General features: G+C 43.3%; 102 protein-coding genes, 3 tRNA genes, 1 pseudogene and 1 riboswitch (1 of these 107 running past the window's edge). Of the genes and pseudogenes, 53 read left to right on the top strand and 53 right to left on the bottom strand.

Annotation, left to right across the window (positions count from 1 at the left end):
• The 3 genes from GTQ38_RS13330 to GTQ38_RS13320 form a co-directional block, all read left to right on the top strand.
• On the top strand, nt 1-851 hold the 3' portion of the coding sequence (locus tag GTQ38_RS13330) for a GH92 family glycosyl hydrolase (protein ID WP_161436039.1). The gene continues 1,474 nt to the left of window position 1, outside the view; 851 of the gene's 2,325 nt are visible here — the last part of the coding sequence; its start codon lies off the left edge, out of view; its stop codon occupies nt 849-851.
• 85 nt (nt 852-936) lie between these two features.
• Nucleotides 937-4,992, top strand: coding sequence for a hybrid sensor histidine kinase/response regulator transcription factor (locus tag GTQ38_RS13325; RefSeq protein WP_161436038.1), 4,056 nt, complete (start codon nt 937-939; stop codon nt 4,990-4,992).
• Between the two features lie 143 nt (nt 4,993-5,135).
• Nucleotides 5,136-5,978, top strand: coding sequence for an inositol oxygenase family protein (locus tag GTQ38_RS13320; protein ID WP_161436382.1), 843 nt, complete (start codon nt 5,136-5,138; stop codon nt 5,976-5,978).
• 7 nt (nt 5,979-5,985) lie between these two features.
• Here the strand turns inward: GTQ38_RS13320 and GTQ38_RS13315 are convergent, their stop codons facing one another.
• Both GTQ38_RS13315 and GTQ38_RS13310 read right to left on the bottom strand, forming a co-directional pair.
• A complete protein-coding gene (locus GTQ38_RS13315) occupies nt 5,986-7,356 on the bottom strand; it encodes a YncE family protein (RefSeq protein WP_161436037.1) in 1,371 nt (456 codons plus the stop codon).
• 518 nt (nt 7,357-7,874) lie between these two features.
• A tRNA-Ser gene (locus GTQ38_RS13310) sits at nt 7,875-7,959 on the bottom strand.
• Nucleotides 7,960-8,148: 189 nt separating this feature from the next.
• Between GTQ38_RS13310 and GTQ38_RS13305 the strand changes: the two genes are divergently transcribed.
• Together GTQ38_RS13305 and GTQ38_RS13300 are read left to right on the top strand one after the other, a co-directional pair.
• A complete protein-coding gene (locus GTQ38_RS13305; RefSeq protein WP_161436036.1) occupies nt 8,149-9,132 on the top strand; it encodes a carbohydrate kinase family protein in 984 nt (327 codons plus the stop codon).
• 131 nt (nt 9,133-9,263) lie between these two features.
• Nucleotides 9,264-9,971, top strand: a complete 708-nt coding sequence (locus GTQ38_RS13300) for a Bax inhibitor-1/YccA family protein (RefSeq protein WP_161436035.1) — start codon at nt 9,264-9,266, stop codon at nt 9,969-9,971.
• A 77-nt stretch (nt 9,972-10,048) separates the two neighbouring features.
• Here GTQ38_RS13300 and GTQ38_RS13295 read toward each other — a convergent pair whose 3' ends face one another.
• Genes GTQ38_RS13295 through GTQ38_RS13285 form a run of 3 tightly spaced genes read right to left on the bottom strand, consistent with a single transcriptional unit; the run spans nt 10,049 to nt 13,597 of the window.
• A complete protein-coding gene (locus GTQ38_RS13295) occupies nt 10,049-11,059 on the bottom strand; it encodes a 4-hydroxyproline epimerase (protein WP_161436034.1) in 1,011 nt (336 codons plus the stop codon).
• Nucleotides 11,060-11,070: 11 nt separating this feature from the next.
• Nucleotides 11,071-12,654 (bottom strand): aldehyde dehydrogenase (NADP(+)), encoded by a 1,584-nt coding sequence (locus GTQ38_RS13290; protein ID WP_161436033.1) that lies wholly within the window; start codon nt 12,652-12,654, stop codon nt 11,071-11,073.
• Between the two features lie 22 nt (nt 12,655-12,676).
• Nucleotides 12,677-13,597 (bottom strand): dihydrodipicolinate synthase family protein, encoded by a 921-nt coding sequence (locus GTQ38_RS13285; protein ID WP_161436032.1) that lies wholly within the window; start codon nt 13,595-13,597, stop codon nt 12,677-12,679.
• 131 nt (nt 13,598-13,728) lie between these two features.
• Here GTQ38_RS13285 and GTQ38_RS13280 point away from each other — a divergent pair, with 131 nt between their 5' ends.
• Both GTQ38_RS13280 and GTQ38_RS13275 read left to right on the top strand, forming a co-directional pair.
• The gene (locus tag GTQ38_RS13280) at nt 13,729-14,586 is read left to right on the top strand and encodes an AraC family transcriptional regulator (RefSeq protein WP_161436031.1); all 858 of its coding nucleotides are present in this window, start codon (nt 13,729-13,731) and stop codon (nt 14,584-14,586) included.
• Between the two features lie 136 nt (nt 14,587-14,722).
• Nucleotides 14,723-16,282, top strand: a complete 1,560-nt coding sequence (locus GTQ38_RS13275) for a M28 family peptidase (RefSeq protein ID WP_161436030.1) — start codon at nt 14,723-14,725, stop codon at nt 16,280-16,282.
• A 246-nt stretch (nt 16,283-16,528) separates the two neighbouring features.
• Here the strand turns inward: GTQ38_RS13275 and GTQ38_RS13270 are convergent.
• Nucleotides 16,529-16,604: transfer RNA gene (locus tag GTQ38_RS13270), tRNA-His, on the bottom strand.
• A 326-nt stretch (nt 16,605-16,930) separates the two neighbouring features.
• Between GTQ38_RS13270 and GTQ38_RS13265 the strand changes: the two genes are divergently transcribed.
• On the top strand, nt 16,931-19,027 hold the full coding sequence (locus GTQ38_RS13265) for a tetratricopeptide repeat-containing sensor histidine kinase (protein ID WP_238857934.1): 2,097 nt from the start codon (nt 16,931-16,933) through the stop codon (nt 19,025-19,027).
• Here the strand turns inward: GTQ38_RS13265 and bshB1 are convergent.
• Genes bshB1 through GTQ38_RS13250 form a run of 3 tightly spaced genes read right to left on the bottom strand, consistent with a single transcriptional unit; the run spans nt 19,024 to nt 22,384 of the window.
• Entirely contained in the window at nt 19,024-19,746 is a 723-nt protein-coding gene (bshB1, locus tag GTQ38_RS13260) for a bacillithiol biosynthesis deacetylase BshB1 (RefSeq protein ID WP_161436029.1), read from the bottom strand. The genes GTQ38_RS13265 and bshB1 overlap by 4 nt on opposite strands.
• 12 nt (nt 19,747-19,758) lie before the next feature.
• Nucleotides 19,759-20,937, bottom strand: a complete 1,179-nt coding sequence (locus GTQ38_RS13255; protein WP_161436028.1) for a trans-sulfuration enzyme family protein — start codon at nt 20,935-20,937, stop codon at nt 19,759-19,761.
• Between the two features lie 37 nt (nt 20,938-20,974).
• Complete coding sequence (locus GTQ38_RS13250) at nt 20,975-22,384, bottom strand: MATE family efflux transporter (protein WP_161436027.1); 1,410 nt, start codon at nt 22,382-22,384, stop codon at nt 20,975-20,977.
• Between the two features lie 239 nt (nt 22,385-22,623).
• Here GTQ38_RS13250 and GTQ38_RS13245 point away from each other — a divergent pair, with 239 nt between their 5' ends.
• Nucleotides 22,624-23,001, top strand: coding sequence for a hypothetical protein (locus GTQ38_RS13245; RefSeq protein WP_161436026.1), 378 nt, complete (start codon nt 22,624-22,626; stop codon nt 22,999-23,001).
• 93 nt (nt 23,002-23,094) lie between these two features.
• Nucleotides 23,095-23,265 carry a hypothetical protein gene (locus tag GTQ38_RS13240; protein ID WP_161436025.1) on the top strand — a complete coding sequence of 57 codons (171 nt, stop codon included), beginning with the start codon at nt 23,095-23,097 and terminating at the stop codon, nt 23,263-23,265.
• Between the two features lie 9 nt (nt 23,266-23,274).
• Here the strand turns inward: GTQ38_RS13240 and ccsA are convergent, their stop codons facing one another.
• Nucleotides 23,275-26,445, bottom strand: a complete 3,171-nt coding sequence (gene ccsA / locus GTQ38_RS13235) for a cytochrome c biogenesis protein CcsA (protein ID WP_161436024.1) — start codon at nt 26,443-26,445, stop codon at nt 23,275-23,277.
• A 207-nt stretch (nt 26,446-26,652) separates the two neighbouring features.
• On the opposite strand from ccsA, the gene GTQ38_RS13230 reads away from it, so the two are divergent.
• The 8 genes from GTQ38_RS13230 (at nt 26,653) to GTQ38_RS13195 (ending at nt 34,898) form a co-directional block, all read left to right on the top strand.
• Nucleotides 26,653-27,033: a hypothetical protein gene (locus tag GTQ38_RS13230; RefSeq protein ID WP_161436023.1), complete on the top strand. Its 381-nt coding sequence runs from the start codon at nt 26,653-26,655 to the stop codon at nt 27,031-27,033.
• Between the two features lie 40 nt (nt 27,034-27,073).
• Entirely contained in the window at nt 27,074-27,838 is a 765-nt protein-coding gene (locus GTQ38_RS13225) for a Rossmann-like and DUF2520 domain-containing protein (RefSeq protein WP_161436022.1), read from the top strand.
• Nucleotides 27,822-28,349, top strand: coding sequence for a KdsC family phosphatase (locus tag GTQ38_RS13220; RefSeq protein WP_161436021.1), 528 nt, complete (start codon nt 27,822-27,824; stop codon nt 28,347-28,349). The genes GTQ38_RS13225 and GTQ38_RS13220 overlap by 17 nt, the downstream gene beginning before the upstream one ends.
• A gap of 3 nt (nt 28,350-28,352) precedes the next feature.
• Nucleotides 28,353-28,940, top strand: coding sequence for a Maf family nucleotide pyrophosphatase (locus tag GTQ38_RS13215; protein ID WP_161436020.1), 588 nt, complete (start codon nt 28,353-28,355; stop codon nt 28,938-28,940).
• Nucleotides 28,941-28,978: 38 nt separating this feature from the next.
• Nucleotides 28,979-29,926 (top strand): septum formation inhibitor Maf, encoded by a 948-nt coding sequence (locus tag GTQ38_RS13210; RefSeq protein ID WP_161436019.1) that lies wholly within the window; start codon nt 28,979-28,981, stop codon nt 29,924-29,926.
• Nucleotides 29,927-29,932: 6 nt separating this feature from the next.
• Complete coding sequence (locus GTQ38_RS13205; protein WP_161436018.1) at nt 29,933-30,478, top strand: mechanosensitive ion channel domain-containing protein; 546 nt, start codon at nt 29,933-29,935, stop codon at nt 30,476-30,478.
• 77 nt (nt 30,479-30,555) lie between these two features.
• Nucleotides 30,556-33,087, top strand: a complete 2,532-nt coding sequence (locus GTQ38_RS13200; RefSeq protein WP_161436017.1) for a PIG-L family deacetylase — start codon at nt 30,556-30,558, stop codon at nt 33,085-33,087.
• 104 nt (nt 33,088-33,191) lie between these two features.
• Entirely contained in the window at nt 33,192-34,898 is a 1,707-nt protein-coding gene (locus tag GTQ38_RS13195) for a sodium:solute symporter (protein WP_161436016.1), read from the top strand.
• Nucleotides 34,899-34,948: 50 nt separating this feature from the next.
• Here GTQ38_RS13195 and GTQ38_RS21005 read toward each other — a convergent pair.
• The 5 genes and pseudogenes from GTQ38_RS21005 to GTQ38_RS13175 form a co-directional block, all read right to left on the bottom strand.
• Nucleotides 34,949-35,050 (bottom strand): annotated as a pseudogene (locus GTQ38_RS21005) (DUF2911 domain-containing protein); the annotation flags it as partial.
• A 102-nt stretch (nt 35,051-35,152) separates the two neighbouring features.
• Nucleotides 35,153-36,766, bottom strand: a complete 1,614-nt coding sequence (locus GTQ38_RS13190) for a RagB/SusD family nutrient uptake outer membrane protein (RefSeq protein ID WP_161436015.1) — start codon at nt 36,764-36,766, stop codon at nt 35,153-35,155.
• Nucleotides 36,767-36,781: 15 nt separating this feature from the next.
• Entirely contained in the window at nt 36,782-39,934 is a 3,153-nt protein-coding gene (locus tag GTQ38_RS13185) for a SusC/RagA family TonB-linked outer membrane protein (protein WP_317169077.1), read from the bottom strand.
• A gap of 711 nt (nt 39,935-40,645) precedes the next feature.
• Nucleotides 40,646-41,488, bottom strand: a complete 843-nt coding sequence (locus tag GTQ38_RS13180; protein WP_161436014.1) for a DUF2911 domain-containing protein — start codon at nt 41,486-41,488, stop codon at nt 40,646-40,648.
• 94 nt (nt 41,489-41,582) lie between these two features.
• Nucleotides 41,583-42,764: a hypothetical protein gene (locus GTQ38_RS13175; RefSeq protein ID WP_161436013.1), complete on the bottom strand. Its 1,182-nt coding sequence runs from the start codon at nt 42,762-42,764 to the stop codon at nt 41,583-41,585.
• Between the two features lie 176 nt (nt 42,765-42,940).
• On the opposite strand from GTQ38_RS13175, the gene GTQ38_RS13170 reads away from it, so the two are divergent.
• The 10 genes from GTQ38_RS13170 to GTQ38_RS13125 all read left to right on the top strand — a co-directional run bounded on the left by GTQ38_RS13170 (nt 42,941) and on the right by GTQ38_RS13125 (nt 50,780).
• Complete coding sequence (locus tag GTQ38_RS13170) at nt 42,941-43,438, top strand: SRPBCC family protein (RefSeq protein WP_161436012.1); 498 nt, start codon at nt 42,941-42,943, stop codon at nt 43,436-43,438.
• Between the two features lie 2 nt (nt 43,439-43,440).
• Complete coding sequence (locus GTQ38_RS13165; protein ID WP_161436011.1) at nt 43,441-44,133, top strand: SDR family NAD(P)-dependent oxidoreductase; 693 nt, start codon at nt 43,441-43,443, stop codon at nt 44,131-44,133.
• The gene (locus tag GTQ38_RS13160) at nt 44,133-45,443 is read left to right on the top strand and encodes a cryptochrome/photolyase family protein (RefSeq protein WP_161436010.1); all 1,311 of its coding nucleotides are present in this window, start codon (nt 44,133-44,135) and stop codon (nt 45,441-45,443) included. Before GTQ38_RS13165 ends, GTQ38_RS13160 begins: the two co-directional genes overlap by 1 nt.
• A gap of 112 nt (nt 45,444-45,555) precedes the next feature.
• On the top strand, nt 45,556-45,975 hold the full coding sequence (locus GTQ38_RS13155; RefSeq protein ID WP_161436009.1) for a DUF1801 domain-containing protein: 420 nt from the start codon (nt 45,556-45,558) through the stop codon (nt 45,973-45,975).
• Between the two features lie 15 nt (nt 45,976-45,990).
• Nucleotides 45,991-47,421 (top strand): amidohydrolase, encoded by a 1,431-nt coding sequence (locus GTQ38_RS13150; protein ID WP_161436008.1) that lies wholly within the window; start codon nt 45,991-45,993, stop codon nt 47,419-47,421.
• A 9-nt stretch (nt 47,422-47,430) separates the two neighbouring features.
• Nucleotides 47,431-47,727 carry a GNAT family N-acetyltransferase gene (locus GTQ38_RS13145; protein ID WP_161436007.1) on the top strand — a complete coding sequence of 99 codons (297 nt, stop codon included), beginning with the start codon at nt 47,431-47,433 and terminating at the stop codon, nt 47,725-47,727.
• A 2-nt stretch (nt 47,728-47,729) separates the two neighbouring features.
• Nucleotides 47,730-48,164: a (4Fe-4S)-binding protein gene (locus GTQ38_RS13140; RefSeq protein ID WP_161436006.1), complete on the top strand. Its 435-nt coding sequence runs from the start codon at nt 47,730-47,732 to the stop codon at nt 48,162-48,164.
• A gap of 93 nt (nt 48,165-48,257) precedes the next feature.
• Nucleotides 48,258-48,845, top strand: coding sequence for a sugar O-acetyltransferase (locus tag GTQ38_RS13135; protein ID WP_161436005.1), 588 nt, complete (start codon nt 48,258-48,260; stop codon nt 48,843-48,845).
• 44 nt (nt 48,846-48,889) lie between these two features.
• Nucleotides 48,890-49,762, top strand: a complete 873-nt coding sequence (locus tag GTQ38_RS13130; RefSeq protein ID WP_238857933.1) for a TolB family protein — start codon at nt 48,890-48,892, stop codon at nt 49,760-49,762.
• A gap of 22 nt (nt 49,763-49,784) precedes the next feature.
• The gene (locus tag GTQ38_RS13125; protein ID WP_161436003.1) at nt 49,785-50,780 is read left to right on the top strand and encodes a pirin family protein; all 996 of its coding nucleotides are present in this window, start codon (nt 49,785-49,787) and stop codon (nt 50,778-50,780) included.
• Between the two features lie 30 nt (nt 50,781-50,810).
• Here GTQ38_RS13125 and murA read toward each other — a convergent pair whose 3' ends face one another.
• The 3 genes from murA to GTQ38_RS13110 all read right to left on the bottom strand — a co-directional run bounded on the left by murA (nt 50,811) and on the right by GTQ38_RS13110 (nt 53,160).
• On the bottom strand, nt 50,811-52,118 hold the full coding sequence (murA, locus tag GTQ38_RS13120; protein ID WP_161436002.1) for a UDP-N-acetylglucosamine 1-carboxyvinyltransferase: 1,308 nt from the start codon (nt 52,116-52,118) through the stop codon (nt 50,811-50,813).
• A gap of 15 nt (nt 52,119-52,133) precedes the next feature.
• The gene (locus GTQ38_RS13115) at nt 52,134-52,787 is read right to left on the bottom strand and encodes a DUF4290 domain-containing protein (RefSeq protein ID WP_161436001.1); all 654 of its coding nucleotides are present in this window, start codon (nt 52,785-52,787) and stop codon (nt 52,134-52,136) included.
• Between the two features lie 85 nt (nt 52,788-52,872).
• Nucleotides 52,873-53,160, bottom strand: a complete 288-nt coding sequence (locus GTQ38_RS13110; RefSeq protein ID WP_161436000.1) for a DUF493 family protein — start codon at nt 53,158-53,160, stop codon at nt 52,873-52,875.
• 86 nt (nt 53,161-53,246) lie between these two features.
• Between GTQ38_RS13110 and GTQ38_RS13105 the strand changes: the two genes are divergently transcribed.
• From GTQ38_RS13105 to GTQ38_RS13090, 5 genes are all read left to right on the top strand, one after another.
• Nucleotides 53,247-53,810: an AAA family ATPase gene (locus GTQ38_RS13105; protein ID WP_161435999.1), complete on the top strand. Its 564-nt coding sequence runs from the start codon at nt 53,247-53,249 to the stop codon at nt 53,808-53,810.
• 1 nt (nt 53,811) lies between these two features.
• Nucleotides 53,812-55,710: a RecQ family ATP-dependent DNA helicase gene (locus GTQ38_RS13100; protein WP_238857932.1), complete on the top strand. Its 1,899-nt coding sequence runs from the start codon at nt 53,812-53,814 to the stop codon at nt 55,708-55,710.
• Nucleotides 55,711-56,658 (top strand): methionyl-tRNA formyltransferase, encoded by a 948-nt coding sequence (fmt, locus tag GTQ38_RS21000; protein ID WP_238857931.1) that lies wholly within the window; start codon nt 55,711-55,713, stop codon nt 56,656-56,658.
• A 176-nt stretch (nt 56,659-56,834) separates the two neighbouring features.
• Nucleotides 56,835-57,107, top strand: coding sequence for an HU family DNA-binding protein (locus tag GTQ38_RS13095; RefSeq protein ID WP_161435998.1), 273 nt, complete (start codon nt 56,835-56,837; stop codon nt 57,105-57,107).
• 112 nt (nt 57,108-57,219) lie between these two features.
• Nucleotides 57,220-57,780, top strand: coding sequence for a YqgE/AlgH family protein (locus tag GTQ38_RS13090; protein WP_161435997.1), 561 nt, complete (start codon nt 57,220-57,222; stop codon nt 57,778-57,780).
• On the opposite strand, the gene GTQ38_RS13085 is transcribed toward GTQ38_RS13090, so the two are convergent.
• Both GTQ38_RS13085 and GTQ38_RS13080 read right to left on the bottom strand, forming a co-directional pair.
• Nucleotides 57,767-58,621, bottom strand: coding sequence for an aminotransferase class IV (locus GTQ38_RS13085; RefSeq protein WP_161435996.1), 855 nt, complete (start codon nt 58,619-58,621; stop codon nt 57,767-57,769). The two genes, GTQ38_RS13090 and GTQ38_RS13085, sit on opposite strands and share 14 nt — an antisense overlap.
• Before the next feature lie 52 nt (nt 58,622-58,673).
• Nucleotides 58,674-59,057, bottom strand: coding sequence for an START-like domain-containing protein (locus GTQ38_RS13080; protein ID WP_161435995.1), 384 nt, complete (start codon nt 59,055-59,057; stop codon nt 58,674-58,676).
• A 233-nt stretch (nt 59,058-59,290) separates the two neighbouring features.
• Between GTQ38_RS13080 and GTQ38_RS13075 the strand changes: the two genes are divergently transcribed.
• A tRNA-Met gene (locus tag GTQ38_RS13075) sits at nt 59,291-59,364 on the top strand.
• Nucleotides 59,365-59,525: 161 nt separating this feature from the next.
• Here the strand turns inward: GTQ38_RS13075 and GTQ38_RS13070 are convergent.
• Nucleotides 59,526-60,335, bottom strand: coding sequence for a carbonic anhydrase (locus GTQ38_RS13070; protein ID WP_161435994.1), 810 nt, complete (start codon nt 60,333-60,335; stop codon nt 59,526-59,528).
• A gap of 461 nt (nt 60,336-60,796) precedes the next feature.
• Here GTQ38_RS13070 and GTQ38_RS13065 point away from each other — a divergent pair, with 461 nt between their 5' ends.
• From GTQ38_RS13065 to GTQ38_RS13050, 4 genes are all read left to right on the top strand, one after another.
• Nucleotides 60,797-61,399 carry an MBL fold metallo-hydrolase gene (locus tag GTQ38_RS13065; protein WP_161435993.1) on the top strand — a complete coding sequence of 201 codons (603 nt, stop codon included), beginning with the start codon at nt 60,797-60,799 and terminating at the stop codon, nt 61,397-61,399.
• A gap of 531 nt (nt 61,400-61,930) precedes the next feature.
• Nucleotides 61,931-62,986, top strand: coding sequence for a hypothetical protein (locus tag GTQ38_RS13060; RefSeq protein ID WP_161435992.1), 1,056 nt, complete (start codon nt 61,931-61,933; stop codon nt 62,984-62,986).
• Between the two features lie 578 nt (nt 62,987-63,564).
• Nucleotides 63,565-65,490 (top strand): DUF294 nucleotidyltransferase-like domain-containing protein, encoded by a 1,926-nt coding sequence (locus GTQ38_RS13055; protein ID WP_161435991.1) that lies wholly within the window; start codon nt 63,565-63,567, stop codon nt 65,488-65,490.
• Nucleotides 65,487-66,158 carry a 3'-5' exonuclease gene (locus GTQ38_RS13050; protein WP_161435990.1) on the top strand — a complete coding sequence of 224 codons (672 nt, stop codon included), beginning with the start codon at nt 65,487-65,489 and terminating at the stop codon, nt 66,156-66,158. Before GTQ38_RS13055 ends, GTQ38_RS13050 begins: the two co-directional genes overlap by 4 nt.
• Nucleotides 66,159-66,177: 19 nt before the next feature.
• Here the strand turns inward: GTQ38_RS13050 and GTQ38_RS13045 are convergent, their stop codons facing one another.
• On the bottom strand, nt 66,178-67,131 hold the full coding sequence (locus tag GTQ38_RS13045) for a phosphoribosylaminoimidazolesuccinocarboxamide synthase (protein WP_161435989.1): 954 nt from the start codon (nt 67,129-67,131) through the stop codon (nt 66,178-66,180).
• A gap of 8 nt (nt 67,132-67,139) precedes the next feature.
• The gene (locus GTQ38_RS13040) at nt 67,140-68,093 is read right to left on the bottom strand and encodes a PhoH family protein (protein ID WP_161435988.1); all 954 of its coding nucleotides are present in this window, start codon (nt 68,091-68,093) and stop codon (nt 67,140-67,142) included.
• 127 nt (nt 68,094-68,220) lie between these two features.
• Here GTQ38_RS13040 and GTQ38_RS13035 point away from each other — a divergent pair, with 127 nt between their 5' ends.
• The 5 genes from GTQ38_RS13035 (at nt 68,221) to dnaN (ending at nt 73,109) form a co-directional block, all read left to right on the top strand.
• Entirely contained in the window at nt 68,221-69,051 is an 831-nt protein-coding gene (locus GTQ38_RS13035; RefSeq protein ID WP_161435987.1) for an SAM hydrolase/SAM-dependent halogenase family protein, read from the top strand.
• Nucleotides 69,052-69,348 (top strand): putative quinol monooxygenase, encoded by a 297-nt coding sequence (locus GTQ38_RS13030; RefSeq protein ID WP_161435986.1) that lies wholly within the window; start codon nt 69,052-69,054, stop codon nt 69,346-69,348. It begins immediately after the preceding gene.
• A gap of 131 nt (nt 69,349-69,479) precedes the next feature.
• A complete protein-coding gene (gldF, locus tag GTQ38_RS13025) occupies nt 69,480-70,211 on the top strand; it encodes a gliding motility-associated ABC transporter permease subunit GldF (protein WP_161435985.1) in 732 nt (243 codons plus the stop codon).
• On the top strand, nt 70,211-71,875 hold the full coding sequence (gldG, locus tag GTQ38_RS13020) for a gliding motility-associated ABC transporter substrate-binding protein GldG (RefSeq protein ID WP_161435984.1): 1,665 nt from the start codon (nt 70,211-70,213) through the stop codon (nt 71,873-71,875). The genes gldF and gldG overlap by 1 nt, the downstream gene beginning before the upstream one ends.
• Before the next feature lie 115 nt (nt 71,876-71,990).
• Complete coding sequence (gene dnaN, locus GTQ38_RS13015; protein WP_161435983.1) at nt 71,991-73,109, top strand: DNA polymerase III subunit beta; 1,119 nt, start codon at nt 71,991-71,993, stop codon at nt 73,107-73,109.
• 78 nt (nt 73,110-73,187) lie between these two features.
• Here dnaN and GTQ38_RS13010 read toward each other — a convergent pair whose 3' ends face one another.
• The gene (locus GTQ38_RS13010) at nt 73,188-73,550 is read right to left on the bottom strand and encodes a DUF4870 domain-containing protein (protein WP_161435982.1); all 363 of its coding nucleotides are present in this window, start codon (nt 73,548-73,550) and stop codon (nt 73,188-73,190) included.
• A 92-nt stretch (nt 73,551-73,642) separates the two neighbouring features.
• On the bottom strand, nt 73,643-74,062 hold the full coding sequence (locus GTQ38_RS13005; protein ID WP_161435981.1) for a hypothetical protein: 420 nt from the start codon (nt 74,060-74,062) through the stop codon (nt 73,643-73,645).
• Between the two features lie 124 nt (nt 74,063-74,186).
• Here GTQ38_RS13005 and mnmE point away from each other — a divergent pair, with 124 nt between their 5' ends.
• On the top strand, nt 74,187-75,593 hold the full coding sequence (gene mnmE / locus GTQ38_RS13000) for a tRNA uridine-5-carboxymethylaminomethyl(34) synthesis GTPase MnmE (protein ID WP_161435980.1): 1,407 nt from the start codon (nt 74,187-74,189) through the stop codon (nt 75,591-75,593).
• A gap of 253 nt (nt 75,594-75,846) precedes the next feature.
• Here the strand turns inward: mnmE and GTQ38_RS12995 are convergent, their stop codons facing one another.
• The gene (locus GTQ38_RS12995) at nt 75,847-76,764 is read right to left on the bottom strand and encodes a nucleotidyl transferase AbiEii/AbiGii toxin family protein (RefSeq protein WP_238857930.1); all 918 of its coding nucleotides are present in this window, start codon (nt 76,762-76,764) and stop codon (nt 75,847-75,849) included.
• Nucleotides 76,765-76,820: 56 nt separating this feature from the next.
• A complete protein-coding gene (locus tag GTQ38_RS12990; protein ID WP_161435978.1) occupies nt 76,821-77,552 on the bottom strand; it encodes a DUF6088 family protein in 732 nt (243 codons plus the stop codon).
• Nucleotides 77,553-77,751: 199 nt separating this feature from the next.
• Here GTQ38_RS12990 and GTQ38_RS12985 point away from each other — a divergent pair, with 199 nt between their 5' ends.
• From GTQ38_RS12985 to GTQ38_RS12965, 5 genes are all read left to right on the top strand, one after another.
• Nucleotides 77,752-77,895 (top strand): hypothetical protein, encoded by a 144-nt coding sequence (locus GTQ38_RS12985; protein ID WP_161435977.1) that lies wholly within the window; start codon nt 77,752-77,754, stop codon nt 77,893-77,895.
• A 45-nt stretch (nt 77,896-77,940) separates the two neighbouring features.
• Nucleotides 77,941-78,390 carry a hypothetical protein gene (locus GTQ38_RS12980; protein ID WP_161435976.1) on the top strand — a complete coding sequence of 150 codons (450 nt, stop codon included), beginning with the start codon at nt 77,941-77,943 and terminating at the stop codon, nt 78,388-78,390.
• Between the two features lie 71 nt (nt 78,391-78,461).
• Entirely contained in the window at nt 78,462-82,799 is a 4,338-nt protein-coding gene (locus GTQ38_RS12975; RefSeq protein WP_161435975.1) for a CusA/CzcA family heavy metal efflux RND transporter, read from the top strand.
• Nucleotides 82,800-82,810: 11 nt separating this feature from the next.
• Complete coding sequence (locus GTQ38_RS12970) at nt 82,811-83,938, top strand: efflux RND transporter periplasmic adaptor subunit (RefSeq protein ID WP_238857929.1); 1,128 nt, start codon at nt 82,811-82,813, stop codon at nt 83,936-83,938.
• 54 nt (nt 83,939-83,992) lie between these two features.
• On the top strand, nt 83,993-84,733 hold the full coding sequence (locus GTQ38_RS12965) for a VIT1/CCC1 transporter family protein (protein ID WP_161435974.1): 741 nt from the start codon (nt 83,993-83,995) through the stop codon (nt 84,731-84,733).
• 52 nt (nt 84,734-84,785) lie between these two features.
• Here the strand turns inward: GTQ38_RS12965 and GTQ38_RS12960 are convergent, their stop codons facing one another.
• The 6 genes from GTQ38_RS12960 to GTQ38_RS12935 all read right to left on the bottom strand — a co-directional run bounded on the left by GTQ38_RS12960 (nt 84,786) and on the right by GTQ38_RS12935 (nt 91,161).
• On the bottom strand, nt 84,786-86,210 hold the full coding sequence (locus tag GTQ38_RS12960) for a serine hydrolase domain-containing protein (protein ID WP_161435973.1): 1,425 nt from the start codon (nt 86,208-86,210) through the stop codon (nt 84,786-84,788).
• 14 nt (nt 86,211-86,224) lie between these two features.
• Nucleotides 86,225-87,688, bottom strand: coding sequence for an alpha/beta fold hydrolase (locus GTQ38_RS12955; RefSeq protein WP_161435972.1), 1,464 nt, complete (start codon nt 87,686-87,688; stop codon nt 86,225-86,227).
• A 156-nt stretch (nt 87,689-87,844) separates the two neighbouring features.
• Nucleotides 87,845-88,336, bottom strand: a complete 492-nt coding sequence (locus GTQ38_RS12950) for a PAS domain-containing protein (protein ID WP_161435971.1) — start codon at nt 88,334-88,336, stop codon at nt 87,845-87,847.
• A gap of 163 nt (nt 88,337-88,499) precedes the next feature.
• A riboswitch (cobalamin riboswitch) is annotated at nt 88,500-88,699 on the bottom strand.
• A 123-nt stretch (nt 88,700-88,822) separates the two neighbouring features.
• Nucleotides 88,823-89,431 (bottom strand): ParB N-terminal domain-containing protein, encoded by a 609-nt coding sequence (locus GTQ38_RS12945; protein WP_161435970.1) that lies wholly within the window; start codon nt 89,429-89,431, stop codon nt 88,823-88,825.
• A complete protein-coding gene (locus GTQ38_RS12940) occupies nt 89,428-90,606 on the bottom strand; it encodes a DUF3440 domain-containing protein (protein ID WP_161435969.1) in 1,179 nt (392 codons plus the stop codon). Before GTQ38_RS12940 ends, GTQ38_RS12945 begins: the two co-directional genes overlap by 4 nt.
• A gap of 234 nt (nt 90,607-90,840) precedes the next feature.
• Entirely contained in the window at nt 90,841-91,161 is a 321-nt protein-coding gene (locus tag GTQ38_RS12935; protein ID WP_161435968.1) for a hypothetical protein, read from the bottom strand.
• A gap of 819 nt (nt 91,162-91,980) precedes the next feature.
• Between GTQ38_RS12935 and GTQ38_RS12930 the strand changes: the two genes are divergently transcribed.
• Both GTQ38_RS12930 and GTQ38_RS12925 read left to right on the top strand, forming a co-directional pair.
• Nucleotides 91,981-93,303 carry a PQQ-dependent sugar dehydrogenase gene (locus GTQ38_RS12930; RefSeq protein WP_238857928.1) on the top strand — a complete coding sequence of 441 codons (1,323 nt, stop codon included), beginning with the start codon at nt 91,981-91,983 and terminating at the stop codon, nt 93,301-93,303.
• On the top strand, nt 93,257-93,802 hold the full coding sequence (locus tag GTQ38_RS12925; protein WP_161435967.1) for a c-type cytochrome: 546 nt from the start codon (nt 93,257-93,259) through the stop codon (nt 93,800-93,802). Before GTQ38_RS12930 ends, GTQ38_RS12925 begins: the two co-directional genes overlap by 47 nt.
• A 616-nt stretch (nt 93,803-94,418) precedes the next feature.
• Here GTQ38_RS12925 and GTQ38_RS12920 read toward each other — a convergent pair.
• The 17 genes from GTQ38_RS12920 to GTQ38_RS12840 form a co-directional block, all read right to left on the bottom strand.
• Complete coding sequence (locus GTQ38_RS12920; RefSeq protein ID WP_161435966.1) at nt 94,419-95,552, bottom strand: type II secretion system F family protein; 1,134 nt, start codon at nt 95,550-95,552, stop codon at nt 94,419-94,421.
• A 2-nt stretch (nt 95,553-95,554) separates the two neighbouring features.
• Complete coding sequence (locus GTQ38_RS12915; protein WP_161435965.1) at nt 95,555-96,025, bottom strand: PulJ/GspJ family protein; 471 nt, start codon at nt 96,023-96,025, stop codon at nt 95,555-95,557.
• Nucleotides 96,015-96,350: a hypothetical protein gene (locus GTQ38_RS12910; RefSeq protein WP_161435964.1), complete on the bottom strand. Its 336-nt coding sequence runs from the start codon at nt 96,348-96,350 to the stop codon at nt 96,015-96,017. Before GTQ38_RS12910 ends, GTQ38_RS12915 begins: the two co-directional genes overlap by 11 nt.
• Entirely contained in the window at nt 96,338-97,609 is a 1,272-nt protein-coding gene (locus tag GTQ38_RS12905) for a hypothetical protein (protein WP_161435963.1), read from the bottom strand. Before GTQ38_RS12905 ends, GTQ38_RS12910 begins: the two co-directional genes overlap by 13 nt.
• On the bottom strand, nt 97,606-98,073 hold the full coding sequence (locus GTQ38_RS12900; RefSeq protein ID WP_161435962.1) for a hypothetical protein: 468 nt from the start codon (nt 98,071-98,073) through the stop codon (nt 97,606-97,608). Before GTQ38_RS12900 ends, GTQ38_RS12905 begins: the two co-directional genes overlap by 4 nt.
• Nucleotides 98,074-98,087: 14 nt before the next feature.
• Nucleotides 98,088-98,480, bottom strand: coding sequence for a hypothetical protein (locus tag GTQ38_RS12895; RefSeq protein ID WP_161435961.1), 393 nt, complete (start codon nt 98,478-98,480; stop codon nt 98,088-98,090).
• Nucleotides 98,477-99,190: a hypothetical protein gene (locus GTQ38_RS12890; RefSeq protein WP_161435960.1), complete on the bottom strand. Its 714-nt coding sequence runs from the start codon at nt 99,188-99,190 to the stop codon at nt 98,477-98,479. The genes GTQ38_RS12895 and GTQ38_RS12890 overlap by 4 nt, the downstream gene beginning before the upstream one ends.
• A gap of 526 nt (nt 99,191-99,716) precedes the next feature.
• On the bottom strand, nt 99,717-99,977 hold the full coding sequence (locus tag GTQ38_RS12885; protein WP_161435959.1) for a hypothetical protein: 261 nt from the start codon (nt 99,975-99,977) through the stop codon (nt 99,717-99,719).
• 438 nt (nt 99,978-100,415) lie between these two features.
• Nucleotides 100,416-100,865, bottom strand: a complete 450-nt coding sequence (locus GTQ38_RS12880) for a hypothetical protein (protein WP_161435958.1) — start codon at nt 100,863-100,865, stop codon at nt 100,416-100,418.
• 13 nt (nt 100,866-100,878) lie between these two features.
• Entirely contained in the window at nt 100,879-102,744 is a 1,866-nt protein-coding gene (locus GTQ38_RS12875; RefSeq protein WP_161435957.1) for an RHS repeat domain-containing protein, read from the bottom strand.
• Between the two features lie 109 nt (nt 102,745-102,853).
• The gene (locus GTQ38_RS12870; RefSeq protein WP_161435956.1) at nt 102,854-103,306 is read right to left on the bottom strand and encodes a hypothetical protein; all 453 of its coding nucleotides are present in this window, start codon (nt 103,304-103,306) and stop codon (nt 102,854-102,856) included.
• A gap of 2 nt (nt 103,307-103,308) precedes the next feature.
• Nucleotides 103,309-105,006 carry an RHS repeat domain-containing protein gene (locus GTQ38_RS12865; RefSeq protein WP_161435955.1) on the bottom strand — a complete coding sequence of 566 codons (1,698 nt, stop codon included), beginning with the start codon at nt 105,004-105,006 and terminating at the stop codon, nt 103,309-103,311.
• A 148-nt stretch (nt 105,007-105,154) separates the two neighbouring features.
• Nucleotides 105,155-105,700: a hypothetical protein gene (locus GTQ38_RS12860; RefSeq protein ID WP_161435954.1), complete on the bottom strand. Its 546-nt coding sequence runs from the start codon at nt 105,698-105,700 to the stop codon at nt 105,155-105,157.
• Complete coding sequence (locus tag GTQ38_RS12855) at nt 105,690-106,790, bottom strand: RHS repeat-associated core domain-containing protein (RefSeq protein WP_238857927.1); 1,101 nt, start codon at nt 106,788-106,790, stop codon at nt 105,690-105,692. The genes GTQ38_RS12860 and GTQ38_RS12855 overlap by 11 nt, the downstream gene beginning before the upstream one ends.
• Nucleotides 106,791-107,372: 582 nt before the next feature.
• Nucleotides 107,373-108,257, bottom strand: coding sequence for a toxin-antitoxin system YwqK family antitoxin (locus GTQ38_RS12850; RefSeq protein WP_161435953.1), 885 nt, complete (start codon nt 108,255-108,257; stop codon nt 107,373-107,375).
• The gene (locus GTQ38_RS12845; RefSeq protein ID WP_161435952.1) at nt 108,244-109,347 is read right to left on the bottom strand and encodes an RHS repeat-associated core domain-containing protein; all 1,104 of its coding nucleotides are present in this window, start codon (nt 109,345-109,347) and stop codon (nt 108,244-108,246) included. Before GTQ38_RS12845 ends, GTQ38_RS12850 begins: the two co-directional genes overlap by 14 nt.
• 505 nt (nt 109,348-109,852) lie before the next feature.
• Nucleotides 109,853-110,500 carry a hypothetical protein gene (locus GTQ38_RS12840; protein WP_161435951.1) on the bottom strand — a complete coding sequence of 216 codons (648 nt, stop codon included), beginning with the start codon at nt 110,498-110,500 and terminating at the stop codon, nt 109,853-109,855.
• 829 nt (nt 110,501-111,329) lie between these two features.
• Between GTQ38_RS12840 and GTQ38_RS12835 the strand changes: the two genes are divergently transcribed.
• Both GTQ38_RS12835 and GTQ38_RS12830 read left to right on the top strand, forming a co-directional pair.
• Nucleotides 111,330-111,659, top strand: a complete 330-nt coding sequence (locus tag GTQ38_RS12835) for a helix-turn-helix domain-containing protein (RefSeq protein ID WP_161435950.1) — start codon at nt 111,330-111,332, stop codon at nt 111,657-111,659.
• A 1-nt stretch (nt 111,660) separates the two neighbouring features.
• A complete protein-coding gene (locus tag GTQ38_RS12830) occupies nt 111,661-112,116 on the top strand; it encodes a type II secretion system protein GspG (protein ID WP_161435949.1) in 456 nt (151 codons plus the stop codon).
• Here the strand turns inward: GTQ38_RS12830 and GTQ38_RS21185 are convergent, their stop codons facing one another.
• The 3 genes from GTQ38_RS21185 to GTQ38_RS12815 form a co-directional block, all read right to left on the bottom strand.
• Complete coding sequence (locus GTQ38_RS21185; protein WP_161435948.1) at nt 112,117-112,395, bottom strand: TPM domain-containing protein; 279 nt, start codon at nt 112,393-112,395, stop codon at nt 112,117-112,119. It lies immediately after the preceding gene.
• A 21-nt stretch (nt 112,396-112,416) separates the two neighbouring features.
• Nucleotides 112,417-112,878 (bottom strand): tetratricopeptide repeat protein, encoded by a 462-nt coding sequence (locus tag GTQ38_RS12820; protein WP_161435947.1) that lies wholly within the window; start codon nt 112,876-112,878, stop codon nt 112,417-112,419.
• Nucleotides 112,860-115,343 (bottom strand): RHS repeat domain-containing protein (locus GTQ38_RS12815; protein WP_161435946.1); only part of this gene is annotated, 2,484 nt, incomplete at its 5' end. The genes GTQ38_RS12820 and GTQ38_RS12815, both read right to left, overlap by 19 nt.

Raw genomic sequence — 115,343 nt, 5'->3', positions numbered from 1 at the left:
CTCTGGAATATGCCTACCAGGATTATGCCTTGGCTCAACTAGCAAAAAAATTAGGGCATAAGGAAGATTATCAAATCTTTCTAAAAAGATCTGAAAACTATAAACAGGTATTTGATGCTGAAACAGGCTGGATGAGGCCAAAAAACGTTTATGGGGAATGGAAAGCCGATTTTGACCCCTATGTTTATGAGAACGGTTTTAACGAATCTAATAGTGCACAGTCTACCTGGTTTGTACCCCATGACCTTGAGGGCTTGGCTAAGTTAATGGGGGGTAATGATGAAGCTGTAAAAAAGCTTAACCAACAGTTTAGGGAAGCCGAAAGCCTTGGTTTTACTTCTGGGAGTTCGCATGAGCGTGAAAAACATCCTGAATTCAGCCGAATACCTGTCAATTTTGGAAATCAGCCATCACTCCACAGCGCTTACATTTTTGGGAAATTAGGGCGACCTGACCTTACCCAATATTGGTCTAGAAAAGTGGTGAACAAAGTTTTCAGTGGCCTTTCTCCAAAAACCGGATATAACGGGGATGAAGACCAGGGCCTTATGAGCAGTCTTGCCGTGTTGAAAAAGATAGGATTGTTTCAAATGGACGGTGGTGTTACCGCTGACCCTGAGTATCAGATTGGCAATCCACTTTTTGAGAGAATTACTATTGAGCTGAATAATGATTTTTATTCGGGAGATGAGATTGTGATCATTGCAAATGGAAACAGCAATACGAATTTTTATATTGAAACCGCGAAGTGGAACTCAAACCCTCTCGATAACCTCTCCATCAATCATCAGAACCTGACCAGGGGTGGGGTATTGAATTTGGAAATGACAAACGACAAAAACAACCCTTAGAACAAAAAAATCGAATCATCCGAGCATATCTTAATTAATACATAAATCAATACGTATTGATTTTAAAAGCGTAAATTGTTAGTTGATGTATTATCATGACCTTATATTCAAAACCTTGTTTGTTTGGCTATGCTGTAGTCCATTCATTCATGGTCAGGATATTAAGTTTGAGCATTACAATGATAATGATGGTCTTTCACACAATTCTGTACGTCATATAGTACAAGACAACAATGGATTTCTTTGGTTGGGAACTTTCTCAGGCCTTAACCGTTTTGATGGATATCGTTTCACGCCCTACCTCTACTCCTTTTCGAAAGAAAGTGGACTTAATAATAACGACATAACGGCCCTGGAGTTTGATTCAGACAACGATCATTTATGGATAGCCACACGAAACGGACTCACCTTATTAGATTTGCAAAACCATTCTTTTCGCACATTCCTGCCAGAACAGGGCAATGAAAATAGCCTTCAAGATAGCGAGATACGTTCCGTACTTGTCGATAGCCAAAAACGTATCTGGGTAGGGACGAAAACCAAAGGGCTTTTTCGTTACCATGTTGAAAAAGATATATTTTCCAGGGTAGAAATAGAGGATTTTGAGTATGTAAAAGAGTTGTTTGAAGATAAGAACGGGCATATTTGGGTGAGCACCTATGGAAAAAGATCCATCGCCAAATTGATCGTCGACGATGCCGGAAATATTAACCAAATACAACATTATACGCTTTCTGTGCCTAATTCCCAGGAACAGAATCCATATGTAAATTTCATATATCAAGATCACAAGTCCGACTTGTTTATCGGCACCCGTAATGGCCTGTATAAATTTGATATTGAGACCAATCAATTTGTCAATCTCTATATTGAAGACCGTACCATGCGAGATCAGCTCGGACCTTATTTTCTGTCCGTGGCCCGATCTCCGGAGGGGAGATATTGGGTGGGCACCCTTGGCGGATTACTGACCTGTGATCGTCTTGAAGACATTCCAGAGGGGAATTTTGATTGGTACTATACCGTTCTTTCTGATGACACTTCTATTGTTGACAATCTGGTTTCCGCGCTTTATTTTGATGCCTCAGGTATATTGTGGATTGGCACTGAAGATGGTTTGGATAAATATGACCCCTACAAAAACCAGTTTCGGCTCAACAAGGATATTTCATCACACATCAACAACCAATTGCCCCGAATCAGAGGGTTTTCAAAGACATTTGACGGCAAATTGATTGTTGCCACCAGGCACAACGGTCTGTTTTTAATGCATAAAGACAGTATTATGACGCTGTTCAGAAAAGACTACGATATCGCCAGCATTTATTCTAAAGACGGTAAAATTTTTTATTGCGGTTTATGGGATGGTAAGATCCTGGTATACAATTATTCAAATGGTGACTATGAAATCATTGATGTTGGCTTTAAAATGTCACCTGTCCTCGCCTTCGAAAAATTTTCAGAGAATCAGTTGATGATCGGTTCTTTTGGCGAGGGTGCAATCGTTCTGGATGTCAAAAAGAGGACTCCTATTCATGAGGTGGGCAGGCTTTTGCCAGATCGATCCATCAACAAGATTGTATCGGACAGGTTGCAAAAACTACTCTGGTTCGCTACGGAGAAGGGTGTCGCAAGCTACAATATATTGACTGGTGACATTAAAAATTATGTCGCTGATAAAAAAAAGAAAAATCCACTGCCGCATGAAAATGTCAGTGATATAATTCTTGATGCCCAAAACACCTTATGGGCCGCAACGCGTTTGGGACTAAGCAAATATGATCCCGGTTCAGATGATTTTTTGGCATTGCAAGAACCTGGTGAATTGGCAGGTAAATGGGTAACCGATATGGTGTTGGACGCCAATGGTCTGTTGTGGCTCAATATGAACAATAGTATTGCCAAATTTGATGCAGGCAGTGATATCGTAAACATTTACAATACCAACAGCGGTAACAGGCTGGATGTTTTCAGCTCAAGCGGCTTTTATCATATTGAAGGATCAAATATTTATTTGGGAGGGAAGAACGGGGTCATCTATTTTTCTCCCTACACCCTGCAGGAAAACAAAAAGTCACCCAAACCTTTCATCTCTGAGTTCAAGGTCCAAAATAGAACGGTGTATCCAGGGGTAGAAATAAACAACCAGGAATTTGGGATGACAGATTTTAACTATGGTAAAGAGGTGTCTTTAAACCATAACAACCGCAATTTTTCGTTGCAGTTTTCATCTCCGGCATTTTCAAACGAGCGATTGAACAAATATAAATATAAGCTTGAAGGCTTTGATGAAGATTGGATTACAGTCAATAGTAATTCACGAACGGTTCAGTATACCAACCTCTATCCAGGATCCTATAACTTTAAATTGGTGGCCAGTAATAGCAACGGTTACTGGAGCGAAGAGGCTTCCTACAAAATAGATATTAGATCTCCTTTCTGGTTGACTACCAAAGCATTGCTCATTTTCTTGTTTGTGCTGGCCATAGCCATCTTCTTTATACGTCGTGAGATCAAAAATCGCCTCCGCTTACGGCAAGCCCTGCTCATGGAAAAAATTAAACAAGATCGCATTGAAAAACTCAACAATGAGAAATTTCGTTTTTTCACCAATATCTCACATGAATTGCGAACGCCTTTGACACTGATTTTGGGCCCTGCAAAAGATTTGTTGAAGCAATCGAAAGAGCTGAACAATGAATACCTGGGGTCGCGTTCGGAGCTGATTTACCAGAATGCTTCCCGCTTGTTAAAATTGGTCAATCAAATATTGGACTTTAGAAAAGCGCAGGCTGGTGAATTAAACTTAAAAGTCAGTCAAATAGACATACTGCAACAATGCAAGAGTGTTTTTGACTCCTTTAAAGACTGGGCGACCAGCAAGAATATCTCTCTCAATTTCAATTGTGAATACGACACGATTTCGGGTTGGATGGACAAAGACAAGCTTGATAAAATTTTATATAATTTATTGTCAAATGCAATAAAGTTTACCAATACCAATGGTAGTGTAGACCTATTTGTAGGTTTGAATGATGATGATGCAGACCATTTGGTGCTTGAAGTCAGCGATAATGGCATCGGTATACCTGATGCGGCTCAAAAGAGTATTTTTTCAAGATTCTTTCAGGCCAGAAACAGCAAAGAGAACAATACCGGGTCAGGTATTGGGCTATCCTTGGTTAAATCACTTGTAGATGTTCACAATGGAAAAATTGAATTACAGAGCAATCCTGAAAACGGAACTGTATTTACCGTACGGTTGCCGATCAAGAAACGTTTCTTTAAGGTTTCAGAAATCAGTAGTCTTTCCGTTAAAAGGAAAGCCTTGCCCAAAGAGCTGCACAAGAAAAAAATCGTACCAAAAACAACTCATGTCAAAGAGAATATATTGCTCATCGAGGACAATGCAGAGCTTCGGGATTATGTAGATGAATACTTATCGGAGTTTTATCGGGTATACAGTGCAGAAAACGGAAAAGAAGGTCTTCTGCTGTGCCGTCAGGTCAAACCGATACTTTGCGTAGCGGATATCATGATGCCCGTTATGGATGGTCTCCAATTCTGTCAGGAACTCAAAAAGGATGCAACGATAAGCCATATTCCTGTGATACTCCTTACGGCCCGTTCCGAGAATGAAGACAAAGTTCGCGGGTTTAACGTTGGTGCCGATGGTTATTTGGTCAAACCTTTTGACCCCTCATTGCTGTATACGCGAATAGTTAATATTATCAATTCGCGAAAAGAACTGAAAGCCAAATTTTCCGGTGAGGCAGAAAGCGAATTCAGTCTCCTGACTCATTCGCCCATTGACGAGGAATTCATGGAGAAAGTCACTCATTTGATTGATGATAATATAGCCGAGAACAATCTGACCACGTCGTATTTATGTCGTGAATTGGGTATGAGCTCTTCAAAACTATACCGAAAAATCAAGGAATTGACCGATTTGGCGCCCAATGAGTTCATCCGTACCGTACGGCTCAAAAAAGGAGCAACACTTTTAAAAAGCCGTAGGTATAATGTTTCCGAAGTAGCTGTTTTAGTTGGGTTTAACGACCCTCTGTATTTCAGTCGCTGTTTTCGGAAGCAGTTTGGCTATCCTCCTAGTCAATTGATAAAGAATGAAATAAAGGTTTGATCCCGGTTACGGATTTGTCCATAGTTTCTACGTTATTTTCCATATCATGACCTAGCAATGAAAGTATTTTTGTTGTTACAAAGGACCGAAGTTTAAAAACATTGCTCGTGAGACCATCTAAAAATGAGAAGCTGCACCATCCAATGCGGGATGTTGATGATTGGGAAGATGATTTGCTACAACGCTATCCCAATCCCGGTGAAACTAAAAAGGAAAAGGACGATTACAGAAATTATGTCGATTCAGACAGGATCGACGGCGTTCGTGAGTTTTACAGGCTGAACCACAAATATCAGACTTATGATTTTGTCTGCCGTAAGGAAGAAGAGTTTTTGAAGTTTGACAAGCGTACGATGTCTATTTGGGAAGCTGTTGATTTTCTTAATACCCTGGTTGATGACAGCGATCCCGATATCGATCTTGATCAACTGCAGCATCTGCTTCAAACTTCTGAAGCTATACGTGCGGATGAGCATCCGGATTGGTTTGTGCTAACTGGCTTTCTGCATGATATGGGCAAGGTGCTCTGCCTTTTTGGTGAGCCACAGTGGGCTGTGGTTGGCGATACGTTTCCTGTTGGATGTCAATTTTCCGATAAAATCGTCTATCCCGAATTCTTTGATGAGAATCCTTATGCAAAAGATGAACGTTACAACACCAAACTTGGGGTGTACACAGAGAACTGCGGATTGGATAATGTGAAAATGAGCTGGGGCCACGATGAATACCTTTACCAGATCATGAAGGATTATTTGCCAGAGCCCGCCTTGCATATGATCCGATATCATTCTTTCTACGCCCAACACCGTGAACAGGCCTATGACCATTTGATGGATAAAAAAGACCATGAAATGTTTAAATGGGTGAAAAAGTTCAATCCATATGATCTGTATTCCAAGGCACCCACACCACCTGATGCTAAGGCCTTAAGGCCATATTATGAAGATTTAGTCGCGAAATATTTACCTGAGAGCTTGAGTTTCTAGCAACCCTTTAGTCGACATTCGTTTCAAATAGGGACCACTGCTCCAAAATATCGGAATTTGACGAAATTTTCAGGAGGAAAAAACATTTGTCTCCATTGGCATTGATAAAGACGTAATGTCCTTCTGATTCATATAGTGAACCTCCTCCCTGCCCATCCGGAATAAGAAAGTCGGGTAACAGGATCTTAGAATGATACCACAGGGATTCAGAGTCAAAAACCTGGACTCTGTTAGTAGGGACATCGAAATTAAGGGTATTCGAAAAAACAGCATAAATTCTATTGGCAGCGGAACTGTGATCCAATGCCAATACATGTGCCCCATTTAATCCTCCATTATATAAATTCCCCATATGTTGCATATCCGTATCTCTATTGGATGTAGAACTGAAAACATTCGCACCTTTAGTGAAGAGCATTGCTCCGTCGTCTGAAATCCAAAGATCTCCGGCAATAGGCCAATCTCCATGATAAGGAGATTCGTATAAATATTCAGCATTACCTTCGGATATACTATACTTTTCAATATCAGGAGGAAAAACATCCGTCTGTACCCCGTAGATATTAATTCCATTAGGATGTAATTTTCCCTTGGTACCGTCATTAATAAGAAAACCTGTATGAAATTCTTCTGATTCGCTATCAAGATCTATTCCATGAATATGCACCCATCCACCATACCCAGGGCTCGGGAACACGTATGCCCAGTTATTCGGCGCAAATACTATATCAAAGGCACTTGTTGATATGGGTATGATTTTGACCTCTGAAAGGTTTGAGAGATTGTAAAGCGATATAAACGATTTATGACCAACAACGACTTGATTACCATCAGGGGATATCGACAGACAATTTCCCGGAAGATCCAGAGCGGTAGACTGGAACACCCTGGTGGCAGCATCATACTTGACCAATTCATTAGATTCTGTAATCATCACCATTGCATCCGTTTGTCGGTTGAATTCAGCATCTATGATATTCCAGTCCAGATTCACTGTTTCCTCTACATAATTAACCCCCTCTACTGTGAGTTGTTTGCGATCAGATCCGTTCGTGAAATCAACAGTCAATTCAAAGCTTCCGTTTGCGAGACCTTCTCTATCTAAGCTAATCGTAAGATCTATTGCATCTCCACGGCCTAAATTACCCTCATCGGGGTTTATTGAAATGTTAGGGGATTCTGTGATATAGTTCCAACGAAATTCTCTGTTTCCGTTGTTTCTTAAACGGATTATTGTTTCATTTTGAAAATAATCGAAAAATATAGTTTCTACGTCCGTCCCGATTGTAGTATCAGGGACCGCTTCATCGTCTTTACAAGATGTAAGTATCAGTAAAAACAGCATAAATAGTGGAAACAAAAGAAGGTTCTTTTTCATTTCGTTATCTGATTTGGCAGCAATAATTCAATATGGCACCTAGCGCACTTTAAATAACCTATAGCCAAGATAACAAATCGTCAAATTTCTGAAGGAATTTTTTGTTAAGCGGATATAGACTTTAGTTGTTTAACCGGGGTTGTACGCACAAAAACGCATCTTTTGCAAATCTATTATGAATATCCGGCCGATGAGTTGCTGTACGATATCCTAAGGGCGGTTTTTTATTCCCTTCCGCAAGCTGAAACAAGGAAAGGATTACTCGCCTAGCCTGCCTTGATCGGCAGCGAAAGGCTCGTGATCCCGAAGAGAGGGAGCCTTGCAAAAAAAGCATTGTTTTGGAGCGCGTATACTCACTTTCAAAGCATATCTTTAAGTAGGATTTCTCAGAAGACCAGTCTTGAGCGCAGCCGAAAGGCTCCTAAACGGAGCGGATTTTTATTCCCTTCCACAAGCTGAAACAAGTTTCGCTTGCTTCAGGGAATAAAAAAAGCTTCACGAAGGTGAAGCTTTTTTTGCGGAGGAAGAGGGATTCGAACCCCCGGAGGTGTGACCCTCGCCGGTTTTCAAGACCGGTGCATTCGACCACTCTGCCATTCCTCCTAAACTCTTAAATTGTCCTTTACAGTATATCGCCTGTAACAGGGGTGCAAATATAAAACCCTTTTTGCTTTCCCTGAAGCATTTTGCGACTTTTATGTCATTATGGTTTGTAAAAAGTCGTTTTATTCGATGCTGTAAAAAGATGTGCAATTCCCCATTTTTTTTTACCTTCCATTAAATTCCAATGTTATGGCAAATTACAAGGTCGCGGTACTGGGGCCCATCCCCAGAGATCATATAACCACCCATCACGGGGAGGTGATCGAAAAATACGGCTGTGCCACCCATACGGCCATAGGTCTGGCCCGGCTTTTAGGGGACGAGGGAACGGTTTATCCGGTTTCTCACGTGCGTAAAATAGACGAGGGACCCATTAAAGCCATACTGGATGCCTACCCCAATATAGACACCACACACATCACCTCGGATTCCGACCAGGGAGATGTTATCCAACTCAAATTTGTAGATCAGAATAACCGGCTCGAAAAACAGACCGGCTTTATGAATCCCATCGTCCCGGAAGACCTGAAGGAACTTTTGCACTGCGATGTGTTTGTCTGCGTACCTATCACGGATTATGAGGTTTCCCTGGACACCCTGAAATACATCAAGCAAAACAGTAAAGGCATCATCATCTTCGACGCCCACGGCCCTACCAATACGGCAACCATTTCCGGAGACCGGCTGATCAAGTTCTGGATAGACCGGGATCAGTGGTTACCCTATATTGATGTGCTGAAAATGAACCTGGAAGAATCTCGTTGCTGCTGGTTCGAAAAAGAGTACCAACTGGAAGACCTAAAGCACTTCGAGGACGAGAGTACCGAACACCTTCCTGCCCTGGCGGATCATGTACTTAACCACGGTATCAAATGCCTGATCGTCACTTTAGACGAAAAAGGAGGGGCCGTATTCTACAAAAAAGACGGACATGTGCATCAGGAGATCGTACAATCTATCTGGGTAGATCATGTGGTGGATACTACAGGCTGCGGAGATTCCTTCGCCGGAGGACTTGGATTTGGCTTACTTGCAGACCCAACGGATTATATCCGGGCAGCCAAATACGCTAATGCACTCGGAGCCCAGCGGACCCAGGGGCGTACTTTTGAAGTATTCAAGTCCAGGGAAGAAACCGATCAGATGATACAGGATACCTATGGCGCTGTCTGAGCCAATACCTCCATTTTGTAAGTAAATACGTTATTTGTCGAAAATTTGAACGCTTTGACAAGCTTATGCAATTCAGGGCCTGCTTGTACCGTTATGGACCTTCTTTAACAAACCTAAATCATATACAAACTATGGAAAACCACGAAACCCCACAAATTCAAATGGTAAGTGATCTTAGCGGACAAGAGCGCGTAGCTTTTTACAAAAGGACCTATGCCCATCTGGCCGGAGCCGTCTTATTGTTTGTACTTGTAGAAACACTTTTCTTTCAAATTGAACCCCTGGTGCTTTTTGCACTTTCACTCACCGAAGGCGTTAAATGGCTGTTGCTGCTCGGCGGCTTTATGCTGGTTACAAACTATGCGGAACGCCTGTCCGTAAAAAATGAAAATACAGGAACCCAGTACGCGGCCCTGATCTTATACGTCATTGCGGAGGCCTTTATTTTTATTCCGCTGATCTTTATCGCCATTGCCGTGGCACAGGATGGCGGTTTTAGTATTCTAAACCAGGCGGCTATCCTTACACTCTCCCTGTTTACGGGACTTTCGGCGGTGGTATTCCTGACGAAAAAGGACTTTTCCTTCCTTAAGTCGGCCCTGACCATTGGCTTTTTCATCGCTATTGGCCTTATTGTCGCAGGAGTGTTGTTCGGATTTAACCTTGGGCTTTGGTTTAGTGTGGGTATGATCGTACTCGCCTCCGGATCCATTCTTTACCAGACCTCAAATATGATCCACAAATACCAGTCGCATCAGCATGTGGCAGCTTCCCTTGGCTTGTTTGCCTCGCTGATGTTGTTATTCTGGTATATACTGAGTATACTTTCCAGTGATTAACAACATATAGATCAGGTTGGGCTAATCTACATGCTGAAGAACCCGGCCCGACCTGATAACTTTTTATTCACCACAGATCAGACCACCTGAAAGCCATGAGCGAAGGGATCGTCTTTATCAATGGTGATCACATTCCTTCCATACACTTTGGCCCAGCCTTTGATACTGGGCTGAATCCCTTCAAAATTTCCCACTTTAGCTTTGGCCTCTACCCTACCGACAAACTGAGACCCGATTATACTTTCGTGTATAAACTCCTCTCCCAGGCCCAACTTGCCTTTGGCATACCACTGGGCCATTCGAGCCGAAGTACCTGTGCCACAGGGTGAACGATCTATGGCTTTATCTCCATAAAAAACGGCATTTCTGGCAGTGGCTTTAGGATCGATAGTACTTCCTGTCCACAGAATATGACTTACATCCCTGATGGTGGCATCTTCAGGATGTACAAAAGCCCCGGGATATTTCTGATTGATCCTCTTTCTTAATTCCCCACTCATTTGAATCAATTCTGCCGCTGAAAAATCCTGCAGTCCGGAAAAATTCTTTTGTGGATCGAAGATGGCATAGAAATTCCCGCCATAGGCCACATCAAAGACCAACTCCCCGAGCTCCGGACTTACAATCTGCAATTCACTGGCAGCCAGATAGGCGTTGACATTGGTGAATTTTACCCAGGCAACCCGCTCCCCTTCTTTTTCATAGCTAACCGTGATCAGTCCGGCCGGGGTCTCCAGCCGCAGTATTCCTGGATTTTTTGGTACGATAAGTCCCTCCTGTAGTGCAATGGTCACCGTACCAATGGTGCCATGACCACACATGGGGAGGCAGCCGCTGGTCTCTATAAACAAGATCCCGCTATCATTTGCCGGATCTGAGGGAGGATATAATATACTGCCACTCATCATATCGTGCCCGCGAGGCTCAAACATTAAACCTTTACGGATCCAATCGTAATGTTTTAGGAAATACTGCCGCTTTTCACTCATGGAATTCCCCTGGAGTTCGGGTCCACCCCTGACCACCAGTCTAACCGGATTACCGCAGGTATGGCCATCTATACAATGGAAAACAGAAGTACTATCCATTCAGATACTGCTTATATGCTTCTGTCTGTACTTTCATTGTTGACAAGCCTGGAAATCTGTAGGGGATTTTCATTTTTTAGTTCATCCGGAAGGGCTTCATTGGGCCAATTCTGATAGCTCACTGGCCTGACCCATCTTTTGATGGAATGTATCCCAACCGCCGTAAATCTACTGTCCGAAGAAGCCGGATAAGGGCCTCCGTGTTGCATGGCCGGGCTTACTTCAACTCCGGTTGGCACCCCGTTGAAGATCAACCGCCCTACTCTGTTTTGTAGTGTATCTACCAGAGAAGCGTGTTCGGAAAGATCGTCGTTCTCTGCAAGCACCGTTCCGGTAAGCTGCCCTTCAAGCTGGCTAATCGCCTTTTCGAGCTGGGCGGCATCTTCACATTCCACGATCATGGAAAAAGGCCCGAAAACCTCCAGGTGTAAAGTGCTATTTTCCAAAAAGTCCTTCCCTGAAACTTTAACCACCATCTGCCTTGCAAAATTTTCCTGTACCTCTTGCTCGTAATCGGCTACTACTGCCGTACCGGACTGAGCAACGGCCTGTGCCTTGTTTTTGTCATAAGAGGAGGCAATATTAGGATGCAACATGCTCGTAGGGCTTTTGGTAAGGATCTCATCCGAGAGTTTTGAAATGTATGCGTCCAGCGCATCACCCCTGATACCCAATTGCAAACCCGGATTGGTACAGAACTGTCCTGTTCCCAGAGTAATGGAGCCCGCATAGGTAGTGGCCCATTCTGCTCCCTTTTCGCTAAGGGCTTTGGGTAAAAGTATCACCGGATTTATGCTGCCCATTTCCGCAAAGACCGGGATGGGTTCCGGCCTTTGGGAACCTAAATTAAAAAGTGCGCGCCCGCCACGGATGCTTCCCGTAAATCCTACCGCTTTTATGCCGGGATGCTTTACCAGCTGTGTCCCTACTTCTATACCGGAGCTGTTTAGGTTAGAGAATACGCCATCGGGCATTCCGGTATCGAGAGCGGCTTTTGCAACAGCCGATGCTACCAACTCCCCGGTTCCGGCATGCATAGGATGACTCTTGACGATCACCGGGCATCCGGCAGCCAAGGCGGAAGCGGTATCGCCTCCAGCAGTGGAATACGCCAGGGGAAAGTTACTGGCTCCAAAAACCACAACGGGTCCGAGCGGTACCATCATTTTCCTTAAATCCGGTCTGGGGATGGGTTGTCTGTCAGGCAGGGCAGTGTCTATGGTCGCTTCTACCCAGGATCCTTCTTTCACCAGATCCGCGAAACTTCGCAATTGCCCTACAGTCCTACCGCGTTCTCCCTTCGCTCGCCCTTCCGGCAGCCCAGTCTCAGAGCAATAGGTGCTTATAAGTTCCTGGTCCAAAGCCATGATCTCGTCGGCTATAGCGTTTAGGAAGGCCGACTTCTCCTCCCCCGTTTTTTTTCTAAAAGCGCGAAAGGCCTCCGTTGCCAGCCTTACCGCTTCGTCGATCTCCTCCTCGGTAGCTTCAGTGAAAACACCCTCATTTTCCAGGTTTAAAAGTGGATTAAACGTTTTGAAAGTGACGGTGCCATTTGCTGAAAGCCTATCCCCAATAAAATTCTTTCCATGTAACATGCCAGTGCTCGTTTTTGTAAAGTTACGGATATGCCGGCTTATATTCGGGTAGTACGGGACGAGAAGCCATGGCTTCATCAATAATCTTTAAAACCCGCTGCCTTTCCGCACCGCTCAACGGCAGTCTGGGAGGTCTCACATTTTCTGTTCCGATTCCGGTGGCTACCTCCGCGAGTTTTATGTTTTGTACCAACTGCGGGCTGATATCCAACTCCAGTAAGGGCATAAACCAGCGATAGATCTGACGCGCTTCGGACAGCCTTCCGGAGCGGATAAGCTCATAAATTGCAACGGTTTCCCGGGGGAAAGCACAAACCAATCCGGCAACCCAACCGTCTGCACCCATCAGCATACTCTCCATGGCCAGGGTATCCACCCCACAGAGAATCTTAAGCCGGTCCCCAAATTTGTTTCGGATACGGGTAACGTTGGAAACGTCTCTCGTAGACTCTTTTACAGCCTCTATATTACCGCATTCCAGCAATTCCTCAAACATCTCTAGGGTAACCTCTATTCCGTAGTCTACAGGGTTGTTGTATATCATAATAGGTAGATGGGTACTATCCGCGATGGTTTTGAAATAGGTCATGGTTTCACGGTCCGTCGCCTTATACCGCATCGGAGGAAGTATCATCAGTCCGTGAGCCCCATATTCCGCGGCTTTGGCTGAGGCTTGCACCGCATCGTCCGTGCGCTGTTCCGCAATATTGATGATCACAGGCACCTTATCTGCCGCAAGCTTAACGGTTTCTTTTATCAATGTTCCCTTTTCTTCTTCCTTTAAGGTACTGGCCTCTCCCAAGGTTCCCCCGAGTATAATACCGTGAACTCCCGCCTCCAGCTGGGCCTGAATATTCAGCCGGAACATTTCCAGGTCCAGGCTGTCGTTATCTGTGAATTTAGTGGTGACCGCGGGCATCACACCCTTCCATTTTACTTCCATATTGAACGTATTATACTTACAAAAGTAAGGGCTTCTGTTATGAAAAATCCCGCTGATCTTGATCAAATATGAGACTATATTAACCTATTTCCTTTTCATTATGTAAAATTTTATATAATATTAGCGCACTGATGAAAAAAGCACATTCCTTTAATATCCCAAAAACACCGGCCAACGCGTTAATCGTCCAGGAAGACCATGGGTCCAGGTTTTACGATCGCCTCCATTTGCACGAAGAGATACAGCTGAGTTGCATCCTGGAAGGCCGTGGTAAACTGCTGGTTGCAGACAGCGTTCATTCCTATAGTTCAGGAGACATATTTGTAATAGGCAGCCAGTGTCCCCATGTTTTTCGTTCGGATGAAGAGCAGGGTACTTCACATATGATCTCCATATTTTTCACCAGGTACTCATTTGGGCCGGAGTTTTTTATGATCCCTGAAATGCAGTCCCTATCCGCATTCTTTGCGGCTTCAGAACAAGGGATTCAGCTAAAAAGTAATAAAGAAACCATCAGGAAGCATTGTGAACAGATCCTGTCTGCCAATCGTTTCGATCGCTTTTTGCTTTTTCTAAAGCTTTTAAAGCGAATATCACAATCAGATCAACTTCCGCTATGCGGATTGTCCTACCCCAAAAAGATCTCTACAACAGCAGGAGACCGTATGGGTTTGATCTTTGATTATGTCATGCACAATTTTCAACAAGAAATTACGCTGGCCGATATCTCTGAGAAAGCCTTTATGACGCCAGAAGCCTTCTGCCGTTTTTTTAAAAAGCGTACGAATAAAACCTTCTTTCAGTTTCTGATCGAGCTCCGGATTGAACACGCCTGTCAGCTACTGGCAAGTGAAGGATCGCTTTCCATTTCCGAGATTGCGGACAATTCCGGTTTTCGATCTATTTCCAATTTCAACAGGATGTTTAAGAAGCTAAAAGGCCTTACTCCAACGGCTTATTCTCATAATTTGCGGTCAAGATCCCTTTAGATTCTACCGCTTATACGGTGATCGTTATCACTCAAAATATCAGAGTATTAGGCCTTAAGAATTATATTTTTATTTGAAGTTATATAGGTTCTTTTCACTATTTTTGGGGAATTTGACAATTGTTATTGCTGATAATATGAAAAAACTAATTTTGCTTGCCCTCGGATTGGCTACAGCCTGTAATTCTTCTCAAAAGACAGTAGCCGAACCCGCGGCTACGGAACCTGCCGTCCCAATGGCGGTTACCTATGCCGGGACCATTACGGAGTCTGAGTTGAAGGAACATTTGTATACCTATGCATCTGATGAATTTGAGGGACGGGAGACCGGAAAAGAAGGCCAGAAAAAAGCAGTGGAGTACCTGAAGAAAGCCTATGAGGCCCTGGGTATTCCTGCCGCCCAAAAAGATGGCAACTACTTCCAGAATGTACCCCTGGAGATGGCGAAACTTCCATCGGGTAGCATACTTGTAGGCGACAAAACCTTTGTTATCGGAGAAGACTTTTTAACCTTTTCCAAAAGCGAAGGTACTTATGACGAAATCCAATATGTGGGCTACGGGATAGAAGATGGTAGTTATTCCGATTACAAGGACCTGGACGTTTCCGGTAAGCTCGTATTGATGAAATTCGGTGAACCAATGAACGAGGATGGCACCTACCTGCTTTCCGGAACCGAAGAAAAATCTGTATGGAGCAATGTTTCTGAGTCTATTGGAAAACGCAGCCGGCTTGCCAAAGAAAAGGGCGCCAAGGGTATTTTGTACTACGATACTGCCAATTATAAAAGATTCAAAGGCTATTACGATTATATGAAGCAGAACAAAAAGGGAAGTATGGGGCTTAAGAATAACAAGAAGAATCCGGCCGTAGTTGTATTGGGAGAAGGAATGGCCAAGGCTCTACTTCCTGGCATAGACGAGCAACAAGCTGCAAGCAGTATAGGCTCCAAGATCACTTTTGAGTTAAGCAGTGACAATGAGGAGATCAAATCCGAGAATGTTGTCGCGGTACTGAAAGGCAGCGAAAAGCCGGATGAATACGTAATCATTTCTTCCCATTTGGATCATATAGGCGTGAATGCCAATGGCGATATCAATAATGGCGCGGATGACGACGGCTCAGGTACCGTAGCCATGCTGGAAATCGCTGAAGCCTTTAAACAGGCGGCTGACGCGGGACAGGGACCAAAACGATCCATTGTTTTTCTGCACGTCACCGGGGAAGAAAAAGGCCTGCTTGGCTCGCAGTATTATGCCGATGAAGATCCAATTTTTCCGCTGGAGCAGACGGTAGCCAACCTGAATATCGATATGATTGGCAGGATAGATCCAAAGCGCGAGGGTGAAAGGAATTATATCTATCTCATCGGGTCTGATAAACTGAGTACTGATCTGCATGAGCTTTCAGAAGAGGTGAACAAAAAATACAGCAACCTGGAGTTAGACTACACTTACAACGACGAGAATGATCCGAACCGCTTTTACTACCGAAGCGATCACTATAATTTCGCAAAGAACAATATTCCGATCATCTTTTACTTTAATGGGACACATGATGACTATCACCGACCCGGTGATACTCCGGATAAGATCAATTACGATCTGTTGCAAAACCGTTCCCGACTTATTTTTCATACGGCCTGGGAGGTAGCGAACCGGGACCAGCGTGTTGTAGTGGATAAAGCCGCGAAATAAAGCTTTAGAGAATTAAGATAAAAATCCGGCAGTGCCGGATTTTTTTTTAAAGAGTAATGGTTCCCTTTCTGCAAACCTGCTGACTACCCATCGGGCACGTCAGTAGGTTCATTAGTAAGAAACAGATGGGAGTACCATCCACTTGATCGTCTTGTTAAATGTAAGTGTGGAAGCTGAATTAATCTTGCAGGGAATTCAAAACAAAAAGTCCCACCTTCTTCAGGTAGGACTTTATTTCACTTTTAGGGGTGGAAGACCGGGTTCGAACCGGCGACCTCTGGAACCACAATCCAGCGCTCTAACCAGCTGAGCTACAACCACCATTTTACGCTTTCGGTAGCGAAGCTGCCTGTATGCCTAAGCAAAGTGCAGACGCAAGCTACAACCACCATTCAGAAGCGGAGGCAAAGGTACTTTTTTTTGCTCATTGATTCAAAATAAAACTCCTGATATTTTCTTCTTCCTCGCTCCGCTTTAAGGCCTGGTTCTAATGGACTAAAACTGTCCTAAATCGACTTATATAGGTCAAAACATCGATCAAATGCACTTCTTACCAGATAAAACACACAAAAAAAGGCGTTTCACAACATAAATTGGTGCATCGTAAAGAGCTAATGTACTTTTAACTCAAGTAATAGATCACAAGCGATGTCCCATGTAACTTCCTGCTTTATGGCAATTGCCAGGAACCTTCGGTATCTTATTGTGCCGTTGGCCTTCTGGGTATGCTATTCCGGTATGCTTCACGCCCAGGAAACCGAGAGGGACAGTTTGATCAACGAATTACGACGGCTTGAGTCTCAAAAGGGATTCACCGAAAATGACTCTACCTACGTAAGCCTGCTTAATGAGCTCGCCTGGAACTATCGCTTCTTCAAGACAGACAGTTTATTATTACTTTCCGAAAAAGCCCTAAAGATCAGCAGAAATATTTCTTATAAAAAGGGAGAAGGTTGCGCACTACTAAGATTGGGAGACTATTACTCAGACAAGGGTAATAACAACAAGGCCATTGAGTATTATCAGGCAGGACTTAAGATTGCCAATGAGGTCGGTGAAGGGCATCTGATATTGCGGATCATGAATAACCTAGCCGGTGAATACGCCTACAAAAGCGATTACGCCAAGGCGCTTACGGGCTACCTGGACGCGATTGACAAAGCCGAAGAACTGAATAACCTGGAAATGCTCTCCATCCTGAATGAAAACGTTGCTAACCTTTATGCTTCACAGAAAGACTACACCCAGGCCCTGGAATTTTATAAGAAAGTCAGGAAGATCAATACCGAGATCGGAGACCCGGTTATTATGGCAGAAACCAATAGCAACCTGGCTTCCTTATATGCGGACATGGGCGATTTGGAATACGCCATGTTCTACGTCAACAAAAGTATTACGACTTTCGAAAAGGAGAGGATCATGGACTGGCTGGCCTTCGCCTATGAGACCAAGGGTAAAGTTTACCTGAAGCAAGACAAATTCCAATGGGCTTTGTTCTGGTACAATCAAAGTGATCTGTTACATAAAAACCTGGACGATGATCGATCCAGGATAGGCCTGCTTAACGGCATGGCCGAAGCATATCTGGGCCAGGGAAAAGACAGCATTTCGCAAAAGCACGCCCTGGAGGCATTTGAGATCTCCAGTCGGATAAAATTTTTAGAAGGCACTCAGAAGTGTGCCAAAACCCTGTACAAGATCAACAAGAACAAAAAGGATTTTGCTACTGCCTTAACTTATCATGAATTGTATCAGAAGCTTTCCGATACCTTGTCCAGGAACGAGAACAAAAAGAGCCTTACGATGCTCAAGACCAAAAATGAATATGAGCTACAAAAGCAGGCACTGATCACAGAAAATGAAAAAGCATTGGCCCAGCAGCGCCAATATGTAAACGCTGCCCTGGCAATTTTACTTGTTTTTATCGTTGTCACTTTCCTGGTACATCGCGGACAAAAGATCCAGAGAAAACTGAACGTGGAGCTGAAAACCAAACAGCAAAAACTTAAAGTCAGAGAGGCTGAACTACAGGATAGCAATGAGACCAAGACCAAGTTGTTCTCGATTATCGGACACGATCTCCGCGGTCCTATCGGAGCGCTTCAGGGATTGCTAAAGATGTTTAACGATGGGGAGATCCAGAAATCGGAATTCCTGGAGTTTATCCCTAAACTCAATGACGATGTAGACCATATTTATTTTACTCTAAATAACCTGCTCTCATGGGGATACACCCAGATGAATGGGGCGGTAACCAAACCTTCCGTAGTTGCTATGGATTCATTGGTAACTGAAAACATCAACCTGCTTTCGGAAATCGCCAAGAAAAAATCGATCAAAGTTATCAGTAAAATTCCTGAAAACGCGCATACCTGGTCCGATACCAATCAAATAGACATCGTAATAAGAAACCTTATCAGCAACGCCTTGAAATTCACCCCTGAGAACGGAATGGTTACCATAGCCGCATCTGAAAAGAACGATCACTGGGAGATTTCCGTCAGAGATACCGGGGTGGGCATGGACAGGATCACTGTAGAAAAGCTGTTCTCTAAGAATTCCAACATCACTACCTACGGCACAAATAATGAAAAGGGAACCGGACTAGGCCTGTCTCTCTGTAAGGAGATGGTGGAAAAAAACAACGGAAAGATCTGGGTAGACAGCGTTTTGCGAAAAGGGAGTTCGTTCTTTTTCACCCTTCCAAAACCAAAAGCCGAGAAAAACTACAGTCAGGCCAGCTAAAAGATCGCATCCAGGTTATCAACCGCAATATGTCGCTCTACGGTAAACCCTTCGGCATATTCCACCCCAACCAGCCTTCCAAGGTCGCGTGATCTGTAGGTAATGCTTTCCAGGAAATTCTTGCTGCTTATCGGAGTATTTGGTTCCTCGCTTTTAGGATCGTAAAACTGAGAGCTATAAGCGGAAATTGCCGCTACTTTGGTCTCTATATATCCGGAAACATCCACCACAAAATCGGGGTCCAGGTTTTTCCATTGAATATAGTGGTATACCTGTTTGGGCCTCCAGGGTTCCTGCCACTCATCCTGTCCCGGTAATTTCGTATCAATTTTTACCAGACCACTCAGAAAACAGGCATCACTGACTAAATTGCTGCCCCTGGCATGATCTATATGCCTGTCGTGAATGGCATTACAGAGTACCTTTTCCGGACGGTATTTGCGGATCATTTGGATAACTGCAAGTTGATGTTCCCTGTCGTTCACAAAAAAGCCATCGGCGAACTCCAGGTTCTCACGTACCGAAATTCCAAGGATCTTAGCGGCAGCGGCCGCTTCGCTATCTCTGATCTCCGGGGTACCGCGGGTTCCCAGTTCTCCACGGGTCAGATCTACTATCCCCACTTTTTTGCCATTTGCCGCCTCTTTAGCAATTGTAGCTCCTGCGCTCAGTTCAGCATCGTCCGGATGAGCGCCAAACACCAGAATATCAAGTTTCATATGGTTTGTTATTTAGGAATGGGCGGTGGAAACCGCTTCTTTTTTAGTTTTTGTCAGGGCCTGATCCATATCCGCGATCAGGTCTTCTATTTCCTCTATTCCCAGGGAGAAACGGATCAATCCGTCTTTAATTCCAAATGCCGCCCGCTCCTCTGCACTTAGAAGGGAATGTGAGGTGAGTGCCGGACTGAGTATGGTGCTTTCCACACCGGCCAGACTCATACTGGGTTTGATTATTTTCAGGGACTTCTGAAAAGATGAGGCGTCCAGCCCCTCCTTCAACTCAAAGGACAGCATCCCACCAAAACCCTTCATTTGTTTTTTGGCCAGTGCATGGCCGGGATGAGAAGGGAGTCCGGGGTAATAAACCGCTTCAACCTCCGGATGCTGCATAAGAGCTTCCGCCATGCGCTGGGCATTCGCGTTCTGTGCTTTAACCCGTATCCCCATGGTCTTCATACTGCGTTCCAATAACCACACGGTGTAGTCGCTAAGGCTTCCTCCCAGGCCCCGGGCCAGTTGAAAGATCCTTTCCATATTTTCTTTGGTGGAAGCTACAGCTCCTGCACATATATCCGAATGACCTCCCATATACTTGGTAGCGCTGTGGATAACCACATCAATGCCGTGGTCAATCGGGTTTTGATTCACCGGGCTCGCGAAAGTGTTGTCAATCATTGAGACAATACCATGCCTTCTGCAAATATCTGAAATAGCCGAAAGGTCGGTAATGGTCAGCAAGGGATTGGAAGGTGTTTCTATATAGATAACCCTGGTATTTGGCTTGATCTTCGCTTCAAAGTCAGACGGTTCCAAACCTGTGGTAAAGGAATAGGAGATCCCGTATTTCTCAAACTGTTCAGAGACGAGATTATGTGTTCCTCCGTAGAGCATATTCTGGAGCACCACATGATCTCCGGCGCGGAGGAAAGCCAACAGCGAAGTGCTGATAGCTGCCATTCCACTCCCGAAGATCAATGCGGACTCCGCATGTTCCAATGCCGCAATTTTACGACTAAGCCCTTCCTGGTTAGGGGTATTGAAATATCTAGGATATCTTTTGAGGTCCACATCTTCAAAAGCATATGAGGTTCCCATATAAAGCGGGGAAACCGAGCCTTTGAATTCCTTATCCTCCAATGCACCCTCATGGGTACAAATTGTATTTAGTCCTTTTTCTTTCTGCTTCATAAGATCGTAGTAATCCGGCTAAAGTTACAAAATAACCTTATACCTGAACCTTTTTCCAGTGCCCTCTTCGGAACCAAAAAATTGCGATCAGGGAGAGCATAACCTCTGCCAGAGTAATGGCCAAAAATACCCCAAGAGCCCCTAGCTCAAAAGTCATTGCTGCCAGGTAGGCAAAGGGTAGCTGAAAGATCCAGAACGCTATAAAATTGATCTTTGTAGGTGTCTTGGTGTCCCCTGCCCCGTTGAAGGCCTGTGAAACCACCATTCCGTAAGCATAGAAAATATATCCTGCGGCGACAACCTGCAAACACAGCCCTCCGTTCTCTACCACGCTTGTCGTGCTATTGAACAAGCCGATGATCTCTTTGGCAAACACCAGGTAAACTATGGAAACCAGCAACATGAAATAGGCATTGTAACGACCGGTTATCCAGACCGATTTCTCTGCCCTGTCCGGTTGCTGAGCTCCGAGGTTCTGACCTACAAGGGTCGCAGCGGCATTGCTCATCCCCCAGGCAGGCATAAAAGTGAACATCATCACTCGGATCGCGATGGTATATCCCGCCAGGACTTCGCTACCGAACTCAGACATCAAGCGCATTAAAAATACCCAACTGGAAGTACCTATCAGGAACTGTGCGATGCCTCCCAGGGAAACCCGGATCAGATTCATCATTACCTTAAATCTGAGAACGATATCATTCAGACCTAATTTAATCCTGCTCCATCCAAAGAACAATATGGCGAGCTGGAATAAAACTGCTGTTCCCCTACCGATATTAGTGGCTATAGCCGCACCGGTTACTCCGAATTCCGGGAAAGGTCCCCAACCGAAGATGAAGAAGGGATCCAGAATGATATTAAGTCCGTTAGACAATACCAGGGTCCACATGGCCATGGAAGCGTCTCCAGCCCCTCTGAATATAGCGTTGATCAGAAATAGCAATAAAATAGTGATATTTCCGCCTATGAGCCATTGTGTATAGCCATAACCTTCTGCTATCAGGTCTGGTTCTCCTCCCATAAGGGCAAGGATCTCCTTGGCGTATAAAAAGCCGATGACTCCAATAATTAAGGCGACTGCAATACCAAGTAAAATGGCCTGCATCGCGGCCTCACGGGCACCTTTGATGTCCTTTTCCCCTATCCTTCGGGCTACCACAGCAGTTGCAGCCATACTGACCCCAATTGCAATGGCATAAACCAGGGTGATCACCGATTCTGTAAGACCAATTGTGGCGACGGCATTGACGCTAACCTGAGATACGTAGGCAATATCTACGATGGCGAATATGGATTCCATCATCATTTCCAGGATCATTGGAATGGAAAGCATAAAAATTGCCTTTCGAATGCTCCCGGTAGTAAACTCGGTTTGTTTCCCGGTTACAGCGGCGATGAAATATTTGAAAATCTTCTTAAAAGAAAGTTTGTTTTGAGATGTCATTGTTATGAAATTATGTTTTTTGGAAGAAGTGAAATGTCATGAAAGTGAATCCAGGCGAAGTGGATTACTTTTTCGGGATTGCTCCTATGACATCTATGGCTGACATAATTTCTATAACTTCATGATGGCGCAAAGATGCAATTTTTTTTAAAGTGGCAAAAGGAATTTAGAAGAATTTAATATTCCGCGGTTCTTTTAGTCCAAAGATTCATTTGGGATAAAAGCCTTAATTTTAGGCTGTGCTGCGTCTTAGACACATATTGAGTATTGTTTTTGGTTTTACACTGCTTTTGGCCTTTTCCACAAGCCCGGCTGGAAGTGATATCCGGTCTAATACCCTGGTTGAGCTCAATACGGAGTGGGTTGCCAGACGTAAACGTTATTCAAGGAATTACAGCGCTTATTCCTATGGGAAGTTTATACGGACCAACTTCTCGTTGTTGCAATATTCATTGTATCAATTCGCAAGTCTGTTAAATCATCACAATATTCTGCAAGCCTGCTGGCTCCCTCCTGCCCAGCAGCGTGAATTTCAGGCAAAAACCAGGAGAGCCCCCTCCTCTTTTCTAAACAGCCATTTACCGGCGTACGGCACGGATCCGGACGACAATCTGTAGGCACAAACCACAGACCGCAGGATATACTTCATATCCTGTCAATCCCTATTCATCAGGTTTTATTCCGGTTTTCCGGAACCAACAGATTTCATCATGCGTATCAAAAAAATCATTCGTCTTTTGGCGGTCATCGCCATGGTCGGCATTGCCAGTGTGGTACCCTTTCCTATTAACTATCGCAGAAAGGATGAATTTCCTAAAGTAAAGATTGAACAACTGGACGAGGAAGAGGAATCCAACGAAGAGGATACCGTCAAATACTAAAAATACAGCCTATTTGGCATAATTAACCCGGTATCTCCACAGACTTATCGCCCCAAGTACCAATACTCCGAAAACAGTATACCAAACAAAGGACGGGGTGATTACCTGCGCCCCGCTGGCATAGCTGTGCAGACCAACCAGATAGAAATTTACCCCAAAATAGGTCATCATAATACTGCCGAAAGCCACAATACTCAGAAAATTGAAGGTCCATCTACCCCGAAGTCCGGGTACTAATCTGGCATGGATCACAAAGGCGTAGATCATTATGGAGATCAGGGCCCAGGTCTCCTTGGGATCCCATCCCCAATAACGTCCCCAGCTTTCATTGGCCCACTGCCCGCCAAGGAAATTCCCTATGGTCAGCATAACCAGACCTACGGTAAGACTTAGTTCATTGATGATGGTAATCTCCTTGAGGTTGATCTCCATCCTCTTCTTGTTTTTCTTGTTGGTGAGAATGATGAGGATCAGTGAAACTACTCCCAGTATCATCCCTACGGTTAAGGGTCCGTAACTCCCAACGATCACAGCTACATGGATCATAAGCCAATAGCTATCCAGAACAGGCACCAGGTTGGCAATGGCGGGATCTACCCAGTTGCCGTGTGCCACAAATAGCAACATGGAAGTTACAAAAGCAGAGGCAGCTATAGTCATTTCACTTTTTCTGCTAAATAGCAATCCCATGCCCATGGTTGCCCAGGATACATAAAGTATGCTCTCATAGGCATCACTCCAGGGTGCATGACCGGAGATGTACCACCGCATAATAAGTCCTGCGGTATGCCAAATGAAGAACAGATAGATCACTCCTTTGAAGAAATAGGTAGCGACCTTCCATATTTCCCTTTCTTTGAAAATGCGGAATATGAGAATAGCGAACATCAACAGTCCGATAAGGGCGTAATACTTATAAAGCCGGTTAAAAATATCCAGTTTGTTGTAGATAACTTCTGCCTTTACCTTAGTTGATTCCGGCAGCACTTCACTACCGTGATTTTTCTGATTCTGATGGAAGGCAGCCAGAAGTTTATCCGCTTCCGTATAATCCCCTCCGGCAATGGCACTCTGAAGCGACATCATATAGTAGGGAACGGCGTTTTTGATGAAATTGGCGTAGAGCGTATCAGCCACCTGGAACTGGCCGGAACGGTATTCCAGGGCGGAGATCCATTTGTTATTTTCGTCATTCAACAATGGGAAAATCTTCATGATCTCACCGCTCAGGGCCCGATCCAAAAGACTTAGTCTGAAATAGGTATCTTTGAAATCTTTCTGAAATTGGTTAGGAGTATTGGTAGCGAAGGCATCCTGCAAATACGGACCTAACTTATTGCGTCCGTTCTCATCGAAAAAATCAGTGGCCTTCACATACTCCTGCCCGTCAGGAACACCTATGATCCTTCTTATGCTGTCATTCTGACCCCGCTTGTCCAGGGCGATGATAGGGGTATTATACCACAAAGCGGGATTGAGCATCATGGACAAGAATACCTGATCCGAATTCAGCTTGCCGTAGGTATTCTTAAAGCTGAGTTTTCGTAGGAGTTCAGAGGAAAAAGTGTTTACAGGTTTCATCCTCCCCCCTTCGTCCTGTACAACGAGTTCCCCGAATTTAGCGGCGTGGTCTTCCGTAACCAGGGTGGTGTTTAGCAGGGAATCCAACTGTTCCGCGGTAGGCGCGTTATTATGCTCGTGATCTTTCGTATTAAGCTGAGCATTGAGGCCCGAAAAAGTTAGCAAGAGCAGTATGGTCGATAAAGCAGCCTTTTTCTTTTTTAGTTTATCCAGGGCTTTGGTAAGATCCCTGAAGCGGGTTTTACCGAAAAACATTATGCCCATCAACCCAAAATAAAGCAGGAAATACCCAATATAGGTGATCCATGTGCCCCAGAAGTCGTGATTTACGGACAAGACCGTACCTCGCTCATCCGGATCAAAACTGGCCTGGAAAAAGCGGTACCCCTGATGGTCAAGGATATGGTTCATATAGATGTCATAGTCGAAGGGCCTGTCGTCTTCCACGGTTATCTTACTCATGAACGAAGCATAACCTTTCTCCGTCCCGGGGTATTTCTCCGCAATGAAATCATTGAGTTTTATACTAAAAGGTAGTTCGTAGACCTTAGATCCATAGGATAGGGCAAATTGAAGTCCGCCAACTTCGAATTTATCCGAAAAATCGGCGCTGCCTTTTCCACCCAATACCTTCTTTTGCACGGTTTCTCCATTTGAGGAAATGTCCAGTACCAAGGCGTCCTGTGTGGCCTCGGTAATCTCTTCTTCAGCAACCTTTACCACCCCGTAATTTCCCTTTACCACAGGTTCCGGAATAACAAATTGCATTCCGCCAATACTGTAAAGGGATCGCAATTGCAGGGTCTGAATGCTGTCTTTTACCAGATCCCCACGAAACTGGTCCGCCATTCGCATGAAATTCCCTTCAAAAGGAGAACGGATCTGATAAGTACTGTCTGTAGAGAATATATTGATGGCTCCGGGAGTATCCTGGTTCAATGCGAAAAGTACATTGTGAATGTTGGCTACCTGACCATTTTCAAGGTAGTGCTCGTGCCGGTTACCATCTCCAGCCTCGACGATTTTCAGAAACTCATTGCCCTGCTCATCAGGAATAAGCCCCCTTTTTGCTCCCCGGATAAAATCCACATAGGAAATGCTAAACTCCTGCCCGTTAAAGTCGGATTTCCAGGGCAGGTTTGTTTTATTCGCTTCCGCAGTCACAATAAGGTCGTCCTCCAAAGTCTTACGTCTCGGATTCCCGTCGATCTCACCCTCCACATAGGCCGTCAGGTAGGTCTTATCAGAATAAAACACCTGTTGTGAACTGCCCTCTCGGATAGGCATCATGCCTTCGTAGCTCAGGTATCTCGTAACAAACGCCCCTATGATTATGAATATCCAGGAAAGGTGTAACACCAATACAGGCCATTTTTCCTTTCGGAGCAGTCTGTAGCGAAAAATATTCCCGATAAAGTTGATGACAAAGAAGGCCATGATAACCTCAAACCACCAGGTATTGTAAATCCAGATCCTTGCCGTTTCTGTACTATACCAGCTTTCGATAAACGTTCCGAATGCCATGGCCGTTGCAAAGACAATGAATAGAACAGCCATTAAACGATTAGAAAATAAGGTCTTCTTGAGGATTTCAGTCATCGTCTCTGCTTACAAAGTAAATTCAGTTTGCAAAAATACTTCATTTACAACTAAAATCTCACTAAATGGGCTTTCTTATTTCCAAAGTTCGCACAGATTTAACGAATGTTTGTGAAAGCTGTAGCCTCTGAATTTACCTGTATTGAAAACCTATTGTTTTCAAAATTTTGCTACCTTAAAGATCGTATTGCTGTGATTAAATCATTTATGAAAAGGAGAGACTTTATTTGGAGGACTTTTGGGATGATTCTCGGACTTGCTGGCTTGCGTGCCTTAGTAGGATGTTCTGATTCGGATGATGGATTGGTAGGACAGGCTATTGGAGGGCCCGGGGCGTCTGTCAATTGCCTTGCTAACGGAACAAGAACCACTATTGAGAGTAACCACGGGCATAGCCTGCTGGTCTCTGTGGATGACATTAAAGCCGGAACGGAAAAATCCTATTCCATTCAAGGTAGCTCCGGCCATAACCATCTGGTTACGCTCAGCGAAGATAACTTTACCTCCTTAAGGGAAAACGGCACCATAGAAGTTAACTCCACAACCAGTGCCGGCCATGACCATTCGATCATTGTCTCCTGTGCCTGATCCCGATTTTTCACCAAATAAATATATGTACTTTTGAGGCATGACAGATATCGTGCTTATTGGTACCGGCAATGTTGCAAGGCATCTATTCCAGGCATTCGAACCTCAACCGGACCTTGACGTTATCCAGGTTTATGGCCGAAGCGCAAAAGGGCTTGACTTTTTTAAGGATAAGACCGAAACAACCTCCGAACTCGAGGCGCTACTTCCGGCTACTGTCTATATCATATGTATCAGCGATGATGCCATTGATAAGATCTCACAGGCACTACCTTTCAGGGACAGGCTTGTGGTACATACTTCGGGCAGTATTCCTATTTCGGCCCTGGCCCCTCATCAGCGCCGCGGTATTTTCTACCCCTTGCAGACCTTTAGCAAAGGAGTAAAAACAGATTTTAAACAAGTTCCGCTTTTTCTTGAAGCTACAGAACAACAGGATCTGAATTTACTGAAATCCATTGGAAGAGCAATATCGGATACAGTGTTCGAAGCGGATTCAGATCAGCGAAAGCAATTACATCTGGCCGCTGTCTTTGTTAACAATTTTCCGAATTATATGTTCCAGATTGCCAAAGAACTACTTGAAGAAAAAAACCTGCCCTTTGAGGTGCTAAAACCCCTTATCAAAGAAACGGCCAACAAGCTGGAAAGCATGTCACCCAATGACGCCCAGACCGGCCCGGCAAGAAGAGGTGATAAAAAAACCCTCGAAACCCATGAGAAAATGCTTAAAGACCCAAAATATTCCGAAATTTACCGGCTGTTAAGTCAATCTATCCAAAAGCATTATGGAATTGAGCTATAAGCAGATCTTAAAGGACATCAACACCTTCGTTTTTGATGTAGATGGGGTATTTACGGATGGTTCCCTCCTGATCACTACCAAGGGCGAATTACTCCGAAAAATGAGCGTAAAAGACGGTTATGCCTTAAAAACTGCCCTTAAAAAAGGATATCGTATTTGCATAATTACCGGGGGGACCAATCAAGGGGTTCGAGACAGGTTAAAAGGCCTTGGAGTTACTGATATTTTCCTCGGGGCCCATCACAAAGAAGAACCTCTGGATGAATACCTTGACATTTACGAAATAGACCCCAAAAATGTTCTTTATATGGGTGATGATCTCCCGGACATTCCGCCTATGAAAAGGGTTGCACTCCCATGTTGCCCGCAGAATGCAGTTCCGGAAGTAAAGGAAATAAGCAAGTACGTTTCACACAAAGTTGGCGGTGACGGATGCGTACGGGATGTGATTGAGCAGGTACTCAAAGTAAGGGGAGACTGGTATGACAATTTTAGTTCCAAGAACGACTGAACAATGATACAGGAACGACTTAAAGGCTCCAGGCTTATACTGGCCTCGGGCTCACCCAGGAGGCACGAATTTTTCAGGCAATTGGGACTGGATTTTGAGGTCCGCGTAAAACCAGTGGAAGAAGTGTTTCCCGAATCATTAAAAGGCCCGGAGATCCCTGTTTACCTGGCAAAGTTAAAGGCCGAAGCCTTAAGGCAGCAATTGACCTCAGACGAGATCCTTATTACATCGGATACTATCGTATGGCATGAAAATACCTGTCTTGGAAAGCCCGTGGACGCCAAGGATGCTGCGGATATGTTGACAAGACTTTCAGGTTCCTGGCATGAGGTGATTTCGGCTATTTGCATTACTACCCGGACGATGCAGGAAACAGTTTACCACAGTACGGAAGTACATTTCATGGACCTGTCCGTTTCGGAAATTGATCACTACATCAAAACCTATAAACCTTATGACAAGGCTGGGGCTTATGGCATCCAGGAATGGATCGGTCTGATAGGCATTGACGAGATACGCGGTTCTTATTTCAATGTCATGGGCATGCCAACTCATTTACTTTATAAAACGTTAATGAAGGTGGCGGTTTAAGCTGATTTTGAGTAACTTTAAATCAAAATTCAGGTATTATGAAAAAAGGAATACGGATTGGTCTTTTGCTGCTTTTGTTTGCCGGTCTTATCATCAGTTTGGAGTCTTGTAAGGACGCATCTAAGGATGTGCCCAAAGAGATCGCATTAAATGAAGAGCCTGCTACCATGGCTCCGGCTAAACCCCTGTCTGAGGAGTTCAAAAAGTACTGGTATGCCGGGGAGGCGGAGATAACTTCTTATAAACTGGAGCAGGCGCGATATGGAGAGATCAGAGATGGACATGCTGTCCTCATTTATGTGACAGAGCCTTTTTTAGCCGATAAGCAGGTAAAAGCAGACCGCAGTTCCCCGGACAATGTACAGGTCTTAAAGCTGAATGCCACAAAAAAATACCTTACAGGCATATATCCCTACTCCATAATGAGCAGTACATTTTATCCGGTAAGCGACAATCAGCATGCGATAAAGCTCTCAACTTCCGTTCAGGAATGGTGCGGGCATGTCTATGCTCAATTGAATAACCGCGATCAGTTTGAGGTGATGTCTCATTCCTATTTTGAAAGTGAGGCGGATCAATTGGTGGAAATGGAGAAGGCCATTCTCGAGAATGAGTTATGGACCAAAATACGTATAGACCCTAAAGGTTTACCTTCTGGAGATATTGAAGTATTACCTTCTCTGGAATATATCCGAGTTGGGCACAAAGGGATACAGGCCTATAAGGCCAATGCCAAACTCACTGAAAATGGGGAGCTGAGTACCTATGAAATCAGCTATCCGGAATTGGAACGCACGTTAAGTATACAATTTAGCACTGAATTTCCGCATACTATAGAAGGCTGGACAGAAACTTTCAAAAGTGGGTTTGGTCCCAAGGCCAAATTACTTACTTCCAGGGCTAGCCGTATGAAAAAGCTAAAAACTCCATACTGGCGACAGAATGGGAACAAAGATCTTATTTTAAGGGATAGCCTCGGTTTATAACAGAGCATGAAAGAGTTTTTACTGAATAACCAAACCGAACTGATCAGCAGCAGTATTGTACTGTTCGTGCTGGTATTGCTCAGATTCATTTTAGGTATAACCATTAGAAGGATCGGTAGGTTTAGCGATCTGAAAGACATCCGTACCAGACTGGTTCTCAAGTATATTTCCATCGGCTTAATGGCGCTCGGCGCAGCAGGGCTTATTTTTATCTGGGGTGTTAACATCCGCGAGATAGGCCTTATTTTTTCGTCGATCTTTGCGGTGATTGGGGTTGCTCTTTTCGCCCAATGGTCTATTTTGAGTAATGTTACTGCCGGGATCATTCTGTTCTTTTCCTTTCCCTTTAAGATAGGGGATCGAATAACGATCATGGATAAGGAGATGGAGGAGCAGGGTCCTTTTCTGATTGAAGACATACGGGCATACCACATCCACTTGCGAAAGGGCAATGGAGAACTAATGACCTACCCTAACAATATGTTGCTGCAAAAAGCGGTTTCCATTGCAAGAGAAACAGCTGATTTGAAAACGGTCCCGGACGAAACTTAAGGTGTTAAAGAAACGGTAAAAAAAGAGGTCAAGCACCTAAACTTCCTATCTTTGATTACCAACAAAACATCCTTATTATGCGGAAAATCTGGGTTTGCTGCATCTGCATCTTACTATCTATACCTATTCTTCAAGCACAAGCTCCAAAAAAAAGATCTTCGGCTGAACTCTACCAGGCACTGCAAAAGCTAAATTTTCTGGGTACAGCGCTATACGTTGCCGCTCATCCCGACGATGAAAATACCAGACTTATCTCCTACCTCTCCAATCACGTAAAAGCGAGAACCGGATACCTTTCTCTTACCCGTGGAGACGGAGGCCAGAACTTAATAGGACCTGAACTTAGAGAATTACTCGGTGTCCTGAGAACGCAGGAACTACTGGCAGCCAGACGTGTTGACGGAGGGGAACAGTTCTTTACCAGGGCCAATGATTTTGGTTACTCCAAACGCCCTGAGGAAACCCTGACCATCTGGGAGAAAGATCTAGTGCTCGGAGACGTAATTCGAATAATGCGCCAATTTAGGCCGGACGTCATCATCAATCGATTTGATCACCGGACTCCTGGAACTACCCACGGGCACCATACGGCATCGGCCATGTTAAGTTTTGAGGCCTTTGACCTTGCCGGTGACGCGGACGCTTACCCGGAACAGCTTTCGGAATCGGAAGTTTGGCAACCCAAAAGACTCTTTTTCAACACTTCCTGGTGGTTTTACGGTAGTCGGGAGAATTTTGAAAAGGCAGATAAGTCCAAAATGTTGTCCATGGACATCGGGGTTTATTATCCCTTACGCGGACTTTCGAACAACGAAATAGCCTCTATGGCCAGTAGCCAACACCTCTGTCAGGGCTTTGGCAGACTAACTACAAGGGGAAGTCAGGAGGAATACATCGAGCTCTTAAAAGGAGACTTACCCAAAGACCCCAACAATCTTTTTGAAGGAATTAATACCAGCTGGTCCCGTGTAAAAGGAGGCAAGGCGGTCGGAGATATACTATACGCGGTTGAAAAGGATTTTGATTTCAGGGATCCCTCACAACATCTACCTCAGTTATTACAGGCTTACGAAAAATTGCAGATGGTGGAAGATTCCCATTGGAGAGAACTAAAATCCAGGGAACTTGAAGATCTGATCGCGGCCGTTAGCGGACTCTATCTCGAAGCTTCGGCGGATTATGCCTATGCCAATCCGGGTCAGGAGATCAAGATTCAAATTGAAGCTTTGAACCGCAGTGAATGGAATATGACCCTGAATTCGGTAAAGATCACTGACAACGCCGAAGGTGGTCAGGGAACTACCCTGGTTTCAAATCAGAAGGCGAATCTTGAGCTAAATCTGGAAATCCCTAAGAATACCTCTTATACCAGTCCCTATTGGCTGGTTGAAAAAGGTAGTCTTGGTATGTATGTCGTGGATGACCCGAAACTAATAGGGAAACCGGAAACCCCTAGGGCATTTTACGCAAGTTTCGATCTAGACATAAACGGGATGCGACTCATATTCAAGCGACCCGTGGTTAGACGGTATTCCAGGCCGGACAAAGGCGAATTGTACAGGCCCTTCGAAATACTTCCCGAAGTAACGGCAAGTTTTACGGATAAGGTCCAGATCTTTGACGAGGGAAAGCCAAGACAGATCGAAGTGACTGTAAAGGCACATAGGGACAACCTAAAAGGTAGCGTTTCCCTTTCACATCCGGATGGTTGGACAGTGGCCGAAAGTGCCATCCCTTTTGAAATTGCCAACAGGGACGAAGAAAAGTCCCTGCTTTTTACCCTTTCCCCTCCGGAGACAGAAAATGAGGGCGAGATCAGACCGGTAATCACTGTTGGGGGCAAACAGTATTCAAAGGCTTTGGTGTCTATTGCTTACGACCATATTCCTACCCAGTCCGTATTGCTTCCATCCACCGCTAAGGTGGTCCGGCTTAACATTCAAAAGGTCGGAGAGCACATAGGGTATATCATGGGAGCCGGAGACAAGGTCCCGGAAAGCCTTGAGCAAATTGGTTTTACCGTACATATGATCGATCCCAACGACATACAACCCGGTAGCCTGGAAAAATACGACGCGGTTGTGGTTGGTATACGGGCTTACAACGTTCTCCCGGAATTAAAATTTAAGCAACAATACTTATTTGACTATGTTTCCAATGGTGGAAACCTGATACTGCAGTATAATACAGCCGGCAGATGGGCTGCCGCCTACGAAGATATTGCGCCTTACCCCTTAAAACTTTCCAAGGACAGGGTCACCGATGAGAATTCCGAGGTGAAGATCATCGCAAAGGATCACGCCCTGGTGAATTTCCCCAATGCCATTAACTCAGAAGACTTTGAAGGCTGGGTTCAGGAAAGGGGACTCTACTTCCCAAATGAATGGGACCCCGCATTCACACCTATACTATCAATGAAAGATGCGAATGAAGCTTCCAAAGAAGGAGCATTACTTGTGGCACCCCATGGAAAAGGTTATTACATCTATACCGGACTCAGTTTTTTCAGAGAGCTTCCAGCCGGAGTTTCAGGAGCTTTCAAAATATTTGCCAATATGATTTCGCTTGGCAAAGAAAAACTGGAGAATGAGAGTGCCATTAAAGGATAATATGGAGCAAAAGATCATTTGGAGAAAAGAGTATACCCTCGTATTGGTGCTCAACACAATTTACATTTTGGCGTTTTACTTTATTATGACATCAAACGCATAATATGGGAGTATTAGATTGGATCGTACTCTCCGGAACCCTGCTTTTCATCGTTGGTTATGGGGTCTGGAAAACTAGAGGCAGCAACGATGTAAATGACTATGTACTGGGTGGGAATAAGGCCCAATGGTGGACCATTGGTCTTTCCGTAATGGCTACTCAGGCCAGTGCCATAACATTTCTTTCAACTCCAGGGCAGGCATTCCATGACGGCATGGGATTCGTTCAATTTTATTTTGGACTGCCCCTCGCGATGATCATCATATGCCTGGTTTTTGTTCCCATATATCACAAGCTAAAAGTATTCACGGCTTACGAGTTCCTTGAAAAGCGTTTCGACCTTAAAACCAGATCTCTTGCGGCCATACTCTTTCTCATTCAGCGCGGGCTTGCCGCAGGGATCACGATCTTTGCTCCTTCCATTATCTTATCCGCGGTCTTGGGATGGGATCTACGGACACTCAACATCATCATTGGAATACTGGTCATTATTTACACTGTATCGGGGGGAACTACTGCGGTGAATGTTACCCAAAAGCAGCAGATGTTCATTATCATGACCGGGATGTTCATCGCTTTCTTTTTCATTTTAGGATACCTACCCGCTGATATCAACTTTAGCAAAGCTCTGAAAGTAGCAGGAGCCAGTGAAAAATTAGGTATCCTGGATTTTGATTTAAGCTGGGACAAGCGATATACCTTCTGGAGCGGTATTTCCGGTGGACTTTTCCTGGCCCTGGCGTATTTTGGAACAGACCAGAGTCAGGTTCAACGTTATCTTTCGGGCAAATCCGTACGGGAGAGTCAGCTGGGGCTGATCTTCAACGGGATCTTTAAGATCCCTATGCAGTTCTTTATTTTGCTGGTTGGAGTGATGGTCTTTGTATTCTATCAGTATAACCCCTCTCCGCTGAACTTCAATCCGGCTGCCACACAGGCTGTGCTGGAATCTGAATACGCCGGGGATTACAGGATACTGGAGGAAGGTCACCGGGAATTGGAGACGGAGAAAAAAATGGCCCAGGACCAGTTCTCAGCTGCCCTGGAACTCCGGGAGTATGCGGCAACTATGGATGCCAAGCAACAGATCCTCAAAATAAACGAAAGAGAAAAAAGTAACCGGGACGCGGCCAAAAAGCTGATTTCCATGGCAGACAGTACCGTTGAAACCAATGATAAGGACTACGTCTTCATCCATTTCGTCTTAAACCATCTCCCACGTGGCCTGGTTGGCTTACTCTTGGCAGTGATCCTTTCAGCGGCCATGTCGTCTACCGCCTCAGAGCTCAATGCCTTGGGAACCATCAGCGCCTTGGATCTCTATAAGCGAAATAAGAAAGAGGTCGCAGACCAGAAGCATTATGTACGTGCCTCCAAGGCCTTTACACTTATGTGGGGAATAATCGCCATTCTGATCGCTTGTGTAGCTAACCTTTTTGACAATCTGATCCAGTTGGTAAATATTATCGGGTCCATATTCTACGGAAACGTGCTGGGAATATTTCTACTGGCTTTCTTTTTTAAGTTCGTTCGGGGAAACGCTGTTTTCGTAGCTGCTCTAATTACCCAGTTCATTGTTATCGTAGGATGGTATTTTGATTGGATGTCCTATCTCTGGCTAAACGCCTTCGGATGCGCCCTGGTAATCCTGCTGTCATTTATGCTGGAAGGATTTGACCGGATGCTGAGAAATCCCAGCCTGAACGCATAAAAAACCCCGGCGGCGCCAGGGTTTTCTATAACTCGTAGTTTGTCAGTATCTTATAAAGCTCCCCATTCTTTAAGGGAATCTTTATTCATCTTAACATAGTCTGCATTAGCTGCGGCTTCAGCAACTTCCATTGATCTCTTCGCAGCTTCCATGGTACGTCCCTATGGCCATGTCCAAAAAAAAGAGACTGCCTTTTGAGACAGTCTCTACTGGACTAATTCAAATAATTTAGAAAAACTTGAACTTACCTTAATTCAGTTCTGGTCGGATTCGCTGATATTTGGATTTGAATCTATCTCCGCCTGCGGAATCTTAAAAACCCAATTGTCGTTAATAGAGGGTCTTTCCTGCATAAAACCATTCTGATAATAGACTTCAGATGCACCTGAACCTGTCAGGTCAATACCCTCGTCCCAGCGAATATGATCGGTATAACTAAAACCTTCTCCGTAAAGCTCCACATACCGTTGGAATTTAATATGTTCCATAAGGTCCGCTTGGGTGGCAAATAGGCTCGAGTCATAAGCACTGTCCCTGGAAGAACCGAATTCTTGAAGAACTTCCTGTGCGCCGCTGATATCCCCCATCATTGTCTTCGCCTCTGCTTCTATCAAATACATCTCGGCTGATCTCATATAAATTACATCATCAGGATCTATGGTACCTGGGTTTTTTTGAAGGAACTTGACATGCATGTAAGGATGGGTATTGTGGGCCGTGGTCATGCCATAAGTAGAAATGACATCGCTCCAGGCCGTCCAAAAATCGTCAGAATTGTCGTAGTTTGGATCGCTCTCATAGCCTCCACCCTGGCCATTCGCTGCGGCGGAGTTGGTGTTTGGTGCCAGAGGTAGAACAGCTTGTTTGCGAAAATCCGTATCGGGAATCTGGTTGTACCGTTCTATGTTAAACAGTTTTGGGTTACCTCTGTTTTGACTACCGTTGAAGGTGGGAGAGATCAGATAGAAATAACTGCGGTAATACGTAGTCTCTGTGTCAATTACATGACCTCCCCAAATAACTTCCGAAAGGTCATAGGTATTAAAGCCCGAAAGCCAGTCCGATTCTTCTAAAAGTGGATAGCCTACACGAGCCTGTTCCGCTGCCTCCGCGGCGGTAGACCAATCTCCTTTGGATAAAGCTATACGCGCCTTGATACCGTATGCGGCATTGATGGAAATGTGGGACTTGTTATCCGGTGCACTGGCATTTCCAAAATACTTAAGGGCCTGATCGATATCTGCCTCCATTTGAGCATAGACTTCTTCTACCGAAGATCTTGGCCCACTTTCAAAGGGGGCTTCTGTAGCCATAATAATTGGTACTCCTGGCGAAGATGAAGGATCGGTAAGCAGGTAACCTTTTGCATAGGCCGTAATCAGGCGGTAATAAGACCAGGCCCTGTAGGCATATGCTTGTCCTAATATATTGCTAAGTTCTTCATCAACAACAGGTTCATCCTCAGCAACCTTATTGATAATAGAGTTAGCACTTGCGATAAAATGATAGCGTTGGTACCACAACTGCTCACAAGAAAGTGAAGTGGCATCGGTATGTGTGGTCCACTGCAGTTCGCCACGCATCCATCCATTGCCGGGGGCCGAATGGATAAGATCTCCAGTAATCACATCGAACATCGGGATAAAATAATGCTCCCCAGCCCTGGAGTTTGAACCACCGGGCAAAGGAGATTGTGCGAACATCTGCCTATGAAGGCCGTTTAAGATCAATTTCATATTTGCTGTGGTCGATAGAGCGTCTGCTGCCGCTATGGATTCAGTAGGTGTAGTTTCCAAAAAGTCTTCGGAGCAACTTGAAATAATAATTGCCATGAACAGCAAGAACAATGATTTATATATTCTTAACATCTTTGTATTTTTTAATTAGAAGGATACGTTCAACCCTAATGATACTACTCTATTTGGGTTATAGTCATTACCAGAAGGTGTACCTGCCAGGTTGTACTGAGCATTCAGTCCTCGTCTTTTGGTTTTGATATAAAGGTTCTCACCGGAAACAAAGAGTCTTAGACTGTTTAGCCCCAATTTGTCTGTGAGCCTCTTTTCGAAAGAATAGGACAAATTCGCATTTCTCAATGCATAGAATGTGGCGTCGGTCAAAAACCTTGTAGACATTCTCTGGAACTGGTTAACGTTGCCGTTCTCCAGTCGTGGTACATTGGTAATATCTCCAGGGGCTCTCCAGGCATCCAGTTGGTCAACATGTAATGAAACCCCATATTCACCTTCGTGCATCATATCTGCGTAGCCATAGTCCAGTATTTCACCACCAATAGAATAAGTAATAAGGAAATCAAGGTCAAGTCCCCTATAACTAAAAGCGTTACGCACGGATCCGATAATGTCAGGGACGGCGCTTGCATCAACATACGCTCTTCCGGCCTCTTGCCAGTCATTGGTAGTAGCGTGCGATCCATCATCGTTCAGTACAGGGATTCTTTCCTCAGTGTCGGGATCGTCTTCATACATGAAGTACAGGGAATTCCCATTATCGGGATCTACCCCGGCATAATCAAAAATATAGAAATCATATCTTGAGCGTCCCTCATCCCAGCGCTTGGAGCCAAGAACAAAAGGAGTGGGAAGTTCGGTAATCTCATTTTTGAAGGTCGAGGCCTGAAGGGACATATCCCATTTAAAGTTCGCCGTATTTATCATGTGACCCGTCAGCGAAAGTTCGTATCCGTCATTGACTATTGTTCCGATATTCTCAGGTTTTTCGTTCAGACCGTTCGAAAGTGCTATTGGAAGGTTGTACAGAAGGTCTGAGGATGTCTTGTTATAATACTCGAAAGTTCCGTCAAGGAAGTTGTTAAACAAACCAAACTCTACAGCCAGGTCCCAATTTTCCGAAGCTTCCCAGGTCAGCGTAGAGTTTCCTAAATTAGACCAAAATATGGCCGGTGCGCCGGCATTGGAGGTAATCTCATAGCGGGGCTGGGAGATATAGAAATCCTGGCGGGTGGTGGAACCTGATACCAATAGTCTGTCATTCCCTACCTCACCGTAAGAACCGCGGATCTTCAATTGGTTTATGAAACCAATATTCTCCATGAAATTTTCCTGGTCTACCCTCCAGGAACCGCCAATGGAGTAAAAGTTACCCCAGCGGACGTCCTGGTCAAACACGGAGCTACCGTCCCTACGTGCCGAAGCACTCAGATAATACTTGTTGTCAAAATTATAGTTAAGTCTCGCAAAATATCCCTCCAGGGTTTTATCGGATGTATAACCACTTAAGTCTGTAGGTACGGAAAAGTTAACGAACTCATATATCCCCTCCGCTGTCTGGGTATTTGATAAACCGCTGTTTTCAGAGTAATTCCGGTCAAAGCTCTCGTGGCCAAGTGTAAGATCAACGTTATGAACATTGTTGATGGACCTATTGTAAGTGAGGATCTGGTTGAAATTCTCCACTGTTCTTCTGAACCTTGTCTCACCATATCTTCCGGTAGGAGCCCCATCACCTACTATATTGTTCTCGTACTCTTTATCAATACCGTCCTGAATATCCTGCCCATAGTTTACTTTAAAGTTAAGCCCGTCTAACAGTCGAATATCCGCATAGTACCTAAAACCTATGGTATTCGTTCGATCGAGGTTATCATTAAATATCGCCTCGGCGATTGCATGTCGACCGGGATTATTGGGGCGAGATTGTATATTGTAATCCGAATAACCCTCACCCAGATCAAATTGCCGCTGCCCTTCGGCATCGAGAACATAATCCCCATTGGTATCTTCCAGATACACAGGATAAATGGAACCCATGTCCTTTGCAAAGCCAAAGGGATTTACGATACTGGTTGTTCCTGCGCCATCGGGGCCGTTCGTTTCCGCAAAAGTAAGGTTAACACTTCCGCCCACCTTAAGCCAATCTGCCGCGTCAAAATCGGCATTCAATCGTGTGGTAAGTCTCTCGAAATCACTTTCGATTACATATCCATCTTCCTTTAGATAGGAAGCGGAAAAGAAGACCTGGCTCCTTTGGCTACCACCTGTAATACTCAGGGAATGATTCTTCCTGCTTCCTGTTCTCTCCAGTACATCGTACCAGTTTAAACTCTGATAGACGACTTGAGCATTAGGGTTTAAATTTCCATTGGTATCAACAATGGCGTCATTGGCCACATTAAAAGGATTGTAACCCAGTCTGCTATAAATAGTGGCCGAGGCCTCAACGGCGTCACCTCCCAAGGCGTTTTTGTAGGCTTCCCACATGAGTTCGTAGTACTGGCCCGGACTCACAAAGTCGTACTCATCAATTGCCTGTGTTATAAAACCATATTGTGAAGAAAAGTTTACCCTGACCGGCGAATCTTGTCTACCTTTCTTTGTAGTGATGATTACGACCCCGTTGGAAGCACGGCTACCATACAGGGCTGTGGAAGCAGCATCCTTAAGTACTGTCATCGATTGTATATCATCCTGGTTGATGCTTGCCAGGGAGCCTTCAAATTGCATCCCATCAACAATATAAAGTGGAGCTGTCACACCGTTCAAAGTACCTACGCCCCTGATCACAATACCAGGCCCGGAGCCAGGTTGTCCTGAAGAAGAAATAATCTGCACACCAGTGGCCGCACCTTCAAGGGCCGTAATTGGTGAAGTGGCCGCCCTGAGTTCAAAGTCTGTCGCTCGGACCACATTGGCAGAGCCGGTAAAGTCTTCTTTCCTTGAGGTTCCATAAGCGGTAACAACGACTTCCTCCAAAGCCTCGGCGCTCTCTTCCATCATGACATTAATCACATTGGAAGCACCAATGATGCTACTTACATCCCTTTTCCCAATGTAGGTAAATAGCAATGTTTCTCCGTTACTGGCCCTGATGGAATAATTCCCATCGAAATCTGTTTGCACACCACGGGTAGTTCCTTCAATTATCACCGTTACACCGGGTAAAGGGAGATTGTTGGAGTCCGTGACCTTGCCCGAAATTGTTTTTTCCTGTCCAAAGGAAAATAGTATAGACAAGACCCAAAAGGATACCGTAGTCCATTTTCTCTTCATTTCCATTAAATCGTGAATTTTTGAGTTAGTTAAGGGACTAATGTATTTGCTTAAGGCCTGTTCGATAAAAACAAAGTAGTATATGAGGGTATTTGAAAATAAGTGGTAAGACCGGAAGGATTTTGGCTCATATTGGTCTATTTGTCCGACCGTAACTGCGGAGGTAAGTCGGAATTGGGCATACATACCTTATGCTATCCAATTATGACCTTATATACCCCTTTTATACTTTATCCTTTGTTATAAATTGGACACATTAATGTGAAGAACCAATACATTCGACAGTATTGCCAGGAAAAGTTCCTAAAGTAGAACCAAAGAAATAACGGTGATAATCCCAGCCAAAAGGACAAGATCCACTTAAAAGCGAATATTTTAGTGATATTGAAAAGAAGGTAGTTGAGGGGGACTGATTTTTTCTTCTTTAGACTTCCGGTTTACAGGCTGTAGTGACCAGTTTTTGGGATAAAGACCAGCTATCCCCGCAATAAATGAGGTTTAAGAACCCGTCTTCGAAACTTAAGGAAATCCATTGTTCTGCTCTGCTGAACATGATATTTGGCATCGAATCCATATTACCATTGCGAATAAACAGAAATATTTACATTCATTTAAAGGTCCAGAAGGTAATATCTCCGCTAAGCAATATGATCCAAGCCAAAATAAAAGAGACCGCCCTTACAGACAGTCTCTTTATTCTGCCTTATTTTCGGAATCTTATAAAGCTCCCCATTCTTTAAGGGAATCCTTATTCATCTTAACATAGTCTGCATTACCTGCTGCTTCAGCAACTTCCATTGATCTCTTCGCAGCTTCGATAGCACCTTTTTTATCGCCCATTTTAGCGTAGATCAGCGCTTGTCTTCTCATTACCCAGAAGGCCTTATCGTTCATGGAAACGGCCTTATCTATCCATTCTTTGGCTTTTTCCAGGTCTTTTCCTTCTTCAAAATAATAGGAAGCGGCTGCGTAATAATCCCCCGCTGATGGTCCGCTCATAACGGCTTCAATGCTCTTTACAGCTTTATCCGCTGTAGGCACAGTGAATGGTACCCCTACATAAGTCTTCTCCCAGAGAATACCCAGGGTAGCACCGTTGTTGTGCAGGTCGTCCAAAGTCATGGTAAATGTTTGAACATCCATAGGCATGGTATAAACCTCAGCTGTAGTTTTGGCCGCTACCTTGCTGTCATCCCAGTCCTGTGGTACACCCCAGTTTTCGGTTTCTGTATAGAATAGTACTTCCCAGGAAGTTGCTCCTGGCTTGGTGTAGATGGCATAAGAGCCGGCTTTTAGCGTTTGTCCATCAATAACCACGTCATCACTAAATGAGATGGTTGAGTTCTTGTTGGCACCTGTACGCCACAGTTTGTCCGTTGGAACCAAATTCCCAAAAATGGTCCTTCCACGCATTGAAGGGCGCGAATACTTAACTTTTACGTCTGTTAGCCCGACTTTTTGATACACTTTTCCTTCCGGGCTGGGTTGGGGTGTTGTTAGCTGCCCTTGTAGTGAAAATGACACCAAGGCAGCGCAAATTAAAATAGTTAGCTTTCTCATTTTGTAACAGTTTATGTTATGCCACAAATCTAAAAATAAAGGGGTGGGCTGGCTGTTAACAAATACTTAAATAACAAGAGTGAATGACGGCAATTCAGTTAAAAGCAAACGGTTTGGAAACGGTTTCGCCCGAGAGATACAAACTAAGATAGTAAACGCCTCCCCGCAATCCCGTAAGGTCTATGGCATTGGTCCTGATATCTATTCCATGAGTAAAGCGTACCCTCCTTCCGGTAGTGTCAAAAAGAGCTCTTCCGAAAACCGTGTTATCCGGTGGGACAGTGTATTTCAGGACGTTGGACCCAGGCTCCCGATACAGAATGAAAGAAGTGGACTCCTGAACATTGTCAGGGTCTTCCGCCACACTTTCCTCGTCTTCTTCCGGCGTTTCTTCCTCCGGTTCTTCCCCCGGATCAGCGGCAGGTGTGTAATAAAAAAGCTGAGCGCTACTGTTTATGGGAGGCTGTTCACTGGAGAACCTTTCCGAACTCAAATAGTATTGATTCCCTGAACTATGGGTAATAGCTTCAACCTGTCCGAAGTTCAATGTCAGCTGTAGTCTTTCCGTTCCGGTCGTAAAATTGAAATCCCCGTTTAGATCTGGTATGCGGACAAGAAAGGGAACCAATTGAATGCTGTATCCTACAAGATACAACTCAGATTCAGAGGCATTGAATGTGGCGCCGGTTATCAGGCCATTGGCGTTATAGCCGGCTATCCTTCTCGCGGTATGGTTGCCAGGGACCTTGGGTATGCTGTAAACCCCTGTGTTGCCATCCTGCGGCTGTTTGGTAAAGATCAGAAGTTCTTCCTTATAGGCTACAAGGGCTTCGGCATCCCAAGCAGGTTCCTCCCCTTCCATAAAGTCGGGCTCATCCTCATAAGAAAATTTAATGGCCTCTGCAGTTACATTGTCTGAAACGTCATAGTCCTCCTTTGCGATCCTGTACACGGTTAATTCGGTACGATCACCCAGATTGTTCCCAATGTCTCCTACGTAGATATAGCTTTCGTCTGCTGTAATATCTTCCCAATCCGTATGATTCGCATTATCAAGGGTTACCATACGGCTTATGGCCAGGTCTGTCGTATCGATCTCATAGAGCACGGCTTCGTCCCCGGAGTCGTTATGGGTCACTAACTTCCCATTATGAAAGATCAGACCAGAGGTTTCCTGTACAGCAGAAGGTAAATCTCCCCTGGAGGAAACAATTTCCTGAGAGGCACAAAAGCCGATGCCCATAAAGAACATCCAGAGGTGGGGTTTGAGCAGCATGACAGGGGAAATTACAAAAAGAAGACCCCCTCACCAAACCTGTAGGACGCTACTCCCGGTAAGAAGGTATTGAATGCTATAAGATTAAGGACCTGAGCCCGGTTATTTTGAGTTTTGTTTAACGTATTTAATTATATATTAAACAAAATCTTCGTAAATTTGTCAAAACTTTTTTTGTGAAACTTTACCGATTATCAGCGAAGCAAACCCTGCCTATTACAATAGAGAGAGCCTGGGAGTTTTTGTCCAATCCAGCAAATCTAAAAGTTATAACGCCGGATAAAATGAAATTTAATATTTTGTCAGGTGTAGAGCGTTCCATGTTCCCGGGCCAGATCATACAATACGAGGTATCTCCCTTTGCCGGATATAGCACAAGATGGGTCACTGAGATTACCCATGTAAAGCACGGGGAGTATTTTGTGGACGAACAACGTTTCGGTCCCTACGCCCTTTGGCATCATAAGCATTTTTTAAAGCCGGTAGAAGAGGGTGTGGAGATGGAGGATATCATTGATTACAAATTGCCTTTTGGGATCCTCGGGCAGTTGATGCATCCAATATTGGTTAAGAAACAATTAGAAGGCATTTTTAACTATAGAGAACAAAAACTAATTGAGCTCTTTGGATCAGTCCCGGGAGCACCCAAAACCATTACTTTCCAGACCATATAGATATGCGAAAAAATATTTTACTTATCGGAGGATCCTACGGTATCGGATACTCCATTGCAGAGTTGCTCAGTAAGGATCACAATGTCTTTGTATGTTCCCGAACCTCAGAAGGCCTCGAGAACCTGGATGTTCAGCACATACGCTTTGATGTTCTGGCGGATACCCTGGTACAGCAGCAGATCCCTTCTGAGATCCATGGATTTGTATATTGCCCGGGTTCCATCAACCTGAAGCCACTTAAAATGATGGGCTTAGAGGTATTTCAAAAGGATATGGAGGTAAATTTCTTTGGACTGGTCAAGACCGTTCGGGAAATCATGCCGAAAATGGCCAAAGGAGCATCCATGGTTTTCTTCAGTACTGTGGCGACTGGGACCGGAATGCCTTTCCACACCAGTGTCGCGGCGGCCAAAGGCGCGGTCGAGGGATTTGCGAGGTCCCTGGCGGCAGAATACGCTCCTGATCTCAGGGTAAACGTCATCGCTCCTTCACTGGTAGATACTCCGCTGGCCGGGCGTTTGCTGAGTAACGATAAGAAAAGGGAACTCATGGCCTTGCGCCATCCGCTTAAAAGAATTGGTTCACCGCGTGATATTGCAAAATGCGCCCGGTTTCTCCTGGGTGAGGACAGTGACTGGATGAGCGGTGAGGTTGTAGGAGTGGATGGTGGCCTCTCTAATCTGAATGTCAATTGATGCAGCCTGAAATAGCGCTTTTCTGGTTTAGAAGAGATCTAAGGATCCGGGATAATGTTGGTCTTTATCACGCCCTTAATTCCGGGTATCCCGTATTGCCAATATTTATTTTTGATTCGGAAATACTGAGTAGCTTGCCTAGACATGATGCAAGGGTAAATTTTATTCACAATCGGGTTCAACAACTAGACACGGAAATAAAAAAACTGAATGGCAAGGGTGTTGCCGTGTATTTTGGACAACCCCTGGAAGTTCTCCAAAAACTGAGCTCAGAATTTCTTATCAGGGAAGTATTTACCAACAGAGATTACGAGCCTTATGCCAGGACCAGGGATGAATCCGTAGCATCGTACTTCCAGGATCTGGACATTCCTTTCCGTACCTATAAGGACCAGGTCATCTTCGAGGAAGACGAGATTGTTAAGGACGACGGAAACCCCTATGTTGTCTACACTCCATATATGAAAAGATGGAAGCTACAGTTTGCCAAAGAGCAGCCTTTGAGTTCGTTCCCTTTAAGTGCCAAAGCGGCCAATTTTTATGACAGTTCGGAACTTCCGTTCCTTACTTTGGAACAAATAGGCTTTAATGAATCCACCATACAAGTACCGGAATACCACACAGACCAGGAACTAATATCCAATTACGAAGCGACACGGAACTTCCCGGGTTTGGATAAGGGCACATCGCGACTGGGACCGCATTTGCGCTTTGGTACGGTCTCCGTGCGGGAAATGATCAAAAAGGCGGTCTCCTCTGAAAACGAAGTGTTTTGGAATGAACTGATCTGGCGGGAATTCTTTATGCAGATCCTTTGGCATTTTCCGGATACTGTCCATAAGGCATTCAAACCACAATACGATAGGATCCAATGGCGGAACGATACTTCCGAATTCGAGTTGTGGAAAAACGGAGAGACGGGATATGCCCTTGTAGATGCCGGGATGCGCGAGCTAAATGCCACGGGGTATATGCACAACAGGGTACGCATGCTGGTGGCCAGTTTTCTTTGCAAACACCTGCTTATTGACTGGCGATGGGGAGAGGCCTACTTCGCGGAAAAGCTTCTGGATTACGAAATGGCCAGCAATGTTGGAAACTGGCAATGGGCCGCCGGTAGCGGTGTGGATGCTGCACCCTATTTCAGGATCTTCAACCCTATGACCCAAGTGGAAAAATTCGACCCGGACAAAACCTACATCAACAAATGGGTACCTGAACTTCAGGAATTTAGCTATCCGGATAAAATGGTGGACCACAAAATGGCTCGGGAACGCTGTCTCAGAACCTATAAGGAGGCCCTGGCCTGATATTAAAGTCGCTTTTGCTTAACAATGGCTTTTTTTGCTTAAACCGGCCTTAATTAGGCCTTGGGATAAGCGGAAAATTCAGTATTTTAGAAAGCAGCAAAACTTCCGCTATATGGCCCAAAACAAAACGATCCCCAACAACGCTTCTGTAACCGCATTTTTGGAGGCTGTAGAAGATCCACAAAAAAAAGAAGATAGCTATAAACTGCTGGAATTGATGAAAAAAATCACCGGCAAAGAAGCGGTTATGTGGGGGCCAAGTATAGTTGGTTTTGGAAGTTATCACTACAAATACGATTCAGGGCGAGAGGGCGATATGTTACTCACAGGATTCTCTCCAAGAAAACAGAACCTGACCATGTACATTATGTCTGGATTCAACCGATATGATTATCTCATGGAAAAACTGGGTAAGTATAAAACCGGCAAGTCCTGCCTGTATGTAAAAAAACTGGCAGATGTTGATCTTGAGGTTTTGACAGAACTGATAACGACATCCTATGAATACTATGACAAGAAATATAATGGCTAATTCAAATACACAACAATGAGAAAATGGGCATTAATCGGGTTATTGCTGATCTTTGGTACCAGCATACATTCCCAAAAACTAAGTAAGAATAAGAAAGGGGCAATTGCCAGTGTGGAAAAGCACGAGTCCTCACTAATAGCAATAAGCGACTCTATATGGGCTCTTGCTGAAACGGCGTTTGAAGAAGATGAGTCATCCAGAATATTGGCAGACTACGCAGAGGCCAATGGTTTTAATGTGGAAAGAGGTGTCGCAGAAATGCCCACAGCTTTTGTAGCCACTTATGGCAGTGGGAAGCCTGTTATTAGTGTTTTAGGGGAATTCGATGCGCTTCCGGGTATCTCTCAAAAGGCTCAACCCACAAAAGAAGCTCTTGCAGAAGGCGCCGCAGGCCATGGCTGTGGTCATAACCTTTTTGGAGCGGGAAGCCTAGGTGCGGCCATTGCGGTAAAGGAACTAATTGAGCAGGGAAAACTCAAGGGTACTGTAAAGTTCTTCGGCACACCTTCGGAGGAAAAATACTTTGGAAAGATATGGATGGTCCGGGAAGGGCTTTGGGATGGTGTCGATGTCAACTTGAGCTGGCATCCCGGAGCCTCCACCAAGGCTGATGTGCAGAGTTCCCTGGCGTTGGTCGACTTTAAAGTGGAGTTTTTCGGGCAGGCGGCGCATGCATCAGCGGACCCCTGGAACGGCCGCAGCGCCTCAGACGCGCTTGAGCTATATACGGCCGGGATCAATTACTACAGAGAGCATATCAAACCTACCGTAAGGATACACTATCACATACAGGACGGAGGCCAGGTGGTTAATGTTGTCCCGGATTACAGCAAACTCTGGGTCAGGGTCAGGGATACCAAAAGAAGTGGTATGATGCCGGTATATGAAAGAGTACAAAAAATGGCAGAGGGTGCGGCTATCCTTGCCAACGTGGACTATAAGATCTCTTTGATCTCGGGAATCTACGAGGTCCTGGTCAACCGCGCGGGTGGCGAGATCATGCAGAAGAATCTGGAGTTACTTGGTCCTATTACCTATACTGAGAAGGAGATCGCGTTTGGCAAAAAGATTCAGGAAGTCACAGGCAAGCCACAGTTGGGCCTGGATTCGGCAATTTCCAGCCTGGAAACCACCAAGGAACATCCGGGAGGCGGATCCACGGATGTCGGTGATGTAAGTTGGAATGTACCCAATATTAACCTTAGCGTAACAACTGCTCCAAAAGATACGCCATGGCACTCCTGGGCCGTAGTAGCCTGTGGTGGAATGAGTATAGGACACAAGGGCATGTCCTATGCTGCAAAAGCCATGGCCATGACCATGGTAGACCTCTTTGAAGACCCTAAACTGGTACAAAAAGTAAATGCTGAATATCTGGAAAGGAAAGGTTCTGAAACTTATGAGGCCATTGTGCCTGAAGGACCTCCGCCTGTTGGGAACAATTAAATAAATGCTATGAAAAACTATGAACTAATAGACAACGAAGCCGCAAAACAGTACGAATTCCATGTTGATGGAACGGTACCGAGAATTGAATATATCAAAGCCAGGGACAAGATCTACCTCACCCATACGGAAGTCCCAAAGGGGCTTGAGGGAAGGGGAATAGGAACAGCTTTGGTTAAGGCGGCCCTGGAGGATGTTGAAAAACAAGAGCTGACACTGGTACCCCTTTGCCCCTTTGTCGCGCTTTATATAAAGCGACATCCGGAATGGAAAAAACTAGTTTTAAAAGGAATAAACATCGCGTAATTATGTCGGAAAGAGAAATTATAAAGGAGTATTCTAACGGAGAGCTTACTGTTGTATGGAAACCCAAGAAGTGTATACATTCGGGCATTTGTGTTCAAACACTTCCCGAAGTCTACGACCCTAATGCGAAACCCTGGATCAAAGCTGAGAATGCTTCCACGGATGCCTTGAAATCGCAAATAGACCTGTGTCCATCAGGCGCTCTGAGTTATTATATCAAAGGAGAAAATAAGCAGGAACAAAAGACGGCAATGGAGGGTGCCAAGGTAGAAGTAATCCCTAACGGGCCGTTGATCGTACAGGGTGAATTGGAGGTAAAGCTGGCTGATGGCAGCCAGGAAGCCAAGAAAAGAAGCACCGCTTTCTGCCGTTGCGGAGCATCGGAAACCAAACCCTACTGCGACGGAACCCATAACACTATTGGATTCAAAGATTGAAAGAATTGGAGTCGTGAGAACCATCGGCGCTCTAACCTTCTTGTTGTTGACTTCAAAGGTCTTAACATAGTAAGGCGGCCTAATATTTTCCGAATGACCGAAAAGGAAAAAATGCTTAAAGGACTTCCCTATAATTCAAGGGACAGGGAGCTAATTGCCATGTATCACCGGGCGAGAAAACTCTTTAGCGAATACAACCGGCTCAATTCAGAAAACAGACAGAAGCGGAACGAGATTCTGAATAAACTCCTCAAATACAAAGGGGAAGGCGTTTGGATTGAGGCCCCTTTTTATTGTGATTACGGTGAAAATATCTCCATAGGTGCCAATACCTTCGTTAACGCGAATTGTTTCTTTCTCGATGATAATTTCATTACCATTGGGGAAAATGGCCTGATAGCACCTTATGTGCAGATCTACACCTCAGCTCACCCGGTCGATCCGAGGGAGAGAATCCAGACTTCGGAAGGAAGAACTTCTTATGTTACCTATACCAAACCGGTAACTATTGGCAAAAATGCCTGGATCGGCGGGAATTCAGTCATACTTCCTGGTGTCACCATAGGCGACAACGTAACTATCGGTGCCGGAGCTGTTGTCACCAAGGATATTCCGGATAATGTACTGGCATTGGGTAACCCCTGTCGTGTGGTAAAAAATTTTGAATCGGAAGAGCAATGAATAAAATCAGCTTTAAAATATTAATGCTACTAACAATTTTGGTTATGCATAAGGGTAAGGCTCAAGAAAAGCAGCTGACATCTAAATTGGAAATCTATAATATTACCTCAGGCACAAGGGAGGTAATTTATGAGGAAAAAGATCATTTTGAAGCGCCTAACTGGAGTACCGACGGCAGTTACCTGATCTTTAATCAGAATGGGCTTCTCTATAAATTACCCTTACAAAACCCAAAAAAAATACACATCCCTACAGGACAGGCAGACCGATGCAACAATGATCATGGAATATCACCAGACGGCAGAACCCTGGCTATAAGCAATAATGATAAGATAGAGGGTGTTTCCGGGGGAACATCCCGTATTTATACCCTCCCGGTAGAAGGAGGAACACCTAAACTCATCACACCGGATTACCCATCATACTGGCACGGCTGGTCTCCGGACGGAAAGTATCTGGTATACACTGCCAGGCGAAACGGGGATTACGATATCTACCGCATTCCTGCGGTTGGCGGAGAAGAAACTCGCTTAACCACAGCTCCAGGGCTGGACGATGGTCCCGAATACAGTCCGGATGGAAAATACATTTATTACAACTCCATGGAATCCGGAAAGATGGAGATCTGGAGGATGAGTCCGGACGGTAGCCAGAAGGAACAGCTTACAAATGATTCCTATTCCAACTGGTTCGCACACCCTTCACCCACCCGAGAACATTTTGTCTATATAGCTTATCTGGAAGACCAGGGAGACCGCCACCCCCCTATGAAAGAAGTGGCCCTGAGGTTGTTCGATCTAAAGACAAAAAATATCCAAACGCTATGCACATTTACTGGTGGGCAGGGTACCATAAATGTTCCCTCCTGGTCCCCTGATGGAGAGCGGTTCGCCTTCGTTTCTTATGAAGAAAATTAATATGAAAATTTAACTATTTGCTATGAACTCTGCTGTAAAACGAATTTTCCCCCTGGGCTTTCCCTGGGAAACTCAGGATCCCTTTCTTTTTTGTGTTTATCATCTGGACCACTATCCCAAAGGCAATGAGGAGATGGAACCTGCCGTTTCCCTGGAGGGAAGGAATCTCGGAAACGATTTTGTCATCAAAGATGGATGGCGCATGTACCATGGGCTTACAGTTCCGGGATTTCCGGCGCATCCACATCGTGGATTTGAGACTATTACTATTGTAAATAAAGGCTTTTGCGATCATTCAGACTCTCTCGGTGCAGCCGGACGCTTTGGAGAGGGTGATGTTCAATGGATGACGGCCGGGAGGGGCGTGCAACATTCAGAAATGTTCCCTTTGCTCCAGACAGAAAGGGATAACCCATTGGAGCTCTTTCAGATCTGGCTTAATTTACCGGCTCAAAGTAAATTTGCCGACCCTCATTTTAAGATGTTGTGGCACGAAGATATTCCGGTATTAAAGGAGGATGGAGCCTCTTTAAAACTGATAGCCGGAGCATATCAGTCCACTGAAGCCCCTGCACCTGCCCCGGACTCATGGGCTGCAAACCCGGAAAACCAGGTATCCATCTGGAACCTCTTGTTGGATCCCAATGCAACATTTAGTATCCCTGCAGCCGCAGGAGTTAACCGCACATTGTATTATTACGAGGGTGATAAAGCACAGTTACTGGATGAGCAGATCTCAGTAAATACCGGTATAGAACTACATCCGGAACACACGATAACCCTTAAAAACGGCGACCGTAGCTCAGGTTTTCTTCTATTGGAAGGAAAGCCTATCGCCGAGCCAGTCGCAAAGTACGGACCCTTCGTTATGAATACGCAAAAGGAGATCCAACAAGCTATGGAGGAATACAGAATTACACAGTTCGGGGGTTGGCCGTGGCCACATCATGATAACGTCCACGATAAATCTGAAGGCCGTTTTGCCCGATATCCGGATGGAAATGAAGTAAGGCCCTAGGGCAGCAACCTGCAGAAATCCAAGAAAGTTTTACTGTCTGATAATATTGGCGCCAATGGCCCTGAGTCGGGTGTCAATATCTTCGTAACCCCGGTCTATCTGCTCTATGTTATGAATAGTAGAGGTCCCTTTGGCAGACAATGCCGCAATAAGAAGGGAAACTCCCGCCCTGATATCCGGCGATACCATAGTAGTCGCTTTGAGGGTGGATCTGAAGTTGTGACCGATCACCGTAGCTCTGTGCGGATCACAAAGGATGATCTTGGCACCCATATCGATTAATTTATCAACGAAGAACAAACGACTTTCGAACATTTTCTGATGGATCACCACTTCGCCTTTGGCCTGGGTGGCCATTACCAAAATTATACTCAGTAAGTCCGGAGTAAGCCCCGGCCATGGCGCATCGGCAATCGTAAGAATGGATCCGTCTATATAATTCTGTATTTCGTAGCCCTCTGAATGCTTAGGGATGAAGATATCGTCTTCACGACGTTCCAGCTGAATCCCAAGTTTTCTGAAAACCGCGGGAATTTGCCCCAGATCGTCCCAACTGACATCTTTAATAGTGAGTTCGCTACGAGTCATAGCGGCTAAGCCTATCCAACTGCCAATCTCGATCATATCAGGAAGCATTCGGTGTTCAGTACCTCCCAATTCCGTTACTCCTTCAATTACCAGAAGATTAGAACCTATGCCGGAGATCTGTGCCCCCATTCTGTTGAGCATTTTGCACAATTGCTGAAGATAAGGTTCACAGGCCGCGTTGTAGATGGTTGTTGTGCCTTCAGCAAGTACCGCAGCCATAACAATATTTGCAGTCCCGGTAACTGAGGCCTCATCCAGCAGCATATAGGTACCTTTCAGCTTATCCGACTCTACCCCGTAGAAATGTTCTTCACTGTTGTAACGGAATTGTGCTCCCAGTTTCATGAATCCCTCAAAGTGGGTATCCAGCCTTCTACGGCCTATTTTGTCGCCTCCGGGTTTAGGGATATAACCTCTTCCGAAACGTGCCAGCAATGGTCCGACAAGCATGATGGACCCCCTCAACCCTCTACCGTCTATTTTGAATTGTTCGGACTCCAGAAAGTCCAGATTGACAGCATCCGCCTGGAATGTATAAGATCCTTTCCCAAGTTTATTTACATTGACGCCCAGGCTGTCCAACAAATCAATTAGTTTATTTACATCAACGATATCCGGAATATTGTGAATGGTAACTTCTTCGGGTGTCAGGAGAACCGCACAAAGGATCTGTAGTGCCTCATTCTTTGCGCCCTGAGGGGTTATCTCGCCATGGAGCGTATGCCCACCCTCTATAATAAATGTACCCATGAGAGGACGAAAAAATTAGAACCGTTTCTTACCACGGTTATTATTCCTTTGACTTTTCTTTCCGGAGCTGCTGCGACTGGATTTTGGCAATCTGTTTTTAAGGAATTGTCCGCTATCTGTGAGATTTTCTCCATCAGAAGCCAGGTCAATCTGGCCATCGCTTAATTCATATAAATGCTGAAAGATCACCTGGTCATCCACGCTGTCCTTATTCCAATTCAGATAACATTTTTTCATATGATTGGCGATGGCGTACTCCAGGCCGGATCTCTTATCCCCTTTCTCCCATTTGATGGCAACATCGATCATTCGTTTGATGTTATTCCCGTAAAACCTGTACTTTGGATGGTTCTGGGGATACTCCAGCGGGTCTGGCCTTTGCTGCAACATCTCTTTGGTTGTAATAGGAAAGGGAGAGTCCACATCCAATTTAAAATCGGCCATGATGAACAATTGATCCCATAATTTATGTTGAAAATCAGGCACGTCGCGAAGATGCGGCTGAAGATTTCCCATGACGCTAATTATGGCCTTTGCGACCCGGTTGCGTTCTTCTTTGTCTTCTATGGATACTGCATAGTCTACCATTTTTTGAAAATGACGACCATATTCCGGAATAAAGAGCTTAGGACGCTCCGTATTGTATTCTAGGTTTTCTACTAAATTCAAATTAAAAAGTTTATGCTTATGTACTTCGAAAAGCGGTAAGTGTATAACGCCTGCAAAATAACAAAATTATACCACAAATACCATTTTAAAGAGATATTACACCCTCAATCTTGCCAACCTCCTTGTACTTGAGAATGACTTCTTCAGGACCTGCAAGATGCACAGTAACTGATATACTGGTGTATTTTCCCTTTCGCGACTGTTTGGATTCGATTACGGCTCCGGTATTGTCAAAAATCTGATGTATCTGGCTGATCTTTTCCTGATCGGTTGGTATTATGAACTTGTAGAGATAGTCCGATGGCCAATCTGTATTTTGAAGTAATTCTTCCTTTAGCCTATCGTAAAATTCCTCGGTTTTCTCGCTATCCATCGCATCGTTTTTGCAAATATACACCTTCGACCTAAATTTTTTAAGCTTATTGCTATTGATTACTTTTGTCTACATAATCAGCGCGTTTGAAACCGAAAAGAATTGCCATTACAGGCGGTCCGGGATCCGGAAAGACCTCTATAGTGAATGAGTTGGAAACCAATGGTTTTTATTGCTTTCACGAAATTATCAGAACGATGACGATGCAGGCAAAAAAACAGGAAAATGAGAAAGAGTTCAGTACTAATCCACTAGCCTTTGTTTCTGACCCGTACCAATTCAATCAGAAAATACTTCAGGGACGTATTACTCATTTTGAGGAAGGTGCAGCCAACAAAGGAGATGTAGTCTTTTACGACCGGGGAATCCCTGACGTGCTGGCATATATGGATTATTTCAGTCAACCCTATGAGGCTTATTTTGAGAAAGCCTGCGAAGCACACCGTTATGACATGGTTCTCATTGTACCTCCCTGGAAAGAGATCTATATATCGGATAACGAGCGTTTGGAAAGTTATGAGGAAGCCCTTCAAATTCACCGGCATTTGGAAGATACCTATTCCAAATACGGATACCAGGCTGTAGTGATACCAAAAGGTACGGTTGCCGAGCGCACTGCATTTGTTTTAAACCAATTAAAACTGGTATAAGATGATCGCGGATCCGCAATCCCTATTAAAGAAACACTGGGGTTACGAAAACTTCAGGGGGTCCCAGGAATCCATCATACAATCTGTGATGAGCGGGAAGGACGTGCTGGCCCTTTTGCCGACCGGCGGGGGTAAATCCGTATGTTATCAGATCCCGGCACTGAGCATGGAAGGTATTTGTATAGTGGTCTCACCCCTTATCGCCTTAATCCAGGACCAGGTAGCTTCACTCAAAAAAAGGGGGATCAAGGCTATAGCCCTTACAGGGGGTATTCCGTTTCAGGAGTTAGTTAACCTCCTGGACAACTGTTTGTACGGAAATTACAAGTTCTTATATCTCTCACCGGAAAGGCTGCAACAGGAATTGATCCTTGAGAAGATCAGTCAAATGAAAGTCAGCCTTGTAGCCATAGACGAAGCGCATTGTATCTCCCAATGGGGTCACGATTTCAGGCCGGCCTATCTGCAGTGCAAGGTATTGCGGGAGTTGGCCGAAGGAGTACCTTTCATAGCCCTTACAGCAACAGCAACCGAAAGGGTTTCCAGAGATATTATGGATCATTTGGATTTGAGAGATCCCGGTGTATTCAAAGATTCTTTCTCCAGGAGTAACCTAACCTACACCGTATGCGTTGAAGAAGACAAGAACTATCGGCTGACCAGACTCTGTACGGAAAGCGAACGAAGTGGTATTGTATATGTCAATAGCAGGAGGTCTTCTGTGGAGATCTCCCACTTCCTTAACAGTAAGGGAATATCTGCATCCTACTATCACGGAGGAATTCCGTCCCAGGAGAAAAAAAAGAAGTTGGATCTTTGGTTAAACGGCACCCACAGGATCATGGTTGCCACGAACGCCTTTGGAATGGGCATAGACAACCCGAATGTGGATCTGGTGGTTCATTACCACATTCCTGAGAGTATAGAAAACTACTTCCAGGAGGCCGGAAGAGCCGGGAGGGACGGTATGCCTGCCAGGGCTGTGCTGCTGACCAATAAGACAGACGAACATCGGCTAATGGATCAGTTCCTCAGCAGCATCCCGGAACCCGCTTTCCTGAAGAAGTTATACATTAAGCTCAACAACTTCTTTCAGATCCCTTACGGGGCCCTGGAGTCTAAACCCTTTCAGTTTAGATTTGATGAGTTTTGCGATAGATACGGGCTTTCCGGAAAATTGACCTATAATGGACTGAGGCTGTTAGACCAGAATTCTGTAATCGCATTGTCCCCTAATTTTTCACGAAAGACCACGGTTAAATTCACTTGTGGTAAAAAGGAGCTCTGGTCCTATCTGGAAAATAATCCCGGCCTAACGGACACCGTACAAATATTACTGAGGACTTATGGAGGCGTTTTCGATTTCGAAACACCGATAAATGTTTCGCTTCTCGCCAAAAAGTCCGGGCTGGGTGAAGAGGATGTTCTTCGATCCCTTGAACAACTTCAAAAAGACGGAATACTTGATCTGAAATCCAAAAACCGGGATCTGGAAGTTACCTTTCTCGTTCCTCGTGAAGATGACAGGACCATCAATATCTTTGCAAAAAAGGTGCGTAAGCATCAGGAAATAAGAAAGGAGCAATTATTGCGGATGCTGGAATATACCCGCAATAACCGAAAGTGCAGAAACCGACAATTGCTGAGCTACTTCGGGGAAAGAACCAGGGTAGACTGCGGAAAATGCGACGTTTGCCGGCAAGATACCAGAACGGATGAGGCTTTGTTGGAACAGGTAGAAAAGCATATCCTCGCCGCACTGGCTACGGAACAGCAATCCTCCCGGCAGTTGATCGAGTTGCTTCCGTTCGAAGAGCCTATTGTCCTGGAATCCCTTAGAAACTTGTTGGAGAATGATGAAATATCGATAAACAACAACAACCAATATACCCTGACCTAAATGAAGTTATTGCGTATCGTATTTATGGGCACCCCGGATTTTGCCGTGGCCTCGTTGAGAAAACTGATAGATCATTCCTGTGATGTTGTTGGAGTGGTTACCGCACCTGATAGACCTGCAGGAAGAGGAAGAAAGATCAAAGCTTCTCCGGTTAAGGAATACGCTTTAGCCCAAGGCTTGCCGGTATTACAACCCCAAAAGCTAAAAGATCCCGCTTTCCTTGAGGAACTAAGCGAACTAAAAGCTGACCTATTTGTAATAGTAGCTTTCAGAATGTTGCCCAGGGAAGTCTGGCAAATGCCCGAATATGGAACTTTTAACCTGCACGCTTCCCTTTTACCGGACTATCGGGGGGCAGCTCCCATCAATTGGGCCATAATAAACGGGGAGACTGAAACTGGTGTTACCACCTTTTTTATAGATGACAAAATAGATACCGGGGCCATTATTTACCAGGAAAGCACAGCGATATCAGAGCAAGCCAACGCTGGTGACCTGCACGATCTGCTTATGGATCAGGGCGCGGAGCTGGTATTAAAGACGGTTAAGGCTATTGAAAGCGGGCAGGCTGAAAGCAAGGTACAACCCGAAGGAAGGAATTTAAGATCGGCACCTAAAATTCACAAGGAAACCTGTGAAATTAACTGGAATAAGCCGGGAAAAGATATCTATAACCATATCAGGGGCCTTAGTCCCTACCCTGCCGCCTGGACAACACTGATCAACGGGGAGGAAGAGACGGGGCTTAAGATCTACTCCTCCACCTTTGTGCCTGCTAATCACCAACTTAAGATTGGATCTGTTATAACTACCAAAAAAGATCTTAGGGTGGCGGTCCGTGACGGGTATCTTCAACTACTGGAAATGCAATTGGCTGGAAAAAGGAAGATGCAGGTCTCGGACTTGCTCAATGGGCTCAATCTTGAAAAAAATGCCCAAATGGTGTGAGGCCCCGCCGTTATTGGGCTGCGGGAATCGTAAAAAAAGTCCCACTTTATCAACAAACGTTTCAAGTTATCAACAAAAAAGCCGATTTCCCTTGATTTTACTTGCGTTAATCGCAAATCCCTATAAATTTGTTTGAGCGTTTTAAATTATTTAACAACAATTAATGTAATTAAATTATGAACAAAACAGAATTAATCGATGCTATGGCAGCTGATGCTGGCATCACTAAAGCAGCAGCTAAAAAGTCATTGGAATCATTTTTGGGCAACGTAGAGAAGTCCCTTAAAGGTGGAAATAGAGTTTCTTTAGTAGGTTTTGGTTCTTGGTCTGTTTCAAGAAGAAGTGCCAGAGAAGGAAGAAACCCTGCCACAGGTAAAACAATTCAGATTGCTGCTAAGAACGTGGTTAAATTTAAGGCGGGCGCTGATTTGAGTAATTCAGTAAACTAATCTACCCTTAAAATATATAAAAAGCGCCTCATCCACGGGGCGCTTTTTTTGTTTTAACCTGTTTTTTGTTATTTATAAGAATTATCTTATTTTTAATAGCAACCATTAGACTATGACTGAAATAAAACCCAAAAAAGGTAGCCTGCTGATTGCCGAACCGGCTCTAACCGGAGACGTTTCTTTTAACAGGTCTGTGGTCTTACTGGCAGAACACAATGAAGAGGGCTCTGTGGGTTTTATACTCAATAAACCCCTTGACTATGACATCAGTGATCTTGTATCGGAGATCACAGTCCCTTTCCAGGTTTATAACGGTGGCCCTGTAGAACAGGATAATCTTTACTTTATTCACAAAGTTCCGCATCTCATCAATAACAGTGTAGAGATCTCCGACGGTATCTTCTGGGGAGGTGATTTTGATACAACTGTGGAACTTATCAACCAGCGAACCATCACCAGTAATGATATCCGATTCTTCCTTGGGTATTCGGGATGGGCTTCCTTGCAGCTAGACCAGGAACTGCTTTCGAAGTCGTGGATCGTTGTTCCCAATGAATACGAAAGCGGTATCATACAGAAGTCGTCCGCGGCCTTCTGGAAAGAGAAGATGATGCAACTGGGCGGAGATTACCTGCTTTGGTCCAATGCCCCTGAAAATCCTAATCTGAACTGAGTTTTTCCAGATTTTTGTTAAGCCTGTGTATTAGTTCAGTGGCCATAATGCTTTTGTATTGAGCTTTCCTGTATTTTGAGACCGGCTGAACACCAGCTATCACATTGGTTATGAATAGTTCATCTGCCTTTTGCAGATCGAATGGAGAAATGGTCCCCTCTTCCAATTGGTAAGTATCATCCGCCTTTAGCAGTTCTATTAACTGCTTTCGCATTACCCCATTGAGGCATCCTGAAGACAAGGGAGGGGTTTTAATCTTTTGTCCCTGAACCAGAAATAAGTTCCCGTGAAGTGCCTCCACAACCTCTTTGTTGACATTCAGTAGCAGGCAGTTCTGATAACCATTCTCTTTGGCGTAAATACTACCAAGAACATTAATGGCTTTGTTCGCCGTTTTTAATCCTGAAAGCAATCCCGGGGCCAAAAAATAGTCTTTGTAAAGTTCAATCTCGTAGGGCCGCTGATTCAGGGTATATTCCTCAGAATCCAGTGCCTCCGTTTCAATGATAAAGGATACCTCGTTTGTCTGTGGCAGGTAGCGACCACCATTATTTCTAAAAACGGTCAGGCGCACCCTTGCTGCACTGTTTGAAAGAGAGTTGGCCTGCAGGGTCTGTTTGATTTGCTCATTTAGATACTCCAGAGTGAAATCCATAGGAATTTCCATGCGCAGCATTCTCATGGAAGCCATTAGGCGGAAGTAATGGTCTTCCCAAAAAAGTATGCCAGACTGCTTTACCCTCAGCGTCTCGAACAAAGCGTCTCCATAGCGGAGTCCCCTGTTCTCGTGGTTCAAAAAACTGCTGTCGTTTCCGACCAGATTACCGTTGTAGTTGACCATAAAAAAAGCCCTGAAAAATTCAAGGCCAAATATACTTCAAATAATAGATTTGCTACTTGGACCCCAGAACCTGTTTTAGATCAGAGACTTGATTCTCCCAAAGCATTTTTGCCTCATCGATCTCATCTTCTTCAGCAAAATCCGTAATGAACAGGGAGACATCTTTGGTAATCTCGTCCACAATGATTTTCATCTCAAAAAAACTCTCATCCCCATTGTCTTCCCATGCGAATTTTACGAATTCATCGCTTTTTCGTTTTAACAGCTTCGCTTGTTCTTCCGCACCGTCCCAAATAAAATTAAAAGTCTCTCCTCTGGAGTTGACGTTATCTGCAAACCATTCGGAAAGTCCGGATGGTGTTGAAAGGTATTGATACAGCAATTGAGGTGAAGATTGTATGACGAACTCGAGTTCAAACTTAATTTTTCCACTCATCCCATAACACGTTTATACCGGACAATATATATATTTCTAAATGATAAAAAAATAAAAGCATCAGAATAATTTTGAGGGTCTATTTTTGATTGACCAAAAATTAAAGGTTATATTTGCAGCCGCTTTTACGGCATATGGCGAGGTTCCCGACGAGCGGAGAGATCTTATATCGGAAAGCAGACAAGTTATACTGTGTCGGGATCGGGAAGCATATTGGTACGTAATAATTTTATGGCGTGGTAGCTCAGCAGGTTAGAGCGTCGGATTCATAACCCGGAGGCCGGGGGTTCAAGTCCCCCTCACGCTACAAATAACCAAAAAAGAACGGAGGGCATTCCTGGAGTACCCTCCGTTAATTTTTTAATCAATGATCTTCTACCCACTGCGGCTATATTTTCCACATTTTTTATCGATATAACCTGAGCTCTGGGGTATAAAGAAGAAGCAATACTATATTCCAACGGCAGCTTATTCGGTAAACAAGCCTATGGTTCTTTCTCCCAGGGGTTGTACCGGTCTGAAATTGTACCCTAAAATCTCCGCGAAGACATCCAATTGTGCTTGTGAAATTTCAACTGGGTTTTCCATCACAATCCATTCGACAATTTCCGAACATGGAGGTGTAGTTAACGATCCGTCATAATTGTAATAACTCTTGTTTGCCGGTAACAGACCGGAAGCCAGATACTCTAAATCTGCATCAATATACATTTCGCCTTCCTCGGTTGGCAGTTCACTCAAAAATTGATCTAAAAAAGTGTTTTCGGCACCAATTTCGAATAAAACACCAATAACACTAAGACTGCCAAAAGCATTTCTATGCACGAGATGAGCTTCTAACGGACTGTAATTTCCATCAACAGTATGTTCACTATTGGCATGAAAATGAAACTGTAGTAAGTCATAGTCGCTCCCCTGAAAACTTAAGGTTCCCGTTCCCTTATAGTTAAATTGGATGGTGTGGCCATTGTTTATGATTTCGGTAGTTGAACTGGTATAGGCAGTGGACAAAGCCTGTAACACAGGATTATGCAAGGCTCCAAAGATGTTTATAGGAGATTGCCGGGAGGTGCTACCGCACTCATTTGCAATACCATCATCCACACAGTAATAAAGCCAATTCGCAGGCCCTTCATCTGTGCCGTTGTCGTAGTTAAAATCATCTAAGCATGCTACTTGCAAAGGGTCTACTTCATCTTTTTTACAGGAAGACATAAGGAAAAGCAGCGCAAATGTGAAAGCAAATAGCCTAACCCAGATAGACTGAGAAGAATTCATAATAAAGTAGGTTTAAGTTAATCAGGGCAAGATGGTTAAATGTAAGAATTGTTATTAAATAATAAAAACACATGTGTATTTTGCTTTTACCCAATTTGTAACCAGCCATATTATGATGGATTTGCCCGGCTTTCGCTGTTTATGAAATTGAAATACCAAAAGACGCCGCTGTTTATGTTGGAATAGTGAATAGTGCAGATATCTTGAAATTTATACGTGATTCCTGTAGCATGCGGTATTGCTTTTATAAAGATGCTACCTTAGTAGAAGGATAGCCAGAAAATTGTTTGATCCATAAGGTTGAATTGTATGGCCCGGATGTTCAAAAAATGATAGAAAACATGTTTTTATAGTTGGGAACGTCTAAAGACCATAAATAGGCAAGCTTGAAATGATTTTGGGCTTGGTTATCAGATTCCATTCTATAGAAATACTCGATTCAAAAGACTTAAATTAAAATTATGGCCAAAATTAAGGTTTTAGTGGAGGGTTATGCCATACAGCTAGACAAAGGTTGGAGGGCCAGTTCAACAGTCTGTTTGATTATAACAGAAGAGGAAAAAAAGATCATCACTGATCCGGGTTGCAACCGGGAAGCCTTGTTACAGGCATTGAGTGATGAGGGACTGAACACAAGTGATATCGATTATGTTTTCCTGTCCCATCGCCATCCGGATCATGTACTGTTGGCAGGTATTTTCGAAAGTGCCAGATACATTACCTTTGATGCCAACTTAATGTATGACAGGGACCTTATGCTGGAGTTCGACAGACATGTGCTTGGCGATGATATTGAAATTGTCCATACTCCAGGACACGTAGCTGAACATCTTTCTCTAATAGTCAATACTCCACAAGGTAAAGTTGCGGTAGCCGGGGATGTTATTTGGTGGCTTGATACCGAGGAACAAATTTTTGATCTGAATCAACCGGACCATAGCCATGCGTTGGATATGGACATGCAAGCCCTGGTCCAAAGTAGAAAAACACTTATAAGGAATGCCGATTATATCATACCGGGTCATGGTAAGATGCTAAAAGTGGATAAGAAGGTTTTAGGTTAATCGTTAAGGCTGCAATTTAGAAGCAGAACGGAAGGAATTCAAGTGTAAGTTTAAGTCTAAGACGAGGTTTAAGTTTAAGTCTAAGATTAAGTTTAAGGCTCAAGGTTTAAGTTTTAAGTTTTGAATTTTAAATGTTAAACTGTTTACTGCTTACCGCCAACTGTTTACTGTTCACTGATTACTGTTTACTGTATACTGATTACTGACCCAAGGGGTACTTAACCCCACCCCAAACTCAAGTTAACCGTTGGCGCTGCATTTTAAAAGCAGGGAGGCGGTTGGCCATTTTGAAAATTTGAACAATGTAAAATTGTAAAATTGAGGAATTGAGGAATTGTGAAATTCATAACCAAGTCCACGGCCTACTGCCTACTAGTAACTGCCTACTGACTTCATCCGCCGAAGCTTTAGCGAAGTAGGACTACCCGTTGCCAAAGACCTAAGGCACACTATATTTCTTTTGCTCCGCCACTAAAAATCTTTTTCTGTAACAAAAATTCATCCGTTTACTCTTTATAGTAAACCAACCAAATGAAAATCCAGATCCCTTTACACATTTTGGCCCTGGTCTGCGGCCTTTTTATTTCATGTAACCATCAGAACTCCAAAAACATGGAGGTTGCCCAGGATTATCCGTCAAATTGCCAGACCAACGAATACATATTCTGCTATACGGATATAGAAAACTTCCGTGAGGTTTACAACAGCATGGAACAGGGCGGTGACACCCTGGCCGCATTTGAATCCTATTTTAAAAACGCCTCTCCCGGACTGCAAGGATGGATTTCACGTTACAACTGGACACCAGAAAAGCTATCCCAGCGTATTTCGCAGATGCCTGATTATTATCAGTCTTTGTTAAATGCTGACACTGAGTTGAGAGGTTTTGAACATGAAATTGCGCAATACTACGATCGTATGAAAGAATTGTATCCTTTTGAGTTTGTCACCATCCCACCCACCTACTATTTTATTACCTGGGGCGGCGGGGGAAGCATTGAGCTCACCGGGAATATGATAAGTGTTGATTACTTTGGATACCATGAAGATCTGGATCATAGTGAGTTTGAACCCTATGGTGGTTTATTTCCCAAGGGAAGTTTCCCGCTAGTTCCGATCACAGATATTCCCTTTGTAGCTGTTCATGAAGTAGGACACCTATTTCAGACGTATCTACAGGGAGAGGTTGATTATGTCTCCCTCTACACTGATGAAACTAAAACCAACATGCTGGGCTATGCGGTTAGAGAAGGCACGGCAGATTTCATGGCATATCTGGTATCCCCAGATCTTGTTGATAAGACGAGATATACCTATGGAGAAGCCCATGAGGCAGAATTGTGGGAATTATTTAAACCCCATTTAAAGGAGCATCCGGATAATAACAAAGGTTGGTTTCATGGCAGATCTGATGACCACCCGGATTGGCCGTGGCAGATAGGCTATTACGTGGGTTGTAAAATGATCCAGCATTACTATAACCAGGCTGAAAATAAGGAAAAGGCCATTCTGGACATCCTCTCCGCAAAAGATACCGAATTCCATGAAGAAATAGCGAAACTATATGATTCGAAATTTGAACCTTAATTGTTCCTAATGTACATGACATTTAGGAAGTAAAGAAAAAGCTTAAGCGGTAGTATAAGGGTGAGTTTAAGATTAAGTTTAAGTTTAAGATTACGTTTAAGGTTTAAGTTGTAAGTTTTGAATTTTAGATGAATACGAGATCCGCTAACTACTGACTACCCACTGATTACATCTTCCGAAGCCGCAGGCAAAGGAGGACGGCTAACTGTAAATTGCCCACTGCCTGCTGAAACAGGGGTTCTAACCCCTCCCCAAAATTAAGTTAATTGTTTAGACTGCAATTTAGAAGCAGAGAAGTTGAAGTTCAGGAATAAGTATAAGTTTAAGTACAAGATCAAAATTTTAAGTTTTAAGTGTTGGGTGTTAAATAGGAGATCTGTTCACTGTTCACTGATTACTGTTTACTTCCTTAATTAGGTCTCGACTCCATCTTCACTAAAGTTTCGATGGACACGTGCGCTCGACCTAACAATATTCACTGCCAACTGTTTACTGCTTACTGCCAACTGTTCACTGTTCACTGATTACTGTATACTACTCACTACTAAATGAATTAACTTTGTACTTAAAAGCGCGGCATGCAAAATCTGATCTCCGAACGCGTTGCGGACTTCCTTAAAAACTACCCACCTTTTAATGAAATGCTGGAGAAAGATCTCGGCAGCTTGTCTGAAGAAGTCTCCATCATCTATAAGGAAAAGGGAAGCGATATCTTTTCGGAAGGCGAAGCTCCACACCCCCACTTTTATGTGGTGCACAAGGGGGCCGTTAGCCTGAATCGCAAAGATACCGATGAGATCATGGATATTTGTGATGAGGGGGATATTTTTGGCCTCAGACCGTTGATGGCCAATGAAAATTATAAGCTGGACGCCAGCGCATTTGAAGAGAGCATTCTTTACGCCATCCCAATTGCAAGCTTCAGGCCTTTTGCCCAGACCTACGAGGAAGTCTCCAATTTCCTAATAGAAAGTTTCGCTTCTAACACCCGGAATCCTTACGCCAAACGTTCCTCAGGCAGACTTTTAAGTGACACAAAAAACACAACCACCTTAAGTCAGGGATCCGGACTTTTGGACCTGCAGGCCGTAAAGATCAAAAAGAAACTGGTCAGCTGTACGCCACAAACTGATGCCGGAACGGTTGCCCGACTGATGACACGGAAAAAAGTGGGATCTGTGCTGGTTGTGAACGAAGACTTCCTTCCGCTTGGCATAATAACCGATAAGGACCTGAGGAATACCATAGTAACCGGCAAATTACCTGTTAGTGCAACGGCCGAGAATATCATGACCACCCCTGTGATCACCTATCCCGAAAAATTAACGGTAACCCAGGCACAGATGGCCATGATGAAAAACGACATCGGGCATATTTGCCTGACAGAAGATGGCACGCCAAATACCAAAGCGGTAGGGATTATTTCCAAGCACGATGTGATGCTGGCCGTAGGGAACAATCCGGCTGTGCTGATGAAAGAGATCAAATGGGCTAAAAAGATCAAACAGATACGCAGTATTCGCAAGAGTGTGATGATGCTTTTAAAGGCCTATCTGGAAGACAACATCCCTATGTCCATCACCATGCAGGTCATTTCCGAGCTAAACGATGCCTGTGTAAAACAGCTGATCAGTATCGCCCTTAAAAAAATGCCTTCGGAACCACCGGTAGGATTTTCCTGGGTAGCCATGGGGAGTCAGGGCCGGGGGGAGCAATTACTGCATACCGATCAGGACAACGCAATTATTTTTGAAGATGTTGAGGAGGAACGCCTGCCCGAGGTTACCAACTATTTCCTGGAGCTGGCAAGGAGGGTTACCAAGGGATTAAGAACCATAGGGTATGAATATTGCCCGGCAGATATGATGGCCTCTAACCCGAAATGGTGTCTAAGCCTTACTGAATGGAAGAACCTGGTCTCTCATTGGATCATCAATCCCGGAAAAGACGAAGTGCTGCTCTCGTCTATCTTCTTTGATTACAATCACACCTACGGAGACCGCTCACTGGTGAATGCTCTGGCAGATCATATTTTCGATTCCGTCAAAAAATACCCCATTTTTTATATGCACCTGGCAAGCGGAGCCTTGCAAAACCCCTCACCTACTGGCTTTTTCAGGCAATTCCTATTGGAACAAGACGGGCAATACAAAGACTTTTTCGATCTGAAACGCAGGGCCCTAATGCCGCTGACAGACGGTGCCCGGGTATTGATCCTTTCACATCAGATAAAATCCATTAACAATACAGCCAAACGCTATGAAAAGCTGGCTGAATTGGAACCCAATAACAGGGAGTTCTTCCTATCCTGCTCTTATGCCACCAAGGCGCTACTTAAATTCAGGGCCAAACAGGGAATTCTGCACAACGACTCCGGAAGATTTATCGCCCTGGAAACTCTTACTAAAGAAGAGAAAATAAAATTAAAGCGCACCTTCAAGACCATCAAGGAACTTCAGGAGCTTATATCAGTCCGTTTTAAGGTCTCAAATATTTTAGGATGAGAAGCCCCTTTAACAAAACTCCTGTTGAGCTTCCGGGTTTCTGGAAGGAATACGAAATTGAGGCTTCAAAAAAGCTTCCACCTGAACTTGAGTCCAACAGCTTTGTAGTCCTGGATACCGAAACTACCGGATTCAGCTTTCAAAGAGACCGTATGCTTTCCATTGGAGCTCTAACCTTGAAGAACGGGGTAATGGAAGTGAACAATAGCCTGGAGCTCTACTTAAAACAGGAGCGTTTTGACCATTCCACGGTTAAAATTCACGGTTTACTCAAAAAAGAGACTAAGACCTGCGTAACAGAATACGAGGCCATGAGGCAGCTGCTTGCCTATGTAAAAAACAGCGTCATTGTGGGGCATCATACGCATTTTGACATAAGTATGATCAACAAAGCCCTAAAGCGTCAGGGACTTCCGGAGCTTTTAAACCGCTCTCTGGATACGGCACTTCTATATCCAAAATCACTCATCAAATCCCCCTTGCGCTCCCAGAAAGATCATTACACATTGGACGACCTGGCAGAGGCTTTTGATATTTCTTTGAAAGACAGGCACACGGCTCTTGGAGATGCTTACATTACCGCCATTGCTTTTTTAGGGATCATAGGCAGGCTACAAAAGAAGGAGAACCTCAGCCTCAATAGCCTTTTCAAGCTCAATACGATCTAGAGAGTTATTATCTAAAAGCTTAGTTATCCGCCAGATACGCGAGTACATTGCGTTCTATTCGCGCCTCGATATCAGATACATCCGCCTTTTCAAAGGCTAATCCGGTGATGTTTTCATACAGTTCTATATAGCGCTCAGAGACGGAATCGATATAGGCATCAGTCATCTCAGGAACCTGCTGTCCCTCCAGTCCCTGAAAGCCATTGCTTATTAGCCATTGACGGACAAACTCTTTGGATAACTGTTTCTGGGCCACTCCCTGTTCCTGCCGCTCCTCATATCCTTCCTGATAAAAATAACGCGAAGAATCCGGGGTATGGATCTCATCGATCAACACGATCTCCCCTGCCCTGGTCTTGCCGAATTCGTATTTGGTATCCACCAGTATAAGTCCGCGTTCTGCCGCGATCTGTGTCCCTCTCTCAAAAAGGCTTCTGGTATATTTTTCCAGGATCACATAGTCCTCCTCAGAGACAATTCCACGTGCCAGGATCTCTTCCCTTGAAATATCTTCGTCATGATCTCCCTTTTCCGCTTTGGTCGCAGGTGTGATGATAGGTTCCGGAAAAGCGTCATTTTCCCGAAGACCTTCGGGAAGCGGAACACCACAAAGGGTTCTTTTACCTGCTTTGTACTCCCTGGCTGCATGACCTGCCATATAACCACGGATCACCATTTCTACCTTAAAAGGTTCACAGGCGTAACCTACCGCTACATTGGGGTCCGGGTTGGCCAGCAACCAATTAGGAACGATATCCGCAGTAGAATCCATCATACGGGAAGCGATCTGATTCAGTATCTGACCTTTGTATGGAATTCCTTTGGGCATGACCACATCAAAAGCGGACAATCGATCAGTGGCTATCATCACAAGAAGCTCTTCCCCTATACGGTAGACCTCCCTTACTTTGCCCTTATAAACGCTTTGTTGACCTGGAAAATTAAAGTTGGTAGCTACGAGGGTATTAGACATATATGGCTTTAGTTTTGATGCTCAATGGTCTTATAAGCTTCAATCACTTTTTTGACCAGCTTATGTCTGATTACATCTTTATCGTCCAGGTAAATAATCTCTATCCCCTGCAGATTCTTTAGTATCAGCAAAGCTTCTTTTAAGCCTGATATAACCCTTCGTGGAAGGTCTATTTGCCCTGGATCTCCGGTGATGAGGAATTTAGCGTTCTTACCCATACGGGTCAGGAACATCTTCATCTGTGCGTGAGTCGTGTTCTGTGCTTCGTCCAGGATCACAAAAGCGTTATCCAGAGTGCGGCCACGCATAAATGCCATAGGCGCTATCTGTATGGTGCCGTTCTCAATATAGTGCGCTAGTTTTTCCGAGGGGATCATATCCCGTAATGCATCGTACAGAGGTTGCATATACGGATCGAGCTTTTCTTTGAGGTCTCCGGGTAAAAATCCCAGATTCTCACCGGCTTCCACGGCCGGGCGGGTAAGAATTATACGCTTGACCTCTTTGTTTTTCAGGGCACGCACAGCGAGCGCCACACCGGTATAGGTCTTTCCCGTACCAGCCGGGCCTATGGCGAAAACCATATCCTTTTCCTTTACGGCATCAACCAGTTTACGCTGATTAGCGGTTTGGGCCTTTACCAGCCTGCCGTTAACCCCATGCACCAGCACGTCTCCGCTTTGCTGGGAGGATTCGTAGTCTTCTACCCCATTGCTGGTGAGTACGCGCTCAATAACATTTTCGTCCAGGGTATTATACCTGGAGAAATGCCTGGTGAGCATTTGGAAACGCTTGTCGAACTCATCTAAAAGTTGCTGATCTCCATATACCTTTATCTTACTCCCCCTTGCAACTATTTTTAATTTTGGGAAGTATTTTTTCAGAAGATTGATATGTTCGTTCTGATGTCCAAAAAACTCCCTGGGGCTTATTTCGGTAAGTTCTAATTTTAGTTCGTTCAAATATTCGAAAGGTTTAAAAAATGTTGACCGACGATTCTATTTTCGTTGGCTGTTTTTTTGTGTAATTTTGTTCAACAAACTTAAGTAAAAATCACTTTGCCTAGGTAAAAAATATCAACAGTATGGCATGGCAATAATTACTTTAACTACTGATTTTGGGCAGAAAGACCATTTCGTAGGAGCCATAAAAGGAACTATTTACCGGGAGTTAGCAGAAGTGAAAATTGTTGATATTTCACACACCATTCGTCCATTCAACATTCAGGAATGCGCTTACATCCTAAAGAATTCCTATAAGGCCTTCCCGGAAGGTACTATCCATATTGTAGGGGTGGATGCTGAACCAACCGTTGAAAATCAACATATAGCCGTCCTCGTAGACGGCCATTACTTTATCAGCGCGAACAATGGTGTAATAGGCCTGATCGCCGCCGAGATCCAGCCGGAAAAAGTGGTGGAGATCAATATCCCGAACCCAATCCACGGTTCATTTCCCGTTCTTGATGTCTTTGTACAGGTAGCCTGTCATATCGCCCGTGGCGGGACCCTGGACGTAGTGGGTAAGCCGTTTACTGAACTTAAGGATCTCAAGGAATTCGCACCGAGAATAACTGAAAACGGCAATTCCATTGTAGGCAGCGTAATCTATATAGATAATTACGGCAATGTGATCACCAATATTCAAAGAAGCCTTTTTGAAGCTTATCGCAATGGTCGTTCCTTCACCCTCAACGCGAGAAACCGGAAGATCACAGAAATCCATCACAAATATTCAGACCTGATCAATTTTGAGTTGGACAAAAATCAGCGTAAGGGGCCTGGTGATCTATTAGCCCTCTTTAATTCTTCGGATTATATTGAACTCGCCATTTATAAAAGCGACCTCAATACGGTTGGAGGGGCTTCTACCCTGCTGGGCCTGGATTACCGGGATACCATAATCATAAATTTCAATTAAATGTTGGTCCGAATCGTAAAACTGAAATTCAAAAGGGAAAATATTGCTAGTTTTGAACGGATTTTTGAAGAAACTAAACAAAATATAAGGAATTTCGAAGGCTGTAATTTCTTAAGGCTACATCAGGATATTAACGATCCCTGCATCTTTTTTACCTATAGCTTTTGGGAATCCGAAGAGGCCCTGGAAAATTACCGGGCTTCTGATTTTTTTAAAGCCGTATGGGGCAGGACCAAACTGCTGTTTTCCGACAAACCGGAGGCCTGGAGTGTAAGTACCAGGGAGACGGTGCAGTAAAGAGTGAATAGTCCTCCTTCGCTGAAGCTACGGAGGATAAATGAAATTGAGATAAAAGTTACTAAACGAATAAACAAATACACAGATAAACAAATCTTCATAAAGAAGACCTAATTCCAACAAACTCATATATGCTGGCAATTTTTAAAAGAGAGGTCAAATCATTTTTCAGTTCCCCAATAGGGTATCTGGTCATTGGTTTCTTTTTGCTTCTAAGTGGTTTGTTTTTATGGGTATTCAAAGGGCCCTTTAACCTGTTGGAATACGGATTTGCAGACCTGAGTAACTTTTTCCGACTCGCTCCCTGGGTGCTTTTGTTCCTTATTCCGGCTATCGCCATGCGCAGTTTTTCCGAAGAAAGAAAACTGGGCACCCTTGAACTATTGTTCATTAAGCCTCTGAATCTATGGCAAACCGTAGGGGGCAAGTTTTTTGGAATACTGGTTCTGGTGTTATTGGCGCTGCTACCCACGCTACTCTACGCCTACGCCATTTCAGAATTGGGTACTACAACCGGAAATCTGGATATTGGGTTGGTATGGGGATCCTACTTTGGTCTGCTCTTTCTTGTGAGCGCCTATATCGCTATTAGTCTCTTTAGCTCAGCTTTGACGGAAAATCAGATCGTAGCATTCATGACGGCCCTGCTGTTGTGCTTTGCTTTCTACTATGGATTTGAGGCAATTTCCACAGTATTTTCAGACGGCAACCTGGTACTCTTCATACAAGATCTGGGAATGAAAAAACACTTTGAAAGTGTTGCCAGTGGCGTATTGGATACTCGTGATCTGATCTACTTCCTCAGCCTGACACTAGCTTTTCTTTTCCTGACGGTCTTCCGCCTTAAAACCATAGACAGGTGATGAAAAGAAACATGTTTATAGCGATATTAAAAGCGCTGGTTTTTCTTGTGCTGATCAACCTGTTGGGCAGTCTGGCTTATTTTCGTTTGGACCTTACCGAGGACAAGAGATATACATTGTCCGAAGCGGCCATGGCTACAGTCTCCGAATTCGATACGCCGGTAATTGTGGATGTACTACTGGATGGCAATCTTCCCGCGGAGTTTACCAGGCTAAAACAGGAAACCAGGCAGATACTTGAGGAATTCACTTCAGAAAATAACAATATAAAATTCAATTTTGTAGATCCTCTTGAAGGATCCCAAAGCGAATCCACTATAGCTGAACTTCAGAGTATCGGACTGACACCGGCCAACGTGACCGTTGAGGAAAATGGAAAGGTCTCCCAGGAATTGCTCTTTCCATGGGCCATGGTAAATCACAACAACAATACGGTCAGGGTCTCCCTATTGAAAAACCGCCTGGGGGCAAGTACGGAACAACGTATCAACAACTCCGTTCAGAACCTGGAATACGCCTTCGCGGATGCCTTTACCAAATTAGGGCTGACAGAAAAAAAGCGTATCGCCGTCATAAAAGGCAATGGGGAATTGCCGGACATTCAAATGGCCGACTACCTCAGTACGCTCAGGGATTATTACAACATAGGGGCTATAACCCTGGATTCCGTAAGTTCAAATCCTCAAAAAGTGCTGGACCAATTGAAGGGATTTGACCTGGCCCTTATTGCCAAACCCACGCAGGCTTTCAGCGATGAGGAAAAATACGTGATGGACCAGTTTATAGTGAACGGGGGCAAGTCTGTCTGGCTGATAGACCAGGTTGCCATGGAACTCGATAGCCTGTTCAATGAAAAAGGCAGCGCCCTTGCCTTTCCCAGGGATCTTAATCTCGGGGATTTCTTTTTCAAATACGGGCTGAGGATCAACACAGACCTGGTAAACGACTTTTATGCCACCCAGATCGTGCTGGCTACAGGAGAGGGTAACAGTTCGCAGTACAATCCCCTGCCCTGGGTATATCATCCCATGATCATTTCCAGGAATGATCATCCGGTTAACAACAAGCTCGAAGCGCTCAGGCTCCAGTTTGCCAGCAGCATAGATACCCTGGCGAATGCCAACAAAAAAACAGTGCTTTACTACAGTTCTCCGCTGTCTAAATTGGAGGGAACTCCAAAGACCATTAGTTTTTCTATCCTGGACAGTCCCCTGGATCGGGAAACCTATAATGACGGCAATAAAGCTGTGGCTGTACTTATCGAAGGAGATTTCGGTTCTGCTTTCACCAATCGGGTCAAACCTCTGGATTTGCAGGGCACAGCCGAAAAAGGAGGTCCAAACAAAATGCTGGTAGTCTCGGATGGAGACGTGATAAGAAATCAACTCAGGAACGGCAGACCGCTGGAATTAGGGTATGATAAATGGACGAATACCTTCTATGGCAATAAGGAGTTTTTGATCAACAGTGTGAATTATATGCTGGACGATAGCGGACTTATAAACATCCGAAATAAGCAAGTGGCCATTCCCTTGCTGGATCCCGAAAAGATCAGGACACAGAAATTCCGGTGGCAACTTATGACCATTGGGCTACCGTTGGTCCTGGTGGCCATTTTTGGATTTGGATTCCGCTACTATCAGAAGCGGAAATACGGCCGTTAAGTGTTGATAAGTTTGTTTTATTCAAAGGGACATTTGGGATATATTTGTTCCATTAGACCCAGTTGTCCGGGGTTTAAATCCAAAGGTTAAATCCCTTGTAATTTAAGTAGAGCGCATGAAATTTATTGTATCGAGTACGTACTTGTTAAAACAACTACAGGTTCTTGGAGGTGTAATCAGCAACAGCAACACCCTCCCGATCCTGGACAACTTTCTATTTGATCTAAAAAAGAATCAATTAACGGTATCGGCCTCAGACCTGGAGACTACCATGAGTGCCGTTTTGGAAGTGGATTCCGATAATGAAGGGGTTATAGCGGTTCCGGCCAGACTATTGCTGGAAACCCTTAAGACCTTCCCGGAACAGCCGCTTACTTTTGTAATTGAGGACAATAATACCGTAGAGATAAGTTCCAATCACGGGAAATACGCCCTGGCGTACGCGGATGGTGCGGAATTCCCAAAGGCCGTAGAATTGGCAAGCCCCAGCTCCACTTCACTTATGGGTGATATTCTGGCCAACGCCATCAACAAGACCATTTTCGCCGCCGGAAATGACGATCTCCGCCCTGTTATGAGTGGGGTGTTTTTCCAGTTTTCCCCTGAGAACCTGACCTTCGTGGCAACAGACGCGCATAAATTGGTAAAGTATCAGCGAACGGATGTCAATGCTTCTCAGGTAGCGGAGTTCATCATGCCAAAAAAACCCTTGAACCTTCTTAAGGGAATACTGGCCGGTAGTGAGGAAGAAGTGAAAATTGAATACAACGAGAGCAACGCCAAATTCAGTTTTGACAATACAGAACTTATTTGCCGTTTGATAGATGGGAAATATCCGAATTACGAAGCGGTTATCCCCAAGGAAAACCCAAATAAACTCAGTATTTCCAGGAACCAATTCCTGAGTTCCGTACGAAGGGTCTCCATCTTCTCAAATAAGACCACGCATCAGATCCGACTTAAAATAGCAGGAGCAGAACTCAATATTTCGGCAGAAGATATTGACTATAGCAATAAGGCTGAAGAAAGGCTTACCTGCTCTTACCAGGGAGATGATATGCAGATCGGATTCAATTCCAGATTCCTGGTAGAAATGCTTGGCAATCTCGCTTCGGATGACGTATCCCTGGAAATGAGCCTCCCGAACCGGGCAGGCATACTCACCCCAGCAGACGGTCTGGACGAAGGTGAAAACATCACCATGCTGGTGATGCCGGTAATGCTCAACAACTAAAAAACAAACCCGGCATACTTATTTTAAAAAGCTGCCAGGTTTTAGTTTAGTTTAATTTGATTTATCTTCAGACGCTTTTCACGGAATAAAAGGAATGGTTAAAAAGTAACTTGGGGATTCCCCGTTCCCAGCGCGAACTGCATTTACTATTGGCATTACAAAGCCCAGTATTCCTACACCGATCAGAGTTAGTATTCCCAGTCCGAGCAATAGTATTGCCGGAATACTCAGAATGATGTAAAGCAGCATACTCAATTGTAAGTTGATGATGGACTTTCCGTGTTCGTTCATATCTTCCACTGAGTTTTTAGAGGCCAGCCAGATAATTAAGGGAACTATAAACCCACCGAACCCGATGATATAATGCAATAATTGTGTAAGATGTGTGATGACAAGCAAAGACCTGTCTGTGCGTAACGTTGATTGATTGATGACTTCCATTTTGATTGATTTTAGGGTGAACTATCTCATAAGTAGCTTTTTGTTCAAAAATGTTACACTTTCCACCCTTATGAAAGCATCAATCCTTTAAATTATTGCTTTTTTTGAAGTTTTTGCAGCCGCTCTTTTTCCTTGGCGATCCCAGACCTACTATTATCCAGGCGTTTTTCCAGCTTTTCCAGATCCCTGGGTGAGAGTTTTCCTTTGAGTTGATCTTTCTCCATCCGCTGTTTTAGTTTTGATAGCTTTCGCTCTTCCTTAGCAATACGCTTCTTCTTAGAATTGATGGCTTTTGCCAATTGTTCTTCTTGCTTCTCTTTTCGCTCAGATCTTCTTTCCAGTTTTTCAGCTTTTACCACCTTCCGCTCCGCCTTTTCCACTTTCTTGATCACTGCCTTCCGTTCCTTGATCTCCTCGGCGGTTTCTACAGAAGCTGTACTTGCCTCCTCCTGTGCGATCAGGCTGTTAAGTCCTAATGAGGCACAGCAGATCAGTAAGAGTAACTTTTTCATATTCTGTGGTTTATGTCGGTTATTGAGTCCGATAAGATAAGAAATAACCCCCGACAGATCCTACTACCCTGGAGCAATTAGCCTATAGGTTGTTTTTGACTATTTTTGCACTTAATATCCAAGTATGAGCTCAAACGACACCATCATCGCTTTAGCCACCCCCTCCGGGGCTGGGGCAATTGCTGTGATCCGTGTTTCCGGTCCTGATGCTATATCATTGGTTTCCAGTGCATTTAAATCTGTAAGTGGTAAAGATCTTCTGGCCCAAAAAACGCACACCATCCATTTGGGATATATTAAAGATGCGGAGCGCAATCTGGATAAGGTATTGGTGTCTATATTCAAAGGACCTAATTCCTATACAGGCGAAGACGTTGTGGAGATCTCCTGTCATGGATCCCCATATATCCAGCAACAGATCATTCAGCTTTTCCTCAGAAAGGGATGCCGGACCGCCCAGGCCGGGGAGTTTACGTTGAGAGCTTTTCTCAATGGAAAAATGGACCTGAGTCAGGCTGAGGCCGTGGCTGATCTGGTGGCCAGTGATAACGAGGCGTCTCACCAGCTGGCTATGCAACAGATGCGGGGAGGTTTTAGCAATGAGATCAAACAGCTAAGGGACGAACTGTTGAATTTTGCCTCACTGATAGAATTGGAACTGGATTTCGCGGAGGAGGATGTGGAATTTGCGGATCGCGAACAGTTTGTGGCCCTACTCCAACGCATTCAAAATGTGCTTAAACATTTGATAGACTCTTTTGCCGTAGGGAACGTGATCAAGAATGGGATCCCGATTGCTATTGTCGGGGAACCCAATGTGGGGAAATCCACCCTGCTGAATGCCTTGCTAAACGAAGAAAGGGCCATCGTTTCAGATATCGCCGGCACCACCAGGGACACCATAGAAGATGAGATCTCCATTGGTGGAATTGGTTTTCGTTTTATTGATACCGCTGGTATCAGGGACACCGAAGACCTGGTTGAAAGCATAGGAATACAACGCACCTTCGAAAAGATAGACCAGGCTCAGGTAGTTGTATATCTGTTGGATAGTAAACAGTGGGCAGCCAACGGTTTTGAGGGTCTGAAAAAAGAGGTTTCCGCTATACGGAACAAATATCCTCAAAAGTCCCTGATAGTAGTCCCAAATAAAGTGGATCTTTTAAACGATACCCAAAAACAGGAATTGAACTCCAGCCTGGAGGCTTCCGAAGCCATCACAATGATCCCGCTTTCAGCCAAAACCGGAGAAGGTCTGGAAACACTCAAGGACAAATTAATGGGACTGGTAAATACCGGAGCCCTTAAGAACAATGAGACCATAGTGACCAACACCAGGCATTACGACGCGCTTCTAAAAGCCTTAGAATCTGTGGAAAAGGTGCGGGAGGGGCTTTCTGAAGGCCTTTCGGGAGACTTGATGGCCATTGACATCCGCCAAGCGCTCTACCACTTCGGGGAGATCACCGGAGAGATCACCTCTGATGATCTGCTCGGGAATATTTTTGCTAATTTCTGCATCGGGAAATAGGCCACTTCTGCCCTATTTCTATTTAGTAAGCTCCCTTAAAAATTCTTGAGCCTTAAAACTTTTGGAGCAATTAGCTTTTATCCTTTCTAGCTAACCTTGTTAAAGAAATCCAACGTGATAGTTGTGCTATGACCTCAACGACAGAAAGTGGTTGGGGTGTTATAGAATTAATCTTGCCGGCTTATCTTTACGAACACGGAAGAATTTCAACAGGAACCACGCGTAAAGTTTTGGTAAGGATTTGGGATATTTGTTAAAAAGATATCTTCCATTTTATTTGGAACAATCGTTTTGACACCTTAATAATTGTTGCCAACACATCCTCCTCCATGGGTAACTCCCCATAAACCAAAAACTTAAATGCATTCTGATAGGTGTCTTTAAGTTGACTCCATGTTTCTTTCGGGCTTCTGAAAATCAATGCCTCTTTTGGATGGTATCGTAACCAGTCGTTATTATTCTTAAAACTTTGTACATCGTCGTGGGCTACTTTGAGCAACATCCCATCAAAAGCTTCGGAAGTAAAAAATGCCCGAACCGTTTCATCTTTCAACAACTGATGAATATCATACACATGCCTGATTTTGGCATTTAAGTCAGCAATGGGATTTTCAGTATTTGAGAATCGTACCAAACTCATTATCTTTTCACAAAGCGTTCTTCGAGAATCCAATACAAGTACTTCAAATGGCAATAAATCATATTCTTCCGCCAATGTCATTTGATTAGTGGCATTCATCATATCGTAAATATAGGTGTTCAGGACTCTCCTAGTATGTGGTTCAAAATAGCCTAACCATGTTGCTTCTATAATAATGGCATCTCTAACCTGCCCATAATTTCCTTTGAAAACTTTTGGGTAGGTATAGGCTATCTTTCTAATCATTCCCATTTTATTGGTAATCCCTTCCACTTCTATTTCTACAAATGGTTCAGTAATTTCATTGGTTATTTTTTTGAGTTTGGTTTTTAATTGGTTCCCAGTCTCCTCTTCTTTTCGTAATACCACTAAGTCTATGTCTTCCGAAAAACGTTCGATGAAATTGTAGCACTTTGACAAGGCCGTGCCACCCTTAAATATGACTTCATCTTTAATTGCGCTTTCAAAAATTAGTTTTAATGCATAGCATACCCAATAGTCCTTTTCGATATAGATATCCAAAATACCCATTCGCTCTGCGGTTACCTGTACCGCTTGTCTGAAAAGTTTTTCGTTCCCGTGTAGCTTCATTTTATATTCCAGTATTTGGCATTTGACAACACCTTTTTAGAAATATCAAGATTATAAACCGTTATTGGATTTAAACTATCCTGAAGGTCTCTTATTTCCGTCTCGGCCCTACAACCAATCTCCCTGAGCAATGCACCCAACAAAGCTCTGGTGGCAGGGGAATATTTAAAAGCCAACTTTATAAGCTTTATCTGCTCGCTCGTTTTCAATTCGCGCAATAATGCCATCAATCGAATACAACTTTTTTCAATAGTGGTATCCGGTATTTTTTTGATGTAACGTACCGCATCCAATAATCGCAATAGGGGAATATTTTCTTTATTTATGGTATTTTTTTGTTTGATGAACGAAATCCTGAAACGCCCTCTTTTAAAAGAGGGCCTTATTTCTCGTTTGCCTATCTGTATGGTGCTACTTACCTGTGTGGTAAGCCCCAGGGAATTATAAACACTATACCCTGTGATATATCCCACAAGTTTACCATCTTCCTCCAACAAATCCTTTACAATTTGGTGTTGGTCTGGAAGCAAGGAACCGAATACGGTCTCTTGCGGCTTGAAATATTTACCTTTGGATAGCTTGTTTATCTTGCCGGACTTAACCATCCTATTCAGATGCTTAATAATAGCTTCTCTTCTAGTCACCTCATTCATAAAATCCATATAGGTAAACACGTATCCCTTTGGAAGTTTATTAATCCTATCTTCAATATATTCAGAGGTTTTCATTGCAAATGATTTTTACAAAGGTATCTAAAATGTCCAGTTTTTTAACTAATAAACTGGACATTTATGATAAGTTATGATAACTTTAATTGCATTACTCATGTAACCCTTTTACCTTGTGGACTAATAAAAACGTCCACAAGGTAAAAGGGTTACAATATATACTTCAAGACATAACAATTGAATGATTAAATCTTGTTTAATGGACTCTATCTCAAATGAAGAATACATCAATGCCAATAACAGGTTAGAGGAATTGATCAATATTGTATCGGGAAATAAGTCACTTTTGCCCTATTGCAACTTCAGGAATCCCAGGGACAAAATCAAAAAGAGACATTGGTAGCATAAAGGATAGTTTCTGTTTTATAAGCTATTGTAATGACCGTGAATGACTTATATCAGTTTTAACGCCTTGAAAAATGCTACTTTTATATTCGAAATGGTACGATTGCTATCAATATTGCTCTCTTTTATTATACTCTTCCATAGTTTAAACATCTATTTCGATGATATATTGGAATTGAATGAACTGGTAGAGCATTACCAATTTCATTCCGAAGAATATGGCGATAGTTTTTTAGTTTTTCTTTCCAAACACTACGGTAAACTAAAGACGGAACACCACAAAAAACATCAGGAAGAGCAACAAGAACACGAAGAACTTCCCTTTCAAAACCCCGCCACCACATTATCACTGCTGGTATTTGTCCAATATGCAACTTCAGAATACCATTTGCGAACAGGGGCTACCATGAAAAAAACGGATGGCTTTCATTATCTGGTTACCTACACCTCCCTCTGGGACGATGGTCCCTTTCAACCGCCCCGGCGCGCATAGCCACTAGTTGATCATTTTTTTCAGGCACAAGGCTTAGTGCCCTTTTGCTTTTATACTAATTACAATCGGTTATGCTTGCCCGTATCATAAAACTAAGTTTGCATCATAAATTTATAGTACTGCTGTTTACAACAGCCATAATACTTTTTGGGCTTTTCTCAATTACCCAAATACCCATTGGTGCCGTGCCGGATGTTACCAATAACCAGGTACAGGTTATCACCACCTCTCACAATCTTTCCACCCAGGATATGGAACAATTCATCACCTATCCTGTAGAATTGGAAATGGCTAATCTTCCTGGGGTTCAGGAAATCCGGTCCGTGTCAAAATTCGGCCTTTCTGTGGTGACCATTGTATTCGACGATGCCATGGGCACCTATCTGCCAAGACAACTAATCGCTGAAAAAATAAAGTCCGCTTCCGAAAAAATCCCGGAAGGATTTGGTACTCCGGAAATGGGACCAATTTCCACCGGCCTGGGAGAAATCTATCAATACATTCTTGATGTTAAGGATGGGTATGAAGATCAGTATACGGTAACTGACCTACGTACTATTCAGGACTGGGTAGTCAAAAGGCAGCTTTCTGGCATTAACGGAGTGGTAGAGGTGAATACCTGGGGCGGGTATCTAAAACAATATGAGGTAGCCCTTAACACCGAAAGACTGAATGCCATGAACATAACTGCCGGCCAGGTCTTCTCTGCCCTCGAAAACAATAATAGCGTAGCAGGTAGCGGATATATCGAAAAAAACAATCAGGCCTATTTTATAAGGGGTGAAGGACTCTTAACCTCACTTGAAGACATTGGCAATATCGTGGTAAAAAACGTCAGCGGCCTACCCGTCTATATCAAGGATGTGGGCAAGGTAGGTTACAGCAGTGCAACCCGTTTTGGTGCTATAACGGGCAATGGTGAAGGTGAAAAGGTGTTGGGGCAGGTGATGATGTTAAAAAACGCCAACAGTAAAAAAGTCATAGATGCGGTTAGGGAACGGGTTGAAGAAATATCAAAAACTTTACCCGAGGGAGTGTATATCAATGCCGTACTTGACCGTAGTGAGCTTATCGCCAAAACGACAAGAACCGTGGTCGAAAATTTAGTGCTGGGCTGTTTGATCGTCATATTTATCGTGGTATTGCTTTTGGGAAATCTGCGCTCAGGCCTGGTCGTAGCCTCGGTGATTCCATTGAGTCTGTTTTTCGCCTTATGCCTGATGTATGCTTTTGGCGTGGATGCCAACCTGATGAGCTTAGGGGCTATAGATTTCGGGATCATAATTGACGGAGCGGTTATTATTGTTGAATTCATAGCCTTTCAGATTACTGCGGAACGGCAGCATTTTGGTCAGCTCACTCTGGAAAATCAACAAAAGGAACGGGATGCCATCACAGAGACAAGTGCCTCAAAAATGATGAATTCCGCCATTTTTGGACAATTGATCATATTGATTGTATTTATCCCCATACTTTCCTTGAGCGGCGTTGAAGGTAAGATGTTCAAACCAATGGCTCTCACCTTCAGCTTTGCACTCATAGGAGCCATTTTTCTCTGTTTTACCTATGTTCCCGTCGCCTCATCGCTTTTTTTGCGACCAACCGAAGCTTCAGAAAAGAATATATCCCGGAGGTTGATGCAATGGCTATATTCTCGCTATGAACCCTTGATCGATTGGGCATTGAACCACAAAAGAACAGTGCTCGGCATTACGGCTGCCCTATTAGTGCTTACAGCTTTGATCTTTAGCAGAATGGGTGCCGAATTCGTGCCCACATTGGACGAAGGTGACTTTGTAATACAACCTGTACTAAAGACAGGTACCTCATTAGAAAAGACTATCGCGACTTCCAGTCAAATTGAAAAGATCCTATTAGATGAATTTCCTGAAGTTGAACAGGTTGTTACCCGAATTGGGGCCGCGGAAGTACCTACAGACCCCATGTCCATGGAAGAAAGCGACGTTATCATCACCTTAAAACCTAAAAAAGACTGGGTTTCGGCAAGAAGTAAAGATGGACTTGCCAACCAGTTTAAAAACGCCCTGGAGGTTATTCCAGGAATGGAGGTTGAATTTACACAGCCAATAGAAATGCGTTTCAATGAACTGATCACTGGTGTTCGCGCCGATATTGCCATTAAGATCTTTGGGGAGGACCTGGAAGTGCTTAGCAATAAGGGTAACGAAATAAAATCATTGATTGACGAGGTAGAGGGTGCTGCCGATATCACGGTCGAGAAAATCGTTGGCCTGCCACAAATGAACGTCCAATATGATCGCAACAGACTAGCCAGATATGGAATGAACATCACTGATCTTAATGCCATGGTCGCTATGGGTTTTGCAGGACGAAATGTAGGTTACGTCTATGAAGGCGAAAAACGTTTTGACCTTGTGGTCCGTCTGGACAAAGCACATAGACAAGACATAGATAACCTGAAGAATCTCTATGTAGACACCCCAGGATATGGCAAGGTGCCCTTAAGGGAACTGGCCGATATCAGTTACCAAACAGGGGCAGCAAAAATTTCCAGGGATAATACGCGGCGGCGCATCGTAGTCGGGATAAACGTACGCGACCGGGATTTGCAGTCCGTGGTCAACGAAATTAAAGCACTTATCAATAATAACATACAATTGCCCACTGGCTATACCATAACCTATGGAGGGCAATTTGAGAACCTGCAACGCGCCAAAGCCCGGCTTTGGGTAGCAGTACCCATTGCGCTCTTTTTGATATTTGTGCTACTCTACTTCGCCTTCAAATCTGTTAAGGAGGCCTTACTTATTTACACTGCCATTCCTCTTGCGGCCGTGGGTGGGGTTTTATTGTTGTGGATAAGGAGCATGCCCTTTAGTATTTCGGCAGGAGTAGGTTTTATTGCCCTTTTTGGAATTGCCGTGCTCAATGGCATTGTGCTTATTGAACATTTTAAGGAACTACGAAAACAATCTTTTGAAACCATGGAAACATTAATCAAACAAGGTACGAAAGATAGGCTACGAGCTGTTTTGCTTACCGCCTCGGCAGCTGCCCTCGGCTTTCTGCCTATGGCTCTCTCGACCAGTGCAGGCGCGGAGGTTCAACGACCCCTGGCCACAGTTGTAATTGGCGGACTTATTACGTCTACCTTGCTCACTTTAGTGGTCTTGCCGGTGCTGTATCGCATTTTCGTTAGCCAATCCGTCGGTAGGCCGTCTTTGAAATCAATCCAAAGAATGCCCTTGGTGTTGATAATGCTGCTTGGACTTCTTCCTTCAGTATCAACAGCGCAAGAAAGATCGCTCGGCTTAACAGAGCTTTTGGAATTGGCATACGAGAACAATGCCGGACTAAAGGCTGCTCAAATGAATTACGAACGATCTGATGCCTTGGTCGGCAGCGCATTTCGATTCGACAAAACCGAGATCTATTATCATTTTGATGAAAATAACCTTACCATTACCGACGAACCCTTACGTGTTTTTGGGGTACAGCAGGATTTTTCCTTCCCTACGGTATATTTTGCAGAAAAGCGTAGAAACAAAGCGCGATCCTCACTGGAGAAAAACCGATTTGACCTTCAAAAAAAGCTGATGGAAAGACAGCTCATCTCTGATTTTTACTCCTATCAATACGCAAAACAGAAAGAAGGGATTTTCAAGAAACTCGACAGTCTTCACCGCGATTTTGCCCGAATGGCCCAACGTCGTTTTGAATTGGGAGAAACGAATTACCTGGAAAAGATCACAGCCCAATCGCAACAACAAAAAATCGGAATAGCATTGCGGGAAGCACTACAACAGACGGAAATGGCACTCGCCAAGCTAATGACGAGTGTGCAAATTGATTCGTCTGTAAAAATCGTGGAAACCCCACTAAAGAAATTGGAGATACAGCCAGAGGAATATGTTAAGCTACCTGAACTGGAATGGTACGGCAGTAATATTGAAGAATTACAGGCCCAGCAGCGCTTGGATAAGCAACAATTGTTGCCAGATATCACTTTGAACTATTTTCAGGGTACTGCACCCAATCTGAACAATACGCTCATCGGTTACCAGTTAGGGCTAAAAGTGCCTTTATTCTTTAACACTCAAACAACCCGAATTAAAGCTTCAAAAATGGCGCTTAAAGCCTCAGAACAAGAGTACAAAGACTATTCAATACGCCTAAAAGGTAAGAGAGTGGGCTTGCTAGCGCAATACGAAACACATAAAAAAGCCCTGACCTACTATGAGAAGGAGGGCGATATTTTGGCGGAAGAGATCTTAAAAACAGCTGAACTGAGCTTTAAAAATGGGGAAATTGACTTTTTTCAATACCTCATTAGTTTGAAGAATGCCTATGAATTACAATTGGATCATTTAGAACAGCTGCACCGATACAATCAGACAGTGATTGAATTGAATTACATCACACTTTAAAAACGAACATTATGAAATTGCTCAAATATTTTTTATTGGTGCTGATCCTTGGAGCCTGTAGTCAAAAGAAAGAAACCACCCCCGAAACGCTATCTGACGATATCAATATTATTGAAATCAGCAGAGAACAGTTTTCAAAGAACGATATGGCAATCGGCAGCTTGCAGGAGCAGGAGTTCCCTGAAGTAGTCAACGCTAATGGCTTAATTGATGTTCCTCCGGAGAACAGGGCGGTTATAAGTGCAGTCATAGGAGGATACATTGAACGAACCCCTCTTATTGTGGGAGACTTGGTTAAAAAAGGGCAATTACTGGTTACCTTGGAAAATCCCGAATTTGTCCAACTGCAACAGGAATATTTAGAGGTAAGCGAAAAACTGGAGTATCTCAAATCTGAATATGAAAGGCAGCAGACCTTGTTCCAAGAGAATATTTCTTCAGAAAAAAACTATCTAAAGACCAAAAGCGATTACAAAATGGCCAAAGCACGGTACAATGGTCTGGAAAAACAATTGAGATTATTGAACATATCATCTTCCGAGGTTCTAAAGGGAAATATTACCACAACCGCTTCCCTTTATGCCCCCATTTCGGGAAATGTTACCGAGGTTTTCGTATCCAAAGGCACTTATGTGTCTCCGGCATCACCAATAATGGAAGTGGTAGATAACAGTCACATCCATCTTGAGCTCTCCGTCTTCGAACGCGATATCATGAACATAAAAGAAGGACAGCCCATTGCATTCAAGATCCCCGAGGCAAGCGAGCGAACATTTATGGCCGAGGTGTATTTGGTAGGTACTACCATTGGCCAAAACCGAACCATTAAAGTACATGGCCACCTGAAAAATGACAAAGACCGATTTTTAATAGGTATGTTCGTTGAGGCTGAAATAATTATCCACAAAGAATCTTCATCAGCACTGCCAACAGAGAGCGTCGTGGAAATTGAAGGCAAGGCCTATACCCTACGACTGCTTTCTCAAGACGATACGGTTTTGCGATTCGAGAAGGTAAACATTTCTACAGGAATGACCCACCAAGGTTTTACGCAAGTCAAAGATGAGAAGATAGTCGAAGGGGATGATCAATTCTTGATCAGGGGGGCCTTTGGACTTATAAATGTCGAAATGGAATAAAGGCTACTCAAAATTGGCAAGGATGCACCAAATATTAATTAATTTGACCACAATATGACAACAGATATACACAACGAGGCAGAAATCCATAAGAAGTCAGGGCTATTTAAGCGCTTTGAAAAGTATTTGGGGGAATTCGTTTATGGCGGTATCGATGGTTGTGTGACCACTTTTGCCGTAGTTGCAGGATCGGTCGGTGCCGGACTCGACAGTGCTGTTATTATCATTTTGGGATTTGCGAATCTGCTGGCTGACGGTTTTGCCATGTCAGTCGGAGCCTTTCTTTCAACCAAATCAGAGCAGGATAATTACAACAAGCATAAACTAGTAGAATATTGGGAGGTGGAGAACCTTCCCGAGGTTGAAAAGGAAGAAATCAGGGAAATATACGCTGCCAAAGGATTTAAAGGGGAGCTTCTGGAAAAAGTGGTGGAGGTCATCACTCAGGATAAAGAGGTTTGGGTAAATGATATGATGAAAGAAGAGCTTGGAATGATAAAAGAAGATCGTTCTCCTTTTTGGATTGGGGCAACCACCTATATGTCATTTATTCTTATTGGAATAATTCCGCTGTTCATTTATGTGGTAGACTATGTCTCCCCCCTGGAACAAAATCTCTTTCTGGTCGCTTCAATTTTAACGGCTATTGGTTTTATGGTCATTGGCTGGCTTAAAACCTATGTCAACCAGACGTCAATTATCAAAGGAATATTGGAGACACTCTTCTTAGGGGGCATTGCAGCTTTTGTGGCTTATTTTGTGGGTGATTTTCTTGAACGTTTGATCGTTGGATGAAAAATTAAAGCAAGGGTATTCAGCTGTTTTTTGCCTTGCACACCCATACCCCTTAATTTACTTTATTGCGAAGCCCTCTGAAAGAACCATTGGCGTATACACTGTAGCCTACTATTTCACCAACACCATTTTCATGAAAAATGATCCTATCCATAGTGTAGGTGGTTAAAGCGAATTTACCCTCTCCAAGATGATTGAGTTTTTCACCCCTGGAATCGCTGTTTTTTCCCTTCACATATATATGACCATCATTGCCCTGATATACCTCATAAAGTCTTTCATCAGGAAAATCTACATATTTGTAATCCCCTACAATTTTTCCCAGTAGGTCCTCTGTTATTGGCAGATCCGAGTGCTTCGGCTCTTTTTTTCCCAGAACGACCAAGGCAACTCTACCCCATATTTCAAGTGCATCATGTGGGGTGCTGTTGGTATTGACTAAAACCGCGATGCTAATATCTCTTTCCGGCATATACTTTAACATGCCCCAGGTAGATTCTTCACCACCTGTATGGCCCCACAGGTTTTCACCCTCAAAATCTCCCATTCGCAAACCCAGCCCGTAATCGACCTTTATCCCATTTGCCAGGCTTTGTGCTTGTGTCATTTTTTCTAAGGATTGTTTGTTGATCAAGGTACCATTATTGAGGCCAAGAGGAAAATGAGCCAAATCCAAAGCCGTATTACTCAGTCCTCCATCACCTTTTATCCAACTAAACTTGTCCCAATGACTACCTGTGATGACAGAGTCTTTAAACTCAAAAGTGGGGCTTATTCCATCTTTAAGTTTGTGCTTATAATAATGATTTAAGGATTTGAATTTCATAGGTTTGGCAATTATTCTTTGCACCTCGTCCTCATAACTGTTGCCAGTAGCTTTTTCAATTATCATCGCCATAAGCACAAAACCAGTATTGGAATAGGACCAACCCCAATCAGGCTCAAACAACAAAGGTTTGTTCTTTATAAAATCATAGTACGTTTTCTTATTCGGGGGATCACCTGTCACTAAAAACTCATTGTCAAGGGTATTTGCATAATCAGGAATGCCTGAAGTATGCGAAATCAAATGACGTATTTTGATCTTTTGGGCCTGGTCTTTATTGGGATAATCAGGAAGCCACTTATGCAGAGTGTCTTCCAGGGAGAGTTTTCCTTCTTCTTGAAGCTTAAGTACCATACTGGCAACATGTGCCTTGGTAATTGAAGCGATTTTATAAATGGTTCTGGTAGTCGCCGGCTTGGTTTTGGCGGAGTCGATGTAGCCAAAAGCCTTGTTATAGAGCGTATCGCCCTTTCTTAAAACAGCAATAGAAAATCCTAAAACTTTCCCCTGCTCAATGAAGTGATTTCCAATGGAATCGATTTTCTGTACTATTAAACCGTCTGCGTTTATATCAGATGGACTGCTATCCTTTTTTTCATTGCATGCGTAAATGATAAAAATCAAGGCCAAGCAGAAAGAGAACTTCTTCATTTTGGTATTCTTAATTATTTAAAGTCAGTAATAAAAGAAGGTTGACGGTATTCCGCTGAACAGTCTACCATTAATCCGGCCAGATCGTAATTTTCCAGGAACTGTAGCATGATTTGCTTCCAGCAGTCCCAGTCATTCAAAAAATGACCCTGCCCCGCAAACACAATATGCCGGCTATTTGGAGACACCGCGACGATCTTCTCCGCCATCCGCGGTGGCGTAAGCACGTCGTTTTCACCTGTCATCAGTAATACCGGCATTTCCAGCTGTAGTTCCTTATCCAGCCAATCGGGATAGGTTTGTATGCCCCAGGTTTTGCAAACTTCCGTGTCCTGGATAGCGTAAATGCCTTTGGTAAAGAACTGAAGTGCCGTGTTTCGGTATTCAGGATCAAAACGGGTATAGGGTTCCTCTGTACAAAACTGGCACCATTCCACTGGATGTACAATCAGAGAACCCGTACTTTTTTTGATCAATGGAAAGAAATTACCCTTGTCCGCTTCTTCTACCCAAATTGGAATACGGTGTAACTCATTGCCTTTGGCAAACTGCTGGGCGATCATGGACCTGAAATGGTCTCCATCCATCTGCACCGGAATGGGAGCCGCGCTGCTATCAACCACAAAATCATACTGAATCGGATTCTTGTCTAAGCGCTCTGCCAGGGCTTGCATTTTTTGGACGAAATCGGGAAATCTGTCATTGCAGCTCTTATCGCTTTTACACCGCTGTTGAAGTTTCTGAATTTGCTTCTCTATCTCCTGGTCCGCGAAATTTGACAAGCCAAAGTCTGGGGGTACGGTTCCCAATAAGATCAGACTAGCCGCCCTTGAAGGATAACGGCGAGCCCATTCAACACCGATCCTCGTACCGTATGATCCTCCACAGAAGTCCAGTTGTTCAACCTTTAACCATTCCAACACTTCGTTCAGGTCTTCCACGGCATTGGCAGTATTGTATTGAGACAGGTCTGCAGTGTGTTGTAATTCATTCCTACACTCCTTTGCCGTATCTGGATCATAGATCCTGGCCCTGGTATCAACATTTAAAGTGTCATAGGCCTTGCACTTCAACTTAGAGGCTCCGGTACCCCTAAGGTCAATTAGAAGTATATCCCGGTCTTTCCTGAATTCATTGGTAAATGCTCCTTTCTCATATTCGGTCAGATAAACGGTATTGGGGACACCAGGCCCTCCGGCGTAATCCATATAACATCTGTTTTCCGGATTGGGTCCGTAAGATGGGAAAAGGTAGACGTCTATGGGAATTGTTCTTCCTCCGATAACTTCTCTGTTTTCAAGAACATTGAGTGTCCCACAGAGAATTTTTTCACCTACCTTGTCAGGCTGGCAAACCTTGAGCATGGGATATCTCTTGATGGCACTTTGAATTAAACTGTCGTTAGTGCCTTCCTGAGCCCATACAATTGCGGAAAATACAATTAATAAAGAAGTAATCCAGCTGGTCAGGTTTTTCATACTTTAGCCAAATAGCATTCCAAAGCACTTAAAACTAAGTGTTTAGGCAAGACTTAGGCAAATAATTGTATGATTGACCGGTATAGTTGTGTAAATGGGAATAGCACGGCTCTTAATGCGTGAGTAGTCCGCAATTTAATAAGGCAACACAATCTATCAGGCAGCCTTTAACTCCGTTTCGAAGGCCAGGTAGTGTGTAAGCCGGTTCTGGCTGTCAAACAAGGGAATGGCTTTGATCTGGCAGAGGTAAGCCTCCCCATTTTTTCGGTAGTTCAGGAGCGTCTCTTCAAATCCGAGCCCCCCATTTAAACTCTTCCGTATTTTGTTTTTGATTTCTTGTGAAGTGCTATTACCCTGAAGAAAATCCGGTTTTTTCCCAAGCGCGAATTTCTTGGAATACCCGGTCATTTCACCAAATCCCTGGCTTACCCAGACGATATGCTGTTGCAGATTAGTTAGGACCAACGCATCGTAGTTTTCTTTATGGATCTGTTTTATTATCCCTTCGGGAAGTTCTTCGGAAAGTAAGGAACTAATCTGTCGTGTGTCCTTTTCGGACCGCAATTTGCTGACCAGATTATCAAAGAATTCCAGGTAAATATCGAAACTTAATAATGGTGAATTGTACGTTTGGGATGCTTCAGACATGCTTTAGTTTTTTTGATTGCCAAACCCGCTCATTTAAGGAACCAAAACACTGTAATACAGGAAGACTTTGCGAAGGTAGTATGGACATATCCCCGAAAATCTTCGGAAAAAGAATATCCATTTTATGACCAACTTTAAGCGCGAAAGCCTTGTCAATATCCCAGTTTCTGGGCTGATAAAGGTAGTTCTCCTGGCTTATCCGGTCTTGCCCACCTTCTCATCCTTCCATAAGGACAATGGTATAGCTGGCAAAACGTACTACCCTTTTGGGGTCGGACTTACAGTTGCGCGTCAGCTCGTGATTCTCACACGATTCTCTTTTCATTCTGGTCAGGACCAGAAACCTCTATCAATATTTAAAATAACGTGTTCAACTCGTTAATGGACCATAAAGGTATGAATTTTCTATATATTCCCAGATTCCCGGCATGTAGTGTTCCGGTCCGAAATCTGATTTCATTTTATCTCACAGAGGTCTTCTCAGACTCAGCTCCAGCTTGAAGAATACTTATCGTCCTTGAACAGATCGCCCAGGCCGGTGAATTGTCTTAAACGCAAAACCTCATCGGAATCCATTCCCAATTCGTTCATGATCCTGTCCGCAGTCCAGCCGTTTTGTGACAAGGTCTTTACAACCTCGCTGATCTCAACGATCTGATGTTTACCCCTGGCCCTGTTATGACGTATTGTGGCCACTATCCGTTCGTCTGAAGGCAGGTCCAGGACTACTACGGGTACTTTATTTTTTAATCTGCCCCTTAGTTCCTTGTTCCTTTTAATGATATTCCAACGGTGATATCCATCGATCAGGGGGTAAACTCCCTGCCGTTTAGGCGAAACAACAAGGGGGGCGGTAACACCATGGGACAAGAGCGAACGCAGCAATGACCTTTTCTCTGGTGTTGCCATCTTGTTAGGGTTATAAGTGTTTGGTAAGATCTCGGTTAATGGAACCCATAAAAGGGAAGATATGGGTTCTTTGGGTTGATTAAAAAGTGATTCGATCTTTTCCAGAAACTTTCTCTTTTCATTTTCCGAAATAATTCCATGTTCCTCCAGAATATTGGAAATACCTTCTTTTATGTGCTTGTTCATGCGCTTTTCTTTTTGGCATATAGTTTTTCATAGGTGTTCTTTGTCTGACAAAAACCCAGACTACGGCACCACCAGTCATTTTTGATTATGCATTTACATATTCGTCTCCAGGAAGGTTGCCTGCCACTGTTCTCCAGTTTGGGTGAGGCCTGATCCGGGATCAGCTCCGGCGGATAACCTTTTTCCCTCCACCAGCCTAAAAATGTTTTGATCTTTTCATTGTAGTGTTTTCTTGTGATCTCAGGCATGGACAACAGTAATATTTGAGTGTATTTCTTCCAGGTAAGGCCTTCAGGTAATAAAGTCTTTCTTCTTCCCAGGACGGAAGTCTTGCTGTAAATAGCTCCAAAATTTACCCCGTTGACACGGGCTACAATACGGTTCCATGTTTCTGGTTCAATTTCATGGAAGTATTCCAGACTCTGGCGCTGGTCATCTCCATAGGGTTGGCAAATACGCATTTTATGTATAGATAGGCCACAGAGGTAAAAATGGTCGTAAAGCCTGTTATACGGAATGTTTTGCCTCCCAACATAGCGCCATATATCCTCCGTCTTCCAGTCGTAGATAGGATATGAAAAGACCAGGTAGTTAGTGGCCTTGCTCATCCAGTTGTTCCCGGACCATTCGCTGCTAGTAACGGAGATGAATCGATTAAGACTTTCATCAGCTCTAATTCCCAGAAGACCGGTAGACAGGCTTCCTCCAGAGTACCACTGCCCCCATTTATAGGCAAAGTCCTCGAATTCCATACCGTATCGAAAAAAAGGATAGTGTTCAATGTCCGATATTACTTGTGGATATTGAGGCATTGGTCTGATCCAGGACTCAGACCTTTCCGGATCCCAACAGCGCCAATGGGGTTGAAAGACACTTACAGCGTTACGGAGATTAAGTGGGAGACATACCCAATGAAGATTGATCTCTTTGGAATTCAGGGCCACTTCTTCGATGTGTTTTATAGTAACGTCGTACTGCCCTTCCAGGTCAATAAACAGCACATCCAGAGGCAGCCGTTTTAAAGATCGTGCGATTTGGATTGTCAAATGAAGCAGTACGGTGCTGTCTTTGCCTCCACTGAAAGCCAGGTATACCTTTGGGAAAATTCGAAATACTTCTTGAATTCGCCTTTTAGCGGCTATATACACGTTATCATTTGAATATTGCTTGGGCATTATTTCAATAATTGATCCATGGATCCGGGAAAGTGGAATATCAAATGAGTAGTTTTCATTGTTTGGAAACCATAGATCATTGATGGAATTTCGATACTACTCATTTCTGTAAGCTTTCTCTTACTTTAGATACAATATTAATTCGTAAATAGCCCAATAGCGAAACCTAATTGCATAATCGTGGTAAATAAGTAATAAGTGGTCTTAATGAGGCAAATCCATTAAGCAGGGGCTTCAATGCTTTATGATGTTCTGAACCTCTACGATCAATTGTGGGAACCCGGTTCGGTCTCCGTTCTCAAGCTCCTCATTGCGGAGCTCTCCGCTAAGCGTTATACGGTCGTTCTTTTTAAAATTAGTAAGAAGATAGTCAGCTGTCACACCAGTTGCCCTGGCTTTTACCCGGACAGTATAGTTAATATCCTCCCCCTTTTTGGTTTTGAACGCGTTTTCACAAACTATTTCGAGTAATGCGAATCTTTCGATCTTGCCCTTAAAACTTCTTGGAGTATTATATAAATAACCTTGTAAGGTAACTTGATTCAGCTTTTTCATACCCTTTCCTTTAGACACTACTCTTAGCCAAAGTTCACGTTCGGTCTTAGATCTTTTCCGGAATTTCTGATCGGAATAGCTGGTATGATTTGGTAGGATACTAAAAGAGAGGAAACCTATTCCAACACAACTCAATAAATGTGGCGTATAGCTTCCTCCCTAACCTAGTAACTTGATCAACCCTTTCGGTACACCCTTATTAAACACATGTCAAAAATATTAACCAAATAACCTATGGTTTAAGGTGCCCTAAAGACTGAATGGCATAAAACTAAAATCTATAGAAGCTGAATACAACTACCAATGCATAAGTGGCCTTAATATCTAATAAATGGGCGTACTTATAGTCTTAATGTCGTTCAATTCCTGATTTAAACAATCCCAAAAAGCCATAAGATTGCGCCAAGTATGACCGATGCCAGGACCAGTATCAAAAGCACAACCAATAACTTTATAAATCCGCGGATCATTTTATCCCCGCGGGAATATTCGCTGTTGAAGTTTTCCTTCACAATAGTATTTGTTTCATGATTTTAAAGGGAGTCTTTTACCCTGCTTAGTTAGATGCTCATCCGACCATAATTCTGGCAGATCAACAACAATCTATGCCATTAAATTAGGGCTAGGTTCGGTATAGTCCTATACACAATTCATAATCGGATAAATACAAGCACAACCGGGTAATATCTGATGTATAATGTCTCAACGACATGTTGTTAAGGAAACCTTAAAGATTGTTGATTGCGCTGCCTATCCATTGTTACATTTCAAATATGCTGTAACTTACCAGTTCTTTTTAAACCATTTTAATCCAAGACTATGGATATGTATGTACGAGCTTTCCAAAATCAAAAGACATTCTCTTATCTGCTAATGTTTAGCTGCCTTGCAGTATTCCTGTTGTCGTGCAAAGAAAACAGCAAGGAAGAACCAGCCGCCCCGGAGCTGGAATTCGCCCTGAATAATGCCGGACTGAGCCTTCCGGAAGGGTTTAAGGTGATCATAGCGGCAGATTCGCTTAAGAATCCAAGGCATATCGCTGTGACCGACAACGGGTCTATATATGCTAAACTACGAGAGCTGGACGACGACAATGGGGTTGTCTTCCTGGAAGATACTGATCAGGATGGCATAATGGACAGACAGGAAGGATTTGGGAATTATGCAGGCACCGGCATTGGGATCAGTCAGGGTTATTTGTATGCCAGTTCCGACGAGGCAGTTATGAGGTATACCCTGGATGAAGATCAGAAAGTGACCAACAAAACCGCTCCAGATACCATTGTCTCCGGATTGCTGAACAAACGTCAGCACGCTTCCAAAAGCCTGACACTGGATGGTGCCGGGAATATCTATGTCAACATCGGTGCTCCCTCCAATGCCTGTCAGGAAACAGATCGTACCTTGGGTTCTCCGGGAATGATGCCCTGCCCTATCCTGGATTCAGCCGGTGGGGTCTGGCAATTCCGAACAGATAAATTACTGCAAACCTTTGGAGACGGTAAACTTTATGCGACCGGACTCAGGAATGTGATAGGGCTCGATTGGAATCACACAGACCAGAGTCTTTACGTTACCCAGCACGGAAGGGACCAACTGAATACCCTATACCCAGACCTTTACGATGTTAAAGCAAATGCCGACCTACCCGCGGAGACTTTATACAGGGTTGAGGAAGGAGACGATGCCGGATGGCCCTATGTCTATTACGACCAAAATCAACAAAAGAAAATATTATCCCCGGAATACGGAGGAGATGGCCAGAAAACCGGGGGAGAGGATGCTTTGGACCCCCTTGTGGCCTTTCCTGCCCATCTGGCACCTAACGCACTCTTATTCTATAGTGGAGATCAGTTTCCGGAACGATATAAGAACGGGGCTTTTATCGCTTTTCACGGTTCCTGGAATCGCGCACCTGAAATACAGGAAGGCTATAATGTGGTCTTCGTTCCCTTTCAGAATGGAAAACCTACAGGGGAATGGGAAGTTTTTGCTGAAGGTTTTGCCGGTGTAGACGAAGTGCGATCTCCAAGGGACGCGGCTCACCGGCCTACAGGTCTGGCCCAGGGCCCTGATGGTTCAATTTACGTCTCAGATGATTCAGGAGGTACTATTTACCGAATTGTTTATGATGGTGAGTAACACCAGGCAATTCCTTCGCAGGCAGATCAAAAATAGAATAGAATTATTGCTGTGTTTGGTTTGCTGCAGCCTGATCAGTTCCTGCGGCCAAAAGGATAAAAAAGAGCATCAGGAACCTTCCGGAGTTCCTGAGGAAAAGGTGGTGGTAAAAGTAGATATCCCAGCTGAAATAATGAGCTCTGGGAAAGCAGTTTATGATCAGTATTGTCTGGTGTGTCATCAGGCCGATGGCAGTGGCGTACCTGGACTGAATGCTCCCTTAATCGAATCAGATTATGTTCAGGGTGATAAAGAACCCTATCTGACCATATTGCTGAAGGGATCCCTGGATGGTCCTTCTCTGAACAATGGCGCCTACGCCAACAATATGCCGGGCTTTGTCCAATTAAAGGACCAGGAATTAGCTGATCTGGCCTCCTACGTCCGGAATAGCTTTGATAACACGGGAGAACTGATTACGCCTGAAGAGGTTGCTGAGATTAGGAATAAGAAGGATTAGATAGTTGGATAGTTGGACTATTAGATTGTTAGACTGATAGACTGTTAGATCCTTGGACTGATACATTGTTCCATTTCCACATTGATACATTGGATGGTTGGATGGTTGGATGGTTGGACTATTAGATTGTTAGACTTATAGACTGTTAGATAGTTGGACTGATATATTGTTACATTTCCACATTGATCCATTGGATGGTTGGATGGTTGGACTATTAGATGGATGGACTGATAGACTGTTAGATAGCTGGGCGGTTGGATGGATGGTCAGATAGTTAGACAACTGGATCATTAGTACATTCCTACATTTTCCAATTCTCAATTCCTCGATTTTACAGTTTTACAGTTTTACATTGATACGTTGGATGGTTGGACTGATAGACTATTAGACTGATAGACTTTTGGATCGTTGACTGATACATTGTTACATTTCCAAATTAATACATTGATACATTGCTACGTATTCAAATCCTCAATTCCTCGATTTTACAATTTTACAGTTTTACATTGATCCATTGGATGGTTGGATGGTTAGATTGTTTGATCTATAGGGACTTTTAGAATCCTCAATTCCTCGATTTTACAATTTTACAGTTTTACATTTCCACATTAGCCCATTAACCCAGCACACTGCTTAGTTTAAACATGGGCAAATACATGGAAACCAGGATGATACCAACAAATATCCCGATCACTACTATGATGAGAGGTTCCATGATAGTGGAAAGTAATTTAGACTTTTGCTGTACTTCAATAGCGTATTGTTGATTAAGCCGTTCAAAGATAAACTCTGTTTGGTTGGTCTCTTCGGCTACCTTCACTAAAGAGACCATTTTAGCATCAAACATCTTGCTGCTTTTCAGACACTCATTCAAGGGCTTTCCTTGCATTACACCAACCTCAACGGCGGCCAGGGCGTGTTGCAGGGGGTGAAACCTGATCATCTTACGAACCAATTGAATACTATTGAGTACCGGAACCTTTGACGAGGTCAGCAAGGCCACGGCTTGAGTAAATTGTGCCAGGTAGACCGCCTTTAGAAAGTTACCCAAATAGGGGATCCTAAGTAAGAAGTGGTCTCGTTTTATTTGATAGCGTTCTCCGTTAAATAAATACTTCCTGCTGAGGAATAAAGCAAGCAAAAGTAATAGCATAAGGCCACCATAATCCCGAATGCCATTGGATGCCGCTATGATCATTCGAGTGATGCCTGGTAACTCCACCTGATTCTGTCTAAATATATCCTCAAACATAGGCACCACCATCCTGAGCATAAAAATCACTACTAAAATTGCCGTAATTAGTATGATAACGGGATAGGTCAGGGCATTGGTAAGGGCTCTGCGCTGTTCATTCTTTCTGGCAAAGTAGTTCCCTAGCTCCTCGGTTACCCTGAGTAGGGTGCCGGACTCCTCCCCTATTTTTATGGAATAGTATTCGTATTCAGAGAATTCATCCCTTTGCTCTAATACCTCTGAAAGCGAAGTACCTGCTACCAGATCATCCAGCATGGCCGAATAAAACTGCTGCATTTTTTCTTTCTTCTGATTCTCGGCGATCAGGCTGAGGGCCTCCCGCAGTGGTATCCCCGCTTTTAATAATACAGCCAGCTCGGTATAGAGGTCTTCCTTCTTTTTGCTCCCGAAACTCTTCCCGAAAAGGGTGATCTCCTGCTGCAACAACTTTTGGAGTCCCTCTTTTTTAGGTGCTTTCTCCGCCAGATCAACTGAATTTTCAAGTTTAAAACCCATAGTTAGCGGTTCATATGATTTACGGCCAGGTCCTTCTTATAGACAAATACCCTCTGTCCGCCAAAAAGCTCGCTGGATTCCAGAGCAATAGCATCTACCTCTCCCTGGGTTTGCGGTCTGCCCTCCTGAAAAAGTTCTATTACAATCAGTTTGATGTTGAAGGTATCCCTGGCTTTAACGATCCATTCTGACTCAAATTTATAAGAGCGACTGTCCAATTCATTTTCAAACAGAAGTGTAGCGGTTTTTGCATCAAAATAAATGTGGTTATAGGAATTAAAATCCACCCAAAGTGATCTCCGAAGCAGGTTTAGTTCCGTATTCCTGCTGTAGTTAGTTTCAATACCTCTCATCTGGCTTTGTACCAGGTTTAAAACCCCATAGGCCAGCCCGGTGATTATACTGGTAAGCAAGAGTACTACCAACATTTCACTGATTGTAAAAGCCCTGATCTTCAAATTTTTACGGAGCATAACTCATAGTTTTTATTACCTCTTTTCCGCTATTGCTATCCTTGGCGGTAAATACAATGACCGGCATGCCGCCCCTTTGTTCCTGGTATACATGCATTTCCCAGGACTCAAAATCGCTCTTATAGGGAAGTGTAATCTGCGCATGCTGATATTGATATTGCAGTTCATGCAAATGCTCCACAATATCCTGCCTGTTAAAACGTATGCTATTAGCGAACATGCTGTTAAGTATGGTACTGGAAAGTGCAAACAGCAGAACGATCAGTGCCGTACCCACAAGGGTTTCCATCAAAGTGGAAGCTTTTATTCTTTTCAGTAAAGCCATTTCACTATCTTTTTTTGCGACAGCCGGTCTTCCAGCAATAAGCCTCCATAGGAAATGGGCAAATAGCTACTGTTTATGCGGCCGTTATACAAATGGTTATTGTATATCCTGCCATTCTCCAGAGCAACAAAACCTGCTGTACTGAGGTGACCGTTTACCAGACCCTTATGTTCTGTATTGTAGGAGCAAAATACTTCTCCGCTTACCCTGGCATGCTCATCCAGTTTTAAAGCGGCGGCGTAGGGCCAGAGATCTTTGTCAGAAAACACAGCTACCACGCCACGTAGCTCGGAAAAGGAACCCATATAAATAGCTGGTTCTGTATCAGCCTTATGTTGTGGAATCATCTGCCGCTGATCCATCACTATCAGTGCAGAGGGGTATTGCAAATCGCAATTTTTACCTACACTGATCTTCCGGCTCGCTATGGCCTGGAAGTGGCCATTGACCCAATTTCTTATCTCGATTTCCGGGGCTATCAGTATCACATCCTGCAGCAAAGCGCTTTGATCTACCGTTATCTTTTCGGCCGCCCAGACCACAATATTGCCGGAAAGTTTCAAGTCCTCCAGGAATAGCTGCTGACCTTTAATGATCCTAGTGTCCTCTTTAAAGGACTTTTTGTACTCCAGTCCGGGTCGGTATAGCAGTTCTTCTCCCATTGGTTCAAAATTTGGGCTGCTTAAGCTTGTCAACTGCGTTTTCAACTCTACACCCAGCTCTGGCAAAGAGGTTTTACTGCGTTGGATCTGTCCGAAAACCAGCTGTGATTGGTGAAACGAATTCCCATAGATATTCCCGGCTTTGATACCTTTTTCAGGTAGGTAGGCATTACCAGAGATCATGGCATTTCCGGCCATGATCAATGGCCTTTGTGCATCTTTTAAGTAAAGGGCCGAAATATCCTGAAACCCGGATCCTACCAAGGCCATTTTTCTAAAAGCCGAATTTTTGAAAGAAGCTTCAGAATCCCATTTCTCAAAAACACCCCAGAAATTCCTTTTTAGCTTAAGTTGTATATCGAGTTCCGCGGAGATATCTACCATGCTTTCACGGTTTAAAGGCGGTGATGAAATCAGGTTTTGAACAATTCCTTCTTCTGAAGCCTTTATAACATCTACCAGTAGGTCTGTTTTTTTCCGAAAAAGGTTTTGGATATGGGATATGAGGGCAAAACTAATTAAGAGGATCGCAATAACGGATCCTATGAACAAAACGAACTGTAATGCTCCGGCCTTTATTTTCCTCTTAAGCTTCATTCTGATATTGGAATACGAACTGTTTTTCCTTGTGAACGAACTTTGATGGCAGTACTATTTCCTGAGAGTAATTTTACACCATTCGCTGTTTGCCTGACCTGCAACATATGTTGCTGCCCATCTATGCTTATAAAGAAGAGCGAATTGGATTTCGTTTGACCAGCCACGAAACCTTGGTAAACGATATTCTTTTGTGGTATCTGCTTCTTTGTTGCTATCGCAGAGGGACTGCTCTTCTTTGTTTTCGGCTTTGCAATAGTTCCCAAAAAGGGATCCCTGTAATTTGCCGCTATATAAAAGGTATCCCGCTCCTGCGACTCAGAAGGTTTGAAACTTAAACTCTTTTGTAATGGATTTGTTTCCGGAACGGCAGGTGCGATCGTGCGTACGACCCGGAAACCTAAAAAGCCCCAGATAAGGACCACGCCTCCCAAAAGTAGATATGTCTTTTGATTTTTGGTCATAGGCAGTTGGGATTTTATTCGGTTACTACAGAAAAGGAGGCAGTGGAATACAGGGTTTCATAGTCACTGTTCTGTGCCTTTACCCGCCATTCGAAATTGCCGTCCGGCAGTGTACCAATAAGTCTTGCACCTACAAAAGTACTGTCCACCACTATAGTGCTGTCCAGTAAGATCTGTGCGGCATTTTCAAAATCCGGAATGGCCAGTTGCATGTTATACGCATCCGCATCCTCAATTTCCGTCCAGCTAAAACTGACTGAACTTTCTGTTACCACTGTTGCATTCAAGGGAGCAAGTAATTCTACCTCTTGATTTGATATGTCCGGAACTTCCACAATATCTTCACAGGCTGAATTAAGAAATATGGCTATGATTCCTATGACGATAAGGCTCATGGCATTCTTCATAATTTCAACAAAGTTTTATCATTTTCCAGCCTGTTAGCTTTGCGTTCCGTACCATTAGGGCAGTGGTCCCCGCGTGGAATGATCGCTGCGATCTGTTTGTTGCCATAATTGTCCTTGTCCCAGCAAAATCCGGAAAGTTTATAGTCAAACACTGCGCCGGCAGGAACGGTTATCCTTTTAGTATCAGAGCGGGTTATAAGCTCCAGCACAAACTTTCCCCGATCTGTTGCCAGCTGTAATTGTTCTGCATGCATAATCATGCTGGAAAGTTCCTCTTCCAGCACCAGGGAAACTTCTGAAACCATACGGCAATCATTGTCCTTTGAAAGGTATTTCCGCACGTCAGAATTTTCTTCTTCGTTCAATTGACCTTTAAGGGTGATCCTATCCACAAATTGAAGGCTGATATAAGTAGGCTTGGGCAGGGAGTCTGTGTATTGTAAGTCCTGTTTTTTTTCGTAGAAGCGGTTGCGATCTTCGAATTTTTTAAAACTTGATCTATTGAACGCGTGTTGACGGACAGAAAGTGCTACAGGGCTTGAAATAACTGGGTTTCCAAGAAAAAGAAAGTCCTCTGAGATCAGGTTCTTATCTGCCTTTCCAAGGGCTCCGAGAGCGGGCATCAGGCGTTCTCCTTCGTGGATGCCTGACAAAGATCCACAGGAATATAGCAACAGCAGTAATGCGGTCAGGTAAAAAGTAGGTTTCATGGTGTAAGATTCTTACAAATACTAACGAAATTTAGGGCGATCTGTTGTGTTTAATGGGGTAAAAAGTTCGCCAAATATTGAAACTAGAGACCAGATAATATTGGCAGCCATCGCAAACAATTGAATTTAGCCGTTTTCCCTGCAAAATAATTGCAGTATGAGAATACGCCGGATACTTACAGGAGTGAGATTAAGTTATTTGTTGTTGACATTTCTTTCCCATAAGTCTAAAGGAACATAAAAAGGACACCTTCTCCGTGTGTATTTTTGCTTTCGCCCGGTATGCGGACTATCTGCAAAATCAGTTTAGAAACTTCGCCCTACTGGCCTAAATCCTTTAGGGTAGTATTTGAAGCTTTCTTCGCTTATACTTCGGAGAAGGGTACCACATGATCTTGTAAGAGTACAACCTAAGAAAAAACAAAGCCACAACCATACTGCTGTGGCTTCTGTATAGTTATTTGTCTATTTAGATTTAGGTAGATGTCCACACGGATTTCAAATCCGTGCATATCTAGTCTATATTTTAGATTTGGTTAGGAATGCTTTCATCTTTCCTTAGAAGTAAAATCAAAATACCAATTGTCACGGTTATTCCAAAAACAAAAGTAGGATAGGCGAAATAACCGATTTTATCTAAATCAATTCCAGAACTATTTTCTGATAAGTAGCTAACATACTTATTGATTCCCATATACATTAATATAAACACTATCAAAATTCCAATTAATCCAAAGGTTCCTTTTGAAGGCTTTTTTTTTTGAACAAGCGTTTTATATAATTTCAAGAAAATGATTAGGGATATTGCCCCAGATACTATCAACCCGTTTAGATAAGCATATTTGTTCAAGTCGAAATAAATTAGTGAAACATTGATTAATCCGGCAAGGAAATAGAAGCAAAACCGCAAGATTAAGTATGTCAGTATTCCGAATAAGAATAAGTTTTTCACTTGTATTGATTTTGATTTGTTCATAAGATAATATCGTTAGGTTTATTACCCAATATTTTTATTTACAACTATTGCTCCGTTCTTAATGATATATCTTAGGGTACCACATGATCTTGTAACAGTAAACCTAATACCACAGCAATACTTCTATGGCTTTTGTATAGTAATTTGTCTATTTAGATTTTAGGTATATTCGCATGGAAGACAAATCTGCGCTATTTGAATTACAAGTGTCCACCTCTGGTGGAAATCCTTGCTATCTAGTAAACTGGTCTATTCTCCTCTTTTTCTATTATTCCTTATCAAATTCAACACATTCTTATTAATATAAAACCTATTATATCTTCTAAACTTATCAGGTTGATTAATGTCATACGCATCAAGAAAACCAATTTCTAACTTCTGGGATTGTTCCGTGGAGTATACTTCCAAAGTCAAAGTGTCTCCAATGGCTACAAGATCCAATGTAAGCTCACGTTCATTCACCTGTCTCTTTACTAATTCTCCATAGAAAAAATTTGCAGAATCCCTGAAGGCATTAAGGATAATTGCAACATCCTCTTTATTTTGAATTATTTTTTCACCATCTTCATAGACTCTAATCTCATGTACCTCATCATAGGGTATATCAGGAAAAACTTGTTCCTTTTCTTTAAATCTTATGCATGAAGAAATAAAAAAAGCTGTTAAACTAAAAATTCCAAAAGATTTTAGATGTCTCATATATAAAACATTTCTATTTATTACGTCTATATTTACCCAAATTTCCAAAACCTCCGGTAAATTCGGAAGTGCTATTTGACATTGACGATCCAGCACTAGTGCCTGTATTTGGCACATCATACAAGTATCCAGTGAAGCTATCAGAATCTAATATAGTGACACCTGTGACTATAGCGCCCACCGCAAAAGAAGTTGTAATTCCTTCTGTAAAATCATTTATAGTTAGTGTATTTCCATTCTTTGAGGATATAACTCCAATTGAAACTCCCCCGCCAATCAGTAGACCATTACTGTCTCCCCTGGTTTCAAAAAGAGCGGCAGCGTCGATGACACCATTCTTGTCATGAAAAAGCACCAAATCTATCGAACCACTTCCGCCAACTACAAATGTCGCTTCTAATCCTAATGATATCATAGCGTTATCACCTTTTGGAAGTGCTTTAAGTACGGGAAGGAGGGGATCAATATCGACTTCTGGAATAAGTGATTTCTCCCTTCCTAAGGCATCTTTTTTACCATCTCCAACGATTGGAGCACTAAGTGTTGGGACAGTAATATCAGTATCTATGATGGCATCCACTTCATCGGTTTTAAGGTTTACGATCAATTGCCTATTTCCTTTTTCATCTTTTCCATAAATCCTTATATCATCGTTACTTGCGATAACCACACTATTTACATCCTCATTGCTCATTTTTACCACAGTGGCATTGGAAGAAAATGCATTTTGAGTGACCGAAGCATGAGTCTCCTCAGACCAAAAGGAACTTGAAGTAGGTGATACTCCTCCGTAACCATCAGTTGCTTGTTGAGGGGCCATTCCATCAGGATCAATAAAGTAAACCGGGTTGTCAAAAGCAAAATTATAAGGAGAATGCCTACGCATCAATTCGGCTAACGGATCAAAATTCATCCACCTACCTAAACTAGCGTCGTAATTCCTGGCCGAGAAGTCTAACCACTCAAGGCCTAATGCTTGCTGTTCTTCCTTTCCATTAAACCCATACTTATGATCCCTACCATTTTGAACGGTATTATAGCCTTGGTGTTTCAGCCCAAAAGGATAGTAGTTATTCATCTCTCGGATCTCAGTGGATTCAGTGATGGTTCCGTCCCCATTGTCATCGCCATAGGATAACCGAATGTTCCCTAAATGATCCTTGTACTGGTAGATGTAATCATAGCCCCCACTACCATCGGGTTCTACATAACCTTCCGCATGATTAAAGAACTGCAAAGTACTGTTCTCATAGATGTATTTCCCCGCATAATCGGTTGTTGTGAGAACGCCGCTGTTGTAGGTCATTTTCTTTAGTTTGGTTCCCAGGGCGTCATAAATATATGTAATCTTTTTCTGATCACTGTTATCAAACTTTATTTGTATAGGTAAGTTTAAATGGTTGTAGCTGATGCCATCTGCACTACTGGTACCAATGCCTTTGTTCAGATCACGGACGATGTTTCCGTTGGCATCATACCAATAATCCTGGTTGTCAGCCGTACTGTCCTTAAAGCCATACACCGCATGGCCGCTGTCCTTTACCCTGGTTAGTTTATTACCGCTGTCGTAGTAGTATTCCAACTTGTCCATATGGCTTAGGACTGTGGCGGCGGCATTGTACTGTCCCCTTCGGTTAAGGGTCATGATATTTCCGTTCTTGTCATAGGTTACCCCATAGAGACGGTAATCCATGTTTGTGCTGTTGTCTATGGCTCCGGTAATGCGGTTTAAGGCATCATAGCTGTAGCGGTACCAGCGTAACGTATTGTCGTTGGCCGTTTTCCATGCGGTCTCTGCGATATTGCCGTTGTAAAGGGACGCTCCACCGTATTGGGTGTCATTGTAGTTGATCCCAAAAGCGAACAGATCACTGCCCAAACTGGAAGGGTCATTGATCTGCCTGAGCCAGCCCCGGACATTGTAGCTGTAGTCTACTACTTGTAGCGGAGAGGCCTAAAAAAACCGCTAAACGAGCGGTTCCTAATTTCTATGTTAATGTTTCTTGTAAATAGCCTTGATTTTTGAAATAAATTTCTAAATCTTCTACGAACTTATTTTCTTTAAAATCATTTATCTTTTTCTTTTCAAAGATTTCTTTAGTAGTTTTCAGTATCTCTGCTGCCAATAGTTGCTTTTTACCTAAACTATCTGCTTCTTGATACTGTTCAAATACTATTTTACAATCATACTCAAAAGCCTTTTCAATTGTGATTTTAATACCATCTATTTCGGTTTCCTTTTTATCTTTAGTATACTTTGGTTTTCTCTGTTTAAAGAAAGGCTCAAAGTTTTTACTAACACAAATTATTCCGATAGAAACACTTTGAATACCTTTACCAAAGTCAATCGTATCATAATGCTCCTTCAACTCATTTGAAAGTTCAATTATACTATCTGTTGTAACTTCCCGTGAAGCGTATATTGCTAATCCTAAATTCATAATTATCTAAATATCTTATTCCCTGGTGGTAGCTTTCCTTTCATCAAAGCATAACCATAAATCATAATTTTTTCCTGTACTTTTATTTCTACTGCATTTCCAAAAAATATTGGAATCATAGAAAGTCTTCCACTCTTCAAAAACTCCCCGCTATAACGACCAAATCCTTTTGTGGTTTCTCCATATTTCCAGACTTCTCCTGCTTTTAAAAAAACTTGTCCTGTTGGCAATTTAGAGCCTGAAGTCATTATAGGATAATAACCATCGGTTGTAGCACGTAATTCATAAAGGAATCCACTACTTGGGCCTAATTTTTTCTCTAAAATCCGCTCAATTTCATCAAGCTGTTTGGCAATTAATTCTTTATTATCGTAAAGATAGACCGTTACACCCCCTACCAGAACAAATGGTATAGCCACATCATCTACAACTCCAATTCCTGTTGCGTCATCTGCTAAAAGAACTCCAGATGTTGCTAATGCACTTGTAATTGCAGTATTGTCCCACTGCTCGGTTTCTTCTTCCGTTTCTTCCTCATTGTCATCTTTCTTGTCATCCTTCTTTTTATCGTTTTCTCCAGATCCTCCTCCAGTATCAATACCATAAGCTGCAAGCGCTTCTTGCCAACTTATTTCAATACCATTATCGTCACGATAAGTATTGGTGGCCCAATCATAAGTCGGTAATAATCCTGTTGGATCTGTGAATCGAATAGGGTTATTTGCATTGTAATGATATGGTGTCCAAGAAGTCTGTACTATTGACAACTCATCGATCTGCATAAATCTACCTAATGCAGGGTCATAACCTCTTGTTTCAAAATCATAGAAATTAGCTCCTAATTCTTCTTGCAGTTCTTTCCCTGCGTGCATATATTGGTGGCGCGTACCATTAACCACATTATTGTACCCTTTGTGTTGCAACCCAAAAGGATAGTAGTTATTCTCCTCTACAATTTCGTTTTCTTGCGAAGTCCCATCACCATCCAGGTCCTGGCCAACGCCTTCCACATCAATAGCTCCATCGGCGTCCACATCGGAGTAAGACAGACGAATATTCCCCAAATGATCCTTGTAATGGTAGATATAATCATAGCCCCCACTACCTCCGGGTTCTACATAGCCTTCCGCGTGGTTAAAGAATTGCAAAGTACTGTTCTCATAGATGTAGTTCCCGGCGTAATCGGTTGTCACAGAACTTACTGACGGTTGTTCCACTACCTTACGTAGTTTTACCCCCGCAGCATCGTAAATATATGTAATCTTTTTCTGATCGCTGTTATCAAACTTTATTTGTATAGGTAAGTTTAGATGGTTGTAGCTGATGCCATCTGCACTGCTGGTGCCAATACCCTTGTTCAGGTCGCGGACCATATTACCGTTATCATCATACCAATAGTCCTGGTTGTCAGCCGTACTGTCCTTAAAGCCATACACCGCATGGCCGCTGTCCTTTACCCTGGTTAGTTTATTACCGCTGTCGTAGTAGTACTCCAACTTGTCCATATGGCTTAAAACTGTGGCCCCGGCATTGGTATGCCCCTTGCGGGTGAGGGATAGGATGTTGCCGTTCTTATCGTAGGTGATATTGGAAGTAGAATAACGGTGAGGCTGTGAATTATCCCCAAGGTTAAAAGCGGCCAGTTCCAATCGGTTTAGGGTTTGCGCGGATTGCAAATCCGCGCTATCTGGTGTTCGCATCTAATACAACCTTTCGTTTTTCTGCGCGAAAATTCTTTATACTTCCTACCAGCATCGAGCTTTCCCTTAAAATTTATTGATTACTCCCGTGTTGTTTGCCGTAGCAGTACAACTACTGCGCAGCTGGGCTGGTTACTGTATTACCGCTTTAATCGCCTGTAACATAGAATGATTTTCTTTTTAAAAAACCTACTTGTAAAATTCTAATAGAATCATTTTCCTCATTTTCTATATAATAGGTTACTTTGGAATTAATGATGCCATAAATTAAACCAGTATCTTTCGGGGTATAATAATAATTACATGACAGATTGTCGAAATAACTTTTCCGAGTAGTCATGAATATTGAATCACATTTGTATTGAGAACTTACAATTGGAAGCGTATTCAGCTTCTCATAAAGATTACGTATTCCTGGTGTAAGAATGTTTAGACTATCCAAATCATTGGGTGTTATAAAATAAATGCAACCTTCTATTTCCCTTCTATCTTTCTCCTTTGGTTTAAATACGTCATTGCCTCTTGTTTCTCTACCTTTAATTTTCAATTCAACTTTTTTGTTTATTCTAAGCGTATCCAACTCCCCATTATCAAAATCTATTACTCTAGGCAATTCAACTTTTTGATTACATGAAACAACAATAAAGAACAACGAATAACACAATAGTAAAATCTTAATTCTATTATTTATCATAATCATTTATTCTTTTTGAACTCAACTTGTTAACTTTTTTTACGTTCTCTTCAGTATTTTTGATAACTGTATCTTTTAAAATATAACCACGAACAGAAACTCCCATAGGGTTTTTAGTTCGGGTTGTTAGGATAGGATCGGGATAAATTCTAAGTATTGTATCCTCTTCAACACCTGGTTCCGTTTCTGGCTTTTGTTCCATGGTAGAAGTGCCAGGTGGAGTAGTTACCACATTCACATCTTGTACCTTGGTCCCCCTGTTGATAATACCATTGAGCCATTTAATAAATCGTGACCACGAATTACCACCTCCTTTTGCACTTCCCGATCCTGGTAAATCTCCATGGCTTAGTTCTCCTTTTCGTTTGCCCTTTCTGCCCCTGTCTTCATATCCAAAGCCTGGTAGACCCCAGTATGTTGGACTACCTTCATTTGATTTCACCTTTTCGGATGTAACAACTACTTCATCTAAGGCAATTGGATTTAGTCTCATGGGCTTTCCATCAGGACCCCAAACAGTTCTCGATGCCTCATCATAATAAGTTGGACCGATATAAGTATAACCATTTGGTAAAACAGTATTTTCATCAACATTAGGGTCAAAATAAACGGTTCCGTCCGGACCTCTATAATAATCCGTTATATGATTAGGGCCAGAACCAGGCATTAGCCCATCTATGTCAATATAATATATTGGATTGTTGAGTGCATAACTATATGGGCTTTGACTTTTCATCATCCCTGCCAAATTATCAATGTTCATCCACCTGCCCAAATCGGGTTGATAGTTCCTCCAACCATAGTCTAGCCAATTCAACCCAAGAGATTCTTCCAGCTCCTTACCATTGTAGGTCATGTAGTTATTTTCGACCCCGTTGATGGAATTATTGTACCCTTTATGTTCAAGCCCAAAAGGATAGTAGTTGTTAATCTCTCGGATCTCAGTGGATGCAGTAATGATTCCGTCCCCCTTGTCATCGCCATAGGCCAACCGAATGTTCCCCAAATGATCCTTGTACTGGTAGATATAATCATAGCCCCCACTACCATCGGGCTCTAGATAGCCTTCCGAGTGGTTAAAGAACTGCAAAGTACTATTCTCATAGATGTAGTTTCCGCTTGGCCAACGCGCCGCCTGGCCTGTTCGCTAAAAATACCCACCGGGTATTTTCTTAACGCTCCATCCTGTCACAGAACTTACCGAAGGTTGTTCCACTACCTTGCGTAGTTTTACACCTGCAGCATCGTAAATATGAGGTAGTTATTTTCTTTTATCGCTTTTTGCTTGTCCAAAAAGCAATAGAAAAAGGACACCTTCTCCGTATGTATTTTTGCCGTTGCCCGCCTTACGGTCAGGCCGGCAAAACCAGCTCAGAAACTTCGCCATCCCAGCTTACTGCTGGGACGTTACCGTTCGAAGCTTTCTTCGCCTATACTTCGGAGAAGGGTACCACATGATCTTGTAACGGTAAACCTAAGAAAAAACAGAACCGCAACAATGCTGCTGTGGTTTTAGTATAGTTATTTGTCTATTAGAGTTCTTACACACACCGAAATCTACCAGTCAAAAGGAAGGCTGGTGAAGCAGGTAGTGGTACAGGTTTTATTTTCGCACGGATTACCCTTGTCCACCTCCGAAGGAAATCCGCATTATCTTTGTTATAGAGTTAAATTACCCTTTGTCCAATATGTTAATGCTGTCGGAGACTTTTACAGTTTCGTTAAAAAATGTCTTTTTCTCCATTATTTCTAGTGTAATGCTATCCTTACCAATAGTGTCCTTTACTCTACTAAGATACTCGTAAAAGAAGCCTTTTAGCCTTCTATTTGGTTTTTTCAAATTGTCGGTAACAATACTGTTTCCGTCCATCACAATCGTATCCAACCGAACATTGTTCAGATTGCTAAAATCCTCTGCAAGATCTTCACCTATGACCATAGCCATTTGGGCTTCTTTCATTGAAGGTATGTAGTAAATCCTTAGACGATAACGATCTGTATTACGGATTTTACTAATTTTGAACTCGTAGAAATAACTGCTATCAGGAACAACTTCGCCTAAGTCATTATGATGATACCTAGTATTTAGGTAGCTTTTCCCTCCTATATTTAAGTATTCCATGCTATCTCTTACATTGCCATCTTTAGAGTATATATATGACATCCCAATTTGAAGGGGAGGATCTGTATCCAAAAACTTGTTTTTCGCCGCAATATCTCCATTTTTATAGAAGTATGACCCATAGATACTGTCATTAGCTCTGAGTTCCTTATAATGGAGTTCGCCAGTCTCATAATATTTAAGAGCTGAATCTACCGGAACCCCATTCTTAATATGGATTACCTGTTTTAATTGTCCATTTTTATAAAAATCTTTGTAGATACCATCCTTTATACTATCTGCTATTTTATAGGGAATCTCTGAGAGCAATTCCCCTGAAGGGTAATAATTACGTTTTACAAAGTGTGTTTTCTCCTGGCAGGAAGATAAGATCATAGCATAAACTAATAATATTATGACCGCTTTGGATTGTTTCAACAAATTAATTATTCCCATTACCTATAAGAATTTCGTCCACTTTCTTTTTGGTTTTCTCATTTTGAGTATTGATACTGTTATTCACATTCTTCACTTGATCTTTAGAAACTGTTGTGTCTCTAGTATCCGGTATTTCGTAAACATACGGACTACCTAAATCGTTAATCCCTGATTCACCAACACCATAAGTTGTTATAGTCATTGTTGTATCAGGTTCTGATTTATTGGCAGATTCCATTGAATTACCACCAGAGGCATCAATAGCATCAGCTGAATTACTAGCATCACTAGCCCTATCGGCCCCATCGCTAAATGAGCTGGCGGCATTCTTTTTAGATGTATTCTTCGCTGTTGTCATTCCATCTCCTTTACCTCCTTTTTTACCACCAGCTACTATTGTTACGGCTTCTAGCCCTGTTACGTCAACCTCTTGCACTATTCCATCGGTTTTGGTTACTGTACTCGGATCTCCAGAGGGTTGACCATCCTCAGTGACAAAAGTATATCCATTGGAGCTACTACTATCTGAACCAGATCCTTCAACTTTAATTGGATCAAGTCCAAAGAACCACCTTACTGCATTAACCATGAACTCTATTTGGGGTCTTGGATCTGGACAGCAGCCCTGAGGAGCCATCCCATCAGGATCAATAAAGTAAACAGGGTTGTCAAAAGCATAATTATATGGAGAATGCCTACGCATTTGTTCGGCCAACGGATCCAAATTCATCCACCTTCCTAAGGCAGGATCGTAATTACGGGCAGTAATATCATACCATTTCAGATCATGTTCGTCCTGGTACTCCTTACCCCCAAACATATACTTTTTCGCTACTGAGTTACCATAAGAAGAAACGTTTCCATTATAACCTTTATGGGACAAACCGAAAGGATAGTAATTTGTCTCTTTTATAATCTCGCTAGTTGCGATATTCCCATCATTGTTCGCATCGGTGTAGCTCAATCTTGTGTTGTCCAAGTGATCTTTAAACCTATAGACATAATCGTACCCTCCTAATCCGTTTGGGGTAATGTAACCTTCCGAATGATTAAAGAACTGCAAAGTACTGTTCTCATAGATGTAGTTCCCGGCGTAATCGGTTGTCACAGAACTTACCGAAGGTTGCTCCACTACCTTGCGTAGTTTTACACCTGCAGCATCGTAAATATGAGGTAGTTATTTTCTTTTATTGCTTTTTGCTTGTCCAAAAAGCAATAGAAAAAGGACACCTTCTCCGTATGTATTTTTGCCGTTGCCCGCCTTACGGTCAGGCCGGCAAAACCAGCTCAGAAACTTCGCCATCCCAGCTTACTGCTGGGACGTTACCGTTCGAAGCTTTCTTCGCCTATACTTCGGAGAAGGGTACCACATGATCTTGTAACGGTAAACCTAAGAAAAAAACAAAACCACAGCAGTGCTGCTGTGGTTATAGTATAGTTATTTGTCTATTTAGTATCTAGCCGTTAATTCAATTCTGCGTGAACTGGATAGCAGGCTTAGCTAGGTACACTTATTCATTTGTGGTGGAAATCCGTGCTATCTGGGCACGAGCGTGACGCTCGCGCTAGCGGGAGACTGGTGGTAGTAGGTGTTTTTGATTCTACAATTTTAATCATTGATTAGCTTCAATGATTAATTGACTTATTTCATCAGCAGAGTAAATCAATTTCTTTAACTCAATATTGCTCTCAATTTTATCAATAATGTCGTTAGTATATGCAAAATGGATTGCCCCTAAATCATAATCAAAATGCATAAGCCATTGCATGTCAATTGGCACTAATAGAACATTTCCGATGAAAAAATGCTCGATTTCTTCTTCTTTATCTAGGAAGAAACTTTTTAATGAACCTTTGTCTTCAATGAGCAAAGGATAACTGTTAAATGGGTCATGTTCACCCATTTGATGTTCAATCGTTTTTCTATTTTCAATGATTTCAGGTTTGATATCGACATCAAATCCCTCAACCAATTCATCAAACGAGTCTTCTTTAGAAGAAGGCTCTAAATTTCTGGTTCGTAGAGGTAAACTAACTATTAAGAATTTGCTTTCTTCAAAAAGCTGAAATATTTCTATTAACCTCTGAATGTTACCATTTTCAGGAGCAGAGTATTTTAGGTACTTCAAGGCATAATCAGAATCTTTTAAGTAAATAAAATCATCAGATTTCAACTCAACATCGTACAAGTTATTTAACCGTTCTAAAATAACCTCAACAAAGGAAGTATTGTATTTTCTGTATTTTTTTAATACGCTCATTACACTTATTTGAAGAATATATCAACGTTCATTCCTTCATATGCCTTTGGCAAAGTAAATGTATCAAAACCTTTTTTGCCAGATTTGGAAGCCCTAAATATTATAGTTTCTCCCTCGCTACCGCGAGATTATATCTCGTGGTATTTCCAAACCTATAAAAAACAAAACCACGGCAGTGCTGCTGTGGTTTTAGTATAGTTATTTGTCTAATTAGGTTCTAACTAGCAGTTATAAGCCTGCCAGCTCACTAGGCTTGAGGGAGTGGCGGTTTATAGAAAATTGCATGGATTACACTTGTCCACCTCTGGTGGAAATCCTCGCATCAGGGCACGAACGTGACGCTCGCGCGAGCGGGAGGGGAGCTGCCGTTTGCTGCTCCAATAATAAGAATCGAAGATTCTCGAGTTCACGGGTAAGTTCCTGTATGGTACGCCTGAAGATAGTTGTTCCTATCTTCAACCGTTCGGCGGTTTTTCGCACCAGTCTTTCGGTCTGGTTGTCGTTGTACAGGTCGATGGAGCGTCGTAGGATGTTGTGCGATTTTTGTTTCTGTATGGAGATTGTGATGCGAAGGGTTTTGCGCTTTGTGCTCTTGATGCCGCCTAGGACGTGGATTTCAAGATGCTCGGTTTCGTACTTGTAGTTATGGGGTGTGGTGGTATCTATCATTGCATTGAAGTTTTTTCAAAATAGTTTTTTACGACCTATTCGTAGCGAATGAAATGTTTTTGTCGTTTCATAGTAAGACCTATGCCGTTTGTTTAAGACCTATAAATCCCCTATTTTTACCGATACCTACTTTTAAGGGTAGTTTTAACTACGTAAGCGTATGACTTTGGGCGAACATATCTTGATTCTGAGGAAGAAGCACAACCTTTCCCAAGCGGCCTTGGGGAAGCTCGTGGACACTTCGGGCGATATCATAGGAAGGTATGAACGGGACATTATGACCCCCTCCATCGACGTTATCATGAAGATTGCCGATGTGCTCGATGTCTCCATTGATTTCCTTGTGGGTAAGACCACCCTGGAACTCGATACCAAAGTGCTCAAAAGGGTCGAGGAAGTCTCCAAGCTGAACGATGAGGAGAAGGGCAAGATATTTATGGTTATCGATGCCTTGATACGCGACTTCAAGGCAAAAAAAGCATACTCCTAAAATGGCCGACTTAATCGCAGAGCTACTGATACTTTTCGAGTCTCTTAAATTTTGGAAGAAAAAGAAGGAGCGGAGACGACAGGAGAAGGATAAAAAACTACCAAAAAAAACAATGGTTCATCCCACTATATGGATTCTGTTGATTGCCCTTGTACTAATATTTGCCATAAAATTTATCTCCGACTTGTTTTTTCCCAACAATGGAATATCCATAACAGAGGATAAAATCAAAGAGATAGAAAAAATTCTAAATGAAGAAAAAAATAGTATTGGCAAGTATCCTTTAAAACTTGACGAGGCAATCAGGAACAATCCTTTGAGAAGGAACATTAAGATTGACGCTTGGGGCAATGAATTTCACTATAAACCATTAAATAATGGTTTGCAATATGAGCTAAAATCAAAAGGAGAAGATGGTTTGTTAAATACTGAGGATGACATAAAGGGCAACCAATAGTTATTTACTCCATTCTGCAATTAAACTATCCACCCCTTTTTTGATGCCATTAAAATAATTCCCTCCTTTAAAATTTGGAACCATTTTTTGGTCTATAATTCTTTCACAAACTTCATCGTTTAATACACTCCTCGCGCTATCACTTGTAGAAATTGCCAAGAGCTGGACGAGGAAGAACGCTCTATGCTTTTCAAGATGATTGATTCCTTTCTTACCAAAAAGAAGTTCAAGGATTTCTTTAATAAAAATGTAGCTTCGCTTTAAAGCATAAAAAACCACCTTCGGGTGGTTTTCATTTTCTTATTCTGTTATTCCTAATTCTTCTGCTCGCTCTAACCAGTAATCTGCAAGAACTTGGTCTTTTTCCACTCCAATACCATGGTAATAGCACCTGCCAACTTCATAAAAAGACTGTTTGTCTCCTCTTAGACTTGCTTGCAAATAGTGTTCAAAAGCCCTATCCAAATCTTTTTTGACCCCTACACCTTGTTCAAAGCATACACCTAAGTCAAAAAATGCTTCTGGATACTTTCCATCGGCGGAAAAATTCAAATATTCTATTGCAAGTTCTAAATTCTTTTCTACGTGCTTACCATGTAAATACCATGTCCCAAGAGCATAATAAGCCTTTGGATTTTTATAACCAATAGACTTTGTGAGCAACTTAAATGCAGCGTCATTATCATTATTGATTTGCGCCTCATAAAGTGCTTTTTTATATAATCGATCTCCCTTCATTTTAATTAATTCTTCGGTGGCCATGGGCCTTTCCATCCTGGTGGTCTCTTTCTTGGATATCTACGTCCTGTATCTCCTTTTTCGCCACCTCGATCCCTAGATTTTCTAGCTCGACCTCTCTCATGTTTTCCTTTAGTACTATTTCTTTTCCCTTTAGTGTGCTCTGCTCCTCCTGATTCTCCTGCATCTTTCGCAAATTGTAAAACTTGATCTGTTACCTGAATTTCGTCGGCACCTGTTACCATGTTATGCAGAAGATTGAATATAACTCCCAAGGCAAACACATCCGCAGGTCCTGGAGCAGGGCTGTCACCTTGAGACAATACAAGAGCCGCTCCAAGTTGTGCTCCTCTACTTTCGCCTTGAGCCTGAACACTTTCTTCCGACGTTGTCACAAATTCTGAGGTAACCGCTACAACTTCAGTGTCATCTCCTACAGACCCTTCGTCAACTTGGGTTATGCTTCCGTCTTCTCCAAAATTATACAAATCACCGTTCTGGTCCCTGCCTGTAAAAGATTCATCAATATAGGTTCCATCGATTCCCGCATCGTCTAAATCTTTTTGGCTATTGATATTCTCATCATATTTTATGTTACCATTTTCATCTTCATACCAATCTGTGATCCTTTGATTATTGAAAGATTCTGCAAACATTCCATCAGGATCCATAAAATAAATCGGATTGTCCCAAGCGAAATTGTAAGGACTGAACCTACGCATCTGTTCCGCTAATGGGTCAACCTGCCACCACCTTCCGATTGCGGGGTCGTAGTTCCTTGCACCGTAATCGTAAATATTAAGGCCCAGATCCTCGGCTATCTCCTTTCCGTTGTAACGCCAGTTCTGCCCAATATTGGTGGAATTAACCACCGAATTATACCCTTTATGTTGCAGTCCAAAAGGATAGTAGTTGTTCTCTTCTCGTATTTCAGAAGAAGGATCTATACTCCCATTACCGTTGTCATCTGCATAGGATAACCTAATGTTTCCCAGATGATCTTTATATTGGTAAACATAATCATAGCCACCGGAACCATCGGGTTCTACATAACCTTCCGGGTGGTTAAAGAACTGCAAGGTACTATTCTCATAGATGTAGTTCCCTGCATAATCAGTTGTCACAGAACTTACCGACGGTTGCTCCACTACCTTGCGTAGTTTTACCCCCGTGGCATCGTAAATATAGCTAATCTTTTTCTGATCGCTATTATCAAACTTTATTTGTATAGGTAGGTTTAAATGGTTGTAGCTGATGCCATCTGCACTGCTGGTACCAATGCCTTTATTCAAATCGCGGACCATATTGCCATTAGCATCATACCAATAGTCCTGGTTGTCGGTGGTGCTGTCCTTGAAGCCATAACTGTCGTTGCCATCGTCCCGAACCTTGTAAAGCTTGTTACTTAACTCGCTGTTGTGGTAATCATAGTCCAGCACATCCATATTGCCAAAAGAAGTGGCCCCGGCATTGGTATGCCCCTTACGGGTGAGAGTCAGGATGTTGCCGTTCTTATCGTAGGTGATATTGGAAGTAGAATAACGGTGCGGCTGTGAGTTATCCCCAAGATTAAAAGCGGCCAGTTCCAATCGGTTCAGGGCGTCGTACTCATAGCGGTATCTGCGTAGGGTATTGTCGTTGGCCGTTTTCCATGCGGTCTCTGCGATATTGCCGTTATAAAGGGATGCTCCACCGTATTGGGTATCATTGTAATTGATCCCAAAAGCGAACAGATCACTGCCCAAACTGGAAGGATCGTTGATCTGTTTGAGCCAGCCCCGGACATTGTAGCTATAGTCTACTACTTGTAGCGGGGAGTCCGCCGTATTGCCCACCTGCTTTTTGACCAGTTGCCCCAGACCGTCGTAGGTGTTGTGTGCCAACAGCTCGGTATGGCTGCCCAGGGTCTGTTCTTGTTTTAAGAGCCTGCCCAAAGCATCGTAGGTAAAGGTATCGGTGGTTACAATAGCGCTATTGGTCTCTTTGGTATGGCTGGTCTTGGTTTGTTTCACCTTGCCGGCAAAGTCCAGCTCAGTCTCCACCACATCGGTAGTACCCAGGTATTCATTCTTACTGGCGGTATAGATCACCCGGCCCTTTTTATCATAACCGCTTATGGTGGTGATCCAGTCTGCCTGCCCCGTGGTGGCTGAAGGGTCTAACACCCTTACCTTACTTACCGTAGCGAGTCCGGTGGTATTGGTAGCCTTGGCCTGCCCCAGTACTGTACTTGGGACACTAAGGCTGGCGGCATCAGCATAACTGTCGTAATAATTGACCGTATGGATCTCCATATTCAGCGTATTGGGGTAGGTGCTGTTGGAATACAGTACCTTTTCATCGGCCAGGGTTGGAGAACTGGTCTGGCGGGATTCGTACTGGGCTGTGGCACTGTCTGCCCCGCTTTGCAGGCTAATCCGGCTGCTGGTACTGCTCACCATTCCGGTATAGGCCACCCTTCCAAAAGCATCGTATTTGGTAAACAGCCA

Origin of the sequence: Poritiphilus flavus (assembly GCF_009901585.1) — a bacterium.
Lineage (GTDB): Bacteria > Bacteroidota > Bacteroidia > Flavobacteriales > Flavobacteriaceae > Poritiphilus > Poritiphilus flavus.
Note: the sequence above shows the minus strand (reverse complement) of the source record. Positions and strands in the feature narration are given on the sequence as shown.

Bases quoted from the DNA above. Each gene is read 5' to 3' on its own strand.
- GTQ38_RS13325 (WP_161436038.1), top strand. From the start codon at position 937: ATGTATTATCATGACCTTATATTCAAAACCTTGTTTGTTTGGCTATGC.
- GTQ38_RS13320 (WP_161436382.1), top strand. From the start codon at position 5,136: ATGCGGGATGTTGATGATTGGGAAGATGATTTGCTACAACGCTATCCC.
- GTQ38_RS13315 (WP_161436037.1), bottom strand. From the start codon at position 7,356: ATGAAAAAGAACCTTCTTTTGTTTCCACTATTTATGCTGTTTTTACTG.
- GTQ38_RS13305 (WP_161436036.1), top strand. From the start codon at position 8,149: ATGGCAAATTACAAGGTCGCGGTACTGGGGCCCATCCCCAGAGATCAT.
- GTQ38_RS13300 (WP_161436035.1), top strand. From the start codon at position 9,264: ATGGAAAACCACGAAACCCCACAAATTCAAATGGTAAGTGATCTTAGC.
- GTQ38_RS13295 (WP_161436034.1), bottom strand. From the start codon at position 11,059: ATGGATAGTACTTCTGTTTTCCATTGTATAGATGGCCATACCTGCGGT.
- GTQ38_RS13290 (WP_161436033.1), bottom strand. From the start codon at position 12,654: ATGTTACATGGAAAGAATTTTATTGGGGATAGGCTTTCAGCAAATGGC.
- GTQ38_RS13285 (WP_161436032.1), bottom strand. From the start codon at position 13,597: ATGGAAGTAAAATGGAAGGGTGTGATGCCCGCGGTCACCACTAAATTC.
- GTQ38_RS13280 (WP_161436031.1), top strand. From the start codon at position 13,729: ATGAAAAAAGCACATTCCTTTAATATCCCAAAAACACCGGCCAACGCG.
- GTQ38_RS13275 (WP_161436030.1), top strand. From the start codon at position 14,723: ATGAAAAAACTAATTTTGCTTGCCCTCGGATTGGCTACAGCCTGTAAT.
- GTQ38_RS13265 (WP_238857934.1), top strand. From the start codon at position 16,931: ATGTCCCATGTAACTTCCTGCTTTATGGCAATTGCCAGGAACCTTCGG.
- bshB1 (WP_161436029.1), bottom strand. From the start codon at position 19,746: ATGAAACTTGATATTCTGGTGTTTGGCGCTCATCCGGACGATGCTGAA.
- GTQ38_RS13255 (WP_161436028.1), bottom strand. From the start codon at position 20,937: ATGAAGCAGAAAGAAAAAGGACTAAATACAATTTGTACCCATGAGGGT.
- GTQ38_RS13250 (WP_161436027.1), bottom strand. From the start codon at position 22,384: ATGACATCTCAAAACAAACTTTCTTTTAAGAAGATTTTCAAATATTTC.
- GTQ38_RS13240 (WP_161436025.1), top strand. From the start codon at position 23,095: ATGCGTATCAAAAAAATCATTCGTCTTTTGGCGGTCATCGCCATGGTC.
- ccsA (WP_161436024.1), bottom strand. From the start codon at position 26,445: ATGACTGAAATCCTCAAGAAGACCTTATTTTCTAATCGTTTAATGGCT.
- GTQ38_RS13230 (WP_161436023.1), top strand. From the start codon at position 26,653: ATGAAAAGGAGAGACTTTATTTGGAGGACTTTTGGGATGATTCTCGGA.
- GTQ38_RS13225 (WP_161436022.1), top strand. From the start codon at position 27,074: ATGACAGATATCGTGCTTATTGGTACCGGCAATGTTGCAAGGCATCTA.
- GTQ38_RS13220 (WP_161436021.1), top strand. From the start codon at position 27,822: ATGGAATTGAGCTATAAGCAGATCTTAAAGGACATCAACACCTTCGTT.
- GTQ38_RS13215 (WP_161436020.1), top strand. From the start codon at position 28,353: ATGATACAGGAACGACTTAAAGGCTCCAGGCTTATACTGGCCTCGGGC.
- GTQ38_RS13210 (WP_161436019.1), top strand. From the start codon at position 28,979: ATGAAAAAAGGAATACGGATTGGTCTTTTGCTGCTTTTGTTTGCCGGT.
- GTQ38_RS13205 (WP_161436018.1), top strand. From the start codon at position 29,933: ATGAAAGAGTTTTTACTGAATAACCAAACCGAACTGATCAGCAGCAGT.
- GTQ38_RS13200 (WP_161436017.1), top strand. From the start codon at position 30,556: ATGCGGAAAATCTGGGTTTGCTGCATCTGCATCTTACTATCTATACCT.
- GTQ38_RS13195 (WP_161436016.1), top strand. From the start codon at position 33,192: ATGGGAGTATTAGATTGGATCGTACTCTCCGGAACCCTGCTTTTCATC.
- GTQ38_RS13190 (WP_161436015.1), bottom strand. From the start codon at position 36,766: ATGTTAAGAATATATAAATCATTGTTCTTGCTGTTCATGGCAATTATT.
- GTQ38_RS13185 (WP_317169077.1), bottom strand. From the start codon at position 39,934: ATGGAAATGAAGAGAAAATGGACTACGGTATCCTTTTGGGTCTTGTCT.
- GTQ38_RS13180 (WP_161436014.1), bottom strand. From the start codon at position 41,488: ATGAGAAAGCTAACTATTTTAATTTGCGCTGCCTTGGTGTCATTTTCA.
- GTQ38_RS13175 (WP_161436013.1), bottom strand. From the start codon at position 42,764: ATGCTGCTCAAACCCCACCTCTGGATGTTCTTTATGGGCATCGGCTTT.
- GTQ38_RS13165 (WP_161436011.1), top strand. From the start codon at position 43,441: ATGCGAAAAAATATTTTACTTATCGGAGGATCCTACGGTATCGGATAC.
- GTQ38_RS13160 (WP_161436010.1), top strand. From the start codon at position 44,133: ATGCAGCCTGAAATAGCGCTTTTCTGGTTTAGAAGAGATCTAAGGATC.
- GTQ38_RS13155 (WP_161436009.1), top strand. From the start codon at position 45,556: ATGGCCCAAAACAAAACGATCCCCAACAACGCTTCTGTAACCGCATTT.
- GTQ38_RS13150 (WP_161436008.1), top strand. From the start codon at position 45,991: ATGAGAAAATGGGCATTAATCGGGTTATTGCTGATCTTTGGTACCAGC.
- GTQ38_RS13145 (WP_161436007.1), top strand. From the start codon at position 47,431: ATGAAAAACTATGAACTAATAGACAACGAAGCCGCAAAACAGTACGAA.
- GTQ38_RS13140 (WP_161436006.1), top strand. From the start codon at position 47,730: ATGTCGGAAAGAGAAATTATAAAGGAGTATTCTAACGGAGAGCTTACT.
- GTQ38_RS13135 (WP_161436005.1), top strand. From the start codon at position 48,258: ATGACCGAAAAGGAAAAAATGCTTAAAGGACTTCCCTATAATTCAAGG.
- GTQ38_RS13130 (WP_238857933.1), top strand. From the start codon at position 48,890: ATGCATAAGGGTAAGGCTCAAGAAAAGCAGCTGACATCTAAATTGGAA.
- GTQ38_RS13125 (WP_161436003.1), top strand. From the start codon at position 49,785: ATGAACTCTGCTGTAAAACGAATTTTCCCCCTGGGCTTTCCCTGGGAA.
- murA (WP_161436002.1), bottom strand. From the start codon at position 52,118: ATGGGTACATTTATTATAGAGGGTGGGCATACGCTCCATGGCGAGATA.
- GTQ38_RS13110 (WP_161436000.1), bottom strand. From the start codon at position 53,160: ATGGATAGCGAGAAAACCGAGGAATTTTACGATAGGCTAAAGGAAGAA.
- GTQ38_RS13100 (WP_238857932.1), top strand. From the start codon at position 53,812: ATGATCGCGGATCCGCAATCCCTATTAAAGAAACACTGGGGTTACGAA.
- fmt (WP_238857931.1), top strand. From the start codon at position 55,711: ATGAAGTTATTGCGTATCGTATTTATGGGCACCCCGGATTTTGCCGTG.
- GTQ38_RS13095 (WP_161435998.1), top strand. From the start codon at position 56,835: ATGAACAAAACAGAATTAATCGATGCTATGGCAGCTGATGCTGGCATC.
- GTQ38_RS13090 (WP_161435997.1), top strand. From the start codon at position 57,220: ATGACTGAAATAAAACCCAAAAAAGGTAGCCTGCTGATTGCCGAACCG.
- GTQ38_RS13085 (WP_161435996.1), bottom strand. From the start codon at position 58,621: ATGGTCAACTACAACGGTAATCTGGTCGGAAACGACAGCAGTTTTTTG.
- GTQ38_RS13080 (WP_161435995.1), bottom strand. From the start codon at position 59,057: ATGAGTGGAAAAATTAAGTTTGAACTCGAGTTCGTCATACAATCTTCA.
- GTQ38_RS13070 (WP_161435994.1), bottom strand. From the start codon at position 60,335: ATGAATTCTTCTCAGTCTATCTGGGTTAGGCTATTTGCTTTCACATTT.
- GTQ38_RS13065 (WP_161435993.1), top strand. From the start codon at position 60,797: ATGGCCAAAATTAAGGTTTTAGTGGAGGGTTATGCCATACAGCTAGAC.
- GTQ38_RS13060 (WP_161435992.1), top strand. From the start codon at position 61,931: ATGAAAATCCAGATCCCTTTACACATTTTGGCCCTGGTCTGCGGCCTT.
- GTQ38_RS13055 (WP_161435991.1), top strand. From the start codon at position 63,565: ATGCAAAATCTGATCTCCGAACGCGTTGCGGACTTCCTTAAAAACTAC.
- GTQ38_RS13050 (WP_161435990.1), top strand. From the start codon at position 65,487: ATGAGAAGCCCCTTTAACAAAACTCCTGTTGAGCTTCCGGGTTTCTGG.
- GTQ38_RS13045 (WP_161435989.1), bottom strand. From the start codon at position 67,131: ATGTCTAATACCCTCGTAGCTACCAACTTTAATTTTCCAGGTCAACAA.
- GTQ38_RS13035 (WP_161435987.1), top strand. From the start codon at position 68,221: ATGGCAATAATTACTTTAACTACTGATTTTGGGCAGAAAGACCATTTC.
- GTQ38_RS13030 (WP_161435986.1), top strand. From the start codon at position 69,052: ATGTTGGTCCGAATCGTAAAACTGAAATTCAAAAGGGAAAATATTGCT.
- gldF (WP_161435985.1), top strand. From the start codon at position 69,480: ATGCTGGCAATTTTTAAAAGAGAGGTCAAATCATTTTTCAGTTCCCCA.
- gldG (WP_161435984.1), top strand. From the start codon at position 70,211: ATGAAAAGAAACATGTTTATAGCGATATTAAAAGCGCTGGTTTTTCTT.
- dnaN (WP_161435983.1), top strand. From the start codon at position 71,991: ATGAAATTTATTGTATCGAGTACGTACTTGTTAAAACAACTACAGGTT.
- GTQ38_RS13010 (WP_161435982.1), bottom strand. From the start codon at position 73,550: ATGGAAGTCATCAATCAATCAACGTTACGCACAGACAGGTCTTTGCTT.
- GTQ38_RS13005 (WP_161435981.1), bottom strand. From the start codon at position 74,062: ATGAAAAAGTTACTCTTACTGATCTGCTGTGCCTCATTAGGACTTAAC.
- mnmE (WP_161435980.1), top strand. From the start codon at position 74,187: ATGAGCTCAAACGACACCATCATCGCTTTAGCCACCCCCTCCGGGGCT.
- GTQ38_RS12995 (WP_238857930.1), bottom strand. From the start codon at position 76,764: ATGGGTATTTTGGATATCTATATCGAAAAGGACTATTGGGTATGCTAT.
- GTQ38_RS12990 (WP_161435978.1), bottom strand. From the start codon at position 77,552: ATGAAAACCTCTGAATATATTGAAGATAGGATTAATAAACTTCCAAAG.
- GTQ38_RS12985 (WP_161435977.1), top strand. From the start codon at position 77,752: ATGGACTCTATCTCAAATGAAGAATACATCAATGCCAATAACAGGTTA.
- GTQ38_RS12980 (WP_161435976.1), top strand. From the start codon at position 77,941: ATGACTTATATCAGTTTTAACGCCTTGAAAAATGCTACTTTTATATTC.
- GTQ38_RS12975 (WP_161435975.1), top strand. From the start codon at position 78,462: ATGCTTGCCCGTATCATAAAACTAAGTTTGCATCATAAATTTATAGTA.
- GTQ38_RS12970 (WP_238857929.1), top strand. From the start codon at position 82,811: ATGAAATTGCTCAAATATTTTTTATTGGTGCTGATCCTTGGAGCCTGT.
- GTQ38_RS12965 (WP_161435974.1), top strand. From the start codon at position 83,993: ATGACAACAGATATACACAACGAGGCAGAAATCCATAAGAAGTCAGGG.
- GTQ38_RS12960 (WP_161435973.1), bottom strand. From the start codon at position 86,210: ATGAAGAAGTTCTCTTTCTGCTTGGCCTTGATTTTTATCATTTACGCA.
- GTQ38_RS12955 (WP_161435972.1), bottom strand. From the start codon at position 87,688: ATGAAAAACCTGACCAGCTGGATTACTTCTTTATTAATTGTATTTTCC.
- GTQ38_RS12950 (WP_161435971.1), bottom strand. From the start codon at position 88,336: ATGTCTGAAGCATCCCAAACGTACAATTCACCATTATTAAGTTTCGAT.
- GTQ38_RS12945 (WP_161435970.1), bottom strand. From the start codon at position 89,431: ATGAACAAGCACATAAAAGAAGGTATTTCCAATATTCTGGAGGAACAT.
- GTQ38_RS12940 (WP_161435969.1), bottom strand. From the start codon at position 90,606: ATGCCCAAGCAATATTCAAATGATAACGTGTATATAGCCGCTAAAAGG.
- GTQ38_RS12935 (WP_161435968.1), bottom strand. From the start codon at position 91,161: ATGAAAAAGCTGAATCAAGTTACCTTACAAGGTTATTTATATAATACT.
- GTQ38_RS12930 (WP_238857928.1), top strand. From the start codon at position 91,981: ATGGATATGTATGTACGAGCTTTCCAAAATCAAAAGACATTCTCTTAT.
- GTQ38_RS12925 (WP_161435967.1), top strand. From the start codon at position 93,257: ATGATTCAGGAGGTACTATTTACCGAATTGTTTATGATGGTGAGTAAC.
- GTQ38_RS12920 (WP_161435966.1), bottom strand. From the start codon at position 95,552: ATGGGTTTTAAACTTGAAAATTCAGTTGATCTGGCGGAGAAAGCACCT.
- GTQ38_RS12915 (WP_161435965.1), bottom strand. From the start codon at position 96,025: ATGCTCCGTAAAAATTTGAAGATCAGGGCTTTTACAATCAGTGAAATG.
- GTQ38_RS12910 (WP_161435964.1), bottom strand. From the start codon at position 96,350: ATGGCTTTACTGAAAAGAATAAAAGCTTCCACTTTGATGGAAACCCTT.
- GTQ38_RS12905 (WP_161435963.1), bottom strand. From the start codon at position 97,609: ATGAAGCTTAAGAGGAAAATAAAGGCCGGAGCATTACAGTTCGTTTTG.
- GTQ38_RS12900 (WP_161435962.1), bottom strand. From the start codon at position 98,073: ATGACCAAAAATCAAAAGACATATCTACTTTTGGGAGGCGTGGTCCTT.
- GTQ38_RS12895 (WP_161435961.1), bottom strand. From the start codon at position 98,480: ATGAAGAATGCCATGAGCCTTATCGTCATAGGAATCATAGCCATATTT.
- GTQ38_RS12890 (WP_161435960.1), bottom strand. From the start codon at position 99,190: ATGAAACCTACTTTTTACCTGACCGCATTACTGCTGTTGCTATATTCC.
- GTQ38_RS12880 (WP_161435958.1), bottom strand. From the start codon at position 100,865: ATGAGACATCTAAAATCTTTTGGAATTTTTAGTTTAACAGCTTTTTTT.
- GTQ38_RS12870 (WP_161435956.1), bottom strand. From the start codon at position 103,306: ATGAATTTAGGATTAGCAATATACGCTTCACGGGAAGTTACAACAGAT.
- GTQ38_RS12865 (WP_161435955.1), bottom strand. From the start codon at position 105,006: ATGCGAACACCAGATAGCGCGGATTTGCAATCCGCGCAAACCCTAAAC.
- GTQ38_RS12860 (WP_161435954.1), bottom strand. From the start codon at position 105,700: ATGATAAATAATAGAATTAAGATTTTACTATTGTGTTATTCGTTGTTC.
- GTQ38_RS12850 (WP_161435953.1), bottom strand. From the start codon at position 108,257: ATGGGAATAATTAATTTGTTGAAACAATCCAAAGCGGTCATAATATTA.
- GTQ38_RS12840 (WP_161435951.1), bottom strand. From the start codon at position 110,500: ATGAGCGTATTAAAAAAATACAGAAAATACAATACTTCCTTTGTTGAG.
- GTQ38_RS12835 (WP_161435950.1), top strand. From the start codon at position 111,330: ATGACTTTGGGCGAACATATCTTGATTCTGAGGAAGAAGCACAACCTT.
- GTQ38_RS12830 (WP_161435949.1), top strand. From the start codon at position 111,661: ATGGCCGACTTAATCGCAGAGCTACTGATACTTTTCGAGTCTCTTAAA.
- GTQ38_RS12820 (WP_161435947.1), bottom strand. From the start codon at position 112,878: ATGGCCACCGAAGAATTAATTAAAATGAAGGGAGATCGATTATATAAA.